At 62.0% G+C, this 112859-nt stretch carries 103 protein-coding genes, 1 tRNA gene and 2 riboswitches (2 of these 106 running past the window's edge); of the genes, 45 read left to right on the top strand and 59 right to left on the bottom strand.

Features of this window, described 5'->3' with window-relative positions:
* Positions 1-426: the final stretch of a DUF2254 domain-containing protein gene (locus ROSMUCSMR3_RS18235; protein WP_081508284.1), read on the top strand. Its footprint begins 837 nt before the window's first position; only the last 426 of its 1263 coding nucleotides appear in the window; its start codon lies off the left edge, out of view; the stop codon is at positions 424-426.
* Here the strand turns inward: ROSMUCSMR3_RS18235 and gltX are convergent.
* Positions 410-1735 (bottom strand): glutamate--tRNA ligase, encoded by a 1326-nt coding sequence (gltX, locus tag ROSMUCSMR3_RS18230; RefSeq protein WP_081508283.1) that lies wholly within the window; start codon positions 1733-1735, stop codon positions 410-412. The two genes, ROSMUCSMR3_RS18235 and gltX, sit on opposite strands and share 17 nt — an antisense overlap.
* A 262-nt stretch (positions 1736-1997) precedes the next feature.
* Here gltX and ROSMUCSMR3_RS18225 point away from each other — a divergent pair, with 262 nt between their 5' ends.
* The gene (locus ROSMUCSMR3_RS18225; RefSeq protein ID WP_081508282.1) at positions 1998-2918 is read left to right on the top strand and encodes an MBL fold metallo-hydrolase; all 921 of its coding nucleotides are present in this window, start codon (positions 1998-2000) and stop codon (positions 2916-2918) included.
* 54 nt (positions 2919-2972) lie between these two features.
* Positions 2973-3368 (top strand): metallopeptidase family protein, encoded by a 396-nt coding sequence (locus ROSMUCSMR3_RS18220; RefSeq protein ID WP_081508281.1) that lies wholly within the window; start codon positions 2973-2975, stop codon positions 3366-3368.
* A 233-nt stretch (positions 3369-3601) separates the two neighbouring features.
* Here ROSMUCSMR3_RS18220 and ROSMUCSMR3_RS18215 read toward each other — a convergent pair.
* Positions 3602-3688: transfer RNA gene (locus ROSMUCSMR3_RS18215), tRNA-Leu, on the bottom strand.
* 100 nt (positions 3689-3788) lie between these two features.
* On the bottom strand, positions 3789-5132 hold the full coding sequence (locus ROSMUCSMR3_RS18210; RefSeq protein WP_008281913.1) for a peptidoglycan-binding domain-containing protein: 1344 nt from the start codon (positions 5130-5132) through the stop codon (positions 3789-3791).
* Between the two features lie 120 nt (positions 5133-5252).
* Between ROSMUCSMR3_RS18210 and lipB the strand changes: the two genes are divergently transcribed.
* Positions 5253-5897 (top strand): lipoyl(octanoyl) transferase LipB, encoded by a 645-nt coding sequence (gene lipB, locus ROSMUCSMR3_RS18205; protein WP_237183594.1) that lies wholly within the window; start codon positions 5253-5255, stop codon positions 5895-5897.
* A gap of 96 nt (positions 5898-5993) precedes the next feature.
* Positions 5994-6383 carry a c-type cytochrome gene (locus tag ROSMUCSMR3_RS18200; protein WP_008281911.1) on the top strand — a complete coding sequence of 130 codons (390 nt, stop codon included), beginning with the start codon at positions 5994-5996 and terminating at the stop codon, positions 6381-6383.
* A 65-nt stretch (positions 6384-6448) separates the two neighbouring features.
* Here ROSMUCSMR3_RS18200 and arsB read toward each other — a convergent pair whose 3' ends face one another.
* The 4 genes from arsB to ROSMUCSMR3_RS18180 are packed head-to-tail and all read right to left on the bottom strand — an operon-like array spanning position 6449 to position 10546.
* On the bottom strand, positions 6449-7456 hold the full coding sequence (arsB, locus tag ROSMUCSMR3_RS18195) for an ACR3 family arsenite efflux transporter (RefSeq protein ID WP_081508279.1): 1008 nt from the start codon (positions 7454-7456) through the stop codon (positions 6449-6451).
* Entirely contained in the window at positions 7453-8715 is a 1263-nt protein-coding gene (gene arsJ, locus ROSMUCSMR3_RS18190; protein WP_081508278.1) for an organoarsenical effux MFS transporter ArsJ, read from the bottom strand. Before arsJ ends, arsB begins: the two co-directional genes overlap by 4 nt.
* The gene (locus ROSMUCSMR3_RS18185) at positions 8712-9710 is read right to left on the bottom strand and encodes an ArsJ-associated glyceraldehyde-3-phosphate dehydrogenase (protein WP_081508277.1); all 999 of its coding nucleotides are present in this window, start codon (positions 9708-9710) and stop codon (positions 8712-8714) included. The genes arsJ and ROSMUCSMR3_RS18185 overlap by 4 nt, the downstream gene beginning before the upstream one ends.
* On the bottom strand, positions 9707-10546 hold the full coding sequence (locus ROSMUCSMR3_RS18180) for a helix-turn-helix domain-containing protein (RefSeq protein ID WP_081508276.1): 840 nt from the start codon (positions 10544-10546) through the stop codon (positions 9707-9709). Before ROSMUCSMR3_RS18180 ends, ROSMUCSMR3_RS18185 begins: the two co-directional genes overlap by 4 nt.
* Positions 10547-10903: 357 nt before the next feature.
* On the opposite strand from ROSMUCSMR3_RS18180, the gene ROSMUCSMR3_RS21715 reads away from it, so the two are divergent.
* Positions 10904-11137, top strand: a complete 234-nt coding sequence (locus tag ROSMUCSMR3_RS21715) for a toxin-activating lysine-acyltransferase (RefSeq protein WP_237183593.1) — start codon at positions 10904-10906, stop codon at positions 11135-11137.
* Positions 11138-11571: 434 nt separating this feature from the next.
* Here ROSMUCSMR3_RS21715 and ROSMUCSMR3_RS18165 read toward each other — a convergent pair whose 3' ends face one another.
* Positions 11572-12423 (bottom strand): hypothetical protein, encoded by an 852-nt coding sequence (locus ROSMUCSMR3_RS18165; RefSeq protein ID WP_157667358.1) that lies wholly within the window; start codon positions 12421-12423, stop codon positions 11572-11574.
* A gap of 243 nt (positions 12424-12666) precedes the next feature.
* A complete protein-coding gene (gene ettA, locus ROSMUCSMR3_RS18160) occupies positions 12667-14322 on the bottom strand; it encodes an energy-dependent translational throttle protein EttA (RefSeq protein WP_008280334.1) in 1656 nt (551 codons plus the stop codon).
* A gap of 151 nt (positions 14323-14473) precedes the next feature.
* Between ettA and ROSMUCSMR3_RS18155 the strand changes: the two genes are divergently transcribed.
* Complete coding sequence (locus tag ROSMUCSMR3_RS18155) at positions 14474-15085, top strand: nicotinate-nucleotide adenylyltransferase (protein WP_081508273.1); 612 nt, start codon at positions 14474-14476, stop codon at positions 15083-15085.
* Positions 15086-15143: 58 nt separating this feature from the next.
* Complete coding sequence (gene dacB, locus ROSMUCSMR3_RS18150; protein WP_081508272.1) at positions 15144-16643, top strand: D-alanyl-D-alanine carboxypeptidase/D-alanyl-D-alanine-endopeptidase; 1500 nt, start codon at positions 15144-15146, stop codon at positions 16641-16643.
* A 5-nt stretch (positions 16644-16648) separates the two neighbouring features.
* On the opposite strand, the gene ROSMUCSMR3_RS18145 is transcribed toward dacB, so the two are convergent.
* Both ROSMUCSMR3_RS18145 and ROSMUCSMR3_RS18140 read right to left on the bottom strand, forming a co-directional pair.
* Entirely contained in the window at positions 16649-17308 is a 660-nt protein-coding gene (locus tag ROSMUCSMR3_RS18145; RefSeq protein WP_081508271.1) for a glutathione S-transferase N-terminal domain-containing protein, read from the bottom strand.
* 28 nt (positions 17309-17336) lie between these two features.
* Positions 17337-18278, bottom strand: coding sequence for an alpha/beta hydrolase (locus tag ROSMUCSMR3_RS18140; RefSeq protein ID WP_081508270.1), 942 nt, complete (start codon positions 18276-18278; stop codon positions 17337-17339).
* A gap of 113 nt (positions 18279-18391) precedes the next feature.
* Positions 18392-18468: riboswitch (SAM riboswitch) on the top strand.
* Between the two features lie 56 nt (positions 18469-18524).
* Here ROSMUCSMR3_RS18140 and metZ point away from each other — a divergent pair.
* The 4 genes from metZ to ROSMUCSMR3_RS18120 all read left to right on the top strand — a co-directional run bounded on the left by metZ (position 18525) and on the right by ROSMUCSMR3_RS18120 (position 22056).
* Complete coding sequence (gene metZ, locus ROSMUCSMR3_RS18135) at positions 18525-19709, top strand: O-succinylhomoserine sulfhydrylase (RefSeq protein WP_008280329.1); 1185 nt, start codon at positions 18525-18527, stop codon at positions 19707-19709.
* 138 nt (positions 19710-19847) lie between these two features.
* Positions 19848-20948: a GTP cyclohydrolase FolE2 gene (gene folE2, locus ROSMUCSMR3_RS18130; protein ID WP_008280328.1), complete on the top strand. Its 1101-nt coding sequence runs from the start codon at positions 19848-19850 to the stop codon at positions 20946-20948.
* A 167-nt stretch (positions 20949-21115) separates the two neighbouring features.
* On the top strand, positions 21116-21712 hold the full coding sequence (locus ROSMUCSMR3_RS21510) for a hypothetical protein (RefSeq protein ID WP_081508269.1): 597 nt from the start codon (positions 21116-21118) through the stop codon (positions 21710-21712).
* Between the two features lie 122 nt (positions 21713-21834).
* Positions 21835-22056, top strand: coding sequence for a hypothetical protein (locus ROSMUCSMR3_RS18120; protein WP_008280326.1), 222 nt, complete (start codon positions 21835-21837; stop codon positions 22054-22056).
* Between the two features lie 34 nt (positions 22057-22090).
* On the opposite strand, the gene ROSMUCSMR3_RS18115 is transcribed toward ROSMUCSMR3_RS18120, so the two are convergent.
* The 4 genes from ROSMUCSMR3_RS18115 to ROSMUCSMR3_RS18100 all read right to left on the bottom strand — a co-directional run bounded on the left by ROSMUCSMR3_RS18115 (position 22091) and on the right by ROSMUCSMR3_RS18100 (position 26677).
* A complete protein-coding gene (locus tag ROSMUCSMR3_RS18115; RefSeq protein ID WP_081508268.1) occupies positions 22091-22702 on the bottom strand; it encodes an inner membrane-spanning protein YciB in 612 nt (203 codons plus the stop codon).
* A gap of 41 nt (positions 22703-22743) precedes the next feature.
* On the bottom strand, positions 22744-23646 hold the full coding sequence (locus tag ROSMUCSMR3_RS18110; protein ID WP_081508267.1) for an EamA family transporter: 903 nt from the start codon (positions 23644-23646) through the stop codon (positions 22744-22746).
* A 76-nt stretch (positions 23647-23722) separates the two neighbouring features.
* Positions 23723-24910, bottom strand: coding sequence for a signal recognition particle-docking protein FtsY (gene ftsY, locus ROSMUCSMR3_RS18105; protein WP_081508266.1), 1188 nt, complete (start codon positions 24908-24910; stop codon positions 23723-23725).
* Between the two features lie 69 nt (positions 24911-24979).
* The gene (locus tag ROSMUCSMR3_RS18100) at positions 24980-26677 is read right to left on the bottom strand and encodes an NAD(P)H-dependent oxidoreductase subunit E (protein WP_198385551.1); all 1698 of its coding nucleotides are present in this window, start codon (positions 26675-26677) and stop codon (positions 24980-24982) included.
* A 184-nt stretch (positions 26678-26861) separates the two neighbouring features.
* Here ROSMUCSMR3_RS18100 and ROSMUCSMR3_RS18095 point away from each other — a divergent pair, with 184 nt between their 5' ends.
* The 10 genes from ROSMUCSMR3_RS18095 (at position 26862) to dtd (ending at position 35565) form a co-directional block, all read left to right on the top strand.
* A complete protein-coding gene (locus tag ROSMUCSMR3_RS18095) occupies positions 26862-27905 on the top strand; it encodes an alkane 1-monooxygenase (RefSeq protein ID WP_081508664.1) in 1044 nt (347 codons plus the stop codon).
* A 4-nt stretch (positions 27906-27909) separates the two neighbouring features.
* On the top strand, positions 27910-28302 hold the full coding sequence (locus ROSMUCSMR3_RS18090; RefSeq protein WP_081508264.1) for a hypothetical protein: 393 nt from the start codon (positions 27910-27912) through the stop codon (positions 28300-28302).
* 221 nt (positions 28303-28523) lie between these two features.
* Entirely contained in the window at positions 28524-29426 is a 903-nt protein-coding gene (locus tag ROSMUCSMR3_RS18085) for a 5-bromo-4-chloroindolyl phosphate hydrolysis family protein (protein WP_081508263.1), read from the top strand.
* A 13-nt stretch (positions 29427-29439) separates the two neighbouring features.
* Entirely contained in the window at positions 29440-30639 is a 1200-nt protein-coding gene (locus ROSMUCSMR3_RS18080) for a toxic anion resistance protein (protein WP_008280316.1), read from the top strand.
* Between the two features lie 37 nt (positions 30640-30676).
* Positions 30677-31600, top strand: a complete 924-nt coding sequence (locus tag ROSMUCSMR3_RS18075; protein ID WP_081508663.1) for a DUF2927 domain-containing protein — start codon at positions 30677-30679, stop codon at positions 31598-31600.
* Positions 31601-31632: 32 nt separating this feature from the next.
* The gene (locus ROSMUCSMR3_RS18070) at positions 31633-32751 is read left to right on the top strand and encodes an SPFH domain-containing protein (protein ID WP_081508262.1); all 1119 of its coding nucleotides are present in this window, start codon (positions 31633-31635) and stop codon (positions 32749-32751) included.
* 3 nt (positions 32752-32754) lie between these two features.
* A complete protein-coding gene (locus tag ROSMUCSMR3_RS18065) occupies positions 32755-33177 on the top strand; it encodes a hypothetical protein (RefSeq protein WP_081508261.1) in 423 nt (140 codons plus the stop codon).
* Positions 33178-33182: 5 nt separating this feature from the next.
* The gene (locus ROSMUCSMR3_RS18060) at positions 33183-34310 is read left to right on the top strand and encodes a primosomal protein N' (replication factor Y) - superfamily II helicase (protein WP_081508260.1); all 1128 of its coding nucleotides are present in this window, start codon (positions 33183-33185) and stop codon (positions 34308-34310) included.
* Positions 34311-34426: 116 nt separating this feature from the next.
* A complete protein-coding gene (locus ROSMUCSMR3_RS18055) occupies positions 34427-35101 on the top strand; it encodes a nitroreductase (protein WP_008280311.1) in 675 nt (224 codons plus the stop codon).
* Positions 35102-35127: 26 nt separating this feature from the next.
* Positions 35128-35565: a D-aminoacyl-tRNA deacylase gene (dtd, locus tag ROSMUCSMR3_RS18050; protein WP_081508259.1), complete on the top strand. Its 438-nt coding sequence runs from the start codon at positions 35128-35130 to the stop codon at positions 35563-35565.
* 11 nt (positions 35566-35576) lie between these two features.
* Here the strand turns inward: dtd and mraY are convergent, their stop codons facing one another.
* The 16 genes from mraY to ROSMUCSMR3_RS17970 all read right to left on the bottom strand — a co-directional run bounded on the left by mraY (position 35577) and on the right by ROSMUCSMR3_RS17970 (position 54053).
* A complete protein-coding gene (gene mraY / locus ROSMUCSMR3_RS18045; RefSeq protein WP_008280309.1) occupies positions 35577-36659 on the bottom strand; it encodes a phospho-N-acetylmuramoyl-pentapeptide-transferase in 1083 nt (360 codons plus the stop codon).
* Positions 36659-38095, bottom strand: coding sequence for a UDP-N-acetylmuramoyl-tripeptide--D-alanyl-D-alanine ligase (locus ROSMUCSMR3_RS18040; protein ID WP_081508258.1), 1437 nt, complete (start codon positions 38093-38095; stop codon positions 36659-36661). The genes mraY and ROSMUCSMR3_RS18040 overlap by 1 nt, the downstream gene beginning before the upstream one ends.
* Positions 38092-39573, bottom strand: coding sequence for a UDP-N-acetylmuramoyl-L-alanyl-D-glutamate--2,6-diaminopimelate ligase (locus ROSMUCSMR3_RS18035; protein WP_008280307.1), 1482 nt, complete (start codon positions 39571-39573; stop codon positions 38092-38094). Before ROSMUCSMR3_RS18035 ends, ROSMUCSMR3_RS18040 begins: the two co-directional genes overlap by 4 nt.
* 19 nt (positions 39574-39592) lie before the next feature.
* The gene (locus ROSMUCSMR3_RS18030) at positions 39593-41377 is read right to left on the bottom strand and encodes a peptidoglycan D,D-transpeptidase FtsI family protein (RefSeq protein ID WP_081508257.1); all 1785 of its coding nucleotides are present in this window, start codon (positions 41375-41377) and stop codon (positions 39593-39595) included.
* Positions 41374-41718 (bottom strand): cell division protein FtsL, encoded by a 345-nt coding sequence (gene ftsL / locus ROSMUCSMR3_RS18025; RefSeq protein ID WP_198133575.1) that lies wholly within the window; start codon positions 41716-41718, stop codon positions 41374-41376. The genes ROSMUCSMR3_RS18030 and ftsL overlap by 4 nt, the downstream gene beginning before the upstream one ends.
* Entirely contained in the window at positions 41718-42710 is a 993-nt protein-coding gene (rsmH, locus tag ROSMUCSMR3_RS18020) for a 16S rRNA (cytosine(1402)-N(4))-methyltransferase RsmH (RefSeq protein ID WP_081508256.1), read from the bottom strand. Before rsmH ends, ftsL begins: the two co-directional genes overlap by 1 nt.
* A 3-nt stretch (positions 42711-42713) precedes the next feature.
* Positions 42714-43217, bottom strand: a complete 504-nt coding sequence (gene mraZ, locus ROSMUCSMR3_RS18015) for a division/cell wall cluster transcriptional repressor MraZ (RefSeq protein ID WP_081508255.1) — start codon at positions 43215-43217, stop codon at positions 42714-42716.
* A 713-nt stretch (positions 43218-43930) separates the two neighbouring features.
* Positions 43931-45340, bottom strand: coding sequence for a PepSY-associated TM helix domain-containing protein (locus tag ROSMUCSMR3_RS18010; protein ID WP_037297392.1), 1410 nt, complete (start codon positions 45338-45340; stop codon positions 43931-43933).
* A 64-nt stretch (positions 45341-45404) separates the two neighbouring features.
* The gene (locus ROSMUCSMR3_RS18005) at positions 45405-45794 is read right to left on the bottom strand and encodes a DUF2946 family protein (protein WP_081508254.1); all 390 of its coding nucleotides are present in this window, start codon (positions 45792-45794) and stop codon (positions 45405-45407) included.
* A gap of 23 nt (positions 45795-45817) precedes the next feature.
* Positions 45818-46369: a GNAT family N-acetyltransferase gene (locus ROSMUCSMR3_RS18000; protein WP_237183482.1), complete on the bottom strand. Its 552-nt coding sequence runs from the start codon at positions 46367-46369 to the stop codon at positions 45818-45820.
* 104 nt (positions 46370-46473) lie between these two features.
* Entirely contained in the window at positions 46474-46641 is a 168-nt protein-coding gene (rpmG, locus tag ROSMUCSMR3_RS17995) for a 50S ribosomal protein L33 (RefSeq protein ID WP_007799108.1), read from the bottom strand.
* A gap of 126 nt (positions 46642-46767) precedes the next feature.
* Complete coding sequence (locus tag ROSMUCSMR3_RS17990) at positions 46768-47379, bottom strand: cell wall hydrolase (protein WP_037297247.1); 612 nt, start codon at positions 47377-47379, stop codon at positions 46768-46770.
* A 163-nt stretch (positions 47380-47542) separates the two neighbouring features.
* Positions 47543-50035 carry a putative PEP-binding protein gene (locus ROSMUCSMR3_RS17985; RefSeq protein ID WP_375554739.1) on the bottom strand — a complete coding sequence of 831 codons (2493 nt, stop codon included), beginning with the start codon at positions 50033-50035 and terminating at the stop codon, positions 47543-47545.
* A 218-nt stretch (positions 50036-50253) separates the two neighbouring features.
* Positions 50254-52596, bottom strand: a complete 2343-nt coding sequence (gene glyS, locus ROSMUCSMR3_RS17980) for a glycine--tRNA ligase subunit beta (protein WP_081508253.1) — start codon at positions 52594-52596, stop codon at positions 50254-50256.
* Positions 52597-52599: 3 nt separating this feature from the next.
* A complete protein-coding gene (locus tag ROSMUCSMR3_RS17975) occupies positions 52600-53124 on the bottom strand; it encodes a DUF6446 family protein (RefSeq protein WP_081508252.1) in 525 nt (174 codons plus the stop codon).
* Positions 53124-54053, bottom strand: coding sequence for a glycine--tRNA ligase subunit alpha (locus ROSMUCSMR3_RS17970; RefSeq protein ID WP_081508251.1), 930 nt, complete (start codon positions 54051-54053; stop codon positions 53124-53126). Before ROSMUCSMR3_RS17970 ends, ROSMUCSMR3_RS17975 begins: the two co-directional genes overlap by 1 nt.
* A 189-nt stretch (positions 54054-54242) precedes the next feature.
* On the opposite strand from ROSMUCSMR3_RS17970, the gene ROSMUCSMR3_RS17965 reads away from it, so the two are divergent.
* Entirely contained in the window at positions 54243-55988 is a 1746-nt protein-coding gene (locus ROSMUCSMR3_RS17965; RefSeq protein ID WP_081508250.1) for a serine protease, read from the top strand.
* 33 nt (positions 55989-56021) lie between these two features.
* On the opposite strand, the gene ROSMUCSMR3_RS17960 is transcribed toward ROSMUCSMR3_RS17965, so the two are convergent.
* The 13 genes from ROSMUCSMR3_RS17960 to ROSMUCSMR3_RS17905 all read right to left on the bottom strand — a co-directional run bounded on the left by ROSMUCSMR3_RS17960 (position 56022) and on the right by ROSMUCSMR3_RS17905 (position 66558).
* Positions 56022-56939, bottom strand: a complete 918-nt coding sequence (locus ROSMUCSMR3_RS17960; RefSeq protein WP_081508249.1) for an energy transducer TonB — start codon at positions 56937-56939, stop codon at positions 56022-56024.
* Positions 56936-57316, bottom strand: coding sequence for an ExbD/TolR family protein (locus ROSMUCSMR3_RS17955; RefSeq protein WP_081508248.1), 381 nt, complete (start codon positions 57314-57316; stop codon positions 56936-56938). The genes ROSMUCSMR3_RS17960 and ROSMUCSMR3_RS17955 overlap by 4 nt, the downstream gene beginning before the upstream one ends.
* Positions 57313-57690: an ExbD/TolR family protein gene (locus tag ROSMUCSMR3_RS17950; protein ID WP_081508247.1), complete on the bottom strand. Its 378-nt coding sequence runs from the start codon at positions 57688-57690 to the stop codon at positions 57313-57315. The genes ROSMUCSMR3_RS17955 and ROSMUCSMR3_RS17950 overlap by 4 nt, the downstream gene beginning before the upstream one ends.
* The gene (locus ROSMUCSMR3_RS17945; RefSeq protein ID WP_237183481.1) at positions 57683-58360 is read right to left on the bottom strand and encodes a MotA/TolQ/ExbB proton channel family protein; all 678 of its coding nucleotides are present in this window, start codon (positions 58358-58360) and stop codon (positions 57683-57685) included. Before ROSMUCSMR3_RS17945 ends, ROSMUCSMR3_RS17950 begins: the two co-directional genes overlap by 8 nt.
* Complete coding sequence (locus ROSMUCSMR3_RS17940; RefSeq protein ID WP_081508245.1) at positions 58357-58797, bottom strand: hypothetical protein; 441 nt, start codon at positions 58795-58797, stop codon at positions 58357-58359. The genes ROSMUCSMR3_RS17945 and ROSMUCSMR3_RS17940 overlap by 4 nt, the downstream gene beginning before the upstream one ends.
* A gap of 164 nt (positions 58798-58961) precedes the next feature.
* Positions 58962-59204, bottom strand: a complete 243-nt coding sequence (locus ROSMUCSMR3_RS21330; RefSeq protein WP_157667357.1) for a hypothetical protein — start codon at positions 59202-59204, stop codon at positions 58962-58964.
* A complete protein-coding gene (locus ROSMUCSMR3_RS17935; RefSeq protein WP_081508244.1) occupies positions 59201-59683 on the bottom strand; it encodes a hypothetical protein in 483 nt (160 codons plus the stop codon). Before ROSMUCSMR3_RS17935 ends, ROSMUCSMR3_RS21330 begins: the two co-directional genes overlap by 4 nt.
* 20 nt (positions 59684-59703) lie before the next feature.
* The gene (locus ROSMUCSMR3_RS17930; RefSeq protein ID WP_081508243.1) at positions 59704-61770 is read right to left on the bottom strand and encodes an FAD-dependent oxidoreductase; all 2067 of its coding nucleotides are present in this window, start codon (positions 61768-61770) and stop codon (positions 59704-59706) included.
* Entirely contained in the window at positions 61767-62465 is a 699-nt protein-coding gene (locus tag ROSMUCSMR3_RS17925) for a TetR family transcriptional regulator C-terminal domain-containing protein (RefSeq protein ID WP_081508242.1), read from the bottom strand. The genes ROSMUCSMR3_RS17930 and ROSMUCSMR3_RS17925 overlap by 4 nt, the downstream gene beginning before the upstream one ends.
* A gap of 47 nt (positions 62466-62512) precedes the next feature.
* On the bottom strand, positions 62513-63616 hold the full coding sequence (locus ROSMUCSMR3_RS17920) for an ABC transporter ATP-binding protein (RefSeq protein WP_081508241.1): 1104 nt from the start codon (positions 63614-63616) through the stop codon (positions 62513-62515).
* Between the two features lie 13 nt (positions 63617-63629).
* Positions 63630-64430: an ABC transporter permease gene (locus ROSMUCSMR3_RS17915; protein ID WP_008280284.1), complete on the bottom strand. Its 801-nt coding sequence runs from the start codon at positions 64428-64430 to the stop codon at positions 63630-63632.
* The gene (locus ROSMUCSMR3_RS17910; RefSeq protein WP_081508240.1) at positions 64427-65362 is read right to left on the bottom strand and encodes an ABC transporter permease; all 936 of its coding nucleotides are present in this window, start codon (positions 65360-65362) and stop codon (positions 64427-64429) included. Before ROSMUCSMR3_RS17910 ends, ROSMUCSMR3_RS17915 begins: the two co-directional genes overlap by 4 nt.
* Positions 65363-65433: 71 nt before the next feature.
* Positions 65434-66558, bottom strand: a complete 1125-nt coding sequence (locus ROSMUCSMR3_RS17905; RefSeq protein ID WP_008280282.1) for an ABC transporter substrate-binding protein — start codon at positions 66556-66558, stop codon at positions 65434-65436.
* Between the two features lie 262 nt (positions 66559-66820).
* Between ROSMUCSMR3_RS17905 and ROSMUCSMR3_RS17900 the strand changes: the two genes are divergently transcribed.
* Positions 66821-67579 carry a cupin domain-containing protein gene (locus tag ROSMUCSMR3_RS17900; RefSeq protein WP_081508239.1) on the top strand — a complete coding sequence of 253 codons (759 nt, stop codon included), beginning with the start codon at positions 66821-66823 and terminating at the stop codon, positions 67577-67579.
* A gap of 9 nt (positions 67580-67588) precedes the next feature.
* On the opposite strand, the gene ROSMUCSMR3_RS17895 is transcribed toward ROSMUCSMR3_RS17900, so the two are convergent.
* Positions 67589-68230: a TetR family transcriptional regulator C-terminal domain-containing protein gene (locus ROSMUCSMR3_RS17895; protein ID WP_081508238.1), complete on the bottom strand. Its 642-nt coding sequence runs from the start codon at positions 68228-68230 to the stop codon at positions 67589-67591.
* 138 nt (positions 68231-68368) lie between these two features.
* On the opposite strand from ROSMUCSMR3_RS17895, the gene ROSMUCSMR3_RS17890 reads away from it, so the two are divergent.
* Genes ROSMUCSMR3_RS17890 through ROSMUCSMR3_RS17870 form a run of 5 tightly spaced genes read left to right on the top strand, consistent with a single transcriptional unit; the run spans position 68369 to position 74918 of the window.
* The gene (locus ROSMUCSMR3_RS17890) at positions 68369-70006 is read left to right on the top strand and encodes a phytoene desaturase family protein (protein WP_081508237.1); all 1638 of its coding nucleotides are present in this window, start codon (positions 68369-68371) and stop codon (positions 70004-70006) included.
* Positions 70003-71562, top strand: coding sequence for a phytoene desaturase family protein (locus tag ROSMUCSMR3_RS17885; protein WP_237183480.1), 1560 nt, complete (start codon positions 70003-70005; stop codon positions 71560-71562). Before ROSMUCSMR3_RS17890 ends, ROSMUCSMR3_RS17885 begins: the two co-directional genes overlap by 4 nt.
* A complete protein-coding gene (locus ROSMUCSMR3_RS17880; RefSeq protein ID WP_081508235.1) occupies positions 71559-72731 on the top strand; it encodes an aminomethyltransferase family protein in 1173 nt (390 codons plus the stop codon). Before ROSMUCSMR3_RS17885 ends, ROSMUCSMR3_RS17880 begins: the two co-directional genes overlap by 4 nt.
* A 17-nt stretch (positions 72732-72748) precedes the next feature.
* Positions 72749-74128 carry an aminotransferase gene (locus ROSMUCSMR3_RS17875; protein ID WP_081508234.1) on the top strand — a complete coding sequence of 460 codons (1380 nt, stop codon included), beginning with the start codon at positions 72749-72751 and terminating at the stop codon, positions 74126-74128.
* Positions 74121-74918, top strand: a complete 798-nt coding sequence (locus tag ROSMUCSMR3_RS17870; protein ID WP_008280275.1) for a phytanoyl-CoA dioxygenase family protein — start codon at positions 74121-74123, stop codon at positions 74916-74918. Before ROSMUCSMR3_RS17875 ends, ROSMUCSMR3_RS17870 begins: the two co-directional genes overlap by 8 nt.
* Before the next feature lie 9 nt (positions 74919-74927).
* Here the strand turns inward: ROSMUCSMR3_RS17870 and ROSMUCSMR3_RS17865 are convergent, their stop codons facing one another.
* From ROSMUCSMR3_RS17865 to ROSMUCSMR3_RS17855, 3 genes are all read right to left on the bottom strand, one after another.
* On the bottom strand, positions 74928-75707 hold the full coding sequence (locus ROSMUCSMR3_RS17865) for a methyltransferase domain-containing protein (RefSeq protein WP_081508233.1): 780 nt from the start codon (positions 75705-75707) through the stop codon (positions 74928-74930).
* Positions 75708-75776: 69 nt separating this feature from the next.
* Positions 75777-76580, bottom strand: a complete 804-nt coding sequence (locus tag ROSMUCSMR3_RS17860; protein ID WP_081508232.1) for an alpha/beta hydrolase family esterase — start codon at positions 76578-76580, stop codon at positions 75777-75779.
* 117 nt (positions 76581-76697) lie between these two features.
* The gene (locus ROSMUCSMR3_RS17855; protein WP_008280272.1) at positions 76698-78365 is read right to left on the bottom strand and encodes an NAD+ synthase; all 1668 of its coding nucleotides are present in this window, start codon (positions 78363-78365) and stop codon (positions 76698-76700) included.
* A gap of 153 nt (positions 78366-78518) precedes the next feature.
* Here ROSMUCSMR3_RS17855 and ROSMUCSMR3_RS17850 point away from each other — a divergent pair, with 153 nt between their 5' ends.
* Positions 78519-79931, top strand: a complete 1413-nt coding sequence (locus tag ROSMUCSMR3_RS17850) for an MORN repeat-containing protein (RefSeq protein WP_081508231.1) — start codon at positions 78519-78521, stop codon at positions 79929-79931.
* Here ROSMUCSMR3_RS17850 and ROSMUCSMR3_RS17845 read toward each other — a convergent pair whose 3' ends face one another.
* Positions 79932-81461 carry a cryptochrome/photolyase family protein gene (locus ROSMUCSMR3_RS17845; protein WP_081508230.1) on the bottom strand — a complete coding sequence of 510 codons (1530 nt, stop codon included), beginning with the start codon at positions 81459-81461 and terminating at the stop codon, positions 79932-79934.
* Positions 81455-82120, bottom strand: coding sequence for an SDR family oxidoreductase (locus tag ROSMUCSMR3_RS17840; RefSeq protein WP_081508229.1), 666 nt, complete (start codon positions 82118-82120; stop codon positions 81455-81457). The genes ROSMUCSMR3_RS17845 and ROSMUCSMR3_RS17840 overlap by 7 nt, the downstream gene beginning before the upstream one ends.
* A gap of 262 nt (positions 82121-82382) precedes the next feature.
* Between ROSMUCSMR3_RS17840 and ROSMUCSMR3_RS17835 the strand changes: the two genes are divergently transcribed.
* A complete protein-coding gene (locus ROSMUCSMR3_RS17835) occupies positions 82383-83948 on the top strand; it encodes a 2-isopropylmalate synthase (protein ID WP_008280268.1) in 1566 nt (521 codons plus the stop codon).
* Positions 83949-84064: 116 nt separating this feature from the next.
* Here the strand turns inward: ROSMUCSMR3_RS17835 and ROSMUCSMR3_RS17830 are convergent, their stop codons facing one another.
* Positions 84065-85948: an acyl-CoA synthetase gene (locus ROSMUCSMR3_RS17830; protein WP_008280267.1), complete on the bottom strand. Its 1884-nt coding sequence runs from the start codon at positions 85946-85948 to the stop codon at positions 84065-84067.
* A 126-nt stretch (positions 85949-86074) separates the two neighbouring features.
* Positions 86075-87124, bottom strand: a complete 1050-nt coding sequence (locus tag ROSMUCSMR3_RS17825; protein WP_237183479.1) for a zinc ABC transporter substrate-binding protein — start codon at positions 87122-87124, stop codon at positions 86075-86077.
* A 108-nt stretch (positions 87125-87232) separates the two neighbouring features.
* On the opposite strand from ROSMUCSMR3_RS17825, the gene ROSMUCSMR3_RS17820 reads away from it, so the two are divergent.
* The 5 genes from ROSMUCSMR3_RS17820 (at position 87233) to ROSMUCSMR3_RS17800 (ending at position 92430) form a co-directional block, all read left to right on the top strand.
* Entirely contained in the window at positions 87233-87721 is a 489-nt protein-coding gene (locus ROSMUCSMR3_RS17820) for a Fur family transcriptional regulator (RefSeq protein ID WP_037297240.1), read from the top strand.
* Positions 87712-88473, top strand: a complete 762-nt coding sequence (locus ROSMUCSMR3_RS17815) for a metal ABC transporter ATP-binding protein (protein ID WP_081508227.1) — start codon at positions 87712-87714, stop codon at positions 88471-88473. The genes ROSMUCSMR3_RS17820 and ROSMUCSMR3_RS17815 overlap by 10 nt, the downstream gene beginning before the upstream one ends.
* On the top strand, positions 88473-89282 hold the full coding sequence (locus tag ROSMUCSMR3_RS17810; RefSeq protein ID WP_081508226.1) for a metal ABC transporter permease: 810 nt from the start codon (positions 88473-88475) through the stop codon (positions 89280-89282). Before ROSMUCSMR3_RS17815 ends, ROSMUCSMR3_RS17810 begins: the two co-directional genes overlap by 1 nt.
* Positions 89283-89369: 87 nt before the next feature.
* Positions 89370-90386 (top strand): Fe(3+) ABC transporter substrate-binding protein, encoded by a 1017-nt coding sequence (locus ROSMUCSMR3_RS17805; protein ID WP_081508225.1) that lies wholly within the window; start codon positions 89370-89372, stop codon positions 90384-90386.
* Positions 90387-90474: 88 nt separating this feature from the next.
* Positions 90475-92430, top strand: a complete 1956-nt coding sequence (locus tag ROSMUCSMR3_RS17800) for a sensor histidine kinase (protein WP_081508224.1) — start codon at positions 90475-90477, stop codon at positions 92428-92430.
* Between the two features lie 6 nt (positions 92431-92436).
* Here ROSMUCSMR3_RS17800 and ROSMUCSMR3_RS17795 read toward each other — a convergent pair whose 3' ends face one another.
* Together ROSMUCSMR3_RS17795 and ROSMUCSMR3_RS17790 are read right to left on the bottom strand one after the other, a co-directional pair.
* Complete coding sequence (locus ROSMUCSMR3_RS17795; RefSeq protein ID WP_008280260.1) at positions 92437-93825, bottom strand: bifunctional enoyl-CoA hydratase/phosphate acetyltransferase; 1389 nt, start codon at positions 93823-93825, stop codon at positions 92437-92439.
* Between the two features lie 98 nt (positions 93826-93923).
* A complete protein-coding gene (locus ROSMUCSMR3_RS17790) occupies positions 93924-95552 on the bottom strand; it encodes an AMP-binding protein (RefSeq protein WP_008280259.1) in 1629 nt (542 codons plus the stop codon).
* Between the two features lie 292 nt (positions 95553-95844).
* Between ROSMUCSMR3_RS17790 and ROSMUCSMR3_RS17785 the strand changes: the two genes are divergently transcribed.
* Entirely contained in the window at positions 95845-96603 is a 759-nt protein-coding gene (locus tag ROSMUCSMR3_RS17785) for an FkbM family methyltransferase (RefSeq protein ID WP_157667356.1), read from the top strand.
* Positions 96604-96633: 30 nt separating this feature from the next.
* A complete protein-coding gene (locus tag ROSMUCSMR3_RS17780) occupies positions 96634-97410 on the top strand; it encodes a 2OG-Fe(II) oxygenase (protein WP_081508222.1) in 777 nt (258 codons plus the stop codon).
* Positions 97411-97464: 54 nt separating this feature from the next.
* Here the strand turns inward: ROSMUCSMR3_RS17780 and gatB are convergent, their stop codons facing one another.
* Positions 97465-98979 (bottom strand): Asp-tRNA(Asn)/Glu-tRNA(Gln) amidotransferase subunit GatB, encoded by a 1515-nt coding sequence (gene gatB / locus ROSMUCSMR3_RS17775; RefSeq protein WP_081508221.1) that lies wholly within the window; start codon positions 98977-98979, stop codon positions 97465-97467.
* 145 nt (positions 98980-99124) lie between these two features.
* Between gatB and ROSMUCSMR3_RS17770 the strand changes: the two genes are divergently transcribed.
* The 6 genes from ROSMUCSMR3_RS17770 to gap (ROSMUCSMR3_RS17750) all read left to right on the top strand — a co-directional run bounded on the left by ROSMUCSMR3_RS17770 (position 99125) and on the right by gap (ROSMUCSMR3_RS17750) (position 108716).
* Positions 99125-100921, top strand: coding sequence for a pre-peptidase C-terminal domain-containing protein (locus ROSMUCSMR3_RS17770; protein WP_081508220.1), 1797 nt, complete (start codon positions 99125-99127; stop codon positions 100919-100921).
* Positions 100922-101036: 115 nt separating this feature from the next.
* Positions 101037-103847: a nidogen-like domain-containing protein gene (locus ROSMUCSMR3_RS21710; protein ID WP_081508219.1), complete on the top strand. Its 2811-nt coding sequence runs from the start codon at positions 101037-101039 to the stop codon at positions 103845-103847.
* Positions 103848-104089: 242 nt separating this feature from the next.
* Entirely contained in the window at positions 104090-105091 is a 1002-nt protein-coding gene (gene gap / locus ROSMUCSMR3_RS17760) for a type I glyceraldehyde-3-phosphate dehydrogenase (protein WP_081508218.1), read from the top strand.
* A 137-nt stretch (positions 105092-105228) separates the two neighbouring features.
* Positions 105229-105360: riboswitch (TPP riboswitch) on the top strand.
* Between the two features lie 112 nt (positions 105361-105472).
* Positions 105473-107275 carry a phosphomethylpyrimidine synthase ThiC gene (thiC, locus tag ROSMUCSMR3_RS17755; RefSeq protein ID WP_081508217.1) on the top strand — a complete coding sequence of 601 codons (1803 nt, stop codon included), beginning with the start codon at positions 105473-105475 and terminating at the stop codon, positions 107273-107275.
* A 153-nt stretch (positions 107276-107428) separates the two neighbouring features.
* Positions 107429-107572 (top strand): hypothetical protein, encoded by a 144-nt coding sequence (locus ROSMUCSMR3_RS21490; RefSeq protein ID WP_087148885.1) that lies wholly within the window; start codon positions 107429-107431, stop codon positions 107570-107572.
* A 91-nt stretch (positions 107573-107663) separates the two neighbouring features.
* Positions 107664-108716, top strand: coding sequence for a type I glyceraldehyde-3-phosphate dehydrogenase (gene gap / locus ROSMUCSMR3_RS17750; protein WP_081508216.1), 1053 nt, complete (start codon positions 107664-107666; stop codon positions 108714-108716).
* A gap of 6 nt (positions 108717-108722) precedes the next feature.
* On the opposite strand, the gene coaD is transcribed toward gap (ROSMUCSMR3_RS17750), so the two are convergent.
* From coaD to ROSMUCSMR3_RS17735, 3 genes are all read right to left on the bottom strand, one after another.
* A complete protein-coding gene (gene coaD, locus ROSMUCSMR3_RS17745; RefSeq protein WP_008280247.1) occupies positions 108723-109214 on the bottom strand; it encodes a pantetheine-phosphate adenylyltransferase in 492 nt (163 codons plus the stop codon).
* Between the two features lie 62 nt (positions 109215-109276).
* The gene (locus ROSMUCSMR3_RS17740; protein WP_008280246.1) at positions 109277-109711 is read right to left on the bottom strand and encodes a CBS domain-containing protein; all 435 of its coding nucleotides are present in this window, start codon (positions 109709-109711) and stop codon (positions 109277-109279) included.
* Positions 109712-109771: 60 nt separating this feature from the next.
* The gene (locus ROSMUCSMR3_RS17735; RefSeq protein ID WP_008280245.1) at positions 109772-110668 is read right to left on the bottom strand and encodes a LysR family transcriptional regulator; all 897 of its coding nucleotides are present in this window, start codon (positions 110666-110668) and stop codon (positions 109772-109774) included.
* A 104-nt stretch (positions 110669-110772) separates the two neighbouring features.
* On the opposite strand from ROSMUCSMR3_RS17735, the gene ROSMUCSMR3_RS17730 reads away from it, so the two are divergent.
* Positions 110773-112272: a CoA-acylating methylmalonate-semialdehyde dehydrogenase gene (locus ROSMUCSMR3_RS17730; RefSeq protein ID WP_081508215.1), complete on the top strand. Its 1500-nt coding sequence runs from the start codon at positions 110773-110775 to the stop codon at positions 112270-112272.
* A 56-nt stretch (positions 112273-112328) separates the two neighbouring features.
* Here ROSMUCSMR3_RS17730 and ROSMUCSMR3_RS17725 read toward each other — a convergent pair whose 3' ends face one another.
* A protein-coding gene (locus tag ROSMUCSMR3_RS17725; RefSeq protein WP_081508214.1) for a hypothetical protein crosses the window boundary here: on the bottom strand, positions 112329-112859 show its 3' portion. The gene runs 330 nt beyond the window's last position; the window shows 531 of its 861 coding nt (coding positions 331-861); the start codon falls outside the window, past its right edge — the gene reads right to left on this strand; the stop codon is at positions 112329-112331.

Below are 112859 nucleotides of genomic sequence, written 5' to 3'. Positions count from 1 at the left end.
CAGGATGCAAGCTATGGGTTGTTGGTGCTCTCGGAAACGGCCTCGCGCGCGCTATCGCCGGGGATCAACGATCCGGGCACCGCAATTGCCGTTCTTTGCCGACAGGAAAAGCTCTTGCTCGACTGGGCCTATGCCACGCATGCCGAGGATAGCCCGCGCTTTCCCCGTCTCTTCCTGCCAGAGACATCGCGCGTGGCGATGATCGACACGGCCTTTGCCAGCGTCGCCCGTGACGGCGCGGGACAGATCGAAGTGGCGTTGCGCCTGCAACAGGTTTTGGCGCGGCTCGCGTCTGTACCGGATGCCACTCTTGCCCAAGCGGCGCGGGAGATGTCGCAACATGCCCGCGAATATGCTGAAACGGCCCTTACCGTTGAGCGCGACAAGACCCGATTGCGCGCGGCGGTGCTTAGCCCCTCGCCCTGATCACCTGCAAGAGCGGCAGCACCTGCGCCATTTCCGGCCCATGCGCCTGACCGGTCAGCGCCTTGCGCAGCGGCATGAAGAGGCCCTTGCCCTTGCGTCCCGTGGCGTCTTTGACCGCTGTCGTCCACTTCCCCCAAGTTTCTGAATCATGCGGCCCCTCGGGCAAAAGCGTCATGGCTTGTGCCACAAACTCTCGGTCCTCGTCCTCGATCACCGGGTCCGCGCCATCCCGGAACAGCGCCCACCAGCCGTCAAGATCCTTGAGCGTGGTGATATTCTCGCGCGTAACCTCCCAGAATTGCGGGGCCAATGACGCAGGCACGCCAATGTCTGCGATCTTGCTTGCGACCGCCGAAAACGGCAGCGCCGCCAGATGCCGCGCAGTCAGCGGAAATAGGTCATTCTCGTCGAACTTGGTCGGTGCCGAGCCAAAGCGCTCGATATCAAAGCCCTCGATCAACTCGGCCATCTCGCTGCGCAACTCCACCGGATCAGCCGACCCCAGCCGCGCCATCAGGCTCAAAAGCGCCATCGGCTCGACGCCCCGCGCGCGCAGGTCGCGCAACGACAGCGCGCCCAGACGTTTCGACAGCGCCTCACCCTGCGGCCCTGTCAAAAGCGAGTGATGCGCGAATTGCGGCGGGGTGGCCCCCAAGGCCTCGATGATCTGAATTTGGGTGGCCGTATTGGTTACGTGATCCGAGCCGCGCACGATATGCGTGACGCCCATCTCGACATCATCCACAACAGAGGCCAACGTATAAAGAACCTGACCATCGCCACGAATAAGCACCGGATCACTGACCGAGGCCGCATCAATCGAAATATCGCCCAAAATGCCGTCGTTCCATTCAATCCGTTCTTGGATCAGTTTGAACCGCCAGACACCATTGCCCCGCTCGGCGCGCAGCTTGTCTTTATCCGCCTCACTCAGCGCCAGTGCAGCACGGTCATAGACCGGCGGGCGGCCCATGTTGAGCTGCTTCTTGCGCTTGAGATCGAGTTCAGTCGGCGTCTCGAACGCCTCATAAAAGCGCTCCATGCTGCGCAGCTTGTCCGCCGCTTCGGCGTAGCGATCCAGCCGCAGCGATTGCCGCTCGATCCGGTCCCAATGCAGGCCCAGCCACTCCAAATCCTGCTTGAGCGCGTCGACATAGGCCTCTTTCGAGCGCTCGGCATCGGTATCGTCAATCCGCAGGATAAACGTGCCCCCCGCGCGCCGGGCAATGAGATAGTTCATCAGCGCGGTGCGCAGATTGCCGACATGGATATAGCCGGTGGGCGACGGGGCAAAGCGGGTGGTGATCATGGGCGTCTCCTGACTCTGCCGCGGGCTTTGTCACAGGTGCGCGCGTTTGTCCAGATTGCGGCCCCTCGCCATGGGCGGGTGAGGCGGGCGGCTTTGCGATTTTCAAAGGGGTGCACAGGCGCGGCGGCTATCCGCAGTCGCCTGCGCAGGGAATAAAGCCTTTCGTTGCGGGCCAAACCACTCTCAATTTTCCGTGAGCACGATGCGCACTATATAGAAGCGCGCTACCCTGACGCGAGCATCAACAAACCAGGAGGAAACCATGTCCAGACCCACGCTGACCCGTCGCGCAATCCTCGGCTCTGCCGCCGCTCTGCCCCTTGCGGCGATGACCACGCCTGCCCGCGCGGCAGCCCCAATGCTTGGGGCATCCACCACGCGGTATAACCGGGTGACACTGGGCGACTTCGAGGTGACGACCTTGCTTGCTGCGACCACGGCGCGACCGGACCCACAGACGATCTTTGGCCTCAATGTCAGCGCCGAAGAATTCGCAGCCGTTTCAGCAGCCAACAATATTCCAACGGATCAGGCGCAGTTTTTCTTTACGCCCACGGTAATCAACACCGGCGCGGAACTTGTGCTTTTTGATACCGGCCTCAACCCGGATGCCATCACCAGTGCGCTTGCCGCCGCGGGATACACGCCCGATCAGGTTGATGTCGTCGTTCTTACCCATATGCACGGCGACCATATCGGCGGTCTGATGGGCGAGAGCGGGGCGACGTTTCCCAATGCCCGCTACGTGACCGCGAGCGCCGAATACGACCATTGGGCCGCTGCCGGAAACGAAGGATTTGACAGCAAGATGCGTCCCTTGGCGGAAAAGACCGAAATGATCGGTGACGGGGCAAGCGTTGCCTCTGGCATTACCGCCATGTCTGCCGCAGGGCACACGCCCGGCCATACCGCCTACATGATCGAGAGCGGCGGCAAATCGCTGGTTATCGCCGCCGATTTCGCGAACCACTATGTCTGGTCGCTCGGGTATCCCGACTGGGAGGTGACATTCGACATGGACAAAGCGCAGGCCGCCGCAACCCGACGCAAGGTTTTGGGCATGTTGGCCGCCGATAAGGTGCCGTTCATCGGCTATCATATGCCCTTCCCTGCCGTGGGCTATGTCGAGACGCGCGGCGACGGGTTCCAGTATGTGCCCGCCAGCTATCAGTTGATGCTCTGATCCGGCGCGCGGGGGCGGATTTACATTTCCGCCCCCGCGCCCCATATGCCGGGAATGACCACGCCCGACCCCGATCTTGCAAGCTTTGAGGACATGGCCCGCGCTGCGTTTGCCGCGCTGCCCCCGGCCTTTTCCCCTGCGGCGCAGAGCGTGGTTTTGATCGTCGAAGACTGGCCATCCGCAACACTGCTTCACGAGATGGGGATCGACGATCCGCTTGATCTGACTGGTCTCTACGAGGGCATCCCCCTCACCGAGAAATCGCATTTCGATCAGCCTCTTGGCCCTGATACGATCTGGATTTTCCGCGAGCCTATCCTTGAGGAATGGCGCGACAGGGGCGATATTGATCTGGCCGATCTGGTCACGCATGTGGTGGTGCATGAGCTTGCCCATCACTTCGGCTGGTCGGATGAGGATATCGCGCGCATTGACCGCTGGTGGGAGTGACCGGGGTCAAAGCGAGCACTGCGCAGAAAGCAGCCTCCGCACAGCCTATCCTGTCGCGCCCTGCCCTAGCACCTGACGACCCTGCTCAACGCGGTGCCGACCCCAAGAAAGCCATGCCGTGCAGTCTGGTTTTGAGTGACGCAAAACCAACTGAAATCACCGCCAAAATTGGCGTGACAACTTGCCTGTTCTGGAAATTCTCTTGATCAACACTCCACCCTCTGGGGGTGAAATGGTGCGGTCGAGAGGACTCGAACCTCCACGGGAGTTACCCCACAGCGACCTCAACGCTGCGCGTCTACCAATTCCGCCACGACCGCACGTGATCAGGTAGGTTCGGGCCGTATATGCAAACTCATCCGGCTTGTGAAGGGGCAAAACACATCGCCCCTTCGGTTTTTCAAACGCAGGTCTTGATATCTATTCAAGCTTGAACGTCGGCAGGGTTGCCACCGGCTGCACGGCCTCGGCGGCGCCTGTCTGCGCGCTCTGAGTATGGAACGCCGCCTTGCGCAAAAGTGCGGTGCGCCCGGTGTTTCCGGGGGCAAAAACGGGCTCTACCCCGCGCTCTACGGCCTCAACGGCGGTTTGGTACCACGCAAGCGCAAGATCAGGGCGGCGGGTCGTACCAAAGCCTTCGTTCAGGTGATGGCCCATCAACTCGCCATAGGGCTCTTCGCCCAAGGCAGTCAGCAACAGGCCAGATCCCAGCGCCACGTTCATGTTGTCGATTCGATAACCAACCGAGAGGCATATTTTGGCGGTTCCCGCCAATTGCGCCGGGGATTGCCCGGATTGCAGAACAAAACTGCGGACTTGCTGAACGACCTCATCGCGCGAATTGAGCGAGAGCGCCGCCACATGATCCCGCATCGCAGGCTCAAAGGCGCGGCACTGTTCTTCAAGTTGCGCCGCCGTGACGCCCTTTAGAGAGGCCGCCATCGTCTCGCCTTCGGCAATCGCATAGGTGCGCGCAAGGCAAAACTGTTCGTTGAGCGCGATGCGCCCATCGTTGAGCGATGCCTCGGTGACAAAACCACCGTTGGAATTGGTGATAAGGCTAACCTGATTGCAATGCGACGCAAGAGACGGCCCCTCTCCGCCAGAGGCCATCAGATTGGGCAGCGCGGCAAATCCCACGGCTGCCGGAGCCGTCTCGGCAGTTGGAGCGGAAACCTGCGCGGATTGCGGAATGGCCGCCATCACTGGCGACGGCGCCGTTGGGGCCTGCACGGGTGCTGCCGCATATGTTGGCACACCTACCGCCTCGTCTCGATAGGCCAGCAGCAGGCCGCGCGTGCCCTGACCACGTTGTGCGATCAACTGCGCTGTGGCCGCCCCGCTGCTTTGTGCCCGGTAGTACGAGCTAATAAGAAACTGCCGCTCATAATCCGCAAGATAGCCGGTTGGCGGATATCCCATATGCGCCTGAAACTGCGCGGCGGCGTCCCGCGTGTTGCGGCCACGCACACCGTCGGGGGTGCCGGCGGGAAAGCCGAAGTAATTGAGTGCCGACTGTTCTTCTCGCACTTGCTGACGTTGCACCGAGTTCACTGGTGCGGGTGCCTGATACACCCGTCGTGTTGTCGTTGTCGTCTGTTGCTTGCGTTCCCGCGCCTTTGCGCTTTCATTGACGATGATACCGCTGACTGCGCCACCAACAAGGCCACCAACAAGCCCATCCTTGAAATCCGCCTGTGCCACGCCGACCGGCAACGCGACCGAAGCCGCCAAAGCCATCATCAGAATTCGTTTTGAAAACATCGTTCATCTCCCCTAAGCAGGTGCAAAACTTAATAAGACAACCTACCACAAGTTTCCCTCATACGTGAACAGAGTCAAACCTTGCGCCTCAAAACCCCCTTCGCCATCGACCGATCCGGCGTGGAATGGCATATCTCGACCGATCTTGTCCCCTATCCCGAGGCGGTAGCGGCAATGGAGGAGCGCGTAGCGCGAATCGCCGAAGGCAGCGCCGCCGAGGCAATCTGGATGTTGGAGCACCCGCCGCTTTACACCGCTGGCACCTCGGCCAAACCGGCGGATTTGACCGATCCTGACCGTTTCCCGGTATATGAGGCGAAACGCGGTGGGCAGTACACCTATCATGGTCCCGGTCAGCGTGTCGTCTACATCATGCTGGATGTGGGCAAGCGCGGGCGCGATGTGCGGTGCTTTGTGCGCCAGCTGGAAAAGTGGGTGATTGCAACACTCGCCGAATTCAACGTCACCGGCGAAATCCGCGCAGGTCGCGTTGGTGTTTGGGTGACGCGCCCCGATAAACCACTGACCGCAACGGGCCAACAAGCCGAGGATAAGGTCGCTGCCATCGGCATACGCCTGCGCAAATGGATCAGCTTTCACGGCATCTCGATCAATGTAGAGCCGGATTTGGAGCATTTCTCGGGCATCGTGCCCTGCGGCATTTCAGAGCATGGGGTGACCAGCCTCGTGGATCTTGGCCTACCTGTCAGCATGGATGACCTTGATGTCGCCCTGCGCCGATGCTTTTCAAAGGCATTTGACTGAGGCAAACCGCCGCCTGCACCAAAGTTGGAGGTTGCAAGCCGGGGCAGTCGGGCTATGGTTACATCCGGAATGCAACCAACCCTAATGAGGTAGCTCATGAAGACCCTTCTCGCCGCGTCTGCCACTCTTGTGGCTCTTTCCTTTCCCGCTTTTGCCGCAGGCGACGCCGCCAAAGGCGAAAAAGAATTCAACAAATGCAAAGCCTGCCACATGATCGCCTCGGAGAGCGAGACCATCGTGAAGGGTGGCAAGACCGGCCCGAACCTTTATGGCGTGATCGGCCGTACAGCAGGCAGCGTAGAAGGTTTCAGCTATTCCGATGGCCTGGCCGCAAAAGGCGCTGAAGGTTTGGTATGGGACGAAGCGGAATTGGCCGCATACGTGGCTGACCCCAATGAATATCTTGGCAGCCGCTCGAAGATGACCTTCAAGCTGGCCAAAGGTGCCGAGGACGTGGCGGCCTATCTCGCGACCTTCTCGCAGTAAGCGATCCAAAAGCCGCAAGGCAGATAGCCCCGTGCAAAACAGCGCGGGGCTTTTTCATGCGCAGTTCAGGCAAATCGCGCGCGCGTTTTGTTGGCCAGTGCCACCAACGACAACATCACCGGCACCTCGACCAACACGCCCACCACCGTCGCCAATGCCGCGCCCGAGTTTAGGCCAAAGAGCGAAATCGCCACAGCGACCGCGAGTTCAAAGAAATTCGACGTGCCGATCAGCGCACAGGGGGCTGCGATCCGGTGTGGCACCTTGAGCAGCCATGCCGCCGCATAGGCCAGCGCAAAGATGCCATAGCTTTGCAGGATGATGGGCACCGCAATCAACCCGATCACCATGGGCCGCTCGACAATGACCCGGCCTTGAAGGCCAAAAAGGATCATCACCGTCGCGATCAGCCCAAGGATCGACCAGGGTTTCACCCGCGCCTGAAACGCCGCAATCCGCACCTCTGACCCCAGCCTGCGCCGCGTGAGCAACCCCGCCACCAGCGGCAGCGCCACAAACAGAAGGACCGATAAAACCAGCGTTTCCCACGGCACGACGATATCCGTGACGCCCAACAGAAACGCCACGAGCGGCGCAAAGGCAAAGACCATGACCACATCGTTGACCGAGACCTGCAACAGCGTATAGCTCTCGTCGCCCTTGGTCAGCTGCGACCAGACAAAGACCATCGCCGTGCAGGGGGCCGCCCCCAAAAGGATCAGCCCGGCGATATATTGCTGCGCATCGGCGGGGGCGATCAGATCGGCAAAGACACCTTCAAAGAACAGCACCGCCAAAGCCGCCATGCTAAAGGGCTTGATCAGCCAGTTCACCACCAGTGTGATTGCCAGTCCCTTGGGTTGGCGCGCCACTTGCCCAAGGCTTGACGGGTCGACACCGATCATCATCGGATAGACCATGGCCCAGATCAGCGCCGCCACGATCAGATTGACCCGCGCCACCTCTGCCGCCGCAATCGCCGCGATAAGGCCCGGCGCGATCAGGCCTAGGATGACGCCCGCCGCCATTGCCAATCCAACCCAGACAGTCAGATAGCGCTCAAACCCGCTCATGCCTCTGCCCTTTCCTGTGGGGTCAACTTTCCGGCGGCCAGCGCCGACAGCGCGACCATCGCTGTGGCAATGCCCAGCATCAAGGGTAACCCCCCCAATTGATAGGTCAGCCCCGAGAGCAGCGTGCCCAAGAGGCGCCCACTGGCATTGGCCATGTAATAGAACCCTACATCCATTGTCACCCGTTCCGCACGGGTAAAGGCAAGGATGAGATAGGAATGCAATGCCGAATTCACTGCAAAAATAGCGCCGAAGACCAGCAAGCCCGCCACAAGTGCACCTGTGAGCCAAGCCTGCGCCCCCCCCGCCAGCAGCGCCAGTGCAGTCAAAACCGCTGGCACCAGACAGAGCGCAATGGCCCAGCCCCGCGCCGCCGCGATCAAGGCCGCCTCGGGCCGCGATTGGGCGCGCAGAATTTTGGGGGCCGAGGCCTGCACCGCGCCATAAAGGATGATCCAGCCTGCCATGAACGTGCCGATAAGGAAAAAGGCTGCGCGATTGCCAGCCTCGGACCCATCCGACAAGACGCCATAGAAATAGATCGGGATGCCCACCACAAACCACACATCACGCGCGCCAAAAAGAAACACGCGCGCCGCGCTCAGCCAGTTCACATTGGCGGATTTCGAGAAGACTTCCGAGAATTTCGCGCCCTTGCGCCCGCGTGGCAGGCCCGGCGGCATGGCCCAGGCCACGGCCACAAGGATTGCTGCCAACACGCCCGCCATGGCCCAGACCGCGCCCACGAACCCAATCCCCGCCAAAAGCGCAGCCCCCAAGAGAAAGCCAAGGCCCTTGACCGCATTCTTGGACCCGGTGAGCACCGCCACCCAGCGAAAAAGCCCGCCCTCCTCGGAAGGGGCCAGCAACTTGACGGCGGATTTCGACGACATCTTGGCCAGATCCTTGGCCACGCCAGAGACCCCTTGAACGCCCATCACGAAAGCCACCGAGAGCGCGATGCTCCATGTCGGATCAAGTTGCGCCAGCGCAATCAACGCCACCACTTGTAGGCTTAGCCCGGCATAAAGCGTGGCCGTCAGCCCAAACCGAGCGGCAATCCAGCCCGCCGATAGGTTCGTCACCATGCCTGCGACTTCGTAAAGAACAAAGAGATAAGCCAGTTGCACCGGGCTGAAGCCCAGCGTGTGAAAATGCAAAAGCACCAGCATCCGAAGCGCGCCGTCGCTGAGCATGAAGGCCCAATAGGCGGCTGTGACGGCGATATAAGCGCTTAATCCCTCAGGTCTTGCGGTCACAGGCTGTCCCCGACCATGCAGGCCACATCGACCAACCGATGCGCATAGCCCATCTCGTTGTCATACCAGACATAGACCTTCACCTGCGTGCCATTGACCACCATCGTAGAGGGGGCATCAACGATACCAGAGCGGGTGTCATTGGTGTAATCCGCGCTGACAAGCGGGCGGGTTTCACAACCCAGAATACCCGCAAGCGGGCCCTCAGAGGCTGCCTGAAACAACGCGTTGACCTCCTCCACCGTGGTCTCGCGCTCCATTTCAAACACACAATCGGTGATCGACGCATTCAGCAGTGGCACGCGCACGGCATGGCCGTTCAAACGCCCCTTGAGTTCAGGATAGATCAGGGTGATCGCCGTGGCGCTGCCCGTGGTCGTCGGGATCAGAGAGTTGAGCGCAGAGCGCGCGCGGCGCAGGTCCTTGGCGGGGCGATCCACGATGGTCTGTGTATTGGTCACGTCATGGATCGTGGTGATCGACCCGTGCTTGATGCCAATGCTCTCGTGCAGCACCTTGACCACCGGAGCAAGGCAATTGGTGGTGCAGCTTGCCGCCGTCACGATGCGGTGTCGTGCAGGCTCATAAACCGCGTGATTGACGCCGTAAACGATATTGGCGGCATCGCCATCCTTGACCGGGGCCGAGACCACGACCTTTTTGATACCTGCGTCAAAATAGGGGGCAAGTTTGGCCTCGGTCTTGAAAACGCCGGTGCAGTCGATCACCACGTCAACGCCCGCCAAGGGCAGGTTGCTCAGGTCTCGCGCGCCGATAAACGGCAGGCGCAGGCCGTCGATGATCACCGCGCCCTCGTCATGGTCAAAACTGGCGTCCCAACGCCCATGCACCGTGTCGAATTCCAGCAGGTGGGCGTGCATGGCGGCATCGCCCACCGCGTCATTGATCCAGGCGATCTTGGCCCCCCGCGCGATCAGCGGCTTGAGGATCAGCTTGCCGATCCTCCCCAGACCGTTGATGGCATAGACGGTCATGTGCCCTGCCCCACATCCTGCCGCGCGATGTCATCGACCGCGGCTTGCAGGCTGACGCGGTCCAAGGTCGAAATCGGCAACGCCGCAAAGGCCGTGATCCGGTTGCGGAGCGCGCCGTAAGCCTGTTGAAACGCCAGGCTTTTCTGTGCCTCCGTGCCTTCGACCTTGACCGGATCGGGCATGCCCCAATGGGCGCTGACCGGCTGGCCTTCCCAGGCCGGGCATTCCTCATTTGCGGCCGTGTCACAGACGGTAAAGACAAAGTCGAGCGCGGGGGCATCGGGACCGGTGAATTCTGACACATTCTTGGCGCGCAGCGGCGTCACGTCATGGCCCTTGGCGCGCAAGACCTCCAGAGCGAAGGGATTAAGCTCGGAATAGGGGCGCGTGCCGGCGGAAAAAACAGTAAAGCGGTCGCCCGCCAGATCGCGCAGGATGGTTTCGGCAAAGATCGAGCGGGCGGAATTGCCAACGCAGATGAAAAGCACGGAGTATGTGCGGTGGGCCATATCGGGGCCTCCTTTGAGGGTGGGAAAGGGGGCGCAGATGTCAGGTCGCCCGCGACAGCAATCGTTGAACAGGTAATCAAAGGTGCGTCGCACCTCTGTCATGTCGATGGAATATCTGAGCGAGGTGCCCGCCCGTTCTTGGCGCACCAACCCCGCCTGCATCAGCGCCGCAAGATAGGCAGAGAGGGTCGAGGGTTTGAGGTGCAGAATCTCGGCCAATTCACCCGCCGGGATACGGTCTGGGTAGCGGCGCATGAGCAGCCGAAAGATCGCCAGCCGCTGCGGGTGACCAAGGGTTGCGAGGCGGATGGGGGCTAATGTTTCCATTTTTCTGGAATATAAGAAATATAGAGAATATCAAGTGAAGGTTTTGTGACGAGGGTCGGGACTGGCACCCCCCGTAGGGTGCGCATTCATTGCGCACCGTGGGGCAGGCGGCTGGGGTGCATTGGTGCGCAATGAATGCGCACCCTACGGCGGGTTATTTGGAAATCGAATAGATGAAATGATGTTGACGCGACCAGTTGATGCTGGTTTCTATTTTTACGAGAGTGAGTGCAACGGTAGCGCGGATTGAGTGTAGCGAATGACGTCCGGACAGACCGAAGGCAAAAGAGGGCGACTGTCGGCGTCGATGCCAGAACCTTCGGCTCCGCGCTCGGACAGGCCGTCTGGCTGGTGACCATGGACAAGCGCTATCGCGACCGTCCGATACGCGAGATTGAGGCGCTGGTCGCCACCCCGATCCTTCTGCGACAGTTCAAGATCTATTCGAAAGGCAAATCGCCGGTTGCGTTCCTGACCTGGGCCAGCGCGTCGGACGCGGTCACGGCCAAGGTCGAGGCGCGCGCCGCCGGCGCTGGAGGACTGGCGGTCGGGCGCGAGCCTCGTGGTGGTCGATGTGGTGTCGCCCTTTGAGGAGGCAGAGGGGGTGCAGAGGTTCATGAACGCGCTGCCAAAAAAAAGTGAATGAACCTAGCGGAGCAGAAGATCCAGGGCAAACAGTGGTGGGAAAAAAAAGAAATCATAGAATCCCCGTGCTGATCAGGCGCGGCACCTGGGGGTCCTTGATCGTTCAACTCTTGGTTGTTGCCATTATGAGCAACTGGCTTTTTAGCGATCACCCGGTTCACCAGCGTTTTTTCTACGGGAATATATTGGTCATACTCTACCTCATTCACAACATTATCAGGGACTTGGTGGCTTTACGAAAGGGGGGAAAGGATGAGTGACGAAAACGAAAGCCAGCCGTAGGGTGCGCATTCATTGCGCACCGTGGCGCGGATAGCTGCCGGTGATAGGTGCGCAATGAATGCGCACCCTACGGGGCGGCAGTATCAAGGCAATAACAATTAAAACGGGATGGCGTTCTCCACGCTGGATTCAAAATCAGCTTTAAAGCGACGCTCATTTATTGCATCACCATTAATCTTAACGTGACTATGGTCGCTTGACAGGTGCTTGACGGAAATTTCCAAATCGCAATAAGCGTCAGTCTTCAGAATATCACTTATTGCATTATCGACCGATGTGTTGAAATAACTGCGAATGAATACTTCCACCGTTTTTGCCCCAATTTTTGTCCATCTGAATGTTTCTGCCCTTTCTCTAGGGTCGTTAATTATCCGATTATTAGAAGCACGAGCGGCAACGGAAACTAATTTTCTGTCGAGCCGCTCTAAGCGTTGAAGAATTATATCCCCAACTGGAAGTTCTTTGCTCTCAACCTCTGGAATCTGAAATGGCCCAAGTTGTCCAATGAAACTATTTTCCTTGGAATGCTCTGATGATTTCTCTAATGCTGCAACCAACTCTATGCGAAAGGCTTCCATTTTTGGATGCCTGAGGTCCCGGGGATACCCAATATAACGGTTTGGACCCGTATCAAAAGGATACTGGGTCATATCATCCTTTATTATGACGGTGGGTTTCTGAGTCGCCATTCTAATTCCTAACTCGAAGAATACGTTAGGATTGCGGCCACTTACGTCGCAAATCACGATGTCATCGTTGTAAATATTCTGCAGTATTTCTTTATGGATCAAATTTGATTCAAAAGTATCGCTAACTAAGCGTGCTGAAAAGCCAGCGTCCTTCGCCGCGACCTCGACTATGTTAAGAACATCTTTCCAATGTGAGGTTGGCAGCCCATCACATTCCGATATTGGCATAACAATGCCACATACCTTCTTAGTTTCAGACATAAAATTCCCCGCAACCTAGAACAAGCAAATTCATGAATTAAACTTAACAATCAAATCTGTATTTTAGACAACACAAAATAGTTAACATCTTACATCACACAATCATTGTCTAATGACCGGCCAGCCGTAGGGTGCGCATTCATTGCGCACCGTGGCGCGCATTGGTGCCAGTGATAGGTGCGCAATGAATGCGCACCCTACGCGGTGTGACAGGCCCCGGGTCGGGCCCGGGGCTTCACAGGATTACCTTACGAACTTCTTGTGCTTTACCCGCTTCGGCTCGAGCGCATCCGGGCCCAACCGCCGCTTCTTGTCTTCCTCATAAGCCGAGAAATCGCCCTCGAACCATTCGACATGCGCATCCCCCTCAAAGGCCAGAATATGCGTGCAGATGCGGTCGAGGAAGAACCGGTCGTGCGAGATGACCACGGCGCAGCCTGCGAAATCCATCAGCGCATCTTCCAGCGCGCGCAGGGTTTCGACGTCGAGATCGTTGGTCGGTTCGTCAAGGAGCAGCACATTGCCGCCTTCTTTCAGGAGCCGCGCCATATGCACGCGGTTGCGCTCGCCCCCCGAAAGCAACGACACTTTCTTTTGCTGGTCGCCGCCCTTGAAGTTGAACGCCCCGCAATAGGCACGGCTGTTGATCTGGGCGTCGCCCAACACAATCACCTCGGCCCCGCCCGAGATGGCCTCCCAAACGTTATCCTCGGGCTTAAGATCATCGCGCGACTGGTCGACATAAGAGAGCTGCACCGTATCGCCCAGCTCAATCTTGCCCTCGTCGGGCTGTTCCTGCCCGGTCAGCATCTTGAAGAGTGTGGATTTGCCCGCACCGTTGGGGCCGATCACACCGACAATGCCGCCGGGCGGCAGCGAAAAGCTGAGATCCTCGATCAGGAGCTTGTCGCCCATGTGTTTTTTCAGCCCCTCAACCTCGATCACCTTGTTGCCAAGGCGCTGACCATTGGGGATGACGATCTGGGCACGGCTGATGCGCTCGCGCTCGGATTGACCGGCCAGCTCGTTATAGGCGTTGATCCGGGCCTTTTGCTTGGCTTGCCGCGCCTTGGCACCTTGGCGCATCCATTCGAGTTCGCGCTCCAGCGTCTTTTGCTTGGATTTATCCTCGCGCGCCTCTTGCAACAGGCGCTTGGCCTTTTGCTCGAGCCAGGCGGAATAATTGCCCTCATAGGGGATGCCCCGGCCCCGGTCCAACTCGAGAATCCAGCTGGTGATGTCATCAAGGAAATAGCGATCGTGGGTAACGATCAGGATCGTGCCCTTGTAGGCGATAAGGTGCTGTTGCAGCCAGGCGATGGTTTCTGCGTCAAGGTGGTTGGTCGGTTCGTCAAGCAGCAGCATGTCGGGCGCTTCGAGCAAGAGTTTGCAAAGCGCCACGCGGCGGCGTTCACCGCCCGAGAGGGACGCAACGGATGCATCATCGGGCGGGCAGCGCAGCGCCTCCATCGAGATATCGACCTGACTGTCGAGATCCCAGAGGTTCTGGCTGTCGATCTCGTCCTGCAACTGCGCCATCTCGTCGGCGGTCTCGTCGCTATAGTTCATCGCCAATTCGTTGAAACGGTCGAGCTTGGCCTTCTTCTCGGCCACGCCCAGCATCACATTGCCGCGCACATCAAGACTGTCGTCGAGATGCGGTTCCTGCGGCAGATAACCGACGCGCGCGCCCTCGGCGGCCCAAGCCTCGCCGGTGAAATCCTTGTCCATCCCGGCCATGATGCGCATCAGGGTGGATTTCCCCGAGCCGTTCACGCCCACAACGCCGATTTTCACCCCTGGCAGAAAGTTGAGGTGGATGTTCTCAAAGCATTTCTTGCCGCCGGGATAGGCCTTGGAGACGCCCTGCATGTGATAGACATATTGATACGCTGCCATGATGTGCCGCTCCGTTCCGCTTGGGTGAGTTCTAATTCAGCCCGCGTGATACCCGGATGGGCCTGCGGGGGCAATGGTCTGCGCATCTGCGGATCACAGGGCACCCCGGATTTCGCTTTACACCGCCCGCGCCGCTGGCAATGAAAGGGCGATGACACATGCCCTGCCCCATTCCCGCCCCGGTCAGGTGATCGGCCTTTTGGGTGGATCGTTCGATCCGCCGCATGCGGGGCATCTGCATATCAGCCGCGAGGCGCTGCGGCGGTTCGGGCTTGACCGGCTGTGGTGGCTGGTCAGCCCCGGCAACCCGCTCAAGGCGCATGGCCCCGCGCCGCTTGCGCAGCGCCTGGCGGCGGCGCAGGCGCTGGTGGATCATCCGCGTATCGACGTGACCGATATTGAGGCGTGGACCGGCACGCGCCATACCGCTGCCACGCTGCGCGCACTGCGCAGGATTTGCCCCGGTGTGCGGTTTGTCTGGCTGATGGGGGCGGATAACCTGGCGCAATTCCATCTTTGGCAAGATTGGCGCGAGATTCTGGATACGGTGCCGGTGGGGGTGCTGGCGCGGCCCGGTCAGCGCATTTCGGCGCGGCTGTCACCCGCCGCACGCATCTATGCCCACGCCCGCCTGCCCGATTATGACAGTCAGGCATTGGGGCGGCGCGACGCGCCGGCGTGGTGCTTTGTCAATGTGCCGATGATGGATATTTCCTCGACCCGGCTCAGAGAGGCGGGCAGTTGGACAGGGGCGCAAAAGTGAGCGCGCGGCGGGCAAATCGTGATTGCGTGCAAGACTGGCCTAAGGTTAACTCTGCGTCATGAGCACAGGCATTTCACGGCGGTATTTCCTGGGCACGGCGCTGGCGGCGCTCGGCAGTTCGGCTATGGCTGGCGCGCCTGCGGTATCGCTCAGGCCGGTGGCGCGGCCCGACGGGGGGGCACGGCGCGCCGTGCAGCGCGCCCCAGCCGCTGAGGCGCTGATTTCTCAGGCCAATCTATCGGGCCGGGTGGGCTATGCAGTGGCCGATGCGCGCACGGGGCAATTGCTTGAGTCGGGCGATGCTACAACCGGCCTGCCGCCCGCGAGTGTCACCAAGGCGGTGACCGCGCTCTATGCGCTTGACGCCTTGGGGCCGGAGCATCGCTTTGGCACGCGACTGATCGCGACCGGGCCGATTTCGGGCGGTGTGCTGAATGGCGATCTGATCCTTGCAGGCGGCGGAGATCCGACGCTCGAGACCGATGGGCTGGCCAGCCTTGCGGCCAATCTGGCCAAGACCGGGCTGCGCGAGGTGCGCGGGAGGCTCCTTGTCTGGGGTGGGGCAGTGCCATTTACCCGCGCCATCGACGAAACACAGCCAGAGCATGCGGGCTACAACCCGGCTCTTTCGGGCCTCAACCTCAATTACAACCGCGTGCATTTCGAGTGGAGGCGCGCGAATGGCAAATATGCCATCACCATGGATGCAAGGTCAGACCGCTATCGCCCCGATGTGACCATGGCGCGGATGCGAATCGTGGATCGCAACGTGCCGGTCTATAGCTACAAGGACGCGGGCAGCTATGACGATTGGACCGTGGCGCTGGGCGCGCTGGGCACGGGCGGCGCGCGCTGGTTGCCGGTGCGCAAACCCGAGCTTTACGCGGGCGAGGTTTTTGCCACCTTTGCGCGGTCCCAAGGGATCAAGACCGGCGCGCCGCAGGTCATCGACCGCCTGCCCGGCGGCACCGCGATTGTAACCCATGCCAGCGCGCCACTTGCCACCATCCTGCGCGACATGCTGAAATTCTCGACCAATCTCACGGCGGAAATGGTGGGGCTGGCCGCCTCGGCCAAGCGACGCGGGGCGGTGGTGGCGCTGGATCAATCGGCGCAGGATATGAATGCTTGGGCGGCGCAGGCGCTGGGCATGACCGGCGCGGCGCTGAGGGATCATTCAGGCCTCAGCGACCGCTCGCGCCTGTCGGCAGCGGCGATGGCGCAGGCCTTGGCGCGGGCACATCGTGCGGGGCTTTTGCGGCCGCTTTTGCGCACGGTCGAATTGCGCGATGCGCAGGGGCGCCCCAATCGCAACCATCCGCTAAAAGTGGCGGCCAAGACCGGAACGCTGCATTTCGTGAGTGCGCTGGCGGGCTATGTGACGACGCCGCAAGGGGCCGATCTGGCCTTTGCGATTTTCACCGCAAGCGACAGTCTGCGCGCGCGCATCGACCCCTCGCAGGATGACAGCCCGCCCGGTGCGCGAAGCTGGAACTCGCGCTCAAAGCAGTTGCAACAGTCCTTGATCGAGCGATGGGGCGCGGTTTACGGGGGCTGAGGCCGCTATTTCCGTGCGGTTGGATCGCGACGTTTGTCAGCGTGAAGCGCGCGGCCCCGTTGCACCCCGTCCCGCGGACCCAAAGTGTCGAGCCAGCGCGCGAAATGCGGTTTATCCTCTAGCGTTTGTTGCTGCCCCTCCCACAGTGAACACCACCCCCAGAGCGCCATATCGGCGATGGAATAGAAATCGCCCGCGACAAATTCGGACTGCGCCAATTGCCGGTCGAGCACGCCGTAGAGGCGGCCCACCTCAGAGCGGTAGCGATCCTTGGCATAGGGGATGTCTTGGGGTGCGTATTTGAGGAAATGATGCGCTTGGCCTGCCATGGGGCCAACACCGCCCATCTGCCACATGAGCCATTGATCAACCGCGATATGATCGCGCGCGGTATTGCCATAGAACTGCCCGGTCTTGCGCGCCAGATATTGCAGGATCGCCCCGGATTCAAAGATGTGGATCGACGCGCCATCCGGCCCCTCGGGGTCGGTGATGGCGGGGATGCGGTTGTTGGGCGAGATTTTCAGATAGTCGGGGGCGTGTTGATCGCCTGCGCCAATGTCGATCAGGTGGCAGCGATAGGGCAGGCCCATTTCTTCGAGGGCGATGGATATTTTCCAGCCATTCGGTGTGGGCCAATAATAGAGATCAATCGGGGCGGGCATGGGGCAGGCTCCTGAGCATGGGTCGCGCTCAGAATGACGGTTTACGGCCCATTGGCAAGGGCAGGCGTAGCTCTGGCAGGGTCAAGAGGCGCGACCAACGCGGCTCGGGTACGCAAGGCAGCGCCGCCCGGAATGCGCAGAGCGGCAGATCAGGGCCCCGGCGCAGAAGGCTGCTGTAGAGCGTAAAGACACCGGGGCGCGTGTAGGGCGACCAGTGGCAGATGCGCGCGGCGGGCGGTGCGATGGCAAAGCCCAGACGCGCCAGCACTGCAAGCGTGCCGGGATGATCCATTTGAAGGTTGAGCACATTGGGTCCAGCGGGCAGCGCCAGCCCAAGGCTGCGGTCGCCGCGCCGGGGGGCCGGGATCAGGCATTCGAGGAGGAAATCGTAAAAATCATTCTCACGGCTGGTGATATTGATCAGCTCGACGCCGCGTCCCGCCGGGGTATCGAGCGCTGCGGCGGCGCGCTGACCGAATTCGGCACCGGCCAAAAGGATCAGCCGGCGCAGGGCGCCCTTGGGCAGATGTGCCAGCGCCGAAAGAACCACGCGCGCGCCCAGCGAATGCGCGACCGCGTGGATCGGGCGATCCGGGCAGACAGCCCGAATCATGGTGATCAATTGCGCCAATTGCGCCCCCGCCTTGGCCGCCTCGGCATAGGCGCGCCAGATGTTGCCGCGCGCAGGCCAGCCAAAGGCGATGCCAAGCCCCTCATCTGCTGCGCCGGTGCCAAAGCCAAGCCCGGCGGGCCAACTGCGCACCTTGAAACACCTGCGTTCCGGCGCGAGAGAGAAAATGTGATCATGCGGACATTCGGTGGCATGGTGGGGCGCGTATTTGAACCCGTGGACCATCAGGATCACGGGCCCCCTGCCCCGCAACAGGCCGGGAAGCGCCAGCGCCGGATCACCGGCCCCGTCATGCAGCACCGGGCCGGTTGGCCCCGTATTCACATGGATCAGCGGCATGTCCCTCACCCCACCAGATGTTGTGGTTGAGAGCTACGCGGTGCAGACGTCGCTTTGGTGACGCTTGCGTGAAACCTGCGTGACAGAGTTGACGATCCGCGCGCGCGGGAGTAAGTCGCAACCGTGGCGATTTGTTACCGGATTGCGGGCCACGTTAAACAAACCGCTAAAAGGTCAGGATGAAAGGCCCCTTTCGCTTGACCGCGTCGGGGCTTTTTTCGTGGGCAGGCGGCCCGGAGGTTGGATATGAGCGAGACTTGGCAAAAACGGACCAAACTGGTGCATGGCGGCACGCGGCGCAGCCAGTATAACGAAGTGAGCGAGGCGATTTTCCTCACCCAAGGGTTTGTCTATGACAGCGCCGAGGCGGCAGAGGCGCGGTTCATCAAGGCGGGCGCGGATGAGTTCATCTATGCCCGCTATGGCAACCCCACCGTCGCGATGTTCGAGGACCGGATTGCCGCTCTTGAGGGGGCCGAGGATGCCTTTGCCACAGCAAGCGGCATGGCGGCAGTGTCGGGGGCGCTGACATCCCTGCTGCGGGCGGGGGATCACGTGGTCTCGGCGCGGGCGCTCTTTGGCTCTTGTCTTTACGTGCTCGAAGAAATCCTGACCCGGTTCGGGGTCGAGGTGACATTCGTCGATGGCACCGATCTGGAGCAGTGGCGTGCGGCGATCCGGCCCGGCACCAAGGCCGTCTTCTTTGAGACGATTTCAAACCCGACGCTCGACGTGGTCGATATTCGCAGCGTGGCAGAGTTGGCGCATGCAGCGGGGGCGCTCGTGCTGGTGGATAATGTGTTTGCCACACCGGTATTTTCGCGCGCGATTGAACAGGGCGCGGATGTGGTGATCTATTCGGCGACCAAACATATCGACGGCCAAGGCCGCACGCTGGGCGGGGTTATCCTTGGCACGCGCGATTTCATCCGTGGCACCGTTGAACCCTATATGAAACATACCGGCGGCTCGATGTCGCCCTTTACCGCTTGGGTCATGCTCAAGGGGCTTGAGACCATTGATCTGCGGGTGCGGGCGCAGACTGCGAGTGCGCAGGCGATTGCCGAGGCGTTGCACGGCGATGCGCGGCTGGCGCGGGTGATTTATCCGGGGCTGAGCAGCCATCCGCAGCACGATCTGGTGCGCGCGCAGATGGGCGAAGGTGGCACGGTTCTGGCGCTCGATCTCAAGGGCGGCCAAGAGGCGGCGTTCCGCTTTCTCAATGCGCTGGAAATTGTGGTGATCTCGAACAATCTGGGGGATGCGAAATCCATCGTGACCCATCCCGCCACCACCACCCATCAACGCCTGCCCGCCGCGCAGAAGGCGGCACTTGGCATCACGCCGGGGCTGGTGCGGCTGAGCGTGGGGCTGGAGGATTGCGGCGACCTGATCCGCGACATTCAGAACGCGCTGGAGGCAGCATTCTGAGGCTGAGAGGTTTTTCAGTAATTTCCGGGGTTTGAATGATCCGCTTTGCCGCATTTGACGTAAATCCCTACGATAATGGCAATTCCTGCGGAAACCCTGTATGTAAGGGTTTGGCAGAGCGGATAGGGAAGTTTTGCGATGAATGTGCATCCGTCTGAGATGAAGCCTGCACCGGACCGGGACGAGGCCAAAGAAGCGCTGGCGCTGCTGCGGTCTTGGGCGCGCGCCGCGTCGCCAGAAGAAGTGGCCGATCTTGATCCGGCGATTGCGCGGCTTTTGCCCTCGGGCGAGGTGGCGAATTATCCGCTGCTGGCGCGGGAATATCCCGAGAGCTTTGCGACGAGTGCCGCCTATCTGGCAAGCCTGCCCGATCTGCAGAATGGTCCCGCATCGCTTATTCGGGGCACGCGGCAACAGTTGCAGCATGTGGGCATTTCCAATTTCCGTCTGCCGATCCGCTATCATACCCGTGAGAATGGCGATCTGACGCTTGAGACCTCGGTCACGGGCACGGTCAGTCTTGATGCGGGCAAGAAGGGCATCAACATGTCCCGGATCATGCGCAGCTTTTACAAGCACGCGGAAAAGACATTCAGCGCCGATGTGATGGAGGCCGCACTTTCGGATTACATCACCGACCTCGACTCGGTCGATGCGCGGTTGCAGATGCGTCTGTCTTATCCGGCGCGGGTGCGGTCGCTGCGGTCGGGGCTGGAAGGCTACCAATATTATGACATTGCGATGGAGTTGGTGAAGAACGCCGGCGTCACGCGCAAGTTCATGCATCTCGATTACGTCTATTCGTCAACCTGCCCCTGTTCGCTGGAATTGAGCGAACATGCACGGTCCGCGCGCGGACAACTGGCCACACCGCATTCGCAGCGCTCTGTTGCGCGGATTTCGGTGGAACTGGTCGAGGACGATTGCCTGTGGTTCGAGGACCTGATCGAACTGGCGCGGCGCGCGGTGCCCACCGAGACGCAAGTCATGGTTAAGCGCGAGGATGAACAGGCCTTTGCTGAGTTGAACGCCGCCAACCCGATCTTTGTCGAGGATGCCGCGCGGCTTTTTTGCGAGCAGCTGCTGGCCGACCCGCGCATTGGTGATTTTCGCGTCGTGGCCAGCCATCAAGAAAGCCTGCACAGCCATGACGCGGTCAGCGTTTTGACTGAAGGAGAGACCTTTGCGGCGCAGAGCCTTGATCCCCGGTTGTTCCAGACCCTGATTCATGGGCGCTAAGCCCGGAAAATCGGCAAAATGGCCAAATATTAAGCAGAAATCCGCGTAACGCTGCGAAAGTCGTTTGACCTGTGGTCAAATTGCTGCAACGCAGCGTGGCGCGCGTTATATTCTTGTGATCCGCTTGCGTTAAACGTAAGCGCGCACCTGCTGAAAAGGACGAACTCATGCTTTCACCCGAAATTCCGCTGAAACTGTCCGCCGCCGGAATCCGGTTGACCGGATTTATGGTCGAAAACCAGTTGCGCGTGGCGCAGGTTTATTGCGAGGCGTTTCTGAAAACAGGGATATGGTCGCGCAGCCTGACGGCAAAGGCGGCTGTGCCGGCGACGCCAGTCAAGACGAAGGCGGCCCCGAAGCCGAAGGTGGCGGATGCCAACGCCAAACCGCGCCGTGCCGCGCGCGCCGCTGTGGCCCCGGTCGCCCCGGCCACACCGGCCAAAACTGCTGCCCCGGTGACACCCCCCGTGCAGCAGGCCGCAGCACCTGCGGCCCCTGCCGTTGCTGCAAAACCCGCCCCGCTGACCGAGGTGAAGCCTGCCGTGCAACCGGTGCCGATGGCCGCGCCCAAGCCCGCACCCGTGGCTGAGGCGGCCCCCGCACCAAAGCCGGTAGCACCCGCGACAAGCGCGGCACCAACCGCGGCACAGACCACTTCGCAACCCACTGCGCGTGTGATCCCGGTTGACGCTGGCGCGCCCAAGCGTCAGCCTTCACCGCCCCCGGCGATGCCGCAAGGCACACCCAAGGCCAAGGCGAAGTAAGATACAAGGCCGGGATGCAGAACCTGCAACCCGGCCATTCCATTTCCGCGCTGGTCACGTCAATCTGACTGACCTATCTAGTGAGCAGGGAGGAAACCAAACCACGTAAAGTGAGGTTTCCAATGGCTAATATTACAACGAATGTGTCTGCTTCTCCTCTGCGCGAGGGGTGGAAACGCTTTGTTGCGGCACTGGTGCGCGGGCTGGAAAAACAGGCCTCTGTCACCGCGCGACGCAATCGGATCGAAGCGCTGGAAGCGAAATCCGACGCGGAATTGGCCCGAATGGGGCTGCGCCGCGAAGACATCGTCTATCACGTCTTCAAGGACCTGTTCTACGCCTGAGACGACAGGGGGGCGGGCATAAACGCCCGCCCTGTCAGGTGCCTTTGGTGTCTGTTTCTTCGGTCGAATGATCGCGAAACAGGGCCCCTTGCGCCATAAAGAACACAAAGATTGCTGCCGTCAGACCGAAAGTCTTGAAATAGACCCAGATTTCTTCTGTCTGGGTGCGCCAGATCGCCTCGTTCAGCAGAGCGAGACCGAAGAAGAACAGCATCAGGCGCCGGGTGAGAATCATCCACCCCGCATCGGTCAGGGGCATCACCCCATCCATGACATATTGCAGATACGAGCGCCCACGCATCAGGCCGTATCCCAGCACACCGCCAAACAGCAGATAGATCATCGTTGGCTTCATCTTGAAGAAACGGGGATCGTTGAACCAGACGCTGAGCCCGCCAAAGACCACGATAAGAACTGCCGTGACCACCTGCATCCGGCTGAGATGACCGGTGAGCCGCCACAATAGGCCCATCGAGATCAGAAATACCGGGATGAATCCTGCGGTGACGACGATAAAGCCCTCATATTCGGTGCCGCCGATGGTAAAGACCCGATCCTTGAGCCAGAGATAGGCGGCGAAAAAGCCCAGCACGGGGCCGAATTCCAGAACCGGCTTGGCCCATTTGGGTGGCTGCGTGTCATCCATAGTCTCAGGTTTCCTTATCGCTTAGGCTGCTTGTGGCGCATTCAGCCGCCAATCTCAACTATGACCGCCCCGGCCGCGATCAAGGACATGAGCGCAATTCGTCGCGGCCCCACCGTTTCCTTGAGCACAAGCCAGCCAATTAGGGCGGCAAAAACAGTGGATGTCTCGCGCAGCACCGCCGCCTCGCCTACCTTGTCAAGGCGGGTGGCCAGCATGATCGAGCCGAAGGAGAAGAACGCAACCACCCCGCCCGTGACCCCGCGCAGCATCAAGGCGCCGACGGCGGGCCGCTCTGGCATGTTGCGCCAGCGCAGATAGGCGAAAGGCGGGATCGTCAGCCCATCGAGAAAGAAAAACCACGCGAGAAACGTAAAGGGATCTGCGGTGGCGCGGATGCCGTAGGCGTCATAGGTGGTGTAAAGCGCCACAAAGAGCCCCGTTGCCACCGCCAGCCCCAGCGCCAGCGGCATGGTATCGCGGTTGAGCGTGAGCGTGCGCAGATTATAGACCGCAAGCCCGTAGATACCGCACAGCAGCACGCCCACCCCCAGCCATTGCACCGGCGTGAACACTTCTCCGAAAATCGCATAGGCCCCGATCACGGTGAACAGCGGCCCGGTGCCACGCACAACGGGGTAGACCACGGTATAGGCACCGCGCGTATAGGCCATGGCCTGCAACACCTTATAGCCGATATGGATCACCACAGCGCCGGCAAAGATGGGCCACATATGCGCCTCGGGCCAGGGCACGACGAAGAGGGCAAAGGGTGCGGCCATGGTGGCGTAGCTCGCATCTATCACCCCGCGGCTGAGCCAAGGATCGTGCCGCCCCTTTTGCAGCGCCCCAAAGATTGCATGCAAGAGCGCCGCCAAGAGGGCAAGGGCCATGGCAAGTTGATGCCCCGCCTCGGTGCCCTCGAGCGAAATCAGCCAAGCGCTCATTCAGAGGCAATGGCCATGGGGGGCCAGCCCCCCAAACCCCCCGAGGTATTTGACGCCAGATGAAAGGCGCAACCGATCATTTCCCCTCAAGCCCGGTAAGGGCGGCCGCGAAATCTTGCGGATCGAAGGGGGCCAGATCGTCGATCTGTTCACCCACGCCGATGGCATGGATCGGCAGGCCGAATTTATCCGCCAGCGCCACCAGCACACCGCCACGCGCGGTGCCATCGAGCTTGGTCATCACGAGGCCCGAGACATCGGCGAGTTTCTGGAAGGTTGCAACCTGGCTCAGGGCGTTTTGTCCCGTGGTGGCATCGAGAACCAGAAGGGTGTTATGCGGCGCTGAGGGATCTTTCTTGCGGATGACGCGCACGATCTTGGCCAGCTCTTCCATCAGGTCCGCGCGGTTCTGTAAGCGCCCGGCAGTGTCGATCATCAAGAGGTCCGCTCCCTCGGCCTCGGCGCGGGTCATGGCGTCATAGGCAAGGCTGGCAGGGTCCGAGCCTTCGGGCGCGGTCATCACCGGCACACCGGCGCGCTGCCCCCAGACCTGCAACTGTTCGACAGCGGCGGCGCGAAACGTATCCCCGGCGGCGATCACCACGGATTTGCCTGCCCCCTTGAACTGGGCCGCGAGCTTGCCGATGGTTGTGGTCTTGCCCGAGCCGTTGACGCCCACAACCAGCACCACCTGCGGACGTTTGGCATAGATCGGCATAGGCCGCGCCACGGGTTCCATGATGCGGGCGATTTCCTGCGCCAAAAGTTCCTTGATCTCTTGGGTTGAAAGGCGTTTGCCCATGCGCCCTTCGGCCATATTGGCGGTGACGCGCAGCGCCGTGTCCACGCCCATATCTGCCGCGATCAGCAATTCCTCAAGGCTTTCAAGCATCGCGTCGTCGAGCACGCGGCGCGGGGCGCTGTCAGGCGCGGTGCGGCCAAGAAGACGGCCAAGGATGCCGGAACGCGGGGCAGCGGCGGGCAAATCCTGCGGCAGCTCGGGAGGGGGGGGCGGAGCGGTTCCTTCGGTCAGGGGCGCAGGCACCTCTTGCGGCGCGGGGGCCACAGGGGCCTCTTGCGGCGTAGGGGCTGGCACCTCTGACGGGGGCGGCGGGACCGAAGGCGGGGTCTCTGGTGGTGTTTGGGGTGTTCTGTCGGGCGTGCTCTCGTCGGCGCGCCCTTCGTCGACAATCGCCTCCAGCCCCTCCTCGAGCTTGGAAGAGGATTTGAACAGCCGTTCCTTGAGTTTCGAGAAAAACGCCATGCGCCCTCCGATCCGCGTGTCAATCCTGACCTAATGCGGATCGGAGGGAGATGGAAGCCTGTGCTTGGCTCAGATCTCGTCGGCGAAATGCTTCATCGTCAGACGGATGGGATTGGGCGCGGCCTGACCGAGACCGCAGATGCTGGCATCGGACATGGCGGTGCACAGCTCTGTCAGGAGCGGCTGATCCCAAGTGTCGGCCTGCATCAGCTTGACCGCCTTTTCACAGCCCACCCGGCAGGGGGTGCATTGCCCACAGCTTTCGTCTTCAAAGAAGCGCAGCATGTTGAGTGCCGCATCACGCGCCCGGTCGTGATCCGAGAGCACCACCACAGCCGCCGACCCGATAAAGGTGCCATGCGGTTGCAGAGTGTCGAAATCGAGCGGAACGTCATGCATCGACGCCGGCAGAAGGCCGGAGGACGGACCGCCGGGCTGATAGGCCTTGAACGTATGCCCATCAAGCATGCCCCCCGCCGCCGCAATAATGTCGGTGATGGTGGAGCCTGCGGGCAGGAGGTGGACACCGGGGTTTTTCACGCGCCCCGACACCGAGTAAGAGCGAAGCCCCTTGCGGCCATTCAGCTCGACCGTATTCAGGATTTCCGGCCCCTCGCGCAGGATGCGCGTGACCCAAAGCAGCGTTTCGACGTTATTGACCAGGGTGGGGCGGTTGAAAATCCCCACCTGCGCCACGAATGGCGGGCGGTGGCGCGGCAGCCCGCGCTTGCCCTCGATTGATTCGATCATCGCGCTTTCTTCGCCGCAGATATAGGCACCGGCGCCGCGACGCAGCTCGACATAGCCGGGCTTGATGAGATCTGCGGCCTCCAGTGCCGCAATCTCGGTGGCGAGGATATCGAGCACAGCGGGATATTCATCGCGCATGTAGATGAAGCAGCGCTCTGCCTCGACCGCCCAAGCGGCGATCAGCATGCCCTCAAGGAAGAGGTGCGGCGTGCGCTCGAGGTAATAGCGGTCCTTGAAGGTGCCCGGCTCGCCTTCGTCGCCATTGACAGCCAGATAGCGCGGGCCGGGTTCGGCGCGCACAAAGCCCCATTTGCGCCCCGAGGGGAAGCCCGCACCGCCAAGGCCGCGCAGACCCGCATCCAGCAGGGTTTGCTGCACGCGCTCGAATTCGGCATCGGCATTTCGTGTCGCGCGCAGATCGGCCAGCGTGGCATAGCCGCCAGCGGTGCGATAGGCATCGAGCGCCTCATAGGCGGGCACGTGGGCGTGTGTGTCGCCTGCGGCGACGGCAGCCAAGACGCTTTCGGGTGTGGCGTGGTCGATGTGATGATGGCCCAGCTCCACCACCGGGGCCGTATCACAACGCCCCATGCAGGGCGCGCGCAGGATACGGACCTGTGTGGGATCTGTGCCCTGCTCCAACGCGGATTTCAGCGCCTGCGCGCCTGCCAGCTCGCAGCTCAGCGAATCGCAGACGCAGATGGTGAGCGCGGGCGGCGGGGTCTCGCCTTCGCGGACCACGTCGAAATGCGCGTAAAAGCTGGCCACCTCATAGACTTCGGCCTGCGACAGGCGCAGCTCTTCTGCAAGCGCGCGCAGATGGGCCGCCGAGAGATGGCCGAATTTATCCTGAATACGGTGCAGATATTCGATCAAAAGGTCGCGGCGGCGCGGCCCCTCGCCCAAGAGCGCCTGAACCTCGGCCCAAGCGCCATCTTCAAGTTGGCGTCCCTTGGTGGTGCGACGGCCCTTGCCATCCCCGGATTTCCAGACGCCTTTGCGATCATCCAATGCCATTGCGATCATCCTCTTTCCCTGTTGCGACCGAACCTAACGGGCCGGGATGGGGGTAGAGCCCTCAAAAACGACATTTGCACCACCATTCGCGTTGATTGGCCCCTGAATTGCGATGGGGTGCGGCAAGGAAACCCTGTGCGCGGCCCCTGCCCCGGTTTACACTGCGGGAAAACTTGGACCGCTCATGCCGCTTTTTTCGATTGCCGCAAGCCTGCCCCTGATCCTGACTACGCTCGCCGCTCTGTGGGGCGGGGTGTGGGGCGTTTTGGCTTTGGGGACGATCACAGTGCTGGTGTTCACGCTGGACCGGGTGATTGCCGCGGACGGCAATCCTGACCCGGAGGCCGAGTTTCCCGCCGCCGACGCGGTGTTGGTGGGGTTGGGGCTGGGGCATTTCGTGGTGCTGGCACTGGCGATCTGGGCGGTGGCGGGGGGCCATGATCTAAGTGGCACAGAGCGTGCCCTTGTGGCTTTGAGTGCAGGGCTGAGTATGGGCCAGATTTCGCATCCAGTGGCGCATGAGTTGATCCATCGCCCTGCCCGCGCCAAGCGGTGGCTGGGGCGGCTGATCTATACGTCGCTGCTGTTTGGCCACCATGTCAGCGCGCATTTGCGGGTGCATCACGTGCATGTCGCAAGCCCAGAAGACCCCAGCAGTGCGCGGCCCGGTGAAGGGTTTTACCGCTACGCCCTGCGCGCCTGGCCGGGGGCCTTTCAGGCGGGATTAAGGGCCGAATCGCGGCGTCACGCGGATCGACCGCTCTGGCGGCATCCCTATCTGCTCTATCTGGGCGGGGCCGGGGCGCTTGTGAGTGCAACCGCGCTCAGCCTTGGGGCGGCCGGGGTGGCGGCGCTGTTCTTTATCGCGGGCTATGCGCAGGTGCAGATCCTGCTTTCGGATTATGTGCAGCACTATGGCCTGCGCCGGGCACAGCGCCAGGATGGGCGGCTTGAGCCGGTTGGCCCGCAGCATTCCTGGAACGCGCCGCATGTGATGTCTGCCGCAATGACGCTGAACGCGCCGCGCCATTCCGATCACCACGTCACGCCGCAACGCCCCTATCCGGCGCTGCAACTTGACCGCGCCACCATGCCGGTTCTGCCGCAGTCCTTGCCGGTGATGGCCGTGCTGGCGCTTGTCCCACCGCTTTGGCGGCGCATCATGGACCCGCGCGCCGCACGTTGGCGCAAAACCTCTGGCGGGGCAGCACCCGATCTGGCAGGTTAAGCGCATGCGTATCTTGGTTCTCTTCAGCCTTTTCTTTGCGGTCGCGGCCCCGGCTGCGGCGCAGATGACGGCAGCAGAATTCGATGCCTATACCCGCGGCCAGACCTTTTACTATGGTGCCGGTGGCGCGCCCTATGGCGGCGAGGAATATCTGCCCGACCGGCGCGTGCGCTGGTCCTTTCTGGATGGCGAGTGTCAGGACGGGCATTGGTATGAAGAACGCGGATTGATCTGCTTTGTCTATGACAACCGCCCCGAGCCGCAATGCTGGAGCTTTGAGCGCACCGATAAGGGGCTGATCGCCCGGTTCGCGGGAGACGAAAGCCTGTCGGAGCTTTACGAGGTCAGGCGGTCTGAGGCACCGCTGATGTGTCTGGGGCCAAAGATCGGGGTGTGAGCCTTGGCTTCTTTATGGTTCAAATACTCAAATCCCCGCCCTCTGCCTGCGCAACCCTAGAAAATCTTCCCCCTAGAAAGCCGGACCCCCATCGCCTAAGTTCTACCAAGACGTATGGAAACCGGCTGCGGGGGCGCCATGAGTGACACGGGACTTCAGAAGCTGGCGTTCCTGCTATTGGTGGCGCTGATCCTCTTTGTCGCTACGACAGGGGGCGTGTGATGGCGCAGCGCTTTGGCGGCAAATACAGCCCCGATGGCGCGGACAAGGGCGCGCCCGTGCCGGACCGTGGCGCGTTTCGTGGCGCGCGGCGGACGCGGGCGGGCGGGCGCGTGAACCTTTTGTTCTTTGCGCCCCTGCCATTGGCGGCGCGGGCCTTTGGCGCGGGCCCTGTTGAGCTGGCGCTCAACCTTGCAGCGCTCGGCACGCTTCTCTTGGCGGCATGGCTCACCCGTGAGGGGATTCTGGCGCAAGAGGCCTATGAGGCGCGCAAGATCGCGCGGCGTCCGGCCATTCCACGCAAGATTTTTGCCTCGGGGCTGACAGGTCTTGGCCTTGGCCTTGCCGGTTATGCCAGTGGCGGCGGCGTCATGGAGCCGCTGATCTATGCCACGCTGGGGGCTGTGCTGCACAGTTTTGCCTTTGGTCTTGATCCGCTCAAGGACAAGGGGATGGAGGGCGTCGACAGTTTTCAGACCGACCGCGTCGCCCGCGTCGTTGATCAGGCCGAAGATTATCTGCGCGGCATGACCGAGGCGCTGAAACGCGCGGGCGACCGGCAGGCGGAAACCCGGTTGGAGCGGTTTCAGATCACGGTGCGCGATATGCTGCGCACGGTCGAGGATGACCCGCGCGATCTGACGGCAGCGCGCAAATATCTGGGCGTTTATCTGATGGGCGCGCGCGATGCGACGGTCAAGTTCGCCGATCTGCACGCCCGTGCCCCCAACCCCGCCGCACGCGACAAATATCTCGCGCTCTTGGGCGATCTTGAGCAGAATTTCACCGCCAAAACCCGCGCGCTGATGCAGGATAGCAGCACCGATCTTGATATCGAGATCGACGTGTTGCGTGACCGGCTGGAGCGCGAGGGCGTTCACCTTGAAACCAAAGATTTAGCGTAAGAGGACGAAACCCATGTCAGAGACCACCCGTCAAAAGGCCGAAGCCGTACTGAAGGATGTCGAGGCCGTGAGCCGCGCGGTTCTGCCCGTACCCTCAGAGGCCAATGCCATTGTGCCGCTGGATCAAGCCGACGCGCCACAAAGCGCCGAGATCACCCGCCGCATGGCCGAAATCGACATGGGCGATACGCAATCCATCGTCTCGTTCGGCTCTGCTGCGCAAGCGGAATTGCAGGAAATCTCGCAATCGATGCTGCAAGGCGTGCGCAACAAGGATGTGGGGCCTGCGGGCGATAGCCTGCGCGGGATCGTGACGACAATTCGCGGCTTTGCGGTTTCGGAGCTCGATGTGCGGCGCGAGCGTTCGTGGTGGGAAAAACTGCTGGGCCGCGCTGCGCCCTTTGCCAAGTTCACGGCCCGGTTCGAGCAGGTGCAAGGGCAGATCGACAAGATCACCGATGACCTTTTGGCGCATGAGCACACGCTCCTGAAAGACATCAAGTCGCTCGACATGCTCTATGAAAAGACACTCGCGTTTTATGATGAGCTGGCGCTTTATATCGCGGCGGGCGAGGCCAAGCTCAAGGATATCGACACCAACGACATCCCCGCTGCAGAAGCCGCCGTTCAGGCCGCGCCCGAGAATGATCAGGTGATGAAGGCGCAGGAACTCCGCGATCTGCGGGCCGCGCGCGACGATCTGGAGCGGCGGGTGCATGACCTCAAGCTGACGCGCCAGGTGACGATGCAATCTTTGCCGTCAATCCGGCTGGTGCAGGAGAATGACAAAAGCCTTGTGACCAAGATCAACTCGACCCTCGTCAACACGGTTCCGCTGTGGGAAACGCAACTGGCGCAGGCGGTGACGATCCAGCGTTCCGCAGAGGCGGCGGCCGCCGTGCGCGATGCCAATGACCTGACCAATGAATTGCTGACCGCCAATGCCAAGAACCTGCGCGAGAGCAACAAGATGATCCGGCAGGAAATGGAGCGTGGCGTGTTTGATATCGAGGCCGTCAAACAAGCCAATGCCGATCTGATTGGGACCATTCAGGAGAGCCTGCAAATCGCCGACGAAGGCAAGGCCAAGCGGGCGAAGGCCGAAGAAGAGTTGAAAAAGATGGAGGCCGATTTGCGGGATACGCTGGCCTCGGCCAAGGCGCGGCGCGATGGGGTGGGCGACACGGCAGGCACCGCCGTGCCCAAAGGCTAAACCGGCCATGCGGGGTTTGCGGGCGAGCGGGGGGATAGTGGGGCTGGCACTGATGGTGCTGGCGGGATGTGACGCGCCTGCACCGCCTGCAACCTCGGCGCGCCCATCGGTGCGCCCCATCGTTGCCCCGCCCGAGGTGGCGCCCGGACCCTCGGCCAATAGTCTTGCGCTGGCCAGCTATTACCAAAGGGTCGAGTCCGATTTGCTCAGCCGCGGGCTTTTGCGGCGTGACGGCGGTGGACCGGACACGCCCTATACCGACACGGATGTGATGCGCAATTTCGAGCGGATCGCGTTTTATGACGAGTATCAGCAGGGTGCGGGCTATCGCCCGTCCTCGGGGCGTGCGGGGGGCCTGCGCAAATGGGTGGGCCCGGTGCGGATGAATGTGGAATTCGGTGCCTCTGTGCCAGAGGCGCAGCAGGCCGAAGATCGCCGTCTGGTCGCCGATTATGCCGCGCGGCTGGCCCGTGTCACCCGCCACCCGATCAGCGCGGGCGGGGGGGCTGCGAATTTTCATGTGCTGTTCATGGGCGAAGATGATCGCGACGCCATGCTTGCCCGTATCCGTCAGCTTGCGCCCGAGGCCGGGCCAAACACCATCGGCATTTTCCGCGACATGCCGCGCACCATTCATTGTCTCGTGGTGGCCTTTTCAGGACAAGGCGAGGATCATGTCTATCGCCGCGCGATTGCTCTTATCCGGGCTGAACACCCGCCCTTGATGCGCCAATCCTGCGTGCATGAGGAATTGGCGCAAGGGCTTGGCCTTGCGGATGATTTCCCCGGCGCGCGCCCGTCGATTTTCAACGATGACGACGAATTTGCCCTGCTGACCAGTCAGGATGAAGAACTGCTCTGGCTGCTGTATCACCCAGACCTCAAACCCGGCATGACCCCCGACGAGGCCCGCCCCATCCTGCGCCGCTTGCTCGATGCGCGGGCGGGCGGGCCGGTCTGATCCCCCGATTATCCGATTACAGGAGTATCCCGATGCCCATCTTCGATTTCCTCTCCGGCCAGTTCATCGACGTCATTCACTGGACCGATGATACCCGCGACACGATGGTCTGGCGGTTCGAGCGCGAGGGCCATGAGATCAAATATGGCGCCAAGCTGACGGTGCGCGAGGGGCAGGCGGCGGTGTTTGTCCATGAGGGGCAATTGGCCGATGTCTTTACCCCCGGTCTCTATATGCTCGAGACCAACAACATGCCCGTGATGACCAGCCTGCAACATTGGGATCACGGCTTTAAATCGCCCTTCAAATCCGAGATTTATTTTATCTCGACGACGCGGTTCAACAATCTGAAATGGGGCACCAAGAATCCGATCATGCTGCGTGATCCGGAATTTGGGCCGACCCGCATCCGCGCCTTTGGTACTTATACGGTGCGGGTGGCGGATGCCGCGAAATTCCTGAGCGAGATCGTCGGCACCGATGGCGAATTCACCATGGACGAAATCAGTTTCCAGATCCGCAATATCATCGTGCAGGCCTTTTCGCGCATCATCGCCGGAAGCGGTATCCCGGTGCTCGACATGGCCGCCAATACCGCCGATCTGGGCAAGCTGGTGGCGGGTGAGATTTCTGCCGTGGTGGCGGAATATGGCCTCAGCATCCCCGAGTTTTACATCGAGAATATCTCGCTTCCGCCCGAGGTTGAGGCGGCGCTGGACAAGCGCACCTCGATGGGGATTGCCGGTGATCTGGGCCGCTTTACCCAATATTCCGCAGCCGAAGCGATGACCGCCGCCGCCAAGAACCCAAGCGGTGGGGCGGGCATTGGTGCGGGGTTGGGCATGGGGATGGGCATGGCCATGGCACAGCAGATGGCGGATCAGGGGCCTTGGGGCGCGCGCCCTGCCCCCGCCGCCGCGCCCCAAAGCCCACCGCCGCCACCCGTGGAACATGTCTGGCATATTGCCGAAAACGGCCAGACCCATGGCCCCTATTCCAAGGCCGCGATGGGGCGGATGGTGACGGATGGCAAACTGACACGCGACAGCCATGTCTGGACAGCTGGGCAGGATGGCTGGAAACGGGCCGAGGATGTGACGGAACTGGCCACGCTTTTTACCGTGATGCCGCCACCGCCGCCGGGTGCGTGATCCATGCGCCGGAGCCTGACGATCACGCTGCACTGGCTGAACCTGATGCTTTTGCTGTTCGTGCTGGGCGATGGCGGGGCGACAGCGTGGTTATCGCTCGCCTATGCGGCCTCGGCGCTTGGCATGTGTGCGCTGGCGCTGGTGTTTGGCCTGATGAGCGGGCCGGGGCCAAAGCTGACGGGGGCGGTGCGCGCCCTGCACCCGTGGTTGCATCGCGCGCTCTACCTGCTTTTGGCTTGGGGGGCGGTGGCGCTGGCGGCAGAGGCGATGGGCCATGCGTTGCCCGGCCCCGAGGCGCGCAAGCTGCTCTTGGCGCTTTTGGCGGCCACGGCGCTGCATGCCACCTTTAATCTCTGGCGGCACACGGCGCTGGGGGACGGGGCCTTGCGCCGCATCACCCCGCGCGCCGTGCATCATATTCTGTGAGCCAAATGCAAAATACCCCGCCCCCCGCGCCTGTCACGACCGAAACCCAGCACCGTTTCCCCTGTGTCAGTTGCGGTGCCGATTACCGCTATGATCCGGGGCAAAACCATCTGATCTGCGACCATTGCGGCGATATTCATGCCATCGTGGCGGGGGGGCCATGGAAAGGCGGGATCAAGGAGTTGGACTTTGAGCGCGCCCTGCGCGATCAACTGCCCGCGCAAGAGATGGAGGAGGTCCGCAGCACCACCTGCACAAGCTGCGGTGCGCAGGTGGAACTGGGCGCCGATACCCATGCCGCCGAATGCCCGTTCTGCGCCTCGCCGGTTGTGACGGATACAGGTGCGCACCGCCATATCAAGCCACGCGCCCTTTTGCCCTTTGCACTGGACGAGGCCACGGCACGCCGCGCCATGACCGATTGGCTGGGGCGGCTGTGGTTCGCGCCCAATGGCCTGCAGGATTACGCCCGCAAGGGGCGGCGGATGGAGGGCATCTATGTGCCCTACTGGACCTTTGACGCCGATACCAAATCCACCTACCGGGGCGAGCGTGGCACGGTCTATTACGAGAGTCAGACGATCGTCCGGGATGGCAAGCGCCAGACCGTGCAGGTGCCCAAAATCCGCTGGGCCCCCGCCTCGGGGCGGGTGGCGCGGTTTTTTGACGATGTGCTGGTGCTGGCCTCTACCTCTTTGCCCAAGCGGTTTACCGAGGCGCTGGAACCTTGGGATCTGGCGGCGCTGGTGCCCTACAGCCCTGAATACCTTGCCGGGTTTCGGGCTGAGGGCTATCGCGTCGAGTTGGAACACGGGTTTGTCGAGGCGCGCGTGCGGATGGATGCGATCATCGCCCGCGATGTGCGGTTTGACATCGGCGGCGACCGTCAGCAGATCCACGAGATCGACACCGAAGTCAGCGACGTCACGTTCAAGCATATCCTGCTGCCGGTCTGGCTTGCGGCGTATAAATATCGGGGCAAGACCTATCGCTTCGTGGTCAATGGCCGGACCGGACGGGTGCAGGGCGAACGCCCGTGGTCGGCGTGGAAGATCGCGGTTGCCGTGGTCTTTGGGGCGCTCATCGCAGGGGCGGTGGGCTATCTCATCGCTCTGGAGCAGGGTGTTTTGTGAGGCACAACTGGCGGAAAACCGCCGGGCAGGGCATGGATAAGCCGCAAAACTCGCCCTATGATGCCCGGTCAAGGCCATGGGCCTGATGGATCTAGGCCGGGCAAGGACATCGCGGAATGACGGACAATTTTGAAACTTTACAGGGGCTGTTGCAGGCCCGCCATTCCTGTCGCGCATTTCGGCCCGATCCGGTGTCCGACGAAACCATCCTCCAGATCGTCACCGCCGCAGGCCGCGCGCCGTCATGGTGCAATGCGCAGCCCTGGCGCGTGACCGTCACGCGAGGGGCTGAGACCGAGCGCTTTCGTGACGCTCTGCTCGCGGCGGTGCAGAATGATCACCCCGGTCCAGACCTGCCCTGGCCCGAGAGCTATCCCGGCGCACATGGCGCGCGGCGGCGCGAGTGCGGCCTACAGCTCTATGAGGCGGCAGGGATTGCCCGCAACGACCGCGCCGGGCGGGCTGAGCAATCCATGCAGAATTATCACCTGTTTGGCGCACCGCATGTGGCGATTGTGCAGTCCGAGGCGGCCCTTGGCCCCTATGGAGCCATGGACACGGGCGGGTTTGTCACCGCCTTCATGCTGACGGCGACGGCCTTGGGGGTGGGCACGATTGCGCAAGCCTCTGTCGCGGCCTATGCGCCGATGATCCGCGCGCATTTCGACCTGCCCGAAAGCCGGTTGATCCTCTGCGCGATCTCGTTTGGCTTGCCCGATATGGACCACCCCACCAATACCTTTCGCACCAGCCGGGCGGGGTTGGACGAGGTGCTCGATCTGCGCGGCTGAGTGCGGCTAGTCCCGGAGGTTTTCCAATGCGCGCCCTTTTGCAACGTGTTTCCGAGGCCTCTGTCGCGGTCGAGGGCGAGGTCATCGGCCAATGCGGGCGGGGCCTTTTGATCCTTGTCTGTGCCATGCAGGGCGACACCGCGGCCAACGCAGAGCGGTTGGCGGCCAAGATTACCAAACTGCGCATCTTTCCCGATGAGGCAGGCAAGATGAACCGCTGTTTGACCGACATCGACGGCAGCGTTCTGGTGATCAGCCAGTTCACACTGGCCGCCGATACCTCGCGCGGCAATCGGCCCGGGTTTTCAACCGCCGCAGATCCCGAGACCGGGCAACAGCTCTATCTGCATTTCGCCAAGCAGTTTGCACAGCATCATATTCCCACTGAACTGGGAAAGTTCGGGGCGGATATGAAAGTATCCTTGGTCAATGACGGGCCGGTGACGATCTGGATGGAGGGCTGAGGGCCCTCCCCTTAGCGCAATTTCAGCGTCGCCAAGCCAATCATCGCCAGAATAAGCGCGATGATCCAGAATCGGATGACGATCTGCGGTTCGGCCCAGCCCTTTTTCTCGTAGTGGTGATGGATAGGGGCCATTAGAAACACCCGCTTGCCAGTGCGTTTGAAATAGAGCACCTGAATGATGACCGAAAGCGCCTCGACCACGAAGAGGCCGCCGACGATGCCCAGCACCAGCTCGTGTTTGGTGACGACGGCAATCGCCCCCAGCGCGCCGCCCAAGGCCAAGGAGCCGGTATCGCCCATGAACACGGCGGCAGGCGGGGCGTTATACCACAGGAATCCCAGACCGCCGCCGACCAGACCGGCAACAAAGATCAGGATTTCACCCGTGCCCGGCACGTAATGCAGCCCGAGATAATCGGTGAAATCGACCCGCCCCACCGTATAAGCGATGACGCCAAGGGCCGACGAGGCAATCATCACCGGCATGATCGCCAGACCGTCAAGACCATCGGTGAGGTTGACCGCATTGGCCGCGCCAACGATCACGAACATCGCAAAGGGGATAAAGAGAAAGCCGAGGTTGATCAGCACATCTTTGAACACCGGCAGCGCCAGTTGATATTGCAATTCGGACGGATGATTGAGCCCCGCCCAATAGGCGGCGATGAGCGCGATGAGAAACCCAAGCCCCAGCCGCACCCGGCTAGAGACGCCCTTGACGTTTTGCTTGCTGACCTTGGCGTAGTCGTCGGCAAATCCGATGAGAGCAAAGGACAGCGTCACGAAGAGGACAAGCCAGACATAAGGATTGTCGAGCCGCGCCCAAAGCAGGGTCGAGGTGACAAGTGCGCCCACGATCAGAAGGCCCCCCATGGTGGGCGTGCCCGCCTTGGAAAAATGCCCTTCGGGGCCATCGCTGCGAATGGGCTGGCCTTTGCCTTGGCGCTTGCGCAGGACCATGATCAGGGGCGCGCCGAACAAAAAGCCAAAGATCAGCGCCGTCATAAAGGCACCGCCTGCGCGAAAGGTGATGTAGCGGAAGAGATTGAAGAAATCCCCGCCATCCGACCAGATGGTGAGCCAATAGAGCATTAGACTTGTCCTTCTTCTGTCACCCGGCCCACGCGCCTCAGCGCTTCGACCACAAGGCTCACCCGGCTGCCCTTGGAACCCTTTACCAATACCACATCGCCTGCGTCGATCAGCCGGTGCGCCTGCGCTGCCAGCTCTTCGGCGCTGGCCACCCAACGACCGCGCCGCGCCTCTGGCAGAATATCCCACAGGGCGCGCATACGGGGACCAACGCAGTGGATTTCGTTTATCCGCGCCATATAGGGCAGATCAGCCAATCCTGCGTGCATTGCGGCCTCATCCGGCCCAAGTTCCAGCATGTCGCCCAGAATGGCGATCCGGCGCCCGCGCGACACGCGGCCCACACCATCCCGCGGGTGCGCCGCCGCCAGAACTTCGAGCGCGGCGGCCATCGAGGTAGGATTGGCGTTGAACGCATCGTCGATCAGGTCAATGCTCATCCCGTCGCTGGCCAGATCAAGCACCAGCTCTTCGCGGGTGCCGCGCCCGGCGGGGGGGGCCCAACTGGCCAGATCAGCCATGGCCACGGCCCGGTCACAGCCCAGCACCTGCGCCACCGCCAAAACGGCCAGCGCGTTCATTGCAAAATGCCGCCCCGGCACGCCCACCTTGTAAACCAGCGGCGAGCGCCATGCGCGGGCGTGGCCCACGGTCACGTGGTCATGCAGTTCGACGTTGAGCAGGCGGTGATGCGCACCGCGCGCGGTGCCAAAGCTGAGGATGCGCGCCGCATGCTGCGCAGCCTTGGCGCGCAAAATGGGCGTGGTCGCGATGTCGGCGTTGATCACCGCCACGCCCCCCGGCTCTAACCCTTCAAAAATGCTGGCCTTTTCTTTGGCGATGCCGTCGATATTCTCGAATGCTTCAAGATGTGCGGCGGCGACGGTGGTGATCACCGCCACATGCGGCCGCGCCATAGACGCCAGAGGGGCAATCTCGCCGGGGTGGTTCATGCCGATTTCGATCACGGCAAACTCTGTATCCACCGGCATCCGCGCGAGCGTAAGCGGCACGCCCCAGTGATTGTTGTAGCTGGCTTCGGCGGCGTGGGTGCGGCCTTGATGGCCCAACACGTCGCGCAGCATTTCCTTGGTCGAGGTTTTGCCAACCGATCCGGTCACGGCCACAACGCGGGCCTCCGAGCGGGCACGCGCCGCACGGCCCAGATCCTCGAGCCCCTTTTGCACATCCTCAACAATCAACAGCGGGGCCTCGGCGGGCAGGCCTTCGGGGATGCGCGACACCAGCGCCGCCGCAGCCCCCTTGGCCAGCGCCTGCGCCACAAATTCATGCCCGTCGCGGGCCGCGTTGAGCGCCACGAAGAGATCGCCGGGTTTGAGGGTGCGGGTATCAATGGATACGCCGGTCGCCTGCCAGTCGGCTGTGCTGCGCCCCTGCGTCGCGGCTACCGCGTCTTTTGCTGACCAAAGGCTCATGCCCGCCCCCCATCAAGCAGCGTGACCGCAATGCTCGCCTGTTCCACATCATTAAAGGGCAGCACATCATCGCCAACGATCTGCCCGGTCTCATGGCCTTTGCCGCAGATGAGCAGCGCATCGCCCGGTCCAAGCGCATCGACGCCGCGCAGGATCGCCTCGGCGCGGTCGCCCACGTCGGTGGCCTTGGGGCAGCCCTGCATCACGGCGGCACGAATGCTGGCCGGGTTCTCAGAGCGGGGATTGTCATCGGTCACGATCACGCGGTCGGCATGGGCCGCCGCCGCCTGCCCCATCAAGGGCCGCTTGGCGCGGTCGCGGTCGCCGCCCGCGCCCACGATGGCGATAAGCCGTCCCATCACATGCGGGCGCAGTGCCTTGATCGCGGTCGCCACGGCATCGGGGGTATGGGCGTAGTCTACAAACACCGCCGCCCCATTGTCGCGCGTTGCCGCCAGCTGCATGCGCCCACGCACGGTGCGCATATCCGGCAAAACCTCGAACACCTGTTCGGCATCGGCGCCGGCACCGATCACAAGCCCTGCCGCCAATAGCACATTTTCGGCCTGAAACCCGCCGATAAGATCGAGGCGCAGTTGATTGACCTCATCCTCCCATTCAAAGCGCAGCACCTGGCCTGTTGCGTCAAAGCGTTGCGCGATGAGGCGCAGATCGGCCCCCGGCGCACGCCCGACGGTGATCAGGTCCTGCCCACGCTCGGTGGCGATGGCCGCCATTTCGGCCCCGCGCGGATCGTCGATATTGATCACCGCCACGCCATCCTCGGGCAGCACGCGGGCGAACAGCCCCGCCTTGGCGGCAAAATACTCGTCAAAGCTGGCGTGGTAATCCAAGTGATCCTGCGTGAAATTGGTAAATCCCGCCGCCATCAGATGCACGCCGTCGAGACGCCGTTGCGCAAGGCCGTGCGAGGAGGCCTCCATCGCGCCATGGGTCACACCCGCAACCTCACATTTGGCCAGCATCCGGTGCAGGGTGATCGGCTCTGGCGTCGTATGGCCCAAGGGCGCGCTATAGGCCCCCTCGACCCCCGTTGTGCCCAGATTGACGGCGGCAAGGCCCATCCGCTCCCAGATTTGTCGGGTAAAGGTGGCCACCGATGTCTTGCCGTTGGTGCCAGTCACGGCGATCATGGTTTCCGGCTGCGCGCCGAACCAAAGAGCGGCCGCAAAGGCCAGCGTCTGACGCGGATCTTCTGCCACGACGAGGGCGGCATCGCTGAGGCTCAGGAAATCCTGCGCCAGCCGCGCGCCGGTGGCATCCGTCAGGATCGCCCCTGCCCCTTGGCGCAGCGCGTATTGGATAAACTCGGCCCCATGCACCGTTGTGCCCGGCAGGGCGGCAAAGAGAAAGCCCGGCTTTACCTCGCGGCTATCCACCGCCAACCCTGTGATATTGGCTTGACGCCCGGCTTGGGCTGTCAGTCCCAAAGCCGCCAATGTTTTGATCTGCCCCACCGCACTGCCCCGTTCCGGCTTAATTCGATGTCAGGCTTATAACAGCAAGCGGGCTAGGTTCAATCTCGGGTCGCACCCCAAGCAAAGGTGCCACGCGACGGATGATTTCCGCAGCCACCGGCACGGCTGTCCAGCCCGCCGTGCGGCGTGCCTCACTGCCAGAGGTCTCGACCGGTTCATCCAGCGTGACCACCAGAACATATTTCGGATCATGGGCCGGAAAGATGCTGGCAAAGGTCGAGATGACCTTGTCCTTGTGATACCCGCCGCCGCGTTCCTTGGGTTTATCGGCGGTGCCGGTCTTGCCGCCCACGGCATAGCCCGGCACTTCGCCAAGGCTTGCCGTGCCTTCGGACACGACTTGGCGCAGCATTCTGCGCATGGCGGCTGAGGTGGCCTCGGTGATGATCCGCTCGCCCGGCGCGCGGGTGGGATCGCGCAAGAGCGTGGGCGTTACCAGCCGTCCACCATTGGCAATCGTGGCATATCCCGCCGCCAGATGCATCGGGCTGATCGAAAGGCCATGGCCATAGGAAATCGTCATGGTCGACAGGTCCGACCAGTTCTTGGGCAAAAGGGGCGTGCTGCCAGAGGCTTCGGCAATTTCCAGATGCACGGGCGCGATGAAGCCCAATTGCTCTAGAAATTCGCGCTGGCGTTTGGCCCCGATTTCCAACGCAATGCGCGCGGTGCCCACGTTGGAGGATTTGACGATCACCTTGGTCGCGCTGAGTTCCGGGCCGTAATTCTTGAAATCGCGAATGCGGAATTTGCCCCATTGCATCGGGCTTTTGGTGTTGATCATGGTCTCGGGGTTGATCAGGCCCAGATCAAGCGCCTGCGCCACCGGAAACACCTTTAAGGTGCTGCCCAACTCGTAAACACCCTGTACCGCACGGTTAAAGAGCGGGCTATCGCTTGGGCTGCCAGAGGTTGGCAATGCGGGGCGGTCGTTGGGATCAAAATCGGGGAGCGAGGCCACGGCCACCACTTCGCCGCTATGGGCATCCATCAGGATACCTGCCGCCCCCTTGGCATTCATGATCTTCATGCCGCCGAAAAGCACCCGCTCCATCGCCGCTTGCACGCTGAGATCCAGCGACAGGCGCAGGGGTTCATGTGCCTGCGCCGGATCGCGCAACCGCGCATCCTGATGCCGTTCGATGCCCGCCACGCCGACCAGTTCGGCGGCATGCACCCCCTCGCGGCCAAAGCTGGTGCCGCCCAGCACATGCGCGGCCAGCCGTCCGTTGGGGTAAAGCCGCATTTCGCGCGGGCCAAAGAGCAAGCCCGGCTCGCCGATGTCATGCACCGCCTGTTTCTGTTCGGGGCTGAGTTTTTTCTTGATCCACAGGAACTTGCGCGGGCCAGTGAAATCTTTGATCAGGCGCGCGCGGTCGAGATCGGGAAAGATTTCGACCAGCTTGTCGGCGGCCTGTTCCGGGTCGATCATCTGCTGGGGTTGCGCATAGAGACTGTGGGTGTCGAAATTCGTGGCAAGGATGCGCCCCTCACGATCCACGATATCGGCGCGCTGCGCAAAGATCTGCGCGCCCGCGACGCTGGTCGTCGGCTCGGACGGTTCGGTGCCCGCCAGCACGCCCATGCGCCCACCGACAACCCCGAAGGCCAAGATAAACACGCCCGCCAGCACCAAAAGCCGCCCCTCGGCGCGGCGACGGGCGCGGTCGCGCATTTCCTCGTGACGCAGGCGAAGGTTCTCACGTTCGATGGCATCGGGGTTTTCGCCCCGATTGCGGGCCTCGAGGATACGCGCGAGCGGGCGCAGCGGCGTGCGGATCATGGAAACTGCTCCGTGTTCGAAACATCAACAGGGTTGGTGATCGGCAATTCGGCGGGCTTGGGGAACGAGACCTGATCCACCCGGCCAAATTGATAAGGTTGCAGGGGCAAGAGACCCAGCTTGTCGTAGTTCAATTCCACCAGATCCATCAGCCGGTCAGGGCGGTTGAGATAGGCCCATTCGGCATTGAGCACGCGCAGACGCGCACGCGCCTCGCCAATCGCATTTTGCAGCGCCTGCGCATTGGCCTGCGCCTCTTGAGTGCGATAATTTTCGCGATAGGCCCAAAAGGCCAGACCGATGACGGAAAGCGCGGTCAAAACATAAAGAATGCTGCGCATCATTTCGCTCCCTTCAACATGGGGACACCCAAAGCGCTGCGCTCGCTCTGCCCTGCAGGGGCATCGGTGCGCGTGGCAACACGCAGCCGGGCAGACCGGGCGCGTGGATTTACGGCCAATTCCTCGTCATCGGGGCCGATGGCCTTGCGCGATTTGAGGGTGAATTGCGGTTCTTCGCGTGTGATTTCAGGGGCGTGGCGGCTGCCGGTGCCACCCCCGCCCGAGCGCGCCGTCAGAAAGCGTTTGACGATCCGGTCCTCGATCGAATGAAAGGTCACGACCGCCAGTTGACCGCCCTCTTTGAGCGCGCGTTCCGCCGCCTCCAGCCCTGCGATAAGCGCGCCGTATTCGTCATTCACCGCGATGCGGATCGCCTGAAAGCTACGGGTGGCGGCATGCGCCTGCCCCGGCTTGGAGCGCGGCAAGCACCGCTCGATAAGGCCCGCCAGATGCAGGGTGGTTTCAATCGGGGCCTCTGTACGCGCCTTGACGATGGCGCGGGCGATCCGCCTGCTCGCGCGCTCCTCGCCATAAAGATAGAGAATATCGGCCAGATCGGATTCTTCGGCGGTATTCACCAGATCGGCGGCACTTGGCCCCTCTTGGCTCATGCGCATGTCCAGGGGGCCGTCCTTCATAAAGGAAAACCCACGCTCGGCCAGATCAAGCTGCATCGAGGACACGCCCAGATCGAGAACGACGCCGTCAAGATCCGTGGCATAGTCATCCATCTGTGCGAAATTGCCCAGCACAAGGCGCAGCCGGTCACCATACTCTGCCCCCCAGCCCTGCGCCATGTCATGCGCCAGCGGGTCACGGTCTACGCCGATGACCTGATCGGCACCGGCATCAAGCAGGGCGCGGGCATAGCCCCCTGCCCCCAGCGTGCCATCAAGCCAAACCCCCTGAACCGGCGCCACGGCGGCAATCAGCGGGCGCAAGAGAACGGGGATATGCGGGGCGTTGGATTTTGGGGCGGCGGCAGCGGCCATGGATCAAACCCCGTCCGGATTGTCGAGCAGGATCAACGGATCAAAGTCATCGGGGAATTCATCCAACCATTCCTCGGTCTTGGACAGTTCCTCGGCCTCATAGGTCTCGGGCTTCCAGATCTGAAAGGTATCCCCGGCGGCGATAAAAAACGCCTCGTCCTCAAGCTCGATCTTCTTGCGCAGCTTGGCAGGCAGCACCAGACGCCCGGTCTCATCCACCGCGGTGGGAAAGCTCTGACCGTGAAACAGGCGCTGCAGATGTTTGCGCGCATTCGACCCGCGCGGCAGGGCGGCGATCTTGGCATCCACCTCTTGCATCGCCTCGATGGTATAGCACTCGAGATAGCGGCGGCGGTGGTCGCCATAAACGATGATGAGTTCCGGGTTAAGCCCGTCGGTCCAGCTCGGATCTGAGGCCTCGATCACACGGCGAAACAGGGCCGGGATTGATACCCTGCCCTTTCCATCCACCTTGTGGAGGCTCTCGCCTCTAAAAATCCGGCCCACTGTCCCGTTGGTCCCTATATCTGCCCCAGATTGAAAACGTACCCCTGAGACACGAAACGGCGGGTTGATCTGCTGCCACTGATCAACCCGCCGCCCTCGTCCCGCTTGAGCGGGGTGTCCGACTGCGCGCGCCACCTGGGGGGATGTCTGCTCGCTCGCGCGCCGGATCTCTTTGTTCGATGAAAGCGGGTGCCTGTATGAAACCTGACTTGGGAGTTTTTCGGGGTCTTGGCGCCCCTCTGTGATCCCGTCCTCATCGTGTATTCTTGATACACTGGGAAATTGTCCCATGGCAACGATTTTTTACGGGATAAGCACAGGATATTGTTGTAGCAGGCCCGTGAAAACAACATTCTGTAGCAAAATTCGCAAGAAATTTACCTTATCTTGTGTGGTACTCAATCTTGATAACAAAATATACGGAAACTTGGGGCGATTAAAATATCCCGTGATTTCCCTAGCTATTCCGACACTTTGGATAGAATCCATCGTCCTTTCCCACAGAAACCCCGTATTTCAGCAGTGAATCACCTATAACTCTTACCCAAATATCGAAAGTGATTCGCGAAATCACGTGGAAAAGACCTGATTCCTCAAATCTGTCCCATACATTCCCATCAAACTGCAAACGCGGACAGCCAGAACGACAGAACCCCGCCACTTGGGCGAGGTTCTGCTTGGGTTTCGTCAGGCAAGAGGGGCGCGCGCGCCGGTCAGTTCACAAGGCGGCGCAGCATCGGCAAGCGCGAGAGCACCAGCCCATCGAGTGCCAACACGGTGATGAGCGTTAGCCCCGCCATCGGAAACGCCAGCGAGACCGCTATCCCCACCAGCACCGCACCTTGCCACATCGGCATGTCGCGGGGCAGCGGCGGTGCGGCCAGACGCCCGCCCGCCCCGGCAGGGCGACGCTTCCACCACATCACAACGGAGCTGACGCAGAGAAACAGCACCGCGAGGCAGAAGACGGTATTGGCCAGCACGCTCCAAAGGCCCATCGTGCCCATGTGCAGCGCGATCCCCACCGCCATCGCCTTGCCCGCCAGCGAGTAATCCTCATACCGCACATCGGCGAGGATATTGCCGGTGTATTGATCGACATGCACCGTGCGGTCGGTGGTCGGGTCGGTGTCGTCGGTATTCATGGAGTCGCGGTTGATGGTCCAGACGCCTGCCTCGCCCTTGGGCAGGTTGAGCTGATAGCGGGCGTCAAAGCCGATGTCGCGTGCGAGCGCGTCGAGCGTGTCAATCGTCACCGGCGTCCCGGCCTCTGTATCGACGCCTGCGTGACCGGCATGGCTACCAGAGGCTGGCATCGGCGTGAGTTCAAGCGCCCAAGGCACCTCTTTGCGGTCGTGGTTCATGCTGGCGTGGATATCATCCGAGAGGGGCACGTTATCCCATTTCTCGGCTGGAAACTGGCTCCAGGCCTGCACCAACTTTTCGCCCCAGATCCCCGCCCACGCAAGACCAGAGACAAGAAAGAACGCGAGCACGATGGAAATCCAAAAGCCCAGCACGCCATGCAGTGACCGCCAGAGCGCGCGGCCCCGGCCAAAGGTCGGGACAAGGGCCGTTCGCCACCCTGCCCCGCGCGGCCACCACATGTAGAGACCGGTGGCAATCAGCACCATGCCAAGAGAGGCCGCAATTTCCAGCATCCGATCGCCGGTCACGCCCAGCATCAGGTTGCTGTGGATACCATCGGCGAAATCATACCAGCCCGAGCGGCGGGGGAAAATCTCGAGCACCGCCGCCGTGTAGGGATCGACAACGACCATGTTGGCCTCATCGCCAAGATCAACGCGGAAGATCGCGGCAAGATCATCCCGGCGAGGGGCCACATATTGCTTGAGCGTGCCACCGGGAATGGCGGCCAGCGCGCTCTCAGCCTGTTGCGAGACGGCGAGTGCCATCTCTTGCGGCACCACCGGCGTGCGTTCGCCGTCGCGCCCGTCGATCCACGAAATCCACAGCATCAGCATGCCAGTGACGGCAAGGATACAGAAGAAGGGGATGACAAACAGGCCCGCGTAGAAATGCCAGCGCCAGGCGGCGAAGTAGAATTTATTGACCCCGGTGCGCGTCTGCGCAGGGGCATAGGTTGGATCAATCGACGTCATGAACGACTCCATTGGGACAGCCCCCATGGTGGGGGTGAATTTCAAAAGCTGTTGGATTTGAAATTCAAACGCGCGGCGGCGCGCGTCCCTGTTGCAACCGATATGCAATGGATTGCACAAGTATCTCAGATGCGCCCGGAACAAGGGGGGCGATGCGCGGCACCTGCCAGGTCCGGACAGTCTCCGGCAGCGCCAGAACAAGCACGCTATCAACCAGACGACAGGCCTCACAGCCAGGGGCAGCCCGATGGTCGGAATGTCCGGGGGCGGTGTCGTGGGCAGTGTGATCCTCGCACAGATCCTGCGCCGTCCCTCCAGCCGCGATGAAGGCAAGATACGAGGGATCGAGCGTGCGGGTATCGACAGAGCGATGTGCAAAACTGACCCCGGCCAATGCCAAGCTAACGGCAAAGACCACGATCAGTTTTGAGAGCAAGGTTAGTGGGGCACGCATCACCCGCAGGACATTGCCACAGGTCAGAGAGCCGCACCAGCCACGAATGCCTTGGAATGCAGATCCGGAAGGCCCCCCAACTCAAGACGCATCTGTGCGGCGGGCAGGCTGACATCGGGCGAGAGGCTCAGAAAGACCTCGCCCAGCGTGTCAAAACCCCTGGCCCTGCAAAAAGGCACGGCATTGAGCGGGCACAGGCAGTGCATCTGCTGCACCCCTGTCAGGTCTGCCATCGCAAGAAGATGCCCCATGAGCGCGCGGCCTAGTCCCTGCCTCTGCCATTCTGGCGCAATGGCCAGATGCCGCAGATGCGCCTGACCCGGTGGGCAGGTCCGGCCAAAGGGGCTGATATCGCTCCAGCCCGCAATGCCCAGCACCTCATCCCCTGCCTCGGCCAGAACATAGCGGCCACCAAAAAGCAGCGATGGCACCGGGCGTGTCAGATGAGGAAGGGCGGCGCGGACCAGCGTCTCGGGATAGGTGCCCGACATGTGGCGGGCATAGGCCGCGCGCATCAGATCGGAAATCGCTGCATGGTCGGCAGGAAAGACGGGGCGGATCAGAATCTCGGACATCGGCAAACCCTTTTGGGTAAAATTGCCGGCCACCGGAGCGCCCAAAAGGAAAAAGCCGCGCTCGGGTTGGCGCGGCTTTGGCTGTCTGGTCTGGAAGGGAGATCTTACTTGATCTTGCCTTCCTTGTACTCGACATGCTTGCGCACCACGGGATCGTACTTTCGTACGGTCATCTTTTCGGTCATGGTGCGTGCGTTTTTCTTGGTCACGTAGAAATGGCCCGTGCCCGCGGTCGAGTTCAGACGGATCTTGATGGTCGTCGGCTTTGCCATTTTTTGTCTCCTGCGCCGGGCAGTCAAACCGCCCGTGAATCTCTTATGAAGCCTGCCTTTTAGCGACGCCCGCAGCCGAGTCAACCGCGATTGTCATGAAAGTCGGCGATTTCGTTGCGCCGTGCCTCAGTTCGAGGACAGGCGCGTTGGCTGGCGGTAGAAATAATGCACGCCAATCGAGGCCGTGCGCGGAAACTGCCGGGCCCAGCGGGGGTTGACGTTGCGGGTGTGGTAATGCGTGGCCCCACTGGTCAGGCTGCGCGGTGCGCCATCGACCATGGCGCGGGCCACTTTGCCCACTTGGCGAAACGCGTCGCCTTCGGCGATCACGTCGGCATGGCCATCACAGGTATAGGTGAATTGGCACTGATATTTGCGGCCCGTGCCCTGATGGATCACGCCACAAACGGAATCGGGATAATTGGGATCATCGACGCGGTTCAGGATCACTTCGGCCACTGCGAATTGTCCCTTGACGCTTTCGCCGCGCGCCTCGAAGTAAAGCGCCTCTGCCAGACAGCGCCACTCGGGGCCACCTTGGGCCGGGGCTTGCTGATCGAGCCAGGTGCTTGAATAGCTAATCTCGGTCTCGGGGCTGCTGAGATAGCGCGCCATCCGGTCGCCTGAGATCGCGCGCAACGCGCGCATTTCTTGTTCCATCAATCGGGTCACAGGGGCGTCGGCCATGACCGGGCCTGCCAGCACTGCGATTGCCGCAGCGAGTGCAATCCGTCTCATTCTCGTCTCCAGGCGGGTGGACGTATGGTCCACGGCATGTGCGCCCCTTAGCCAAAATCGGCACAGGCGTCCACCTGAGGCACCGGCGGGTTCCCGCCGATGGCATTTTCTATCGCAAATTATGGCTCGACTTTGTCTTATCTTGCGCAAACAGGCACGGAAACTACCGCATCTTGTCGCGCACCGTCAGCTGTGCGGCAGCGAGTCGCGCCACCGGAACACGGAACGGCGAGCAGGAGACATAGGTAAATCCGGCATCGCGGCAAAAGGCGATTGATTCGGGATTGCCGCCATGTTCACCACAAATTGACAGGCTGATGTCGGGATTTGCCGCGCGCCCACGCTCGGCCCCTATTTTCAGCAACTCGCCCACACCATCGACATCGAGCATGTGGAACGGGTCTTCGGGGTAGACGCCCTGCTTGACATATTCCGACATGAAGCGGCCCGCGTCATCCCGCGAGAGGCCATAGGTCATCTGTGTCAGGTCATTGGTGCCAAAGCTGAGAAAGGACACCAGCGGCGCGAACTCGCCCGCGCGCAGGCAAGCGCGGGGTGTCTCGACCATCACGCCCAGACGATACGTGAAATCGCGCCCGGTCTCGTTGCGCACGGCAGCGGCCACGGCATCGACGCGTGTCTTGACCAACTCGACCTCGCGCTTGGCACTGACCAGCGGGATCATGATCTCGGGCACAACGGGCGCGCCTTCGCGGCTGGCCTCAAGCGTAGCCTCGAAAATGGCGCGCGCCTGCATGTCATAGATTTCGGGCACCGTGATGCCAAGCCGCACGCCGCGCATACCCAGCATGGGGTTATACTCGCTCAGCGCCTCGACCCGACGGGTGACATCCGAGAGCGGAAGATCCAGCGCCTCGGCCAGTTGCAGATGCCCCGCGCGGTCGGTGGGCAGGAATTCGTGCAGCGGTGGATCAAAGAGGCGGATACAAACCGGCAGCCCCTGCATGATCCGAAAGAGATCGGCCAGATCGGCACGCTGCATCGGCAAGAGCCGTTCCAGCACGGCGGCACGGTCGGTGCTGCCATCGGCAAAGATCATCTCGCGCATCACCGTCAGACGCTCGGTATCAAAGAACATATGTTCGGTGCGGCACAGCCCAATGCCGCGCGCGTCGAACTTGCGCGCCACCTCTGCATCCGCGGGGGTATCGGCATTGGCGCGCACAGCAATGTCGCGCACGTCATCCGCCCAGCTCATCAGGGTCTGAAAGGCGTCGTCGCGTGCCACTTCAAGAAGCGGCGTCTCGCCCGCCAGCACCAGACCGCCGGTGCCATCCACGGTGATCACATCACCGGCCTTGACAACGCGGCCATCGGGCATGGTCAGTTGCTTGCGCCGGGTCTGAAAATGGATTTCCGAGGCACCGACCACGCAAGGCAGGCCAATGCCGCGCCCGATCACCGCCGCGTGGCTGGTCATGCCGCCCCGCTCGGTCAGAACCGCCACGGCGGCATGCATGCCGCGAATATCCTCGGGGCTGGTTTCGCGGCGCACAAGGATACAGGCCTCGCCGCGCGAATGGCCAGCCTGCGCCTCGGCGGCGGAAAAAACCACGCGGCCCGTGGCAGCACCGGGGCTGGCGGCGATACCTCGCGCCAGCACATCACGCGGGGCGTTGGGATCAACCTGTCGGTGCAGCAATTCATTAAGCGCGCGCGGCTCGACCCGCATCAAGGCCTCGTCCCGGCTGATGATGTCATCCTCGGCAAGCCCTACGGCAATGGCCACCGCCGCGCGGCCGTTGCGCGGCACGCGCAGCCCGTCCAAAATCCAGACCTTGCCATTCTCGATGGTGAATTCGGCCTGCATTTCCTCGCGCAGGCGGGCGCGCATCAGCTCGGCATAGGCGCGGATTTCGGCAAAGGCATCGGGGGCCAGATCCTCGAGCGAGGGGCCGCGCGGATCCCGGGTGAGATAGATCGCATCCGCACCGCTGCTGAGCGCATCGCGCCCCTGGCTTTGGCTGAGGTAGCGGCCAATGATCTGCCGCGCGCCGGTCTGGCCGTTGACCAGTTGCATCACGCCAGAGCCGCATTCCCCCTGCCCCAACCCCAGCGCCAATTCCTGCACCACAAGGCCAAGGCCCGCATCGGCGGGCGCACCTTTGGCCTGTCGCAAGAGCCGCGCCGTCGTCCCCTCCCAGGCGCGCGCCATAGAGCGCAGCACCTCGGTCAATTGCTTGCCGGGATCTTGGGGGAATTCTTCTTCTGCTTCGGATTCATAGGCCTTGAGCGCTTGGCTCAGCCCCAGCACCGGATCGGGCGAGACATCCTCGAACACATCCGGATCAAGCCGGGCGACATGGATGGCATAGGCCTGCACAAACCGCAGGTAGATATGCGAGGCCGCCTCTTTGCCGATGCGCTCCGCAAGTTCGACAAAGCGTGTATCATTGATGCCGATGTTGAGCACAGCCCCCGGCCCTCCCCAATCAGGGTCTTCGGACGAGGGGCGCACACACAGGAGCGGGGCCGCGCCGAACGGGGCCAGAAACCGCGCCATATCCGGCAATTCCCCCGCCGCGATGCGATGCACCGCCTCAAACGACAGGGCCACGGTGCGCGGCACCGGCAGATCAAGCCGCACAAGGCGCTGCAGACATTTCGCACGCCCCCCATGGGTATGGGTATGCATCGGGGCCGTGGGGGTGATGAGGGTGATATGGCTGTCGTCTTGCTGCACTGCGGCACCTTTCCTTTGACCGCACCATACGCGCGTTGCAGCACAAGGCAAGGGAAAGGATCACGGGTTTGGGATCGGTCCGGCTTGGTTAGAAAACCCCGCCCGGGGCTTGAACCGGGGCCGCGCCAATCAGACACAGAGGCCCCGGGTCAAGCCCGGGGCGGGTGAAATCAGCCCTCGATCCGGCCAAGGTCTGCCGCTTGCAGGCAGATATTGCGGATGCTGCTTAGCAGGTTGAGGCGGTTGCGGCGGATGACCTGGCTTTCGGCATTGACCTGCACGGCGGTAAAGAAAGCGTCGATGGGCGCGCGCAGCGCCGCCATGGCCCCCATCGCGCGCGCGAAATCCTCGGATTTGAGGGCGCTGGCAATGGCAGGTTCGGCTGTGGCGAGGGCAGCAAAGAGCGCCTTTTCCTCGTCGGTTTCCGCGAATTTCACATCCGCGCCATAGGAATATTCCACCCCATCCTTTTCCTCGGCTTGGGTGAGAATATTGTTGGCGCGTTTGAAGCCCTGCAACAGGTTCTCACCATCGTCGGTTTTCAGGAAGTCACTGAGGGCGCGGGCGCGTTGGACCAAAAGCGTGAGATCGTCATTGCCCGGCATGGCAAGGCACGCGTCAATCACGTCATGGCGGATGCCCTCGTCGCGCAGATGGACCTTGAGACGGTCGTGCAGGAAGGAGAGGAGGTCGTTAGTTTTCTGCGGTATTGATATCATCTCAGCGCCATCATCCAAATGGTTCCCAGACGAATCTACATCACGTTTCCACGCGATATGATGCTCAGCTATTAGATTGAAGCACTCTGAGCGCGTAAGTTTGATGGTAGCACCGTGATCAAACCCCCGTTCTGCCACCTCTTCGTATGTTGGTGAACGAACGAACTTAAGCCACTCTTCGGCTATTGTTTTTTCGTCAAACTGGTCAAGTTCATAAAAGGATAGATAAGCAAGTTGCTCGAGCACTGCGATATCCGCAAATACCGATGGGAAAGACAGTTTCAGGTTTTGGATAAAAGGCAACCGCAACCCATTCCCCAACACCAACCGAATAACGCCCAACGCAGCCCTGCGCAGCGCGTAGGGGTCTTTGCTCCCCGTCGGTTTCTCGTCAATCGCCCAAAACCCCGTCAGCGTGTCGATCTTATCCGCCAGCGCCACCGCCACCGATACCGGCGCGCTTGGCACGGCGTCGCCCGGCCCCAGCGGCGAATAATGCTCTTGGCAGGCGGCCGCCACCTCGGGGGCGAGCCCCGCCTCCGCCGCGTAATAGCGCCCCATCAGCCCCTGCAATTCGGGGAATTCGCCGACCATGGCGGATTGCAGATCGGCCTTGGCCACGCGTGCCGCCTGTTCCGCCAGATCGGCATCGGCGCCCACATGCGGTGCAATCTCGCGCGCCAGCGCGGCGATACGGGCGATGCGGTCGGCCTGTGATCCCAGCTTGTTGTGGAAGGTGACATGCGCGAGCCCTGCGCCCATCCCCTCCAACCCCTCGGCCTGCACGGTGCGCAGGTCGTTTTCCCAAAAGAATTTGGCATCCGACAGACGCGCCGCCAGCACCTTTTGATTGCCCGCCAGAATGGTCACGCCCTGGTCGGCGGTCTCGACATTGGCGACGGTGACAAAGCGTTCGATCCGGCCTGTCTTGGGGTTTTTCACCGAGAAGAACTTTTGATGTTCGCGCATGCTGGTTTGCAGCACCTCGGGCGGCAGACCCAAAAAGGCGTCGTCAATCCGCCCCATCAGCACCACGGGCCATTCCACCAGCCCCGCCACCTCGGCCAAAAGGCTAGGGTCCTCGACCAGTTCCAGCCCCGATGCAAAGGCCTGATTGCTGGCCTCTTGCCAGATATGCGCGGCCCGCTCTTCGGCCTCCAGAATGACATGCGCGCGGCGCAGCTTGGTGCGGTAATCGTCAAAAGAGGACACGGCAAATCGCCCTGCCGCCATGAAGCGATGCCCCTCGGTCGTGTTGCCCGCGCGGATGCCGTCGACGTCAAGATCAACGACCGTCACCTCGCCCGCCTCATCGGTCAGGATACAGAGGATGGAATGAAGCGGGCGCACCCAACGCAAAGACCCCGCGCCCCAGCGCATCGACTTGGGCCAAGGGAAATTGCGGATGATCTTATCAAGTTCCTCGGACACAATTTCGGCCGCCGCGCGTCCGGGCTTAGTGATCGTGGCGAAATAGACCTGGCCTTTTTTCTCGTCGCGGATTTCCAGATCGTCGCGCGTCAGCCCCGCGCCGCGCAAGAAGCCCTCGATCGCCTGTTCGGGCGCATCGACGCGCGGGCCTTTACGTTCTTCGCGGGTGGTCGGGCTTTGGCCGCTGAGCCCCTGCACTGTCAGCGCCAGCCGCCGGGGCGTGGAAAACGCCGCCGCCCCCGCATAGGTCAGCCCTGCCTCAACCAGCGCCTCGGTCAGGCGCGCGCGCAGATCATCCGCCGCCTTGGACTGCATGCGAGCCGGGATTTCCTCGGAGAAGAGTTCGATCAAGAGGTCAGGCATGGCTTAGTATCCTTGGGGCGGTTCGGGGCAATCATCGGGCGCGGGCTGTCCGTCAAACACCACCTCGCCGCAGCGGTTGATCTGGTGCCAGGCATAGCCGCGCCCGTCCTCGGTGATGGCCACCACGCGGTCGACGCCGTAAATCACATCCCGCTGGCCCAAAAAGGCCAGCGCGCGCCCCTCTTCCAGCGCAAGGCCGATGGCCTGCGCATCGTAGCAGTCGAACCAGTCGGGCGCGGTCAGCGGCTCTGCCCGCTCATATAGCTCATAGGTCTCGGTCAGCATGGCATGGCTCATCGCGGTGGTGAAACAGGCGCGATAGCGGATCGGGCTGCTGTTGGCGTCAATGGCGGTGAAGTTGTCGTAGAGCACCGGTTCCGGCGCGCCCGTGACCAGAGAGGTCAGGACAACATCATTCGTGCCATCCGCCGCCACCTCTTCGTAGAAGTGATAGACTTGCAGATAATACATGGCCGCACCGGCCACCAATGCCGAAATCAAGATCGCCCCCGCCAATATCTTGCCCATTATGCCACCTGCCCCCCTGCCTCTGTCTGCACGAAGGCATCGGCGCATTGTTTCGCCAGCGCCCGCACCCGGCCGATATAGGCTTGCCGCTCGGTCACGGAAATGACCCCGCGCGCATCGAGCAGGTTGAAGAGATGACTGGCCTTGATGCATTGGTCATAGGCGGGATGCGCCATGATGATCCGCTTGCCGGTCTTGGGGTCCACCGCCTCTTGCGCGAGGATGGCCTGACATTCGGCCTCGGCCTCTTCAAAGTGGCGCAAGAGCACCTCCGTGTTGGCCACGTCGAAATTCCAGCGGCTGTATTCTTCCTCGGTCTGGCGAAAGACATCGCCATATTTCAATGGAATTGGCGCGGCAGGATCGTTGAAGGGCATGTCCATCACATGATCAATGCCCAGCACATACATCGCCAAACGTTCCAGACCATAGGTCAACTCGCCAGAGACCGGCGCGCAGTCATGCCCGCCGACCTGTTGGAAATAGGTGAATTGCGACACTTCCATCCCGTCGCACCACACCTCCCATCCCAGACCCCAAGCGCCGAGCGTGGGGCTTTCCCAGTCATCCTCGACAAAGCGGATATCATGCAGCGCCATGTCGATGCCGATGGCGCGCAGGCTGCCAAGGTAGAGGTCTTGCATATCGGGCGGGCTGGGTTTGATCAGCACCTGATACTGGTAATAATGCTGAAGGCGGTTGGGGTTTTCGCCATAGCGGCCATCGGTGGGGCGGCGCGAGGGCTGCACATAGGCCGCAGCCCAGGGTTTTGATCCCAAAGAACGCAGCGTGGTGGCAGGGTGAAAGGTGCCGGCCCCCACCTCCATGTCATAGGGCTGCATCATGGCACAGCCTTGTGCGGCCCAATAGCTCTGCAATCTCAGGATGATTTCCTGAAAGCTGCGCGGTTTGCCGGTCGTGTCGCTCATGCCTGACCCCAATGCTGCCCCTGATTTGCCGCCCCTACCTAGGCCGGGTGCGGGGCAGGGTCAATCGGGCGTTTGGCCCCCAACGCCCCCGCACAAACCCCGAAGTTTTCGAGTGCATCGCCCGGCAATTTTGATAAAACGCCAAAAAGGTCGCAACGACCGTTATCAAGACAGAATTTAGGGAAACTTATGGCGCGTATCTTACTGGGGTTCATTTTTGCGGTTTTCATGGCGCTGCCTGCGGCGCGTGCGCAAGAGGAGCCGGTTGTCTGGGTCCAGGTCGAAGCGCAGCCCAGCCTGAACGCGGCACAGGACGCCGCGCGCCGCTATGCCGCGACTTTGGCGGATGTGAACGGATTTGCCTTGGGGCGCGGTTGGTATGCCATCGCCCTTGGACCCTATCGGCGCGAAGAGGCGGAGCGTGTGCTTCAGGTCTACCGCGCCGAGGGGGTGATCGCGCGAGACAGCTACATCGCTGAAAGCAGCGATTATCAACAACAATTCTGGCCCATCGGGGCCAATCTGCTGGAGGGTCCCGCCGCCCCGGCCATTGCGGCCCCCGATAGCCCCCCCGTTGTGGCGGCAGACCCGGCCCCCGCGCCCATCCCCGAGCCCGCCGACGAGACCCTGCGCGAGGCGCGCGAAAGCGAGAGCCTGCTTGACCGCGACGCGCGCGCCGCCTTGCAAGAGGCGATGACATGGGCCGGGGTCTATGACGGGGCTATCGACGCGGCCTTTGGCCAAGGCACCCGTGCCGCCATGGCGCGGTGGCAGGCGCAAAACGGCTTTGAGGCAACCGGCGTGTTGACCACTCGGCAGCGGGCAGAGTTGTTTCGTCAGTTCAACGCGGTGTTTGACGGGCTTGGCCTAGAGGTGGTGCGCGATAATGCCACCGGCATCGCCATGGAATTGCCCACCGCCGTGCTGGGCTTTGACCGCTACGAGCCGCCTTTCGCGCATTTCAACGCCACCGGCGATATCGACGCGCGGCTTCTATTGATCAGCCAATCGGGCGACCGTGCCACGCTGGCGGGGCTGTATGACATCATGCAGACGCTGGAAATCGTACCCGAGAGCGGGCCGCGCAGCCTTGATGGTGATCGTTTCACGCTGATCGGCGAAGGGGCGTTGCAGATCTCGCATACCCAGGTCTGGTTGCGCGACGGTGCGATCAAGGGCTTTACGCTGATCTGGCCCGCCGGTGACGAGGCAAGGCGCAGCCGTCTTTTGGGGCGGATGCAGGACAGTTTCGATTGGCTGCCCGGCACGCTTGATCCCGCCGAAGGCAGCGGGGCACAGGATATTGACCTGATTTCAGGGTTGGAAATCCGCAAGCCCAAGCAGGCGAGGTCGGGTTTTTACGTGGATGCCAGCGGCGCCGTGCTAACCACCGCCGAGGCCGTGGCGAACTGTGGCCGGATCACGATTGACGAAGCCTATGAGGCCGATGTGGTGCTGAGCGATGCGGATCTTGGCGTGGCGATCCTGCGCCCGCGTCAGCCGCTTGCACCGGTGCGGGTTGCAGCCTTTCAAGAGGTGACGCCCCGCTTGCTGAGCGATGTGGCGGTTTCGGGCTATTCTTATGGCGGTCTTTTGGGTGCCCCCACCGTCACCTTTGGCCAATTGGCCGAGTTGCAGGGGCTGAATGGCGAGGCGCATCTGAAACGGCTGGCCTTGAGCGCGCTTGAGGGGGATGCGGGCGGTCCGGTGCTTGATACCGGCGGTGCGGTGTTGGGCATGTTGCTGGCACGGGCGCAAGATGGCCGCACCCTGCCCGACGAGGTCAGCTTTGCCGCCACCAATGGCGCGCTGCAAGCGGTGCTGACGCAGGGGGGCATCACCCCGCGCGTGACATCGGATCAAGACCGCATCCCGGCCGAGGCGCTGACGGATCGCGCTGGTGAGATGACCGTTTTGGTCAGTTGCTGGGACTAGACGAGACCTGAGGCGGGGCCGCATCGCCCCGCCCTATTCCCCCTTGATCTGCACGGAAAAGCTGCGCTGCGCGCCCGCCGGAGGCGCGGGAAAAGGTGCTGCGCGCTCGACCACAGTCAGCGCGGCCCGGTCAAGCCGGGTCGACCCGGATGATCGCGCGACGCGGACCGATGCCAGACGCCCCCCCTCAGAAATCGAGAACTGCACCAGCGCCACACCCCGCGTATCGGCGCGGGGGCGTGGCACACGCGCGAGATGGCGCATAACCTGACCGGGATAGTTGCTGGTGGCGGCGGTGCCGGGCGTCTTGCTTTGGTGATCTTTGGGTCGTCCTTCGGTGGCGGCGGTGGCGGTCTCATGGCCGGTCATGCTGCCGCGTGTGGCGGTCTGGTCGGCATAGCTGCCGGACGTCGCCCGCGCCGCGGTCTTGCGGTCTGGCTTTGGCGCGGCACGGGGCGTGGCCGTGGCGGTGAGTTGGGTGGGCCGCGCCTTGGGGCGCTTGGATATCTCAAGGCCAGTTTCAGCCTCAGGCAGGGCGACACTGGGCTGTGACGCGGGTGCGGGGGCTGAATCCTTCGTGGCTGGGGTGGCCGGTGTGGCGGCTGCCACCGCCGGTGCTGATGGAACCACCGGCATTTGGGGGGCCTCACTGGCCTTGGCCACCGGTTGAATCTTTTGAGGACGAACCGCCTGAGCCTCGGTGCCATCGGGCTTGGTCGGGCGCAGAACCTCTGCCGCCGTCACACTCGGGGTGACGGGGGTGTCGGACACTGGCTGTGCCGCGCCGGCAACCAGATCCGCAAAGCTTGATCCCAACAACACCTCAGACGCCCCGGCACCCCCCTCGATCTCTGGCCCTGCCGGGCTGTGCGAAACCCAAAACCCCGCCCCATGCAGGCCAAGCGCCGTGACCGCACAAACCGACAGCACAAAACGCGACCCCCGGATCATGGCAGCCCCCGTTCGGTGATCATCACCACCCGCCCTGCCCCCGCCCGGCGCAGCGCCTCGCCCAATCGCAGAAGATCCGTGGCGGGCAGCGCGGCATCGGGCACAAGGCGCAGCGTGGCGCGGGCCGTTTCGGGCAAGGTTGCGACATGGCTGGCGGCATCCGACACCGGCGCGCCGCGATAGGTCAGCCGCCCATCGGCGTGAACCACCAGCGCATCAGGTGGCGCGGTGCCCTCCAACTCGGCGGTGCGCACCAGCCGCAGATCTTGCGCAAGCGGCGGGGCAAGCGTGGCGGCGGCCATGAAGAAAATCAGCATCAGGAAAATGATGTTGATCAGGGCAATCGTGGGTTCGCGGCGGGTGCGGTCGGTTTTCATGACGGCACCAAAACCTGCACCGAGAGGCCGGGGATGGCGCGCAGGGTCACCAGCAGGTCGGTCAGCCGCTGTGCCGTGACATCAGCGCTGGCGCTGACCAAAACCTGCGTCTCGTCTGACATCAGAGGGCGCAGCGCCTCGGCCAGAGCGGCAAGTGGCACGGCGCGCGCATTCACGCTCAGATCCGTGGTCCGCAGTTGCAGAAAGATCGGTTGCGCCTCGGAGGGCGCTTGCCCCTGCCCCGCCGTGGCCAGATCCACCTCTGAGAATTGTGAAAAGGTCGAGGATAGCATGAAGAAAAGCAGCAGCAGAAAAATCACGTCGATAAGCGAGGTGAGCGACAGTTTGCGGCGCTGGAACCCGGACTTACGCACATGCGGGCACCGCCCGGCCCTCTGGTATCGCTTGTTGCGCCTCCTGCCCATCTGGGCCCAGAACCATGCTGAGCGCATGATCGGCGAGCGCGCGTTCCTCGGCCATGCGCGATTCGAACCACGACAGCACGACCGAGGCGGGCATCGCCACGGCAAGCCCCGCCGCTGTGGTCAAAAGCGCCACCCAAATCCCCCCTGCGAGGAGCGACGGATCAACCTGTGATCCGGCGGATTGAAGCGCCTGAAACGCCTCGATCATGCCCAGAACCGTGCCGAAAAGCCCCAGCAGCGGGGCCACCTGTGCCACTGTGTCGAGAAAGCGAAAGCCGCGTTCGAGCCGGGCAAAGCGGGCTTCGGCCTCGGCCATCAACCGCCGTGTGGCGACGGTATCGCGCGGGTCTACGGCAAAAGCGCGGGCGATGACCGGGGCCAGATAGCTGCGTGATGTGGCAAGTCTGCGATGTGCGGCGGCGGTCTCGCCGTGATCCCAATCGGTCACTGCGGCACGCAGCGCGTGATGCCGCCCCACCCCCGAGGCGCGAAATTGCCAGAGTTTGTAAAGAATGACCGCAAGCGTGCCGACAGAAAGCACGGCGATCATCGCGATCACCGGCCCGCCCATGGCAATCAGCCCGTTCAGCCTGTCGATCATGGCCGCTATCCCGCTCATCCTGTCACCTCGATGTCGGTCTCGCTCGCAAGGTGGAGCGCGCCGAGGCAGACACCCGGGGCAAGCCCCGCGCCTTCGCAGGTGCCGATGCCATTGATCAGCACCCCCCCGATGGCGTCGCAGCCTTGCCCCGCCAGATCGAACTGGCGCACGCGCGGGCGCCCCTCGGGCAGCGCGCCGAAATCAAAAAGCGTGAGCGTTGCCACCTGCCCCGTCGCATCAAAGAGCACTGCTTCGGCCTTGAGGCTGTCGAGCGCGACACCCAGATCGTTTTGCAGCACGAAACTCAGGCGACAGCCGCCTGTCTCGGTGGTGTGCAGGCTATTGAGCGTTAGGGTAAGCGCCGAGGCGGCAGCGGTCTCATCCGCTTGGGCCATGGTCGCCGCACCCAAGAACGCCAGGGCACAACAAAACGCAGGGCGGTGGAATGCCAGCATGAAAAGCTCCTTTCCCCGATCATCAGACGGGGCTGGAAACCGCATGGCTGGCGCGGGGCTGGCACGGGGTGAGAGATGGCCCGCGCCGGTAGAGCGCAGGGATTGACCCGGTTTTGACTGAGTTGACTGAAAGAGTCAAGTTTGTCGTGACGTCGGTCTTTGCGTCACGGTTTGGCGGGCGTCACCGCTTGCGGCCCTGCCCCGGTTGAGACGGAAGCAGCGGGCTGGGGGGTGTTTGCCTCTGCTTGCCGCCCGGCCCCGACACCTGCCGATTGGAGCGATTGCAAAGCCCGGTGCCGGGCCTGACAGGTATCGCACTCCTGTGGCGACGAGACGACGGGTGCCTCTTGCGCGCCAAGGCTAAAGGCCGCGCAGATCAGAACCACAAGCAGCGCGCCTGCCCTCATGCGGGCACCGGGGAGGACGCAAGGTAGCGCTCAAGCGGCGCGTAAGACTCCGGCGCGCCTGCATTTTCCAGCGCGAGATAGTCGAGCGCGGCCACCTCATGTTCGGTCAAGAACCGCAGGCGGGTTTGATCCGCCTCTGGCCCCATCGCCTCGAGCGCCTCGAACGCTGCGAGATAGGCAGGATAGGTGCGGTTCATCTCGTCCAGAAGCCCCGCCCAAGTGCCTGGCGCGCGGCGCGCCTGTTCATGGCCGCTCAGGGTTAGGCTCTCGACCGACCGGGGGGTTAGATCATAATGCGCGATGAGCGGGGCAACGCCTTGGGCGGCGTGGCGTTCAACCTCGGCCAAAAGCCTCAGGCGCTTGTGCTGCGCAGGCTCGGGAAAGCGGCGGGCGAGCGCGTCAAAATAGGCTTCGCCCTCAATCTCCTCTTCGTAATAGAGCAAGAGCTTGGCAAGATAGGCGGGATCCGGTTCGGTCATATCGGCTGTTCTCCTGTCGTCTAGGCGGCCCCACCGGGCGCGCCCACGTCGATTCGGTCGTGTTTTAGCGGCAGGTCGGGATCGACCGGCGCGTCCAGTTCCTGTGCGTAGCGATGCCCGGCATGGACCGCCGCCGCGATAATCGCCGGCGCCTCGCAATCGCCGATGCGTGTAAGGGTAAAGGGCAGCGGACCGGCCATGGCACATAGGTCGTGATACAGCCCATCCTCGGGTCGCCGCGCGCTGACCATCACGAGATGAGAGGCGGCAACGGTCAACTCCGCCCCGCCATAGGCGCAGGGCAAAACCACCGCACGCCCGTCAAACCCCGCAATCTCGCGCGCCGGTTCAAACCTGACGCCAAGGCCCTGCAAATGGCGGCGCACCCGCCAGCGTTCTGCGGTATTGCCTGCCCAGCGCGACAGGCTGTCATCGGGCGTGGCAAGTGTCACCTCAAGCCCCGCCATACGCAGACGCTCGGCCAGAACACCCCCCATGTAATAGCCGTCGCCATCATAGACCACGGTCGGCCCATCCGGCAGTCGGCCCGCCATGATATCATCGGGGGTCAGGATATGCGCGTCTGCCGCGCCTTCGGCCACGGACTGAAAGACCTCGCCGTCGAACACATCCTTGCGCCACTGCGCGCCGGTGGCGATGGCCACGTGATCCGCGCCCACATCCAGCACATCCTGCGCCGTCAGGCGGCTTTCGCGGAAAATCTCGACATTGGGCATGTCGCGCAAGGCTTGCTCGCGGTAGTCGCGCACGCGGATATATTCACGCAGCCCCGGCAAGCCAGCCTCTCGCAGAACGCGCCCGCCCAGATCACGCGTGGCCTCGGCCAATGTTACGCGATAGCCACGTGCGCCCAAGGCGCGCGCCGCCTCAAGCCCCGCTGGTCCGGCGCCGACGATCAGCACATGGGCGGCACTGCCCTGCGGCGCGATACGTTCAGGATGCCAGCCGCGCCGCCATTCCTCGCCCATGGTCGGGTTTTGCGTGCAGCGGATGGGCACGCCCAGACTGTCGCCGGAATAGCAGATATTGCAACCGATACATTCGCGGATCGCCGACAACCGCCCCTCCTCGATCTTGCGCGGCAAAAAGGGATCGGCAATCGACGGGCGGGCCGCGCCGATGAAATCCACGATGCCGCGCCTGACCTGGGCCGCCATCGTATCGGGCGAGGTGAAGCGGCCCACGGTCACGACGGGCTTGGTCGTGACCGATTTCACCCATGTCATATAGGGTTCCAGCGCGCCCTCCTTGACGAAGCGCGAGACGCCCATTTCCAGCGAATAATCCGCGATGTTGATATCCCAGAGATCAGGTAATTCGGCCAGCATCGCGAACATGTCGCGCCGCTCGCCCCAGACCGGATGCCCGTCGCTGCCCCCCTCTTCATCCGCCGAGAACCGCACCGCAACGGCACAGCGGTCGCCAACCGCATCTTTGGTGTCCGCGATCAACTCGCGCACCAGACGCACCCGGTTTTCAAGGCTGCCGCCATATTCATCGCCCCGCGTGTTGATGCGCGGGTTGAGGAAGTTTGAGATCAGATAGCCATGCGTGGCATAGACATAGACGATGTCAAACCCAGCATCGCGGGCGCGCAGCGCGGCGCGTTTATGCCAGTGGCGAAACTGCCGGATATCGGATTTGTCCATGGCGCGGGTCTGATAGGGGTGTCCCGCAAGATTGGGCACCGACCCCAGATCCATCGGCGGCAACCGCGTCATCATGTTGGGCGTGCGCGCCCCGCCATACCAAAGCTCTGCCCCGGCCAGCGATCCATGGGCATGCACCGCCTCGGTCATCAGGGTATGGGCGCGCACATCGCTCATGTCCCAGAGCGAGGCAGACGGATGCGGCAGGTCATCCGATGTGGGGTGAATGGAGTTATACTCGGTGCAGACCACGCCCCAGCCGCCCTCGGCCTTGACGCCCCGCATGGCCGCAAGCGTGCGCGGGCGCATCCAGCCCATGCCGGTGCAATGCGGCACCTGATAGAATCGGTTGGGGGCTGTCACAGGACCAATGCGCACCGGCTCGAACAGGATGTCATGGCTTGGGTCCCGGCTCATTCGCAACGCTCTGTTCTGGTTGATTGATCGGCGGTCTCATCCTGCGGCATGTCGAAATGCCGGGGAAAGGCCATGGCGAGATAGGCCTGCACCTTGGCGCGGGCCGCATCGCGATCAAAAGTGTCGGGATACATGAGGATATTGAGCCAGAGCCCATCGTAGAGCCCCTCCAGCGTGTGCGCGATGGTATTGGCTGACGGGCCGGAATACCCGCCCTCGCGCGCGATATCGCGGCAGAGGCGTTTCGACAGGTCAAAGCGTTCGTTATCAAGGGCATCCACCAGCGCGCGATAGACCGTACGCCGCCCCCCTTCGCCAAAATAGGCATACCAGACCGCCAGCTTTCTTTGCGTGCAAATCTTTGGATCGAAATGCGAGTCGACAATCGCCATCAGTTTGTCGCGCGCGCTCAGCCCCGCATCGCCATAGGCACGACGCCAATGGTCATGGTGTTCGCGCGCCAGAAACTTAAGGGTTTCTTCCAGCAGGTTCTGCTTGCTCTGGAAATGAAAGTTGGCGAGTCCGAGCGACAGCCCGGCAATTTCCGTGACCGTGGACATGGTGGTGCCCGCGATGCCGTATTGGGCGATGGAATCTATAGTGGCCTCGATCAATTGCCTGCGCCGGACCTGCTTGGGCTCGGTGCGGCGGGGCTTGCCGGTGTCGCGGGTTGGGGGTGGTGCGATCTGCTGCATTCTGTTTCCGGGTCGCCGCCGTGGCGTGGCGCGCCCCTCTCCTTTGATTAGTCGGTATCGAGAATGACAATGGCCTCTGGTGACCACGAGAGCCAGAGCGCCTGACCCTCGGGCAGATCATCGGCCCCCATCCGTCGATCGGTGTTCGGAGCAGAGACCGCGACCGGCTCTGCCTTGCCGGGAATGCTCAGGTAATACTGGCTGCGCTCTCCCATATAGGCCGCCGTGCGCAAGCGCCCCTCAACCGCCAGCCCCGCCTCGGGCCGCGTTGGCGAGAGGCTGAATTTCTCGGGCCTGAGGCCGATATGCACAGGCGCGCCGTCAGGTTTGGTAAGCTGCGCCGTGGCCATGGGGATGGTGCCCAGCCCCTCGGCCTCGATCGCGGCCATGGCAGAGCCATTGCGCCGCACCGTGCCGTGAAAGAAATTCATATTGCCGATAAAACTTGCGACGGCGCGCGTTCTTGGTGCCTCGTAGAGGCCCGCAGGCGTGTCGACCTGCAACACCTTGCCCCCGGACATGACCGCGATCCGATCCGACAGGGTCAGCGCCTCTTCCTGATCATGGGTGACAAACACAAAGGTGATGCCGACCTGTCGTTGCAGCGCGCGCAACTCAAGCTGCATCTGCTCGCGCAATTGTTTGTCGAGCGCCCCCAAAGGTTCGTCGAGTAACAGCACCTTGGGTCGCAGGATCAAGGCGCGCGCCAATGCGATGCGTTGGCGCTGACCGCCCGACAACTCATTGGCCTTGCGGCTGCCGTAGCCCGGCAGCTTGATCAGATCGAGCATTTCCTCGACCATTTCAGCGCGGCGGGCAGCGGTCAGCTTTTGTTTGCGCAGGCCGTAAGCGATATTGTCACGCACGTTGAGATGCGGGAAAATCGCATAGCTCTGAAACACCATATTGACCGGGCGATGATGCGGCGGCACGTCAGACATCGGCTGATCGTCAATGAAAATCTCGCCATTCGAGGTGGATTCGAACCCCGCCAGCATCCGCAAAAGCGTGGTCTTGCCACAGCCCGAGGCCCCAAGCAGGGAAAAGAACTCGCCCTGCGCGATGTCCATCGACACCTCTTCGATGGCGGTAAAGGCCCCAAAGCGCTTGCTGACATTGCGGATAGAAATGAAACGGTCCGAGGGGGTCATCGTTGGGCGGCCTTCACTCTTGATCCTCCAGCCCCTTGCGCCCGATCCATTGGGCGACAAAGACAAGGGCAAAAGACACGAACAGGATCAGCGCGGCCATTGCCAGCACCGAGGGAAATTCCTTGGGAAAGCGCAGTTGCCCCCAGATATACATCGGCAACGTCGGATCGGTGCCGGTCAGAAAAAACGCCATGATGAATTCGTCAAACGAGATCGTGAAGGTGAGCAGCAGGCTTGCCACGATACCCGGCAGGACCATCGGGAAGGTCACGCGCCAAAAGGTCCACCAGCCGTTTTCCCCCAGATCAGCCGAGGCCTCTTCCATCGACGGATCAAAGCCCTCGAAGCGCGGCAAGAGCGTGGCCACGGCAAAGGGCAGGCAGATAATGAGATGCCCCAGACCCACCGTATACAGCGAGAGCGGCACGCCCATCCGGCTGAGCAGCACCAGAAGCGCCACGCCGAAAATGATCCCCGGAATGACCAGCGGCATCATGATGAAGGTCACAAGCGCGCCCTTGCCCCGCATCCGCGTGCGGGTGATCGCGCGGGCCGCCATCACCCCCAGCACGGTCGAGATGACCGAAACCACCAGCCCCACTTTGACGCTGTTCCAAAGCGCATTCCACACCGGCTCGCGCGTCCAAAGCTCGCCGTACCATTGCAGGGTAAAGCCCTGAAGCGGGAAGCGGACATAGATCGAGTCGTTAAAACTGAAGAGCGGGATGAACAGCACCGGCACATAGAGCACGATCAAAAACAGCACCGCGTAGAGTTGCAGCGCGCGGTTCGGGCGCTTGATATAGCTGCTCATGTGATGCGCCCCTGCACTTTGCGTGTGACAAGCAGAAACACCAGCGCCAGCGCCGCAATCCAGAACATCAGGACAATCGACAGGGTAGCCCCCATCGGCCAGTTGTTGACCGCGCCGAATTGCAACTGGATAAGATTGCCGATCATCGCCCCATCCGGCCCACCCAGAAGCGCGGGCGTGATGTAATCGCCAGTGGTCGGGATAAAGATCAGGAACGAGGCCGCGATCACCCCCGGCATCGACAAAGGCAGCGTCACGCGGAAAAATCGCGCCATCGGCCCGTCGCCCAGATCAGTCGCGGCTTCCAAAAGAGAGCGGTCGATCTTTTCCAGCGACACATAGAGCGGCAGAATCGCAAAGGCCGCCCAGGCATGGGCCAGCGTGATGATGACCGCCGTGGGGCTATAAAGCAGGAAACTGAGCGGTGCCTCAATGAGCCCCACCGACATCAGCCCCGAGTTTATGACACCTTCGTAGCCAAGGATCACCTTCCACGCGAAAACCCGCAGCAGATAGCTTGTCCAGAATGGCAGGGTCATCAGGATGATCCACAGCATCTTATTTCTGTGGACATGAAAGGCCACGAAATAGGCCATGGGATAGCAAAGCAGCACCGTAGCCACGGTGGCCACGCCCGACATCCAGAACGACCGTAACATCAACGAGCCGTAAATCGGCTCATTCCAGCTTCGGATATAGTTGTTGAGCGTGAGCGTGGTGTCAAAGCCAAAGCCTTGCCGCGTCCAGAGGCTGATCACCAACAGAATGACAAAAGGCACCACGATACCAAAGGTCATGATCGCGAGCGTGGGGCCCATCATCAGATAGCCACGCGCGCTTTCGCTGCGTTGGAACAGGCGCAGAATGCGCGACCCAGAGGCACGAGGAGGCCTGTCCGCTGTCCGGCTTTTGGGCAAAGAGGTTTCGGCCATTCCTGCGCGCACTCCTCAGGGGCTGGATCAAAAAGCCCGCCCGCCGGGGCGGACGGGCGGTGCGGGCAGGGTCAGAACCCGGCCTTGATCTGCTCGAAGAGCTCGTTCATCTGGGTTTCCCATTCCTGCGTCTGCGGCTGCTGGAAATGCCCCGCATTCAGGATTTCGACCGGGTTTTTGCTCAGGCCCAGCCCGGCCAGCGTCTCTTCCTCGAACTGGTCGAACGCCTTGCTGTTGGAATGGCCGTACCCCCAGTCGTTGATCATGAAATGGCCGGTTTCGACGCTGAGCAGGGAATCGATCACGTCATAGGCGCGGTCAAGATTGGGCGCGTCCTTGTGGATCATCACGCCGCAGACCCATGTGAGCGCGCCCTCTTTGGGCCGCGCGAATTTGACAGGGATGCCCTCGGCTTGCAGCAGCACCGCCGAACTGTTCCACGTCATCGAGGCCACCATCTCGCCAGCGGAAAGCGCCTGTTCGAGCGTGGTCGTATCATCGGTATAAAGGCGCATCAGCGGGCGCTGTTCGCGCATCACGGCGGCGATTTTGTCAAAGGCTTCGGGTGTGTCGATATTGGCGAAATCAATGCCGGCCTTGATCGCCCCGCACCACCACGCATCCCCGCCCGAGGCCAGCGACCCCAACCGCCCGGCATAGCGTGGGTCCCACAGGATATCCCAGCTTTCCTCGCCCTCCAACTCCACCAGATCGGTGCGATAGGTGATCGAGGTCTGACCCCAATCAAAGGGCGCCATCCAGACCTTGCCCGCCTCGGCACCATTGCCGGGCAGATCGACCAATTCAGGGATCACATCGCCCCAATTGGCGACACGCGCGGTGTCAATCGGCTGGAATAGCCCCGTCTGCACCCAGCGCGGCATCGACTGGTTGCAAGGGTGCGATACATCCACCACGAACCCGCCCCGCATCTTGGTCAGCGCCTCTTCCGAGCCGCCGAAAATGGCGAAATTCGGCAGGGTGCCGTTTTGCTCCTGATAGGGGCCAAACAGTTCGGGGATGTCATAGCCCCCCCATGTGAAATAGGTGGCCTGCTCACCCTCAGAGGCCATGGCCCGGCGTGCGGGCAACGGCACCGTTGTCATCGCCACCCCTGCCGCCAAAAGGCCCTTGGTGAATTTCCGCCGACTTAACTTGCCTTCGCGCACAGCACCCAATTGGTCCAGAATATCCATGTGGTCCCAGTCTCCCCTGTTGGCGCGGACCGACCTATGGGATGGGTCCCGTCACACAATCGTTATGGTTCATGCGCCATAGCTCAGGACTGTTGACATTTTCCGTCGCTCGGGCATGTCATTGAATGGTCATTCAATCATTTCAGCCATTGGGGAATCGAGTCAAGCGTTTTGCTCGACCTGCCCCGACCGGGAGTGTCGGGCAGACCCGGAGTGATCAAGGATCAAGCGGCGCGGCCGCCTATTTCGAGGGAGACAAGGAATGCGCGACAACACCGGAATCATCCGCCTGCATGCCAATGGACTAGACGGGTTGACGCCCGTCGCCGTTGATCCGGCAGAGTTTGACACCCCGCCAGAGGCGCAGAACCTGCATATCTATTTTGCCGATCCGGCACTTGGTCTTAACGTGGGCGTCTGGCAATCGGCCCCGATGCAAGAGGCGTTCGGTCCCTTCCCCGGGGATGAGTTCATCGTCATGCTCGAGGGCGCGTTTGGCCTGCGCGATGGCGCTGGCACGGGCGTGGGCGCTGGGGCCAAAGCGGGGCAATGCGCGGCAATTCGCAACGGCATCCCGGTCAGTTGGCACCAAGACGGGTCTGTCAGAAAATTCTTCATGACCTACAACGATCCTCGCGCCGCAGCGCCGCAGGACCTGACGGCAGAGGGCGGCTTGACCACGCTCTCGCCCGAAATGACGCTGACCGATGCCGAATTGATGGAAGACACCAGCACGCCCCAGCGCGACCGCATCCTCTTTAGCAATGACCTTGGCAATTTCGATGTCGGCCTTTGGGATACGCAGGTGCTGAACACTGAATTAGAGCCGTTCCCCTATCACGAAATGGCGCAGGTTCTGGAGGGCGAGGTATATCTGACCGAGGCGGATGGCACACGGCATCATTTCACCGCCGGTGATGTGTTCTTTATCCCTGCAGGCACGCCCTGCATCTGGCATGTGCCCAGCTACCTGCGCAAATTCTACGCAGCCCTTGATCCCGAGAACCGCCCCGACGGCTGACACGATCCGTTACGCAAGCGGCGCAGGCAGCAGCTCCGGCACCAGCCGCGACAGACAGAGCTTGCTCGCCGCCAAGGCGTGCATGCGATCATGGCTCTCGGGCGCCAGATGCAGGCGCTGCCAATAGCCATCGGTCAGCGATTCCATCCATTCGGCCATTTGATCCGCATCGCTGCGACAGCTTTCGGGCAAGAGCGCGGCCCAGATGCCCGAGAGCGCCCTATGCCGCCGTGCATCGAACTCTGCCGCAACCTCGGCATAGTGCCCGGTGAAACGCAATTCGCCCCAAAAGGCGAACCACAGCGGCAGCACATCGGGGCCACAGGCCTCGGCGCTGAAATCCGCATCCAGCAGCGCCATCAATCGGTCGAGCGGGGCATCGCCGGTCTGCTCCAAGGCGCGCATCCAGAGGTTTTCATAGCCTTCATAGAGATCGCGCAGGGTTTCCGTGAGCAGCCCGCTTTTGGAAGTGAAATAGAACACCGCCACGCCCTGCGATAACCCCGCCTCATCCGCCACCGTCGCCAGCGTGGTCTTGGCCAGACCATGCGTCAGGATTGACCGCCGCGCCGCATCCAGAAGCTGCCTGCGGCGGCGTTCGGCATTCTCCTTGCGCTCTTTTCGCGGTTTTCTGGGCGTCGCGTCGGTCACATTTGCCCCTTTGTGCGGTGGTTTTTCCATCCATGCCACAGGCCGCGCGGCACGTCAGCCCAAATTTATTTATTTGAGCGCTCAAAAAAACTTTACGAGAAAATCCGCTTTGGCTAGGATGATCACAGGAGCAATGCCATGCGACCCCAATCCTCATTTGATGCCATCATCATCGGCGCGGGCCATAATGGCCTGACCGCTGCCGCTTATCTCGCGCGCGCCGGGCGTCAGGTGCTGGTGGTGGAAAAGAACGACTGGATCGGCGGCGCAGCGGTCAGCCGGTCGCTGCACGACGGATGGACCTATTCCAACTGCTCGTATGTCTGCTCGCTCTTGCGGCGCGAGATTGTGCGCGATCTCGACCTGCCGAAATACGGCCTTCAGGTGATCCCCTATGAGGGCGGGGCGAGTTTCACGCCAGATGGCGATTATTTCGCCTATTACTCGGATCACCACGCCTTGCAGCGCGAAATGGCCCGCCATTCGCCCCGCGATGCCGATGCCTATCCGCGCTATGCACAGATGATCATGCGGCAATGCCGGTTCATCCGCCCGTTCCTGTTGCGCGATGCCCCTGATCCCGCCTCGCTTCATCCCCGTGATCTGGGCGAGATGGCCTATATGGTGAAACGGGCGCATGGGCTGGGGCGGCGCGAACTGGCTGAAACCCTGCGCTTTTGGACGATGTCGATCGGCGATCTTCTGGACGAGCATTTCGAGAGCGATCTGATCAAGGCGCATCTGGCAGGCTCGGGCATCATCGGCACGGGGCTCGGGGTCTATTCACCGGGCACCGCCTATGTGCTCTTGCATCATTACATGGGCGATATTGACGGTGGCATTGGGGCCTGGGGCTTTGCCCGTGGCGGCATGGGGGCGATTTCCAACGCCCTTGGTGCGGCCTTTGAGGCGGCAGGCGGCACCATTCATATTGGCGCAGGCGTGGCGCAAATCCTTGTCAAAGAGGGCCGCGTGACTGGCGTGGCGCTGGAGGATGGGCACGAGTTTCACGCGCCGGTCGTGGCGTCGAACATGGATGTGAAATGCACGTTTCTGCGCCATGTCGATCGCGCCGCCCTGCCCGAGGACTTCACCCGCGCGGTAGAGCGATTCAAGATCCGGGGGTCTTCTGCCAAGCTCAATATCGCGCTTGACCGCCTGCCCGCCTTTCCCGCCGCGCACGCAAATGCCAGCTTCCTGCGCGGTGATCTGCATGTGTCCCAAAGCCTTTGGGAGTTGGAGCGCGCCTATGATGACTGGAAGGCCGGGCGCTGGTCCGCGCGCCCCTATATCGACATGCTGATCCCCAGCCAGATCGACCCGACCATGGCCCCGCCCGGCAGCCATATGATGACGGTCTTTGTGCAATACGCGCCCTATGACCTGGTGGCAGATGGCCAGCGCAGCGGTCAGAACTGGACAGATACCGCACGGCACGCGCTGGCCGAGACGGTGCTGGATCAGATCAGCATCGCCTGCCCGGATATCCGCGACCGCATTCAGCATATGGAGATCCGCTCGCCGCTCGAATTAGAAACCGAGGTGGGGCTGACCGAGGGCAATATCTTTCAGGGTGAGTTGACCTTTGATCAGCTTTTCTTCAACCGGCCCGTGCCCGGCTATTCCGGCTATGGCTCGCCCATCGGGGGGCTTTATCTTTGTGGCTCGTCCGCGCATCCGGGCGGCGGGGTGATGGCGGCACCGGGGGCCAATGCCGCACGCGCGATCCTGCGCCGCGAATGGCCCCGCGCCCCGCGCAAGGGCTATGCCGCATGAGCGCCATCCGCACCTTTGACAGCATCGTGATCGGCGGCGGGCTGAATGGTCTGGTGGCCGCGGGCGTGCTGGCGCGGGCGGGGCAATCTGTGTGCCTGCTAGAGCGTGCAGCGCATCTGGGCGGCATGGCCGCCCCCGGTGCCAGCGGCGCGCCGCGCATGGCGCACCTGCTTTATAATCTTAGCCCCGTGGTGCGCCGCGAGTTGGGCTTGGGTGCCCGCGATTGGCCGTTCGAAACTGTGGCCTTGCCCACGGTGGCGCTGTCCGAGGATGGCCGCCATGTGGTCACGCAGGGCGCAAACGCCCGCTTTGCCGATGGCGATGCCCATCCCGATGCGGCGGCTTTTGCGGCGCTGCACGAACGCCTGACCGGCTATGCCGCGCTCTTGCGACATCTGGCCGAAGCAGCCCCGCCGGGGGGCGATGCGCCGATCCTCTCCTCGGCACGGCTGAAAGAGGTGTTGCGACTGGGCCGGGTCGGTCTTGGCCTGCGGCGCATGGGCAAGCCCGAGATGCGGCGGTTCCTGCAAATCCTGCTGTCGAATGCCTATGATCTTATCCTTGATGACATCCCCGACGGCCCACTTGCGGGCCTTATGGCGGCGGATGCGGTGCGCGGGGCTGCGGCGGGGCCACGCGCGCCCGGCACGGTCTTTGGCCTGCTCTACCGCATGGGGCATGGCGGCGGTGCCAGCCTGCCCATGGGCGGCATGACGGCAGTGATCGACGCCTTTGCCGGGGCGGCCGGGCGGGCTGGGGCGGTGATCAAGACAGGCTGCGGCGTGGCGCGTATCCTGACCGATCAGGACCACGTGACCGGCGTGATCACCGACCGGGGCGAGACACTCAATGCCACCCGCGTGCTGAGCAGCGGCGGCGCGCGCATGACCGCAGAGATGGCCGGGCTCGCGCATTTCGACATCGAAGCCACGCGCCGTCTGCGCCACATCCGCGCGCGCGGCACGGTGGCCAAGATCAACCTGACCCTTGACGCCCTGCCCACCATCCCCGGCCTGCCTGATGATCTGCTCTCGGCCCGCCTCGTGATTGCGCCCTCCGCATCTTACGTCGAAGAGGCGTTCAACCCGTCGAAATACCGCGAAACCTCGCCCCATCCGGTGATCGAGGCGCTGTTGCCTGGTCAGACAGACCCTGCACAACGGGGCGCGCAAGGCCATGCTCTCTCGCTCATTGTGAACTATGCGCCGGTCGATTTGGCGGGGGGCTGGGATGACCCCGCGCGCGATGCCTTGCTCCAGACCACGTTCAACACGCTTACCCGCTACGCCCCCGGCCTGTCCGACCTTGTGACCGGTGCAGAGGTGATCCCGCCCGATCAGATCGAGGCCGAGACCGGCGCACCGGGCGGGCATTGGCACCATGCAGAGATGAGCCTTGTTCAGCTTCTTGCCCTGCGCCCCGCCATCGGCATCGGGCGTTATGGGATGGGTCCATCGGGGCTTTTTCTCTGCGGGGCCTCCGCCCATCCCGGCGGCGATCTGATGGGGCTGGCGGGGCGCAACGCGGCGCACGCAGCCCTACGAGGCGCGCCATGAGCATCGCCACCGATCCCAAGCTGGGCCTGATCGACGGGCCGGTGCATCCCCGCCTCGCGCCGCTCAACCGGGCGCAGGGCTGGTATGGCTGGGCCGGATACGCCGCACCAAGCCTGCTCGATACGGTGGAGTTCGAATATTTCGCCCTGCGCAACCAAGCCGCGCTCTTTGACGTCTCACCCTTGCATAAATACCGCATCACCGGGCCGGATGCGGCGCGCGTTCTCAACCGCCTTGTCACCCGCGATGTGACCAAGATCCCCCTGCACCGGGTTGGTTATGCGATCTGGTGCGATGAAGAGGGGATGGTGATCGACGATGGCACGCTCTTTCACCTTGGGGCGGAGGATTGGCGGCTCTGCTGTCAGGAACCGATGCTGACATGGCTCTTGGATGCGGCCTGGGGCTTTGACGTGGATATTCTTGACGAAAGCCGCAAGATTGCCGGGCTGGCCCTGCAAGGGCCGACCGCCTATGCAGTGCTGCGCGCGGCCGGGCTGGATGTGGGGCATCTGCGCCCCTTTGATCTGGCCGGGGTGGAACCGGGGCTGATGATCTCGCGCACCGGGTTCACCGGCGACTTGGGATATGAGCTTTGGACGGCGTGGGGCGATGCCCTGCCCCTCTGGGACCGGCTGTGGCAGGCGGGTGAAAACCTTGGCCTGCGCGCCATCGGCTATGAGGCGGTGAATATCGCCCGGATCGAGGCGGGGTTCATGGTCGCGGGCGTCGATTTTCAGCCCGCCCATGCCACGGAACGTCTGCACCGGGGGCACACCCCGATAGAATTGGGCCTTGGCCCGATGGTCGATCTCACCAAAGGGCATTTCAACGGCCGCCGCGCACTTTTGGCTGCCAAACCCCGCAGCCTCTTGATGCGGCTCGATGTCGAGGGGTTCAAACCGGCGCAGGGCGCGCTGGTCTATCACGCCAAGCGGCGCGAGGTGGGGCATGTCACCTCGGGTGTCTGGTCCCCCACGGCCAAGCGCAATATCGCCCTTGCGCATGTGCGGATGCCTATGGCGGCGCAGCACCCGAGCAATCTCTGGGCCGAGATTTACACGCTGGAAGAAGGGCAATGGGATCGCCGCATGGCACGGCTGACGCCGGTCAAATCTGCCTTCTTCCGCCCGCCCCGCGCCCGCGCCACCCCGCCCGGCAACACCTGAATTCCGACGGAGATGACATGAACACACATGCAAACACCCCTGCCCCCGATGATCTGACCCTCTGGGATCGCACGCATAACCTGCACCCCTGGACCGGCATCCGCGACTGGCGCAAATCTGATCTCTTGCGGGTCAACACCGCGCAGGGCATCCATATCTGGGACAGTACGGGCAAGCGCCATATCGACGGGCCGGGGGGCATGTGGTGCGTGCAGATCGGGTATGGCCGGGCCGAGATGGCCGAGGCGATTGCGGCGCAGGCCATGGCGATGCCCTATGCTTCGCCTTGGTCCTTTACCACCGAACCCGCCGCCCTTCTGGCGCGCAAACTGGCCGAGCTGACCCCCGGCGACCTCAACACCGTGCATTTCACTACCGGCGGCTCGACCGCTGTCGATACCGCCATCCGGGTCGTGCAATTTCTCAACAACCGGCTAGGTCGGCCCGACAAGAAAATCGTGCTCTCGCGCGAAAAGGCCTATCACGGCTCGACCTATCTGGCGGCAACCGTGACCGGCAAGGAACGCTTCAAGACAAGGTTCGACAAGGCCGATGATCTGGTGCGGTTCTTGCCCGATGTGAACCCCTACCGCCGCCCCGCAGGGATGAGCGTGGCGGATTGGGGTGATCTCAAAATCGCCGAGTTCGAGCAGATGATCGCCGAGGTTGGCCCCGAGCGCATCGCCGCCTTTATCGCCGAACCGATCCTGTGTTCCGGTGGCGTTGTCGTACCGCCCCCCGGCTATCACCAACGCACCCACGAGATATGCCGCAAGCACGACATCCTCTATATCTCGGACGAGGTTGTGACCGGCTTTGGCAGGCTTGGCCATTGGTTCGCCTCTCAGGATGTGTTCGGGTTCACCCCCGATATCATCACCTGCGCCAAGGGTCTTACCTCGGGCTATGTGCCGCTTGGGGCCTGCATCCTGTCCGATGCGCTGATGGAGCGTTTGGCCGGGGTCGAGGGCGATGATGTGTTCTACAACGGCTATACCTATTGCGGGCACCCCGTGGCCTGCGCCGCCGCCCTCAAGAATATCGAGATCATCGAGCGCGAGGATCTTCTGGCGCATGTCCGCCGCATCACCCCGCAGTTTCAGGCGCGGTTGCGCGCCATCGGCGAGAGGTTTGACATCGTGGGCGACGCGCGCGGCATGGGCCTTTTGGGCTGTCTCGAATGTCGGCCCGACCTTAGCGACGAAAGCTATGCCAAACACCTGCAATTCGGGGCCAAACTCGATGCCGCCTGCGAGGCGCGCGGCCTTTTGTTGCGGCCTTATGGCAATATGGCGGTGTTCTCGCCGCCGCTGATCATCACCACAGAGGAGATAGATGAAATGTTCGATATCATGGAGGCGGGGCTGACCCAACTCAGCGCCGAATACGATGGTTGAGATCGCGCGCCTCAAGGCGGATACCGATCCGGGCACGGTGGCCAAGCGTCTGCTGCAAGACGGCGGCGTGGTGGTTGAAAACGTGGCAGGCTCAAACTTGCTTGACCGGGTCACCAGTGATCTGCGCGGCCCGTTCGATCAGCAAGGGCACAAGTTTGCCAATGACTTCAACGGCTACAAGACCCGGCGTTTGGGCAGCATCCTCAAGATTTCCGAGGCGGCGGCGGATATTCTGGCGCATCCGCTGGTGATGGAGGTGGCTGACCGGGTGCTGAAACGTCACTGTGTCAACTATCGCATCGGGTCTTCGACCGCGATCGAAATCCTGCCGGGCGAAAAAGCGCAGGTGCTGCACCGCGACGATGATTTCTATCCGATCCGCATTCCCGGTGTGGAATTCCAGATTTCCGCAATGTGGGCGCTGGATGATTTCACCGCCGAAAATGGCGCGACGCGGGTTGTGCCCGGCTCGCAGGATCTGCGCCCGATCAACAGCATCACCGACGACCAGATCACCCAAGCCGTGATGCCGCGCGGCTCGGTGCTGTTCTACCTTGGGGCGACGGTGCATGCAGGTGGGGCCAACCGCGCCGCTGCGCCGCGCAAAGGGCTGATCACCACCTATTCGCTGGGCTGGCTCCGGCAAGAGGAAAACATGTATCTCTCAGTGCCGAAATCCAAGGCCGATGCCTATCCCGATGACGTGCGCCGCTTGTTGGGCTATCAGGGCCACGGCCGCAATCTTGGCGTCTATCCCGGCGATCCAGATGGCTATTGGTTCGACGCCTGAGCGCCCATGTCAGCCCGGTTTGCGGCCCCGGATATGGTGCGGGCAATGCTCGCCCGATTGCACGACCGGCACCATCGCGGTCCATGTCTCGATCTGATGCGCGATAAACTCCGCGCCGTGCCGCGCCTCCCATTCGGCGCGGCGTGGGCCTGACAGCTCCCGTAATTCGGCCGCTGCCACCTCGGCATACCATGGGCTGCGATCCACCAGTGCGACATCGGCCAACCCCGCCGCTGCCAGCGCCGCGCGGTAACGCGCCGGTGAGGCCATGGCAAAATCGAGCGCCTCAAGCGCGATGTAATGCGCCATCTCGGGCGAGGGCGCGCCGTCATGCGCGCGCAACCAGTCCGAGGCGGCAAAGACGCCGCCCGATTTGAGCACGCGAAACACCTCGGCTGCCAACGCCTCCTTGTCGGGGATATGGATGATCGAATCCTTGGAAAACACCACATCAAAGCTTTGATCTGGATAGGGAAACGGCCCCGGCGTGACCTTGTTTATAGTAATCTGTCCGGCCAGCCCTGCAGCTGTGGCACGGGCGCGCGCGGCGGCGCAAACCGGGTCTTCCACGTCGATGCCGGTGACATGCGCCGCGCCGTAAGCGCGCACCATGAGCACCGCAATCGCCCCCGACCCACAGCCAATGTCCAGCACCTTGGCCCCTGTCAGATCGACCCCATCCAGCACCCGCGCCACCTCGTCTTGGCCACCGGGCGACAGAAACCCCTCACCCCAAAGGTCTTCGAGAAAACCGATATGGCTCTGATCGTAGAGAATATCCTCAGACATGAGCAGCCTCCGACTGAATACCCGTTCAATGGAGTATTCCGCGAAGTGGCCCCTCAGACAAGCCCCCGCTCAGAGCTGCCCCGCCGCCTGCAACTTTTCCCATGCAAAGCGCAAATAGCTGCTGCGAAAGCTGTGACCGCCCGGATGCAGGCAAAAATCGAGCACATCGCCCGTGGCGTTGCGGCGGTTCTGACAGGCGAGATCCTCGAATTCAGTCTCGCCAGTCGGGGTGAACCCGCCCAGCGCCTGATACATGTCCAACGATTCGGCCACATCGCCCTGCCGCGTTTCCAGAATGGGGCGCCCGGCCAGCGGCACTGTCGGGTCAGTCGTGCCGTGAATATGCACAAGGCTCGCCGCAGGCGTGGCGCAGGTCTCGGGCGGTTTCATCCAAAAGGTTCCGGCAATCGCCGCAAAGCCCGCGAAACGCTCAGGCATGGTGCAGGCGAGGTTCCAGACCATCATGCCGCCCGCAGAAAACCCTGCCGCCATCAAGCGCTTGGTATCAATCGGAAACCGGCGCGCGGCATCCTCGATCACCGCCTCGACATAGCGAAATTCCACCGATCCGTCGCTGTCCATATGGCGCGGCGCATAGGGAATCACCCAATCGTCATCGGCGGATTTGAGCGCGATGAGTGCGAGCCCCATGTCAGACACCATCTGACGCAGGTTCTGGTTCTGCATCACCGCCGCCGCCGAACCACGATAGCCATGGGCAAAAACCACCGCCCCCACCGGGCTGCCTATCTGTCCTTCGGGCATGGCGATGCGGTAATGCCGATCGCCCAACTGACAATCCGTATCGGGCCCACAGGCCCAAGCAGTCCCCGTAAGTGCCGATAGTGCCAACAAAATTGCAAGAACCCGCATCGCACTCTCCTTGAACCCGCATGCTCTATCCTGCCGTCAAACCTGACAGATAGAGATCACACGCGCGTGGCATTCCCCATCAGATAACGCGGATGTGATCCGGCTGTTCTGCGTGAGTCACCCCTGAGCAGATCCATCCCGCCATCGGTTCACAATCGGATAGCGCCGGTCAAGCCAGAACGCCCGCTTGCTGAGCCGCGTGCCGGGGGCCGCCTGAAACCGCTTGTATTCGCTGATGTAGAGCAGATGTTCCACCCGCTTGGCATCGGCCAGATCGTAACCCGCCGCAACGCAATCCGAAATCGAGCCATCCTGATCCACGAGGATTTCCAGAATCCCATCCAGCACCGGGTAATCCGGCAGCGAATCGCTGTCCTTTTGATCGGCACGCAATTCGGCACTGGGGGGCTTGGAAATGACCTGCTCGGGGATCACCGCCCCCTTTGGCCCCAGCATCCAGCCGCGATATTGGGCGTTGCGCCAGCGGCAAATCTCGAACACTCGCGTTTTGTAGAGATCCTTGATCGGGTTATAGCCCCCCGCCATATCGCCATAGATCGTGGCATAGCCCACCGCCACCTCGGATTTATTGCCGGTGGTCAGCAGCATCTCGCCAAACTTGTTCGACAGCGCCATCAGCAACAGACCACGCAGGCGTGACTGAAGATTCTCTTCGGTCAGGTCCGGTGCCCTGCCGTCAAACAGCGGCGCCAGCGTCGCCGTGATCGCTGCGCGCCCCGCGTCGATGGGCACGAAATCATAGCGACACCCCAAGTTTTCAGCGACCGCCTTGGCATCCTCCAGCGATTCTGCCGAGGTATATTCCGATGGCAACATCACGCAGCGCACATTCTCAGCCCCCACCGCATCAACGGCAATGGTTGCCACAATGGCGCTATCCACCCCGCCCGAAAGACCCAGCAAGACCTTGGAAAACCCCGATTTGCGCAGGTAATCGCGCAAACTGAGCACCATAGCGGTATAGTCCTGTTCCATATCATCGGGCAGATGCGCCAGATCCCCCGGCAGCGCGCGCCAGCCTTCCGGCCCCCGCTCCAGATCGACATGCGCCACCGCCTCTTGAAACATCGGCAATTGCACCGCGAGCGCCCCACCGGGATTGAGCACGAAAGAGCCGCCATCGAACATCTGATCGTCCTGCCCGCCCACCATGTTGAGGTAGATAAGCGGCAATCCAGTCTCGATCACCCGCGCCACCATCATATTCTGGCGCAGGTCCATCTTGTCGCGGTAATGCGGCGATCCGTTCGGCACGAGCAGGATTTCAGCGCCGGTTTCGGCCAAAGTCTCGGCCACATCCTCGTGCCAGGCATCTTCGCAAATCGGGCTGCCGATCCGCACCCCTGCCACCGTATAGGGCCCCGCCACCGGCCCGCTGTCATAAAGACGCACCTCGTCGAAGACCGTCTCATTGGGCAGATGATGCTTGAGCACGCGGGCGCGCACAGACCCGCCCTGCAGGATATAATAGGCATTGTGCAGGCTCACACCATCCAAGGCCGGGCCGCCAATCGCCAACGCCGGCCCGTCGGCGCAGTCACGCGCCAGCGCCTCGATCGCGGCAATCGCCGCCTGATGAAAGGCGGGTTTTTGCACAAGGTCTTGCGTGTTGTAGCCGGTGATGAACATCTCGGGCAGCGCCACCAGATCGGCCCCCGCCGCGCGTCCCTTGTCCCATGCGTCGCGCGCCAGACGCGCATTGCCCGCCAGATCCCCCACCGTGGGGTTCAACTGCGCCAAAGTCAGGCGAAACCGGTCAGCCATGCGCGTGCCCTCTGCATATCCACGCCTCCGATGTAGCAGATCGCCGCCGGAGGAAAAGCCGATTTGCCCAAAAGCCGTTGTCAGCCCCTGCCCCGTCCTCTAGATTTGCCTCAGCCGCCGCATCATCGGGCGGGATCGGGCATCGGGGCAAATATGACGTTTTCGCGCACAAGACCCATCCTTCTGAGCATCGCACTTGGTGCGGCCAGTATGGCCGCCGCTCAGGATGCGGAGGTGCAGACCAAGCAATATGACGATGGCGGCATCTATGAGGGCACGTTCAAGGACGGGCTGCAACATGGCACCGGCAGCTATACCCTGCCCAATGGCTATGAATATACCGGCGAATGGGTCGAAGGCGAGATCAGGGGCAAGGGCGTGGCGCGCTTTCCCAATGGCTCGGTCTATGAGGGCGAATTCGCGCGCGGCAAACCCAATGGCATCGGCAAGATCGTGTTCACCGATGGCGGCACCTATGAGGGCGCATGGGAAGATGGCAAGATCACCGGGCAAGGTGTGGCCATCTACGCCAACGGCGTGCGCTACGAGGGTGGGTTTCTGAATGCCATGCACCACGGGCGCGGCCGGATGCAAAGCCCCGGTGGCTATATCTATGACGGCGATTGGGTGAATGGCGTAAAGGAAGGCGTGGCCAAGATCACCTATCCTGATGGCGCGGTCTATGAGGGGGCTGTTGCACGTGGTGCGCGCGAGGGTGAGGGCACGCTCACCATGCCCGATGGGCTGATCTATCAGGGCACGTGGCGCGCCGGAGAGATTGACGGCAAGGGCAAACTCACGCAGCCCAATGGCGATGTCTATGAGGGCGATCTTGTTGCCGGACGGCGCGAAGGCACGGGCCGTGTGACCTATCAGAATGGCGATCTCTATGAGGGGGCCTTCAAGGAGGACCGCCGCCATGGTCAGGGCACATTCACCGGCACTGATGGCTATCTCTATCAGGGCGAATGGGTCGCGGGCAAAATCTCGGGTCAGGGGCGCGTGACCTATCCCGATGGTTCGGTCTATGAAGGGCAGTTCCGCGATGATCTGGCCAATGGCGAGGGGCGCATCACCTATCCGGACGGCGCAACCTATGAAGGGTCATGGGTTGGCGGCGTGATCGAGGGCGCGGGGCGTGCCACCTATCCCAATGGCCTTGTCTATGAAGGCGAATTCAAGAACGCCCGCAACCATGGCACGGGGGTTATGACCTACCCCGACGGCTATCGCTACGAGGGGGAATGGCAGGACGGCCAGCGTCACGGCACTGGCACCGCCACCTATCCCGATGGCACGATCTATGTGGGCGGGTTCGTCGAAGGCCAGCGCCACGGGCAAGGCAAGATCACCATGCCCGATGGTTTTGTCTACGAGGGCGAATGGCAGAACGGCGAAATCTCTGGCCGGGGTGTGGCCACCTACACCAATGGCGATGTCTATGAGGGCATGTTCCGTGCGGGCAAGCGGCAGGGCGAAGGCACTATGCGCTATGCCAGCGGCCAAGAGGCCAGCGGCACATGGGAAGATGGCGCGCTCTCCGGGGCGACAACCCAGACCGAGTGATCAGATCGCCCGATCTGCATCAAGATCGTCCAACACGCGCGCCGCCCCATCAAGCACCGCTTGACGGCGGCTCGCCTCCATTTTGTCCCATGTGCGATAAACCGGCCCCATACGGGGATTGCGCCCGAACCGGTCGCGATTCCGGATCAGGAAATCCCAGTATAGCAGGTTAAAGGGGCAGGCATTGTCGCCCGTCTTTTCCTTGACGGAATAGGCGCAGGACCGGCAGTAATCCGACATTTTGTCGATGTAATTGCCCGAACTCACATAGGGTTTGCTTGCGATAATGCCGCCATCGGCAAACTGGCTCATCCCGATCACATTCGGGGCCTCGACCCATTCAAAGGCATCGGCATAGACCGCCAGATACCACTCATGCACCTGGCCCGGGTCAATCCCGGCCAAAAGCGCGAAATTGCCTGTCACCATCAGGCGCTGAATGTGATGGGCATAAGCCTCTTTTGCCGTGGTCTCAACGGCATGGGCGACACAGTTCACGCGCGTCTTGGCCCCCCAGAACATCGCCGGCAACTTGCGCTTATGTCCCAGCGCGTTGCGCGTCACATAGTCCGGCCCCTCACGGAAATAGATACCGCGCATATATTCGCGCCAGCCGATCACCTGCCGGATATAGCCCTCGGCGGCATTGATGGGCACCCGGCCTGCTTTCCATTCCTCAACAACACGGGCGCAGATATCCACAGGATCAAGTAATCCGATGTTCATATACATCGAAATCACCGAATGATGCAGGAACGCATCCCCTTCCAGCATCGCATCCTGCGTGTCGCCGAACCCCGGCAGCAGGTGCCGCGCGAAATGGTCGAACGCCTGCGCCGCCGCATCCCGCGTCACGCCAAACCAGAACGGACGCAGCGCTCCGAAATGGGTGCCAAACCGTGCCTCGACCAGATCAAGCACCTCTTGCGTGATCGCATCCGGTTCAAACCGCAACGGCCCCTCGCGCAGCAAATCCGCCTGCGCCCGCTTGCGGTTGTCATGGTCGAAATTCCACTTGCCCCCCGCCGGTTGGTCGCCCTCCATCATCAGCCCGGTCTTGCGGCGCATCTCGCGGTAAAAATACTCCATCCGCAGCTCTTTGCGCCCCTCGGCCCATCGGTCGAACTCTGCCAACGAACAGACGAACCGATCGTCCGGCAGTTGCCGCACCGTCAACGGGGCGTCCGACAGGGCCTCGATCAACCGCCATTCCCCCGGTTGCGTAGCGATCACCTCAGAAGCCCCAAATTCCTCGGCCCGCCGCATCAATTCCCCCACAATCGAGGGCGTGGCCGCAGGATCGTCCAGCCGCGTGTAGGCCACCTGCCAGCCCTCGGCCGTCAACGCCTCCGCGAAATGCCGCATCGCCGACAGGATGAGCGCGATTTTCTTGGGATGGTGCGGCACATAGCTGCCCTCATCCCTCACCTCGGCCATGACCACAACGTCGCGCGTCTTGTCGCCCGCGCGCAGCGCCGAAAGATCCGGGCTGAGTTGATCCCCCAGCACCAACAGCAGCCGCGCTACCATGGCACGGTTGCCCCCTGCCAATCAAAAAAGCCGCCGCTCTCCTCGGGCCGCAAGCGTTCGATGACGCCAAGCAGGTTCTCTGCCGCCTGCGCTGCGGGCACCGCCGGATGCCGCCCCAGATATTTGCGGGTAAACTCTGTCTCAACCGTGCCCGGATGCAAGGCCACGCATATCGCCCCTCGGTGACTGCGCCCCAATTCAATCGCGCCGGTGTGGATCATCTGATTCAGCGCCGCCTTGGCGGTGCGATAGCTATACCAACCGCCGAAATTATTGTCGCCAATCGACCCCACCCGCGCCGAGAGTGCGGCGAAGACCGCCCGCCCCTCGCGCGGCAAAAGGCGCAGGCTGTGCTTGAGCACCAAGGACGGCCCCACGCAATTGAGCGCGAATTGATCCAGCATCGCCTGCGCGCTCACCTGCCGCAGCGCCTTTTCCGGCGCGGCCCCGGCAATTTCCAACGCGCCGGTCGTCACCAATATCAGGTCAAACGGTCCGTCCAGCGCGCCAAGGGCTGCCGCAACCGACGTCTCATCGGTCACGTCCAAACCGTCGCCGCTGCGCGACAGGCGCGTGACCGTCACACCACGCGCTTCCAAGGCCGCGCTTACAGCCTGCCCGATGCCGCCCGAAGCGCCGATGATCAATGCTTTTTCCATGGCGCAGACCTAGCCGAAGCCAGCACAGCTTCAACCCCCAAAGCCAAGCGCAATTTCGGGGTTTTCATCGCCGCGCCGCATGCCTATAGTTTCGCCCATGTTGATGCAGGATCATATCACGCCCTTGCCCCACGCCGTTCGGCGTGCCGCTCGGGCTGTCCTGCTAGGCCTAAGCCGCCTCTGAGCGTGCCGTCTTGGCGCGACCGCTCAGAGGATGTGCCGTTTCGCGCCGCAGGCTTAGGATTTTTTGAAAGAGACCAACATGACCAACACCTCTAAAGATCGCGTCGTCATCTTTGACACAACCTTGCGCGACGGCGAACAAAGCCCCGGCGCCACCATGACCCATGCCGAAAAGCTCGAGATTGCCGGGCTGCTCGATGACATGGGCGTCGATATCATCGAGGCAGGCTTTCCCATCGCCTCTGAGGGCGATTTCAACGCCGTCAGCGAGATAGCCAAGAACTCGAAAAATGCCGTGATCTGTGGCCTCGCGCGGGCCAATTTCAAGGATATCGACCGCTGCTGGGAGGCGGTGAAACACGCCGCCCGCCCGCGTATCCATACCTTTATCGGCACCTCGCCGCTGCACCGCGCCATTCCCAATCTCGACATGGACCAAATGGCCGAGCGTATCCACGAAACGGTGACACATGCCCGCAACCTCTGCGACAATGTGCAATGGTCGCCGATGGATGCCACCCGCACCGAATGGGATTATCTCTGCCGCACGGTCGAGATTGCGATCAAGGCGGGGGCGACCACGATCAATATCCCCGATACCGTGGGCTATACCGCACCCGAGGAATCGGCCTCGCTCATCCGTCGGCTGATCGCCACCGTGCCGGGGGCCGATGAGGTGGTGTTTGCCACCCATTGCCACAACGATTTGGGCATGGCGACGGCCAATGCACTGGCCGCCGTCGCTGGCGGCGCGCGGCAGATCGAATGCACGATCAACGGCCTTGGCGAACGCGCAGGCAACACCGCATTGGAAGAGGTGGTGATGGCCCTCAAGGTGCGCGGCGACATCATGCCCTATGAAACGGGCGTCGATACCCGCAAGCTGATGAACATCTCGCGCCGGGTTGCCGCCGTGTCGGGCTTTCCGGTGCAGTTCAACAAGGCGATTGTTGGCAAGAACGCCTTTGCGCATGAAAGCGGCATCCATCAGGACGGCATGCTCAAAAACGCCGAGACATTCGAGATCATGCGCCCCGAGGATGTCGGTCTTACCGAGACCAATATCGTCATGGGCAAGCATTCAGGCCGCGCGGCGCTGCGCTCCAAGCTCAAGGATTTGGGCTATGAATTGGCCGACAACCAGCTCAACGATGTGTTCGTCCGCTTCAAGGAATTGGCAGATCGCAAGAAAGAAATCTACGATGACGATCTTGTGGCGCTCGTCAACGCAGGCGTAGACCCCGACAATAACCGCCTTCAGATCAAACACTTGCGCGTGATCTGCGGCACCGATGGCCCGCAACAGGCGACGCTGACGATGGACATTGACGGGCGCGAGGTCTCGACCGAGGCCACCGGCGACGGCCCCGTCGATGCCACGTTCAACGCGGTCAAAGCGCTCTTTCCGCATGAGGCGCGGCTGCAACTCTATCAGGTGCACGCGGTGACCGAAGGGACAGACGCACAGGCCACCGTGTCCGTGCGGATGGAAGAGGCAGGGCGCATCGTAATGGGCCAATCGGCGGATACCGATACGGTCGTGGCTTCGGCCAAGGCCTATGTCCACGCCCTCAACCGCCTGCTCGTGCGCCGCGAGAAAACCGGCAGCGACGCGCGCGAGGTCAGCTACAAAGACGTATCGTAACAGTCCATTGAGCACAGAACAGCAAAGCCCGGATGACAGGATCATCCGGGCTTTCTTGTCGGTGCTCTGGTGTCATGCGTTCCTTGGCCGAGCCGCGCGGGACGCGCAAGCGCGCCCTACTTCGCCCAATCCCAAGGCCGCACGAATTGGCCCAGCACATGCCCCACGGCCTCGCCCTCGGCACTGGCAGACCCCGATACCTTGGCCACAAGCCCAAGTTTCTTGTCATCCACCACAGATGTCACCCGCGCATCAACTCCGGCATCGGCCAAGGCCGCATTGTAAATCCGCGTGATCGCCAGCTTGCGCAGGTCGGGCTTGAACACCTTGCCCACGGCGGTTTTCGGCAATTCCGCCAAGACCTCGACATGCTTGGGCACCGCCGCGCGCTCATGCACATGCCGCTTGCAATGCTCGAGCAGCTCCTCGCCCGTGACCGTGGCCCCGGCCACCAGTTCGACATAGGCGCAGGGGATTTCGCCCGCATGGGCATCCGGCTGACCAATGGCCCCGGCCATGGCAACCGCCTTATGCACCATCAGCGCTTCTTCGATTTCGGCGGGGTCGATGTTATGCCCGCCCCGGATGATCAGATCCTTGGCGCGCCCTGTGATCCAGAGATAACCCTCCGCATCAATCCGGCCTAGATCGCCAGTGCGCAGGTAGTCGCCATGGTAATAAAGATCGCGGTTCTTGTCGCCCTCGGTATAGGTATGGCCGGCGTAAACGCCCGGATTGGAAATGCAGATTTCGCCCACCTCATCGACGGCGCAATCCATCGGCCCATCCGGCGTGCCCTTGATGATCCGCACATCCGTATAGGGAAACGGCACCCCCACCGATCCCACCTTCTTTTCGCCTTCGGGCGGATTGGCCGAGACAAGGCAGGTCGCCTCGGTCAGGCCATAGCCCTCGATCACCGCAATGCCGGTGGCCGATTCGAACCGGTTGAACAGTTCAAGCGGCATCGGGGCCGATCCGGAAAAGGCGTTCTTGACGGTCGACAGGTCCGCATCAACCTTGCGCTGCATCAGCGCCGAAACGGCCGTGGGCACGGTGATGATGAAACTGATCTTCCAGCGCTCGCACAGCTTCCAGAAATTATCAAACACGCCCTCGCCGCGATAGCCTGCGGGCGTCGGAAACACCACATGCGCGCCCGATTTGATCATCGCCATCAGAATCACATGACACGCAAACACATGAAACAGCGGCAGCGGGCACATCACATTGTCCTGCTCGGTAAAGAGCAGCGTGTGACCGATCCAGCCATTGTAGATCATGCCGGAATATTTGTGCTGCGCCACCTTGGGCATGCCGGTGGTGCCGCCGGTGTGGAAATAGGCCGCAACCCGGTCACCTGTGCTATCGGCAAAGCTCAGCGTTTTGGGCTGACGCGCGATCGCCTTGTTGAAATCCAGACAATCGGCATGGTGCTGCACCGGGTTCTTGGGCCGCACGAGGGGCACGATCCAGCTTTTCGGCGGCGTGAGATAGCGGTTGAGGTCAATCTCGATCACCGTATGCACGCTCGGCGCGTGGCGCACCGCCTCGGCGGTCTTTTGCGCGATGTCGGTCTTGGGAAACGCCTTGAGCGTGACCACCACCTTGGCCCCTGTCTCGCGCAGGATGGCGCTGATCTGCTCTGGCTCGAGCAGCGGGTTGATTGGGTTGACGATGCCCGCGATCATCCCGCCAATCGTTGCAACCGCGGTTTCCAGACAGTTGGGCAATACCAGCGCCACCACATCGCCCTCACCCAGCTTGAGGCTGCGAAACAGATTGGCGGCTTGGCAGCACTGATCATGGAACTGCTGCCATGTCAGGGTTTGCGCCTTGTCCGTTGCACCGGAAAACAGCTGATAGCTGATTGCGGGCCTGTCCGGAAAGCTACGCGCGACATTGCTCAACATTTGATAGATCGTTTGGGGCCGCTCGCGCGCCGCCCAAGGCATTTCGTTCTGGATGTCGAGCGCATCCTGTCGCGTCATGAACGCCATCGGTCCGTCCTCCCTGATTTATCCCGCGTTCCCGGCGCGGGTTTCTCCCGTTCACGGCAGAATGTGCGGGAATTCAGGTTCGTGCAAGATTTACGCTGCGTTTTGACGCATTTGTACCGCGTGGCTCTAACTTGCCCCCGACACACAGGCGACCATCGCGCCAGCCATATCGCGCAGCATCTGCGGATAATGCCCCGGCCCTGCCGCAAGCTGGCTGCCGAGCGGATCAATCACGCCATGCGACACCCCCTCGCCAAACACCGTTTCGACCAGCTTGGGATCGAACTGCGGCTCGGAAAAGACACAAGTGACGCCGCGCGCCTCAGCCATTTCCCGCAAGGCGGCAATTCGGGCCGGTCCCGGCGCCACCGCATCGCTTAGCGAAATCGCCCCCGCTGCGGAAATGTCAAAGGCGGTCTCGAAATACTGATAGGCATCGTGAAACACCAAAAACGGCACATCCCGCACCGGGGCCAACTGCGCTTTGATCTCTTCGGACAGGGCCTGTAATTCCGCCTGCGCTGTCTCTGCATTGGCGGCATAGATCATGGCATTCTCCGGGTCATGCTCGGACAATTCCTGCGCGATCAATCCCAACCAAGCCTGCGCATTCGCGGGATCAAGCCAAGCATGCGGATCGGCCCCGCCATGGGCGTGATCGTGCCCATGTCCGTGGTCATGATCATGGTCGTGATCATGCGCCTCCGCATGATCCTCGTGGCCCTTGTCCTCGTGCCCATGATCTTCGTGCCCGTGATCTTCGTGGTCGTTATCTTCATGCCCATGATCTTCATGCCCGTGATCCGCATGCGCCTCAAACGCAACCCCCTCCCGGAACGGCAAGACGCGGCTGCCCGCAGCCCCCAGCAACTCCACGGCATGTGCCTCGGATGCCAGCGCATCAATCGCGCCTTCCAGCCACGGCGTCAGCCCCTCACCCATCCAGAAGACCAGATCGGCCTCTTCCAGTGCCGCCGCCTCGGAGGGGCGCATTGCATAGCCATGCGGCGAGGCACCCGAGCGCACGATCACATCAGGCTCGCCCACCCCCTGCATCACCCGCGCCACCAACGATTGCACTGGCGCAATATCCGTGGCCACTCGGGGCGCGTCGGCCATCGCGGCTGAGGCAAGCGTCATCCCAAGGCTGAGTGGAGCAAGAAAACGGATCGGCATGGCAGTCTCCATATGTGATATCATAACATTTAGCGCCACTTGATAAATGTAACCCTATAACATATCAACCCCCAAATGATCCCACGGGCAACACTGACGGAGGGCAAGATGGATACGATCGGATTCGAGGCGCATGATCACAAGGGCTGCATGCGCGCCGCCCTCGCCGCTGTCGAGGCGCATTGTGCCCGCCACAAGCTGCAATTCACCCCCGTCCGCCGTCGCGTGCTGGAAATCCTGCTCAGCGAACACCGCGCCATGGGGGCCTATGAAATCCTCGACACGCTGCGTAGCGAGGGGTTGGGCTCCCAGCCCCCAGTGGCCTATCGGGCGCTGGATTTCCTTGTGACACATGGCTTTGTTCACAAGATCGAGCGCCTGAACGCCTTTATCGCCTGCACCCATCCGGGGCAGGATCACACGCCCGCGTTCCTCATCTGCCGCCAATGCGATGCGGTGGCCGAGGCCCATGCCGAACCCTCAAAGGGGATGTTGGGCCGGGCCGCCGCCGACTCGGGCTTTACCATCGAACAGGCAGTGGTCGAGGCGATGGGCCTGTGTCCGCAATGTCGCGAGAGCGCCCAGCCATGCGCCTGATCGAAACCAAGGGGCTGACCGTTCAGTTTGGCCGCTCGACGGTTCTGTCGAATGTCAGCCTTGCGCTCGACCGGGGCGAGATCGTGACCATCGTCGGCCCGAATGGATCGGGCAAATCCACGCTGCTGCGCACCTTGATCGGGGCGCAGAAACCGGCACGCGGCGAGATTATCCGCCGCCCCGGCCTGCGCATCGGCTATGTGCCGCAAAAGCTGCATATCGACCCAACGCTGCCGCTGACCGTCACCCGCTTTCTCAGCCTGCCACGCCACCACCCGGCCGAGGCCACGCGCGCCGCTCTCGAACAGGCGGGGTTGCCAGACCTGCGCAATCGACAAATGACAGACCTCTCGGGCGGGCAGTTTCAGCGTGTTCTGCTGGCGCGTGCGCTTCTGGAAAAGCCGGATTTGCTGATCCTCGACGAGGCCACGCAGGGGCTTGATCAACCCGGTTCTGCCGCGTTTTACCGCCGCATCGAAGAGGTGCGGCGCGAATTGAACTGCGGCGTTCTGATGGTCAGCCACGAACTCCATGTGGTGATGAGCGCCTCTGACCGGGTGATCTGCCTCAATGGACATATCTGCTGCGAAGGCCACCCCGAGGTGGTCGCCCAAGCCGAGGAATATCGCGCGATTTTTGGCACCGGCACCCAAGGCGCGCTGGCGCTCTATCGGCATGAACACAACCACGCCCATGACCATGACCACGGTCCTGCACATGATCACCCCCACAGCCACGAGGCCGCCGAATAATGCTGGATGATTTCATGGTGCGCGCGGCCCTTGCTGGCCTAGGTGTGGCACTGGCCGCCGCCCCCTTGGGCAGCTTTGTGGTCTGGCGGCGGATGGCCTATTTCGGCGATGCCACAGCCCATGCCGCAATCCTGGGCGTGGCGATGGCGCTGGCCTTTTCGATGTCAGTCTTTGTTGGCGCGCTGGCCATGTCGCTGATCATGGCGACCACGGTCTCCACCCTTTCGGGGCGCGGCTTTGCCATGGATACGATGCTGGGCGTTCTGGCCCATTCGGCGCTGGCCTTTGGCCTTGTGGCGGTGTCCTTTCTGTCGGGCGTCCGGATTGACCTTATGGCGTATCTTTTCGGCGATATTCTGGCGGTCAGCAGGGCCGATTTGCTGGTGATCTGGGGCGGCGCAGCCCTCGTGCTCAGCCTGCTTGCATGGCGCTGGCAGGCGCTTTTGACGGCAACGCTCAGCCCGGATCTTGCGTGGTCCGCCGGTATCGACCCGCGCCGCGAACAGCTTGTGCTGACGCTGGCACTGGCCGTCGTGGTTGCCGTGGCGATCAAGGTGGTGGGCGTGCTGCTCATCGCCGCCATGCTGATCGTGCCCGCCGCTGCCGCGCGCCCCTTGGCCGCAACGCCTGAACGCATGGCGGCTATCGCCACGCTGATTGCGGGGGGCTCTGCCTTGGGCGGTTTGCGGCTTTCGTTCCAGTTCGATACGCCAACAGGGCCGACGATCGTCTGTGTCGCGGCGCTGATCTTTGCCACGACCGCCCTGATCGGCAGCGGCCTGCGGCATCGCGGCGCGGCATCCGACTAAAACAGTCGGAAATCACCCTTGACTCTTTTTGTCGGAAATACGAGAGATATCCTATCAAATCACTCGGATACCTCGAAAGGACCCCTGATGCACCCGATCAAAGCCGCCCTGAGCGTGACCGCTCTGCTTGCCCTGACCGCCCCTGCGCTGGCGCAAGAGGTCAACCTCTATTCCAGCCGCCATTACGATTCGGATGATGCGCTTTACGAGGCTTTCACCAAGGAAACCGGCATCAAGATCAACCGGATCGAAGGCAAAGAAGCCGAGCTGATCGAGCGCATGAAGGCCGAAGGCGCCAACAGCCCGGCGGATGTGTTCATGACCGTCGATGTGGGCAATGTCTCGCGCGCGGTGGATGAGGGCCTGTTGCAACCCTTTTCCTCGGATCTGATCGAGAGCAATGTCGCGGCCAATCTGCGCCATCCCGACAATCTCTGGACAGGCCTCTCGCAGCGCTCGCGCATCATCTTCTACGCCAAGGACCGGGTCGAGACCCCGCCCCAAACCTACGAGGAATTGGCCGACCCCAAATACCAGGGCCAGATCTGCATTCGATCCTCGTCGAACGTCTATAACCAGTCGCTGCTGGCCTCGATCATCGAAGTGCATGGCGAAGAGGCGGCCAAAGAGTGGGCGGCAGGCATCGTCGCCAATATGGCCCGCGCGCCAGAGGGCGGGGATACCGATCAGCTGCGCGGCATCGTGTCGGGCGAATGTGATATCGCTGTCTCCAACACCTATTACTTTGCCCGTGGCCTTGCCGGGGACGTGGACGGGTTGACCAGCGGCATCGACGGCATCGGCTGGGTCTGGCCCAATCAGGAAGACCGGGGCGCGCATATGAACCTTGTGGCGGCGGGCATTGCCGTCAACGCCCCCAACCCGGAAGAGGCGCTTGCCCTGCTCGAATTCCTCGCCAGCGAAACCGCACAAGAGCAATTCGCCAATGGCAACAACGAATACCCGGTGCTGGCCGGTGTGGATATCGGCGAGCATGTGGCCAAGCTGGGCGAGTTCAAACCCGACAGCACAACGCCCACCGCCTCTTTTGGCGCGAATGCCGCCAAGGCACAGGCCATCTTCAACGAAGTTGGCTGGAACTGATTCGTCACCCCCTCTGCGGCCCTGCACGATTGCGCGGCTTGCATGATTGACCTAAGGTCGGGCTCCTCAACAGGGGCCCGGCTTTTTCATGACATCCGTTCGGCTACGATTGCTGATCCTGGCACTTTTGCCCTTGGCGGTGCTGATGCCGCTTTTGTTGCTGGTGGCGATCAACCGCTGGTCTGCGAATTATGACAACCTGCTGATCACCAATGTGGCCAGTGATCTGCGCATCGCAGACCAATATCTGCAACGCCTGCTGACCAGCACCGGCTCTGAGGTCACAAGCCTGGCCCGCTCTTTGCGCTTTGACGAGGTGGCGCGCACCTCTCCCGCCGGCCTGCCCGCGTTTCTGGAAGAGAACCGTCGCGCGCTTGGCCTTGATTTTCTCTATTTTATGCCGCAGCACGAGGCGCGCAAACGCTCGGCCGATTGGCCGGTGATCGACACCGCCCTACGCGGCCAACCCGCCACCGAGATCGACATTTTCACGCCCGGCGATCTGCTCTCGCTGCCCCAGACCGGCGTAACCCTTGCCAATCGCGCGCGCGTCCCGCTTGTTGCGACTGTTGCCGCGCAGCCCACCAGCCGCCAGACCGAGGATCGCGGCATGGTCGTGCACAGCGCCACGCCAGTTACAGCAATCGGGGCGCAAGGTGTGCTGATCGGTGGGCTTCTGCTCAACCGCAATCTTGATTTCATCGACACAATCAATGCGCTGGTGTACCGCGACACCGGCACCACCGGCGACCGCCAAGGCACCGCCACGCTCTTTCTCGAGGATGTGCGCGTATCGACCAATGTGCGGCTCTTTGCGGGCGAACGCGCGCTTGGCACGCGGGTTTCGGCGGCGGTGCGCGCCACCGTGCTCGACAAGGGCCAGACCTGGCTTGATAGCGCGTTCGTAGTCAATGACTGGTATATCTCGGCCTATCGTCCCCTGACCGACAGCTTTGGCAAACGGGTGGGCATGCTTTACGTGGGTTTTCTTCAGGCCCCGTTTGATGCCGCCAAACGGCGCGCCTACCTACTGGTTCTTGCCGCGTTTCTGGTTGTTCTGGCCGTCAGCGCGCCGCTCTTTCTCAGGCTTGCGCGCAATATCTTTGCCCCGCTCGAACGCATGACCCGCACCATGGAAGAGGTCGAAGCCGGCGATATGACCGCACGCATCGGCCCCATCGCCGCACGCGACGAGATTGGCACCGTGGCGGCCCATCTCGACACGCTGCTCGATCAGGTGCAGGAACGCGACCGCGCCCTGCGCGCATGGAACGAAGACCTGAACGCCCGCGTCGAGGCCCGCACCGCCGAATTGCGCGAGGCGAATGCCAAGCTTGAGACCACTTATCAGCAACTGGTGATGTCCGAAAAACTGGCCTCCATCGGCGAGATCACCGCCGGTGTTGCCCATGAGATCAACAACCCGGCGGCGGTGATCCAAGGCAATCTTGACGTGATCCGCCAGACGCTGGGGGCGCACACCGAACCGGTGATCACCGAACTTAACCTCATTGACCGTCAGATCGGGCGGATCACGGCCATCGTGGGCAAATTGCTGCAATTCGCCCGCCCCGGCGAATTCGGCACCTTTGAGGAAAATGTCGATCTGGCCAGTGTCCTGCGCGATTGTCTTGTTCTGGTGGATCACGTTGTAACCAGATCCGGGCATACGGTGACGCTGAACGCCCATCCCGACACGCCACCGGTGCGCATCAATCCGGGTGAGTTGCAGCAGGTGATCATCAACCTTGTCACCAACGCAGCGCAGGCCATGAAAACGCCCGGTCACCTGACCCTCACCACCCGTCCCGAGGATCGCGGCAGCTGCCCCGGTGCCGCGCTCTTGGTTGCAGACACCGGCCCCGGTATTCCCAAAGACAAGCTGCCGCTGGTGTTCGATCCGTTCTTCACCACCAAACAGGGCGAAGGCACCGGGCTTGGTCTCTCGGTCAGTCAGACCCTGATCCAACAGGCAGGCGGACGGATCACCGTGCGCAATCGTGTTGAAGGCGGCGCGGAATTCACCGTCTGGCTGCCCGGCTAAGCGCGATCAGCCCGGCCCGGTCAGCCAGGCATGATGCAGCGCTGCCACGGCGCAGGACGCCAGCCGTGCCATATCGTCATCCGCCCGCGAATTGAGAATGATCGGCACCCGCGCGCCCAGCACCACACCCGCCGCCTCGGCATGGGCGAGATAGGTCAATTGCTTGGCCAGCATATTGCCCGCATCAAGATTGGGCACCACCAGAATATCCGCCCGTCCCGCCACCGGCGATGACAGCCCCTTGGTCCGTGCTGCGGCCATATCAACGGCATTATCCATCGCCAGTGGCCCATCAACCAGCCCGCCGGTGATCTGCCCCCGCTCGGCCATCTTGGACAAGAGCGCCGCATCAATCGACGAGGGCAGATCGGGATTGACCGTCTCGACCGCCGACAGAACGCCGACCTTTGGCATCTCGATCCCAAGGCTCAGCGCCAGATCAATCGCGTTCTGCACGATGTCCATCTTGGCGCGCAGATCAGGCGTAATGTTGATCGCCGCATCCGTCACCAACAAAAGATGCGCCAGCCCCGGCACGTCCATCACAAAGATATGCGTCAGCCGCCGCGCGGTGCGCAGCCCCGCCGCCTTGTCCAGCACCGCCCGCAAGAGTTGGTCGGTATGCAGATGCCCCTTCATCACCGCCCCTGCCCGCCCCGCCTGCACCAGCGCCACAGCGCGCCGGGCGGCGGCCTCGGGGTCTGGCTCTGCGATGATCTCGATCCCTGTCAGATCCGCCTCCAGCGCTTGCGCTGCAGCCGCAATGCGGATGGGATTGCCAATCAGGATCGGTGCGATCAGCGTATGCGCCCGCGCGCGCAGCGCGCCGCCCAAGGAATTGACCTCTTCGGGACAGACCACCGCCGTTACCAGCGGCTCGAGCGGCTCCGCCCGCTTGAGCAGCTTTTCGAAATGCCGGTGCCGCTGCACGATAAGGCCGGGCAGATCGTGGCTGGAATAGTTCAGCTTGCGGCGCGGGGCCTCGACCACCGCCACGCCCGATACGATCAGCGCATCATCGCGCAGGCGCCGCACCTCAGTGGCCAGCGTCACGGTCATGTCGCGGTCATTGCGATCCGTCACGGTGACCCGGCTTTCAACCTCGTCCCCGGCATGGGCGTGGTTGTGAAACACAAGGCTTTGCGCGCGGTAAAGCGTTCCCGCCCCCGGCAAAAGATTGCCCAAGACCGCCGATATCAGCGCTCCCAGAAACATCCCCGGCACATAGGCCTCGGGCTGACCATCACCATCGCCATCCAGATCATAGAGATGCATCGGGTTGTGATTGCCCGACATATTGGCAAAGACCAGCAAATCATCCTGCGTGCACAGCCGCCGCAGGCTCTGGCTCTGCCCCACCTGCAACTCGTCAAAGACGCGGTTCTCGATCTTCATCCGGCAAACCTCCTGCCCTGCAGCCTGCGCGCGCCCTATCCCAGCCTCATCCCACCCAAACGCGGGCCTGTGTCAGGCGTATGACGCAGCCCGCCAAATCAAAGCGCGCGGGCGCTCTGGCGCAGTTCGAATTTCTGGATCTTGCCGGTGGATGTCTTGGGCAATTCCTGAAACACCACCGCCTTGGGCGTCTTGAACCCCGCCAGCCGCTCACGCGCAAAGGCGATCAACTCGGCCTCGCTCACCTCGGCCCCGTCCTTCAACTCGACAAAGGCGCAAGGCACCTCGCCCCATTTCTCATCCGGCTTGGCGACCACGGCACAAAGCATCACGGCAGGATGGCGCATCAATACCCCCTCGACCTCGACCGAGGAAATATTCTCGCCACCTGAAATGATGATATCCTTGGCCCGATCCGCGATCTTGAGATAGCCGTCGGGATGCTGAAACGCGATATCGCCGGAATGGAAATACCCCCCGCGAAACGCCTCTGCGGTCGCCGCCGGATTCTTGAGATAGCCTTTCATCACCGAATTTCCCCGGATCATGATCTCGCCCAAGGTTGCGCCATCCATCGGGATTTGCGCCATGGTTTCGGGGTCCATTGCCGTGATCTCTTCCATCATCGGCATCAAAACCCCGGTGCGCGCCTTGATCGTATAGCGCTCGTCCTCAGGAAGGGCATCCCAGCCATCCTGCCACAGACATTCGGTGACATGACCATAAGTCTCGGTCAGGCCATAGACCTGCGTCACGGTAAAGCCCAACGGCTCGATCGCCGCCAATGTTGCGGCGGGCGGCGGGGCCCCTGCGGTGAACACATCGACCACATGGTCGAACGCGCGCCGCTCGCCCTCTTTGGCATGGACGATCATATTCAGCACGATGGGCGCACCGCCGAAATGCGTGACCCCCTCATCGGCAATCGCGTCATAAATCGCCCGCGCCGTAATATCGCGACAGCAAACCACCCTGCCCCCCAGCATCGGCATCAGCCAGACATGGTTCCAGTTGTTGCAATGAAACAGCGGCACAATGGTCAGATAGGTCGGATAGCGTGGCAATTGCCAACTCACGACCGTGCCCATGGTCATCAGATACGCCCCGCGATGGTGATAGACCACGCCCTTGGGCCGCCCGGTGGTGCCAGAGGTGTAATTGAGCGCCAAACTCTCCCATTCATCCTCGGGCATGATCCATGCAAAATCGGGATCGCCAGAGGCCAGCAACTCCTCATACTCCATGTAATGCCCATGGGCATGCACGCCCGCCGCATCATCCGCCACCTCGACCACGCCGGGCGGTGGGCCTTCCATCAACTCGATTGCCTGCGCCAGCACCGGCAGGAATTGCGGATCGCACAGCACCACCCGCGCCCCGCCATGATCGAGAATATAGGCGATTGTATCGGCCTCTAGCCTTGTGTTGATGGCATTGAGCACCGCGCCACAGGCGGGCACCCCAAAATGCGCCTCGCAATGGGCAGGTATATTGGGCAGGAGGGTCGCCACCACATCGCCGGGCTCGATCCCCAGCTTGACCAAGGCCGAGGCCAGCCGCGAGACGCGCGCGTGATACTCTGCATAGGTGCGCCGCGTGCCGCGATAAACCAGCGCTTCACGATCGGGAAATATCTGCGCCGCGCGCCTCAGATGCGACAGCGGCGTCAGCGCCACAAAATTCGCGGCGCATTTCTCCAGCCCGGTCTCCTCCTTCATCCAGCCCATCGCGCACCTCCTCTTGTCCCTGCGGATCCGTCCAAGGAATAGAGCAATGCCAGAGCGATGCAATTGCCAAACACGTGTCCCAGAGCCTGTGAGAGCGTGCTTTCACGCTCAAAAAGTAACTTTACAGGTTCAAATCGCAGCACTAAGGGGACGAAGCGACGTGTGCAAAATTTCAGCACGGGGCGGCGTGATTCTGAAAGGTATTTGTATGATTGTTTCCGGCACGCGCCGCCCAAATGTCTTGACCAGTCGATTGTTCAGATTACGCTTCGCGCTTGCGCATGCCCTCAGCATGACCATCGAGGTCCGGACCGACGCAGGTAGCTACCGGTTCGCGTGCCGCAGCTACACCGAATACAAACGCGCCGTCACTCTCCTGCAAAAGGAAGAGGGCACGATCCGCTGGCTGCGCGACACGCTGCGCCCCGGCGATACCTTTTGCGACATCGGGGCCAATGTCGGCCTCTACTCGGTCTTTTCCGGCAACCTTGTGGGCGAGACCGGGCATATCCTGTCCTTCGAGCCGCATGCCGCCAATGCGCTCAGCCTGATGCAAAACATGGCGTTGAACGGCCTGAGCAGCCGCGCCAAGGTGATTTCGGCCGCTTTGGGCGACCGTAACGGCTTTTTCGACTTCAATATCATCGAGGCGACGGCAGGCTCGGCCATGAGCCAGCTTGACCGCACCCTTGATGGGCACGAGCGCCCCTTCGTGCCGGTCCTGCGCGAATTCAAGGCCGCCTTTACCCTTGATCATCTGGTTGCCGAAGGCATCGTGCCCACACCCGATGTGATCAAGGTCGATGTCGACGGCAACGAGCTTCTGGTCATGGCGGGGATGCGCAACGTGCTTGGCTCGGCCAAACGCCCGCGCTCAGTTCAGGTCGAGGTCAGCCCCCACTACGCAGAGGATCTCGATGCCTTCATGGACGGGCTTGGCTACCGGGCGCAAAAGCGGCACCGCACCGACATCGGTTTACGCAAACTTGCACGCGGCGCCGATCCGGTGTTGATTGCGCATAACGCAATCTACGCTCCGGCTGCGGCCTAAGACCCGCACCGCCCGAACAAGGAGACACCCATGATGTTCAATCTCGACGGCGCTGACGTCCGCCACGATCCCTTTCCCATCGCCTTTGCCAAGCCGGTGTTTGACGCCGACCTCTATCAAGAGATGCTGGACAACTGGCCCGACACCGAGCGGTTTCAGTTCATGCCCAAGCTGGGCAACAAATATTCCCTCTCCGAGGTGAACAACGCCAAACAGTATCACGACTTCATCAAGTCGACCCCGGTCTGGAAACGCTTTCACGACGAGGTCAAAAGCGAACGCTTCGTGCGCGGCATCGTCGATTTTCTGGCCAGCCACAACATCGACCTCGACCTTGGCCGCAAGATGGTGCTCACCAACACGCCCGGCGCGCGCCTTGGCCTGCGCCTGACCGAGGCGCTCTGCGGCGCGGCCTTGGTCGAGCGGCGCAAGACTCCGCTGCGCTCGCGCTTTGAATTCTCGATGATGCCGGGCGATGGCGGCTCGATCCTGCCGCACACAGACGCGCCCGCCAAACTGATCACCGTGGTCGTCTCGATGGTCGCGCCGGGCGAATGGAAGCCGGAATATGGCGGCGGCACTTCGGTCGTCTGGCCCAAGGACAAGACGCGCAGCTTCAACTTCCGCAACACGTTCTTGCCGTTCGAAGAGGTGGACACGCTCGATTGCTACGAGTTCAACTCGAACCAATGCATGATCTTCGTCAAGACCTTCAATTCCTGGCACGCCGTCGAGCCGATCAAGGCCCCCCGCCCCGACATGTTCCGCCGGTCCCTCACGATCAATATCGAGGTTCCGAAGAGCTGAGCGTAAGAGGCCTGCGTCGCGGCCATGCGCCGCGACGGGATGGCCCGGGGCCTTTTACAGCCCCAACCTCGCCATCACGATGTCATTGACCGCCTTGGGATTGGCCTTGCCTCCCGTGGCTTTCATCACCTGCCCCACGAACCAGCCCGCGAGTTTGGGGTTTCCTCTCGCCTTTTCCACCTGTGCGGGGTTGGCGGCGATGATCTCGGCCACGGCCTGTTCAATCGCGCGGGTGTCCGTCACCTGCTTCATGCCGCGCGCCTCGACGATCTCTTCGGGATCGCCGCCCTCGGTATAGACGATTTCAAAGAGGTCCTTGGCGATCTTGCCGGAAATGGCGTCCGACTTGATCAGCCGCACGATGCCTGCCAGTTGCGCCGGGCTGACCGGGCTGTCCTCGATCGAATGATCCTCTTTCTTGAGCCGTCCAAAGAGCTCGTTGATCACCCAATTCGCCGCCAGCTTACCATCGCCCGCGCCCGCCGCCACCGCCTCGAAATAGGCGGCATTGGCCAGATCAGCGGTCAGCACGTTGGCGTCATATTCCGATAGCCCGAATTCCAGCACAAACCGCGCCTTCTTGGCGTCCGGCAGTTCCGGCAGGTTGGCCGCAATCTCATCCACCCAAGCCTGCTCGATCTCCAGCGGCAAGAGGTCGGGATCGGGGAAATAGCGGTAATCATGCGCCTCTTCCTTGGAGCGCATGGACCGGGTCTCGTTCTTGTCCGGATCATAGAGCCGGGTTTCCTGCACCACCGTGCCGCCCGCCTCGACAATCGCGATCTGGCGGCGCGCCTCATATTCGATGGCCGCTTGGATAAAGCGCATGGAGTTCATATTCTTGATCTCGCAGCGCGTGCCCAGATGGCTGAAATCCTGCGTCTCCATGTATTTCTCATACTGGCCGGGGCGGCAGATCGATACGTTCACATCCGCCCGCAGATTGCCATTCTGCATATTGCCATCGCAGGTGCCCAAATAGCGCAGGATCTGGCGCAGCTTGGTGACATAGGCGGCGGCCTCTTCCGGCCCGCGAATATCCGGGCGGCTCACGATTTCCATCAGGCAGACGCCGGTGCGGTTCAGGTCAACAAAGGACATCGCCGGGTCCATATCGTGAATCGACTTGCCCGCGTCCTGCTCCATATGGATGCGCTCGATCCGCACCAGACGCGCCACGCCGGGGGCCATATCAACCAAAATTTCGCCCTCGCCCACCAACGGATGATAGAGCTGGCTGATCTGATAGCCCTGCGGCAGATCGGGGTAGAAATAGTTCTTGCGGTCAAAGGCCGACCAAAGGTTGATCTTGGCCTTAAGGCCCAGCCCCGTGCGCACCGCCTGTTCGACACAGAATTCGTTGATCACCGGCAACATGCCCGGCATCGCCGCATCGACAAAGGCGACATTGGAATTGGGCTCCGCCCCGAATTGCGTGGACGCCCCGGAAAACAGCTTGGATTTCGAGGCGACCTGCGCATGCACCTCCATCCCGATCACCAGTTCCCAATCATGCTTGGCCCCCGCAATGACGCGAGGTTTCGGCGTTTCATAGGCGAGATCGAGCATGGCACTGCCTCCGGCTGACATATCAGAGGCGTTCTAGGACAGGCGCACGAAGGGGGCAACAGGGAAAGAGGGGCATAGACCTCCACCAAGAATCGTGAAAACACTAAAGGGCCGACCGCCATTTCCAAGACAAGGACATGATATTATGGATAATTTTACCGCAAATGCGCAGACAACTGGGTTTTTGGAAATCGGTGGCTCCGTCAGTGGCAGCGTCGCGGACGGTCGGGACTGGATCGCGGTAAACCTTGAGGCAGACACTGCCTATCGGTTCGAAATCGACATGGGATTGCCTTTTGTCCAAATCCTGTCACCCGATGAGATAACGCTTATGAACAACACCGGCGACCCAGAGCTGCGGTCCGACCAAGACAACGTTTTTGTTTTCTCACCGCAGCAATCCGGGCGGCATTTCATCTCCATCGGCGCAACATTCGGCACCATGGGCGGCGACTTGGACAACTACGTCATCCGGGCCAACGTGTTTCAAGACGACGTCCCCGGCGATGTGACCACGCACGCGACGCTGGCCCCCAACACCTCGGTCCAGGCGCAGATGGATTTCGGCAACGACTATGACTGGTTCGCAGTGGAATTGACCGCGGGTGAGGCCGCGAGCTTCGAACTGGACGGCATCACGCTCTCCGATCTGTCGGTGCGGGATGCCAATGGAGAAAGCCTCGCAAGCTCGGACGCACGAGCGTCAAACAAGTATGTGACCTACATTCCAGACGAGTCCGGCACATTCTATGTCAGCGCGCGATATGCAGTGGGATACGACAGATATGCCAACTTTTTTCCCAACCCCTATTCCGTCACATGGGTAGACGCGATTCTCCCTTTGACCGAAGTCGGCACCCTTGGGAATGACACGCTCTTGGGAAATCGTGACGATGATTTTCTCAACGGTCTTGCCGGTGATGATCGTCTCGCGGGGGACGAAGGAAACGATACGCTTTTGGGCGGCGATGGCAACGACAGGCTCTTTGGTCAGGAGGGCGGTGATGAGATATTCGGCGAGAGCGGGGATGACCGCCTGAACGGCAGTCTCGGCCACGACACCCTCAACGGCGGTGAAGGTCACGACTCCCTCAGCGCCGGATTGGGGGATGACTCCCTCACCGGCGATGCTGGAAATGACAATATTGGTGGCGGGCTGGGCAATGACACGATTGACGCAGGCGATGGCGACGACACCGTTGGCGGTGGCTCAGGAAACGACCTGATCACGGGCGGTCTCGGGGATGATTTTTTGTCCGGTGGCTGGGACCGTGATACCTTGGACGGTGGCGACGGCCATGACACGCTCACGGGTGCCAGCGGCGCGGATTACCTCTCGGGGGGCGCGGGCGATGACATAGTTGCCGGTGCGTCCGGCAATGACCGCATCACGGGCGACGCGGGCAATGATCGCCTGTCCGGCAGCGCGGGCGATGACCGGATTGATGGGGGCGACGGGGCCGACCAGATTGGCGGTGGCACAGGCCGAGATACGATCATCGGCGGCGCAGGTGACGACCAAGTCGGCGGCGGCAAGGGCGACGACAGCATCCAAGGCGGGAGCGGCAATGACGACCTCTCGGGTGGCAGCGGTGCGGACACGATTGAGGGCGGCGATGGCAATGACACGGTCAACGGCGCACGTGGCGACGACGTACTCAGCGGCGGCGCGGGTGCAGATCACTTCGAATTCACCGTCGCTAAAGAGGGAGAAACCGATAGTGTTCTCGATTTCGAAGATGGCGTCGACCTTATCGTCATTCGGTTCATGGCCATGGATACACCAGAGCCACCCACAGCCCCCTCATCAGCAGCGCACTTCGAAACGCTGGGCATCGTCGACACTGCCAGCGGCGTAGAAATTTCCTTCAACGGACAGACTGTGATCGTCCAAGACATCACCGCCGCGCAACTCACCGTGGAGGATTTCACGTTCCTCTAAAGGTCTCCCCCTCCCCCCAAATTCATGCATGCGAAACTCCGAATATAAAGCACTTCACAGAATCGTGAACATAGTGTTTGAATAAGGCGCATTTGGAAAACTGGGGAGTTTTACCATGGAAGGTCTTGTAATTCCGGGAACACCGGAGGCTGACGATCTTGTCGGCACCGCCGATAACGATACGATCACTGCGAATGCTGGGGATGACACGCTAACAGGTGGCGCGGGGAACGATCTGCTGGATGGGGGCGCGGGGTTCGATACGGCCGTCTTCGCGGGCAATGCCGCCGATTACAGCACCGGCGTGAATGAAAGTGCACAGCGCACGATCACCCATACCGCAACCGGCGACACCGACATTCTAGTCAATATCCAGCGCCTGCAATTCGACAACATCAGCACCGATGTGCTGCTCAACCCAGACAACACCAGCCCCGGCCTGATCCGGGGTCTGGGCGGCGATGCCGGGTTCGGCGAGGATTTTCTGGCCCGCAACGATGACGGCTCAACCGTACAGATCGACATCACCCCGATCTTCGAGAACGGGCTGAATTTCTTTGGCACCGTTTACCAAGGTCTCTGGATCAACAACAACGGCTCGGTGACCTTCACCGGACCGCGCGGCACCTTCACGCCCGACGTGATCACAGGCGTCAGCAACAACCCCAACATCACGCCGTTCTTTGCGGATGTCGACACCCGCGGCGGCGAAGTTGCCCCAACCCCGGGCGGAAACTCGCAAGGCAGCAACCTTGTGCATTGGGATTTCAACACGCTGGGCGACCAACTTATCGTCACATGGGACGATGTCGGCTACTTTAGCTCGCGCACCGACCTGCTCAACGCCTTCCAACTTATCCTCACGGATCGTGGCAATGGCGATTTCGACATTCAGTTCCGCTATGAAGAGGTGAACTGGACAACCGGCAACGCCAGCGGCGGCACCAACGGCCTTGGCGGCACGGTTGCGCGCGCGGGCTATACATCGGGCACCGGCGTCGAAGGCACGTTCTTTGAGCTGCCGCAATCCGGCAATCAGGATGAAATCCTCAGCCTGGATGTGATCCCCGGCAATACCGGACTGATCGGCATCTGGAACTTTGCCGTGCGCAACGGCGGCGTGGTCGACTCTATCGTCCCGCTTCTGCCGCCGGTCGGCGCGGGCGGTTGGGTTGCGGGTGACCCGCATCTCGCGACACTCGACGGCGTCGGCTATGATTTCCAGGCGGCGGGCGAATTCGTGCTGCTGCGTGGCACCGACAGCGATTTCGAGCTTCAGGCGCGCATGGTGCCAGTGGGCGATAACGTCAGCGTCAATCAGGCCATCGCCACCAATCTCGGCGGCACGGCAGTGATGATCGACGCCAATGACACGACCCCGCTGCATATCGGCGGCGTGGCCACCGAGATTGAGGATTTCGGCTCTGTCGCGGTTGGCAATGACCGTATTTTCCGTGAAGGCGATACCTATATCATCGTCTATGCGGGCGCAGATAACGTGGTCGGCAATGGCGACAGCCAGGTGCGCGTGATCGTGCGCGATGGGCGGGTCGATATCGACGTGCGCCTCAACGAAGAGCTGCTGGGGCGTCTCGAAGGTCTGCTGGGCGATGGCGACGGCGACGCCAGCAATGATGTCGCGCGCGCCGATGGCACCGTGCTGGCCCGTCCCTTTGCCTTTGCCGATCTCTACGGTCAATACCGCGAGGATTGGCGCGTCGCCTCTGAGGCGGACAGCCTCTTTACCTATGACGCGGGCGAAAGCCTTGATGGGTTTTACTTGCCCGAATTCCCCGGCGAGATTGTCAGCCTCGACACGCTCGACCCGGCGGTGCGGGACGCCGCGATTGCTGCGGCGCTCGATGCGGGCCTGATCCAAGGCACGCCCAATTTCGAAAACGCCGTGCTCGACTTTGCCCTGACAGGCGATAGCTCGTTCTTCGACTCTGCCGCCGAGGTGCCTGCCTCAGTGACCGAAACCGTCACCACCGCTGATCCGGTCTCGCTCAACCTCGAAGGCACCGAAGGCAATGACACCCTGCTCGGGGCCACGCTTGACGACACGCTCAGCGGTCTGGGTGGCGATGACCGGCTCGAGGGGCGCGGCGGGAATGACCAGCTCAGCGGCGGCGAGGGCAATGACACCCTCGACGGCGGTGCTGGCGATGACCGGATTTCGTCCTCTGATGGCAATGATCTGGCCATTGGCGGGGCGGGCAACGACAATATCGGCGGCGGTCTGGGGGATGACACCCTGGACGGTGGCGATGGTGACGACATTCTGGGCGGCGGCTTTGGCGCGGATTCCGTGACCGGCGGGGCTGGCAATGACGTGGTCGCAGGCGGCGCGGGCGATGACACGCTCTCGGGCGGCGATGGCAACGACAGCATGTCGGGCAGCTTTGGCAATGACCTCATCGACGGCGGCGAGGGCGCGGATGATATCGGCGGCGGCACCGGACAGGACACCATTGATGCCGGTGCGGGCAATGACAGCGTCGGCGGCGGTGAAGGCGACGACAGCATCCTTGGCGGCGAGGGCAATGACTTCCTCGCAGGCGGCGGGCGCAACGACACCATCGATGGCGGCGCGGGCAATGACACGATCAATGCAGGTGCTGGCAACGATGTGATCACCGGCGGAACCGGGGCTGATCAGTTTGTCTTTTCGTCCTTCTTCGATGGCGAGGCGGATGTGATCACCGATTTCGAGGACGGTTTGGATAGTTTCTTCATCCGCCGTTTCGATCCCGATACTGGCGTTGAAAACATCAACAACGGCGGCAACGGTCTGGCGGGTTTCGTCACGGCGATGAACATCGTCGACGTGGCGGGCGGCGCGCAGATGACGGTGAATGGCAACACCATCCTCGTCGAAGGCGTCACCGCCGCGCAACTGACGGTGGATGATTTCACGTTCCTTTAGTTCGGACTGGCAGATCAAAGACAGGGGCGCTCTCGGGCGCCCCTATGTCTTGGCGGCAAATATGCGCCTTCCGATCGCCCAAACCTGCCATCCTGCGTTAGCGCAATCACCAGCAAAGCCACGCCAACCCCCGCAAGGTTACCGCTAACATCCTGTATTCCAACTGGAAAACGACTTTTACCGCTTTCCGGCGTCCTCTGCCCCGTCTATACGGACGCCAATTCAGCTATCAGGAGTCGCCCATGACCATCACCGTAGGAATCAACGGTTTCGGCCGTATCGGTCGCGCCACGCTTGCCCATATCTCGGAAAGCCTGCGCAACGATATCAAGGTGGTCAAGGTGAACGCAACCGGGCCGATTGAGACCGCAGCGCATCTGATGCGCTATGACAGCGTGCATGGCCGCTTTGCCCATCCGATCACCGTCGAGGGCCAGACGATGGACCTCGGTCGCGGCCCGATCCAGATGTTCTCGACCTATGACATGAACGAGTTGGATTGGGACGGGGTTGATGTGGTGCTCGAATGCACCGGCAATTTCAATGATGGTGCCAAGGCCCGCACCCATCTTGAGCGCGGCGCGCGCAAGGTGCTGATTTCGGCCCCGGCCAAGAACGTGGATCGCACCGTGGTCTACGGCGTCAACCATGACGCGCTCTTGGCCTCTGAGCGGATGATCTCGAACGGCTCTTGTACCACCAATTGCCTCGCGCCGCTGGCCAAGGTGCTGAATGATACGATCGGGATCGAGAGCGGCATCATGACCACGATCCACGCCTATACCGGTGACCAGCCGACGCTGGACCGACGCCACAATGACCTCTACCGCGCCCGCGCCGCCGCGATGTCGATGATCCCCACCTCGACCGGGGCCGCCAAAGCGCTTGGTGAGGTGCTGCCGGAACTCGCGGGCAAACTCGACGGCTCTGCCATCCGCGTGCCCACGCCCAATGTCTCGGCGGTGGACCTGACCTTTGTCGCCAAGCGCGACGTGACCAAGGCCGATGTCAACGCCGTGGTGGCCGAGGCCGCCGCTGGCGCGATGAAGGGCGTTCTGGGCTATGATCCCGAACCCAAGGTCAGCATCGACTTCAACCACACCGAGGAAAGCTCGATCTTCGCCCCTGATCAGACCAAAGTGATCGGCAACCGTCTGGTGCGGGTGCTGGCATGGTATGACAACGAATGGGGCTTTTCCTGCCGCATGGCCGATGTCGCCGTTGCCATGGGCCGGTTGCAGTAAACAAGCCCTCACTTTTTGTGCAGCGCCGGGCCGCGATACGCGCAGCCCGGCGCTTTGCCATTGGAACCCGCCAATCTGCCTCTGAGCTCGCAAGCCCGAAACTTCGGGTTGCGCGGCCCTGTCTTACCGCATACGCTTTTCCTACGCAGGGGAGTCCCAACTGAGGGACTGAGAGGCGGCTGGCAATCATCTTTGCAGATATTGCAGTGTCGCGACCCTTTGAACCTGACCCAGTTGATACTGGCGTAGGAAGCTAGGGCTCGCGATCATGCCACGTTCCGGCAGATCCCATGGCCTGAACCGGGGCGTATATGCTGCCCTCCTGCCTCCCTGCCACGCTCATCTGGTCTCTTTGTAGAAACTGACTCGAGGAGCACCAAAATGAACGTCCCCACCCAGAACATCACCCCGAGCGTGACCACGGGCCCTCTGCCCGCCTCTAGAAAAATCTATGTGACCGGCCAGCACTATCCCGAAATCGCAGTGCCCATGCGCGAAATCTCGACCCATCCCACCGCAGGCGAGGCACCGCTGGCCGTCTATGATAGCTCTGGTCCCTATACCGATCCGGACCGCACCACCGATATTCGCCAAGGCTTGCCGCCGCTTCGCCGCTCGTGGATCATGGCACGCGGGACTGTGGAGGATTACGAGGGCCGCCACGTCAAGCCCGAGGATAACGGCTTTGTCACCGGCGATAGACTGGTGCCGGAGTTTCCGGTTCAGCACCGGCCACTGCGCGCCAAGCCGGGGGCGGCCCCCACCCAACTGGCCTATGCCCGCGCAGGCCTTATCACGCCCGAGATGGAATTCGTGGCCATCCGCGAAAACCAGCTGCGGGAATTGACACCCTGTCACCGCGACGGCAACGACTGGGGCGCGAATATTCCCGACTACGTGACCCCCGAATTCGTCCGGCAAGAGATTGCGGCAGGCCGCGCCATCATCCCCGCAAATATCAACCACCCGGAACTGGAGCCGATGATCATCGGCCGCAATTTTCTGGTCAAGATCAATGCCAACATGGGCACCTCCGCCGTCACCTCTTCGATGGAAGAAGAGGTCGAGAAACTGGTCTGGGCGATCCGCTGGGGGGCGGATACGGTGATGGATCTCTCGACGGGCCGCAACATCCACAACACGCGCGAATGGATCATCCGCAACAGCCCCGTGCCCATCGGCACCGTGCCGATCTATCAGGCGCTGGAAAAGGTGAATGGCATTGCCGAAGACCTGACATGGGAGGTGTTCCGTGACACGCTGATCGAACAGGCCGAACAGGGCGTGGACTATTTCACCATCCATGCGGGCGTGCGCCTGCACATGGTGCCAATGACGGTAAATCGGGTAACAGGCATCGTCAGCCGAGGCGGTTCGATCATGGCCAAGTGGTGCCTGCATCACCACCGCGAGTCCTTTCTTTATGAGCATTTCGAAGACATCTGCGACATCTGTCGCCAATATGACGTGAGCTTTTCATTGGGCGATGGGCTGCGCCCCGGTTCAATAGCCGATGCCAATGACGCCGCTCAATTCGCCGAGTTGGAGACGCTGGGCGAACTCACGAAAATCGCATGGCGCAAGGATTGCCAGGTGATGATCGAGGGGCCGGGCCATGTCGCCATGCACAAGATCAAAGAGAATATGGAGAAGCAGCTTGAATGCTGCCACGAGGCCCCGTTCTACACCCTTGGGCCACTCACCACCGATATCGCGCCGGGCTATGACCATATCACCAGTGGCATCGGGGCGGCGATGATCGGTTGGTTCGGCTGTGCGATGCTGTGCTATGTCACCCCCAAGGAACATCTGGGCCTGCCCGACCGCGACGATGTGAAAACCGGCGTCATCACCTACAAAATCGCCGCCCATGCCGCCGACCTTGCCAAGGGCCTGCCGGGGGCGCAGCGGCGTGACGATGCGCTCAGCCGCGCGCGCTTTGAATTCCGCTGGGAGGATCAATTCAACCTCTCGCTCGACCCGGAAACCGCCCGCGACTTCCACGATCAGACCTTGCCCAAAGAGGCGCATAAGGTGGCGCATTTCTGCTCGATGTGCGGGCCGAAATTCTGCTCAATGAAGATCAGCCACGACATCCGCGCCGAGGCCCAGAAAGAGGGTATGGCGGCGATGGCCGAAAAGTTCCGCGAAGCCGGCGATATCTACCTGCCCCTTGACGAGTGATCAGACCTGATCGCACGCCCCCGGTGCCCGGCGCCGGGGGCCGTTTTGCGCCTCCGGCCCTATGGCCAGCCCCCTCCCGGCCCTTGATCCGGCTTGCATGGCGGCAGCCTCTGTTGCATACCCTGCGGGACGCAGACGGCAAAGGCGCGCGGCATGACCAACACAATCGCGATTGGCCTTGGGGGGATCGTCCTGGTGGCGCTCGGTGCCGATGTCATATTGAACGATGGCCAATCCACCCTGTTCCTCGGGCGCAAGCTGATTGATCTGATCGAATATGTCGCCTTTTGGCGATAACGCAACTGACACTCCTCCGCATTGACTCGTTTCGAAATTCGTTTATGTTCGCCGTCAATTGTTAGCGCTAACATAACTCTCGGAGGATGCCATGCCCCTGAAACTTGCCATAAACGGATTTGGTCGTATCGGACGCAACGTGCTGCGCGCTTTGCTCGACTCGGATCGCCAAGACATCGAAGTCGTGGCCATCAACGATCTGGCCCCGGTCGAAACAAACGCCCATCTGCTCGAATTCGACAGCGTGCATGGCCGCTTTCGGGGTCAGATCACCACCACCGCCGACACGATTGACGCAGGCCGCGGGCCGATGCGCGTGACCGCCCTGCGCGACCCAGAAGCGCTGCCATGGGGTGATGTCGATATCGTGCTGGAATGCACCGGCATCTTTACAGACCGCGACGCCGCCGCCCGCCACCTCAAGAACGGCGCGCGGCGCGTTCTGGTCTCGGCCCCCTCAGCCGGGGCCGATCGCACCGTGGTCTACGGCGTCAACCACACGGACCTGACCGCCAAGGATGTGATCGTTTCCAACGCCTCTTGCACCACCAATTGCCTCGCCCCCTTGGCCAAGGTGCTGCATGAAAGCATCGGCATCACCCGTGGTTTCATGACCACGATCCATAGCTACACCGGCGACCAGCCAACGCTCGACACCATGCACAAGGACCTCTACCGCGCCCGCGCGGCGGGGCTCAACATCATCCCCACCACCACCGGCGCTGCCCGTGCCGTGGGCCTCGTGTTGCCCGCCCTCGCCGGGCGGCTCGACGGCACCGCCATCCGCGTGCCCACCCCCAATGTCAGCGTCGTGGACCTGACATTCGAGGCCGCGCGCGACACCAGCGTGGACGAGATCAACGCCGCCGTCAGCGGTGCCGCCAACGGCGCGCTTTTGGGCGTGCTCGATGTTACCAGCCGCCCGCTTGTCTCCTCGGACTTTAACCACGATCCCCACAGCTCGATCTTTGCCACCGATCAGACACGGGTGATGGAAGGACGGCTGTGCCGCGTGCTCAGCTGGTATGACAACGAATGGGGCTTTTCCAACCGCATGCTCGATGTCGCCGCCGAAATGGGCCGCCACCTCGAAACCGGGCGCGGCCCCGTCCCGCACCACACGCGGGTGATGGAACCGACCTGAGCAGCCTTAGGAAAACTTGGCCAGCAGCGCTTCGCGGACCGGGGGGGTGACAAACTTGGTCACATCCCCGCCCAGCCGGGCGATTTCCTTGACCAGTTTGCTGGCAATCGCCTGATGATTGGCATCCGCCATAAGAAAGACGGTCTCGACCGAATTATCCAGCGCCCGGTTCATCCCGACCATCTGGAATTCATATTCGAAATCCGCCACCGCGCGCAGACCGCGCACGATCACCTGCGCGCCCACATCATGGGCGCAATTGATCAGCAGGTTCTCGAACGGATGCGCCACGATTTCGGTGCCGGTCTGCGCGCTCAGCTTGGCACATTCCGCCTCGATCATCTCGACCCGCTCTTCCAGCGAAAACAGCGGCCCCTTGTCCCGGTTGATCGCAACCCCCAGAACCAGCCGATCCACCAGCACGGCTGCCCGGCGGATAATATCAATATGGCCCAAGGTAATAGGGTCGAACGTGCCGGGATAAAGACCAATGCGCATGCGGCCCTCCTTTGCTGCAATCGCCGCTCACGCAACAATACTATGCAAGGCGATGCAAGCGCTTAGTAGCCCATGATCATCCCTTCAAGGGCTGTCTTCTCCATCGCCAGCTCTTCCAGCCGCGCCTTGACCACGTCGCCGATGGTCACGATCCCCACCAGCTTGCCCGCCTCCACCACCGGCATGTGACGGAACCGGCCATCTGTCATACGCGCCAACACCGCATCAGATGTATCCTGCCGCGAACAGCAAACCGGATTACGGGTCATCATTTCAGACACGGTTTCAGTCATGCAGACCACACCCCGCACCGCAAGGCTGCGCACGATATCGCGCTCTGAGATGATCCCCTCCACCGTCTCGCCATCCCGTGACACCACAAGCCCGCCGATCCGGCGCTCTGCAAGGGTCTGCGCCGCCTCCGAAACCTTTGTCTGAGGCGAAATCGTGATCACCGCGCTATCGCCCTTGGATTTCAGGATTTGCTGCACCAGCATGACACGACCCTCCGCAAGAATATGTCCATAAAATCAGCGTGATCTATAATAAAATTTCTGTCAAGTGCGCGCCTCCAGGCTCTGCACCTCTTGGCGAAGCCTCTCGACCAGCGCGGTAGCAAACCGGTTCTGCCGTTCAAGCCGCCGGTCATCCGCATGGCGCACCAGATAAAAGCTGCGGGTAAGCGAAAATTGGTCGGGCAGCACCTTTTGCAGCCCCCGCGCCCAAGGCAGTGAAAAATCATGCAATACCCCGATGCCACCGCCCTGCCGCACCCAATTTAGCTGCACCGACACCGAATTCGACGCAAGGCTGACGCGCTCGATCCCCGCCTCGCTGAGATAGTCCAATTCCTTGTCAAAGATCATATCGGGAATATAGCCCACCATCCGATGCGCGCGCAGGTCCGCCAGCGTTGCAATCGGGGGATGCGAACGCAGATAGCGCACCGTCGCCGCCAGATGCAGGCGGTAATCGGTGATCTTCTGCACCGTCAGCCGCCCGGCCGTGGGCGGGCTGACCGCGATCACCATATCCGCCTCGCGCCGCGTCAGGTTGAACACACGCGGCAGCGCCACGATCTGAATTTCCAGATCGGGATTTTCCGCGCCAATCGCGGCGCAGACCTGCGGCAACAGGAAATTGGCGCAGCCATCCGGCGCGCCGATGCGGATTTGCCCGCTCAGCCCCCCGGCTTGTCCGGCCATTTCCTCGGTGGCTTCCTGCATGGCGGTTTCCGCGCGCAGCGCCGGCCCCATCAGGCGTTGCCCTGCCTCGCTCAAAACATACCCCGTGGGCGATTTGGCAAAAAGCGGCGCGCCCAACTCCTCCTCCAGCCGCGCGATACGCCGCCCCACCGTCGCCGGATCAATCCGCAGGATACGCCCCGCCCCCGACAGGCTCTCAGACCGGGCAACAGCCAGGAATATGCGGATATCGTCCCAATGCGGCGTCATTCCCGGCCCCCTTTGCAGAAATGCAAATCACTTTTGGAATATTGCCTCTTTCCGCAGAGGTTTTGCAAGACTACCCTGCCGCCAACGGATTAGGAGGATTCCCAATGCAAGAGCTTACCCATTACATCAACGGTCAACATGTCAAAGGCACCTCCGGGCGCTTTGCAGATGTGTTCAACCCCGCCACCGGCGAAGTGCAGGCCAAATGCCCGCTCGCCAGCGTCGAAGAAATGGATGCCGCTGTCGCCGCCGCACAGGCCGCACAGCCCGCTTGGGCCGCCACCAACCCCCAACGCCGGGCACGGGTGATGATGGAATTCGTCCGCCTGCTGAACCGCGACATGGACAAGCTGGCCGAGGCGCTCAGCCGCGAACATGGCAAGACCTTCCCCGATGCCAAGGGCGACATCCAGCGCGGTCTCGAAGTGGTGGAATACTGCATCGGTGCGCCGCAAATGCTCAAAGGCGAGTTTACTGATGGCGCGGGCCCCGGCATCGACATCTATTCCATGCGCCAGCCGCTTGGCGTGACGGCGGGCATCACGCCGTTCAACTTTCCTGCCATGATCCCGATGTGGATGTTCGCCCCGGCGCTCGCCTGCGGCAACGCCTTCATCCTCAAACCGTCCGAGCGTGACCCCTCCGTGCCGCTCATGCTGGCCGAACTGATGGAAGAGGCCGGATTGCCCAAAGGCATCCTGCAGGTCGTCAACGGCGACAAGGTGGCCGTGGATGCGATCATCGACCACGAGGTCATTCAGTCCATCGGCTTTGTCGGCTCGACACCCATCGCGCAATATATCTACGGTCGCGGCTGTTCCAACGGCAAGCGCGTGCAGTGCTTTGGCGGGGCCAAGAACCACATGATCATCATGCCCGATGCCGATATGGATCAGGCCGCGGATGCGCTGGTGGGCGCGGGCTATGGCGCGGCGGGCGAACGCTGCATGGCCATTTCCGTGGCAGTTCCGGTGGGCGATGAAACCGCCGACCGCCTGATTGAAAAACTGGTGCCGCGCATCGAAAAGCTGAAAGTTGGGCCCTATACCGCAGGCAATGACGTGGATTACGGCCCCGTTGTTACCGCAGAGGCCAAGCAACGCATCCTTGGTCTGGTCGAAAGCGGTATCGCGCAGGGGGCCGAACTGGTGGTCGATGGGCGTGATTTCAAATTGCAGGGCTATGAGGATGGCTTCTTTGTCGGTCCGCATCTCTTTGACCGCGTGACCCCGGATATGGACATCTACACGCAGGAAATCTTTGGCCCCGTGCTCGCAACCGTGCGCGCAGGCTCTTACGAAGAGGCCCTGAAACTGGCGATGGATCACGAATACGGCAACGGCACCGCGATCTTTACCCGCGATGGCGACGCCGCCCGCGATTTCGCCGCGCGTGTCAATATCGGCATGGTCGGCATCAACGTGCCGATCCCGGTGCCGCTCGCCTATCATACCTTTGGCGGCTGGAAGAAATCCGGCTTTGGCGATCTCAACCAACATGGCCCGGATTCGTTCAAATTCTACACCCGCACCAAGACCGTGACCGCCCGTTGGCCGTCCGGGATCAAGGAAGGCGGGGAATTCAATTTCAAACCGATGGATTAATCTTCACCCATCACTCACGACCAAAGGCCCCGGTGTTTCACCGGGGCCTTTTCGTATCACCCCACCGGCCCGATCTGCATCGACTTTTCGATCATTGCCACGACCGACCCATGCACATCCGAATCCGCCCAATAGGCGTTATGCGACAACGGATTCCACGCGGTCAGCACATTGCCCGCACTGATCCAGCGATCCCGCAACTCTTCACGATCCGCCAACGCTGCATACCCGTCGCCCGCCTCTGCCAGCGGCATCCCCAGAATGTCATTGCGACTGTTCAGATTGACCCACCACGGATTGAACCTTTTGCCCACCGGAATGGCGGTGCCGGGGCGCTCAATCGCCTTCACATCGTCGGGCTTGCAGCTAAAGGTAAAGACCGGGATATTGCAGCCAAAGGTGATCATCCCCGCCATCGTCTCGAACCGCTGAAACGGCGTGGGCGCGGTGGTGTATTTCCTTTGTAGATCCCAGATATGGTTCGAGATGATCTGCCCGCCCAGCGAATGCGCCAGCACGATCAGCGGCGCGCGGCCGCCTGTCACGCCCTCCAGATGCGCAATGGCGTTGGACACGCGGGCATGGAC

It is taken from the genome of Roseovarius mucosus (assembly GCF_002080415.1).
In the GTDB taxonomy this organism is placed as follows: domain Bacteria; phylum Pseudomonadota; class Alphaproteobacteria; order Rhodobacterales; family Rhodobacteraceae; genus Roseovarius; species Roseovarius mucosus_A.
Note: the sequence above shows the minus strand (reverse complement) of the source record. Positions and strands in the feature narration are given on the sequence as shown.

Excerpts from the sequence above, each read along its gene's own strand:
- gltX (WP_081508283.1), bottom strand. The coding sequence starts at position 1,735 with ATGATCACCACCCGCTTTGCCCCGTCGCCCACCGGCTATATCCATGTC.
- ROSMUCSMR3_RS18225 (WP_081508282.1), top strand. The coding sequence starts at position 1,998 with ATGTCCAGACCCACGCTGACCCGTCGCGCAATCCTCGGCTCTGCCGCC.
- ROSMUCSMR3_RS18220 (WP_081508281.1), top strand. The coding sequence starts at position 2,973 with ATGACCACGCCCGACCCCGATCTTGCAAGCTTTGAGGACATGGCCCGC.
- ROSMUCSMR3_RS18210 (WP_008281913.1), bottom strand. The coding sequence starts at position 5,132 with ATGTTTTCAAAACGAATTCTGATGATGGCTTTGGCGGCTTCGGTCGCG.
- ROSMUCSMR3_RS18200 (WP_008281911.1), top strand. The coding sequence starts at position 5,994 with ATGAAGACCCTTCTCGCCGCGTCTGCCACTCTTGTGGCTCTTTCCTTT.
- arsB (WP_081508279.1), bottom strand. The coding sequence starts at position 7,456 with ATGAGCGGGTTTGAGCGCTATCTGACTGTCTGGGTTGGATTGGCAATG.
- ROSMUCSMR3_RS18185 (WP_081508277.1), bottom strand. The coding sequence starts at position 9,710 with ATGACCGTCTATGCCATCAACGGTCTGGGGAGGATCGGCAAGCTGATC.
- ROSMUCSMR3_RS18180 (WP_081508276.1), bottom strand. The coding sequence starts at position 10,546 with ATGGAAACATTAGCCCCCATCCGCCTCGCAACCCTTGGTCACCCGCAG.
- ROSMUCSMR3_RS21715 (WP_237183593.1), top strand. The coding sequence starts at position 10,904 with ATGGACAAGCGCTATCGCGACCGTCCGATACGCGAGATTGAGGCGCTG.
- ROSMUCSMR3_RS18165 (WP_157667358.1), bottom strand. The coding sequence starts at position 12,423 with ATGTCTGAAACTAAGAAGGTATGTGGCATTGTTATGCCAATATCGGAA.
- ettA (WP_008280334.1), bottom strand. The coding sequence starts at position 14,322 with ATGGCAGCGTATCAATATGTCTATCACATGCAGGGCGTCTCCAAGGCC.
- ROSMUCSMR3_RS18155 (WP_081508273.1), top strand. The coding sequence starts at position 14,474 with ATGACACATGCCCTGCCCCATTCCCGCCCCGGTCAGGTGATCGGCCTT.
- dacB (WP_081508272.1), top strand. The coding sequence starts at position 15,144 with ATGAGCACAGGCATTTCACGGCGGTATTTCCTGGGCACGGCGCTGGCG.
- ROSMUCSMR3_RS18145 (WP_081508271.1), bottom strand. The coding sequence starts at position 17,308 with ATGCCCGCCCCGATTGATCTCTATTATTGGCCCACACCGAATGGCTGG.
- ROSMUCSMR3_RS18140 (WP_081508270.1), bottom strand. The coding sequence starts at position 18,278 with ATGCCGCTGATCCATGTGAATACGGGGCCAACCGGCCCGGTGCTGCAT.
- metZ (WP_008280329.1), top strand. The coding sequence starts at position 18,525 with ATGAGCGAGACTTGGCAAAAACGGACCAAACTGGTGCATGGCGGCACG.
- folE2 (WP_008280328.1), top strand. The coding sequence starts at position 19,848 with ATGAATGTGCATCCGTCTGAGATGAAGCCTGCACCGGACCGGGACGAG.
- ROSMUCSMR3_RS21510 (WP_081508269.1), top strand. The coding sequence starts at position 21,116 with ATGCTTTCACCCGAAATTCCGCTGAAACTGTCCGCCGCCGGAATCCGG.
- ROSMUCSMR3_RS18120 (WP_008280326.1), top strand. The coding sequence starts at position 21,835 with ATGGCTAATATTACAACGAATGTGTCTGCTTCTCCTCTGCGCGAGGGG.
- ROSMUCSMR3_RS18115 (WP_081508268.1), bottom strand. The coding sequence starts at position 22,702 with ATGGATGACACGCAGCCACCCAAATGGGCCAAGCCGGTTCTGGAATTC.
- ROSMUCSMR3_RS18110 (WP_081508267.1), bottom strand. The coding sequence starts at position 23,646 with ATGAGCGCTTGGCTGATTTCGCTCGAGGGCACCGAGGCGGGGCATCAA.
- ftsY (WP_081508266.1), bottom strand. The coding sequence starts at position 24,910 with ATGGCGTTTTTCTCGAAACTCAAGGAACGGCTGTTCAAATCCTCTTCC.
- ROSMUCSMR3_RS18100 (WP_198385551.1), bottom strand. The coding sequence starts at position 26,677 with ATGGCATTGGATGATCGCAAAGGCGTCTGGAAATCCGGGGATGGCAAG.
- ROSMUCSMR3_RS18095 (WP_081508664.1), top strand. The coding sequence starts at position 26,862 with ATGCCGCTTTTTTCGATTGCCGCAAGCCTGCCCCTGATCCTGACTACG.
- ROSMUCSMR3_RS18090 (WP_081508264.1), top strand. The coding sequence starts at position 27,910 with ATGCGTATCTTGGTTCTCTTCAGCCTTTTCTTTGCGGTCGCGGCCCCG.
- ROSMUCSMR3_RS18085 (WP_081508263.1), top strand. The coding sequence starts at position 28,524 with ATGGCGCAGCGCTTTGGCGGCAAATACAGCCCCGATGGCGCGGACAAG.
- ROSMUCSMR3_RS18080 (WP_008280316.1), top strand. The coding sequence starts at position 29,440 with ATGTCAGAGACCACCCGTCAAAAGGCCGAAGCCGTACTGAAGGATGTC.
- ROSMUCSMR3_RS18070 (WP_081508262.1), top strand. The coding sequence starts at position 31,633 with ATGCCCATCTTCGATTTCCTCTCCGGCCAGTTCATCGACGTCATTCAC.
- ROSMUCSMR3_RS18065 (WP_081508261.1), top strand. The coding sequence starts at position 32,755 with ATGCGCCGGAGCCTGACGATCACGCTGCACTGGCTGAACCTGATGCTT.
- ROSMUCSMR3_RS18060 (WP_081508260.1), top strand. The coding sequence starts at position 33,183 with ATGCAAAATACCCCGCCCCCCGCGCCTGTCACGACCGAAACCCAGCAC.
- ROSMUCSMR3_RS18055 (WP_008280311.1), top strand. The coding sequence starts at position 34,427 with ATGACGGACAATTTTGAAACTTTACAGGGGCTGTTGCAGGCCCGCCAT.
- dtd (WP_081508259.1), top strand. The coding sequence starts at position 35,128 with ATGCGCGCCCTTTTGCAACGTGTTTCCGAGGCCTCTGTCGCGGTCGAG.
- mraY (WP_008280309.1), bottom strand. The coding sequence starts at position 36,659 with ATGCTCTATTGGCTCACCATCTGGTCGGATGGCGGGGATTTCTTCAAT.
- ROSMUCSMR3_RS18040 (WP_081508258.1), bottom strand. The coding sequence starts at position 38,095 with ATGAGCCTTTGGTCAGCAAAAGACGCGGTAGCCGCGACGCAGGGGCGC.
- ROSMUCSMR3_RS18030 (WP_081508257.1), bottom strand. The coding sequence starts at position 41,377 with ATGATCCGCACGCCGCTGCGCCCGCTCGCGCGTATCCTCGAGGCCCGC.
- ftsL (WP_198133575.1), bottom strand. The coding sequence starts at position 41,718 with ATGCGCAGCATTCTTTATGTTTTGACCGCGCTTTCCGTCATCGGTCTG.
- rsmH (WP_081508256.1), bottom strand. The coding sequence starts at position 42,710 with ATGGCCGCTGCCGCCGCCCCAAAATCCAACGCCCCGCATATCCCCGTT.
- ROSMUCSMR3_RS18010 (WP_037297392.1), bottom strand. The coding sequence starts at position 45,340 with ATGACGTCGATTGATCCAACCTATGCCCCTGCGCAGACGCGCACCGGG.
- ROSMUCSMR3_RS18005 (WP_081508254.1), bottom strand. The coding sequence starts at position 45,794 with ATGCGTGCCCCACTAACCTTGCTCTCAAAACTGATCGTGGTCTTTGCC.
- ROSMUCSMR3_RS18000 (WP_237183482.1), bottom strand. The coding sequence starts at position 46,369 with ATGTCCGAGATTCTGATCCGCCCCGTCTTTCCTGCCGACCATGCAGCG.
- rpmG (WP_007799108.1), bottom strand. The coding sequence starts at position 46,641 with ATGGCAAAGCCGACGACCATCAAGATCCGTCTGAACTCGACCGCGGGC.
- ROSMUCSMR3_RS17990 (WP_037297247.1), bottom strand. The coding sequence starts at position 47,379 with ATGAGACGGATTGCACTCGCTGCGGCAATCGCAGTGCTGGCAGGCCCG.
- ROSMUCSMR3_RS17985 (WP_375554739.1), bottom strand. The coding sequence starts at position 50,035 with ATGCATACCCATACCCATGGGGGGCGTGCGAAATGTCTGCAGCGCCTT.
- glyS (WP_081508253.1), bottom strand. The coding sequence starts at position 52,596 with ATGCCTGACCTCTTGATCGAACTCTTCTCCGAGGAAATCCCGGCTCGC.
- ROSMUCSMR3_RS17975 (WP_081508252.1), bottom strand. The coding sequence starts at position 53,124 with ATGGGCAAGATATTGGCGGGGGCGATCTTGATTTCGGCATTGGTGGCC.
- ROSMUCSMR3_RS17970 (WP_081508251.1), bottom strand. The coding sequence starts at position 54,053 with ATGAGCGACACGACCGGCAAACCGCGCAGCTTTCAGGAAATCATCCTG.
- ROSMUCSMR3_RS17965 (WP_081508250.1), top strand. The coding sequence starts at position 54,243 with ATGGCGCGTATCTTACTGGGGTTCATTTTTGCGGTTTTCATGGCGCTG.
- ROSMUCSMR3_RS17960 (WP_081508249.1), bottom strand. The coding sequence starts at position 56,939 with ATGATCCGGGGGTCGCGTTTTGTGCTGTCGGTTTGTGCGGTCACGGCG.
- ROSMUCSMR3_RS17955 (WP_081508248.1), bottom strand. The coding sequence starts at position 57,316 with ATGAAAACCGACCGCACCCGCCGCGAACCCACGATTGCCCTGATCAAC.
- ROSMUCSMR3_RS17945 (WP_237183481.1), bottom strand. The coding sequence starts at position 58,360 with ATGAGCGGGATAGCGGCCATGATCGACAGGCTGAACGGGCTGATTGCC.
- ROSMUCSMR3_RS17940 (WP_081508245.1), bottom strand. The coding sequence starts at position 58,797 with ATGCTGGCATTCCACCGCCCTGCGTTTTGTTGTGCCCTGGCGTTCTTG.
- ROSMUCSMR3_RS21330 (WP_157667357.1), bottom strand. The coding sequence starts at position 59,204 with ATGAGGGCAGGCGCGCTGCTTGTGGTTCTGATCTGCGCGGCCTTTAGC.
- ROSMUCSMR3_RS17935 (WP_081508244.1), bottom strand. The coding sequence starts at position 59,683 with ATGACCGAACCGGATCCCGCCTATCTTGCCAAGCTCTTGCTCTATTAC.
- ROSMUCSMR3_RS17930 (WP_081508243.1), bottom strand. The coding sequence starts at position 61,770 with ATGAGCCGGGACCCAAGCCATGACATCCTGTTCGAGCCGGTGCGCATT.
- ROSMUCSMR3_RS17925 (WP_081508242.1), bottom strand. The coding sequence starts at position 62,465 with ATGCAGCAGATCGCACCACCCCCAACCCGCGACACCGGCAAGCCCCGC.
- ROSMUCSMR3_RS17920 (WP_081508241.1), bottom strand. The coding sequence starts at position 63,616 with ATGACCCCCTCGGACCGTTTCATTTCTATCCGCAATGTCAGCAAGCGC.
- ROSMUCSMR3_RS17915 (WP_008280284.1), bottom strand. The coding sequence starts at position 64,430 with ATGAGCAGCTATATCAAGCGCCCGAACCGCGCGCTGCAACTCTACGCG.
- ROSMUCSMR3_RS17910 (WP_081508240.1), bottom strand. The coding sequence starts at position 65,362 with ATGGCCGAAACCTCTTTGCCCAAAAGCCGGACAGCGGACAGGCCTCCT.
- ROSMUCSMR3_RS17905 (WP_008280282.1), bottom strand. The coding sequence starts at position 66,558 with ATGGATATTCTGGACCAATTGGGTGCTGTGCGCGAAGGCAAGTTAAGT.
- ROSMUCSMR3_RS17900 (WP_081508239.1), top strand. The coding sequence starts at position 66,821 with ATGCGCGACAACACCGGAATCATCCGCCTGCATGCCAATGGACTAGAC.
- ROSMUCSMR3_RS17890 (WP_081508237.1), top strand. The coding sequence starts at position 68,369 with ATGCGACCCCAATCCTCATTTGATGCCATCATCATCGGCGCGGGCCAT.
- ROSMUCSMR3_RS17885 (WP_237183480.1), top strand. The coding sequence starts at position 70,003 with ATGAGCGCCATCCGCACCTTTGACAGCATCGTGATCGGCGGCGGGCTG.
- ROSMUCSMR3_RS17880 (WP_081508235.1), top strand. The coding sequence starts at position 71,559 with ATGAGCATCGCCACCGATCCCAAGCTGGGCCTGATCGACGGGCCGGTG.
- ROSMUCSMR3_RS17875 (WP_081508234.1), top strand. The coding sequence starts at position 72,749 with ATGAACACACATGCAAACACCCCTGCCCCCGATGATCTGACCCTCTGG.
- ROSMUCSMR3_RS17870 (WP_008280275.1), top strand. The coding sequence starts at position 74,121 with ATGGTTGAGATCGCGCGCCTCAAGGCGGATACCGATCCGGGCACGGTG.
- ROSMUCSMR3_RS17865 (WP_081508233.1), bottom strand. The coding sequence starts at position 75,707 with ATGTCTGAGGATATTCTCTACGATCAGAGCCATATCGGTTTTCTCGAA.
- ROSMUCSMR3_RS17860 (WP_081508232.1), bottom strand. The coding sequence starts at position 76,580 with ATGCGGGTTCTTGCAATTTTGTTGGCACTATCGGCACTTACGGGGACT.
- ROSMUCSMR3_RS17855 (WP_008280272.1), bottom strand. The coding sequence starts at position 78,365 with ATGGCTGACCGGTTTCGCCTGACTTTGGCGCAGTTGAACCCCACGGTG.
- ROSMUCSMR3_RS17850 (WP_081508231.1), top strand. The coding sequence starts at position 78,519 with ATGACGTTTTCGCGCACAAGACCCATCCTTCTGAGCATCGCACTTGGT.
- ROSMUCSMR3_RS17845 (WP_081508230.1), bottom strand. The coding sequence starts at position 81,461 with ATGGTAGCGCGGCTGCTGTTGGTGCTGGGGGATCAACTCAGCCCGGAT.
- ROSMUCSMR3_RS17840 (WP_081508229.1), bottom strand. The coding sequence starts at position 82,120 with ATGGAAAAAGCATTGATCATCGGCGCTTCGGGCGGCATCGGGCAGGCT.
- ROSMUCSMR3_RS17835 (WP_008280268.1), top strand. The coding sequence starts at position 82,383 with ATGACCAACACCTCTAAAGATCGCGTCGTCATCTTTGACACAACCTTG.
- ROSMUCSMR3_RS17830 (WP_008280267.1), bottom strand. The coding sequence starts at position 85,948 with ATGGCGTTCATGACGCGACAGGATGCGCTCGACATCCAGAACGAAATG.
- ROSMUCSMR3_RS17825 (WP_237183479.1), bottom strand. The coding sequence starts at position 87,124 with ATGCCGATCCGTTTTCTTGCTCCACTCAGCCTTGGGATGACGCTTGCC.
- ROSMUCSMR3_RS17820 (WP_037297240.1), top strand. The coding sequence starts at position 87,233 with ATGGATACGATCGGATTCGAGGCGCATGATCACAAGGGCTGCATGCGC.
- ROSMUCSMR3_RS17815 (WP_081508227.1), top strand. The coding sequence starts at position 87,712 with ATGCGCCTGATCGAAACCAAGGGGCTGACCGTTCAGTTTGGCCGCTCG.
- ROSMUCSMR3_RS17810 (WP_081508226.1), top strand. The coding sequence starts at position 88,473 with ATGCTGGATGATTTCATGGTGCGCGCGGCCCTTGCTGGCCTAGGTGTG.
- ROSMUCSMR3_RS17805 (WP_081508225.1), top strand. The coding sequence starts at position 89,370 with ATGCACCCGATCAAAGCCGCCCTGAGCGTGACCGCTCTGCTTGCCCTG.
- ROSMUCSMR3_RS17800 (WP_081508224.1), top strand. The coding sequence starts at position 90,475 with ATGACATCCGTTCGGCTACGATTGCTGATCCTGGCACTTTTGCCCTTG.
- ROSMUCSMR3_RS17795 (WP_008280260.1), bottom strand. The coding sequence starts at position 93,825 with ATGAAGATCGAGAACCGCGTCTTTGACGAGTTGCAGGTGGGGCAGAGC.
- ROSMUCSMR3_RS17790 (WP_008280259.1), bottom strand. The coding sequence starts at position 95,552 with ATGGGCTGGATGAAGGAGGAGACCGGGCTGGAGAAATGCGCCGCGAAT.
- ROSMUCSMR3_RS17785 (WP_157667356.1), top strand. The coding sequence starts at position 95,845 with ATGACCATCGAGGTCCGGACCGACGCAGGTAGCTACCGGTTCGCGTGC.
- ROSMUCSMR3_RS17780 (WP_081508222.1), top strand. The coding sequence starts at position 96,634 with ATGATGTTCAATCTCGACGGCGCTGACGTCCGCCACGATCCCTTTCCC.
- gatB (WP_081508221.1), bottom strand. The coding sequence starts at position 98,979 with ATGCTCGATCTCGCCTATGAAACGCCGAAACCTCGCGTCATTGCGGGG.
- ROSMUCSMR3_RS17770 (WP_081508220.1), top strand. The coding sequence starts at position 99,125 with ATGGATAATTTTACCGCAAATGCGCAGACAACTGGGTTTTTGGAAATC.
- ROSMUCSMR3_RS21710 (WP_081508219.1), top strand. The coding sequence starts at position 101,037 with ATGGAAGGTCTTGTAATTCCGGGAACACCGGAGGCTGACGATCTTGTC.
- gap (WP_081508218.1), top strand. The coding sequence starts at position 104,090 with ATGACCATCACCGTAGGAATCAACGGTTTCGGCCGTATCGGTCGCGCC.
- thiC (WP_081508217.1), top strand. The coding sequence starts at position 105,473 with ATGAACGTCCCCACCCAGAACATCACCCCGAGCGTGACCACGGGCCCT.
- ROSMUCSMR3_RS21490 (WP_087148885.1), top strand. The coding sequence starts at position 107,429 with ATGACCAACACAATCGCGATTGGCCTTGGGGGGATCGTCCTGGTGGCG.
- gap (WP_081508216.1), top strand. The coding sequence starts at position 107,664 with ATGCCCCTGAAACTTGCCATAAACGGATTTGGTCGTATCGGACGCAAC.
- coaD (WP_008280247.1), bottom strand. The coding sequence starts at position 109,214 with ATGCGCATTGGTCTTTATCCCGGCACGTTCGACCCTATTACCTTGGGC.
- ROSMUCSMR3_RS17740 (WP_008280246.1), bottom strand. The coding sequence starts at position 109,711 with ATGCTGGTGCAGCAAATCCTGAAATCCAAGGGCGATAGCGCGGTGATC.
- ROSMUCSMR3_RS17735 (WP_008280245.1), bottom strand. The coding sequence starts at position 110,668 with ATGACGCCGCATTGGGACGATATCCGCATATTCCTGGCTGTTGCCCGG.
- ROSMUCSMR3_RS17730 (WP_081508215.1), top strand. The coding sequence starts at position 110,773 with ATGCAAGAGCTTACCCATTACATCAACGGTCAACATGTCAAAGGCACC.